Source organism: Sneathiella limimaris, from assembly GCF_012932565.1.
GTDB classification, from domain to species: Bacteria; Pseudomonadota; Alphaproteobacteria; order Sneathiellales; family Sneathiellaceae; genus Sneathiella; species Sneathiella limimaris.
This window is the reverse complement of sequence record NZ_JABBYJ010000001.1, coordinates 2,474,968-2,590,310: the sequence shown is the minus strand read 5'-3', so window position 1 is coordinate 2,590,310 and position 115,343 is coordinate 2,474,968. Positions and strand designations below refer to the sequence as shown.

Annotated in this window: 107 protein-coding genes and 4 tRNA genes (1 of these 111 running past the window's edge); 85 read left to right on the top strand and 26 right to left on the bottom strand. The window is 46.5% G+C overall.

The genetic code is table 11. The features are described from left to right. Positions 1–79: 79 nt before the first annotated feature. Positions 80–1,471 (bottom strand): DEAD/DEAH box helicase, encoded by a 1,392-nt coding sequence (locus tag HH301_RS12545; RefSeq protein WP_169569238.1) that lies wholly within the window; start codon positions 1,469–1,471, stop codon positions 80–82. 237 nt (positions 1,472–1,708) lie between these two features. Between HH301_RS12545 and HH301_RS12540 the strand changes: the two genes are divergently transcribed. Continuing rightward, positions 1,709–2,413 carry an alpha/beta fold hydrolase gene (locus tag HH301_RS12540; protein WP_169569237.1) on the top strand — a complete coding sequence of 235 codons (705 nt, stop codon included), beginning with the start codon at positions 1,709–1,711 and terminating at the stop codon, positions 2,411–2,413. Between the two features lie 3 nt (positions 2,414–2,416). Here HH301_RS12540 and parE read toward each other — a convergent pair whose 3' ends face one another. Next, positions 2,417–4,378: a DNA topoisomerase IV subunit B gene (gene parE / locus HH301_RS12535; protein ID WP_169569236.1), complete on the bottom strand. Its 1,962-nt coding sequence runs from the start codon at positions 4,376–4,378 to the stop codon at positions 2,417–2,419. A 120-nt stretch (positions 4,379–4,498) separates the two neighbouring features. On the opposite strand from parE, the gene HH301_RS12530 reads away from it, so the two are divergent. After that, positions 4,499–4,885 carry an acyl-CoA thioesterase gene (locus tag HH301_RS12530; RefSeq protein ID WP_169569235.1) on the top strand — a complete coding sequence of 129 codons (387 nt, stop codon included), beginning with the start codon at positions 4,499–4,501 and terminating at the stop codon, positions 4,883–4,885. A gap of 36 nt (positions 4,886–4,921) precedes the next feature. Here the strand turns inward: HH301_RS12530 and HH301_RS12525 are convergent, their stop codons facing one another. The 6 genes from HH301_RS12525 to HH301_RS12500 form a co-directional block, all read right to left on the bottom strand. Then, on the bottom strand, positions 4,922–5,212 hold the full coding sequence (locus HH301_RS12525) for a 2TM domain-containing protein (RefSeq protein WP_169569234.1): 291 nt from the start codon (positions 5,210–5,212) through the stop codon (positions 4,922–4,924). A gap of 168 nt (positions 5,213–5,380) precedes the next feature. After that, positions 5,381–6,793: a type I glutamate--ammonia ligase gene (gene glnA / locus HH301_RS12520; protein ID WP_169569233.1), complete on the bottom strand. Its 1,413-nt coding sequence runs from the start codon at positions 6,791–6,793 to the stop codon at positions 5,381–5,383. 63 nt (positions 6,794–6,856) lie between these two features. Next, positions 6,857–7,195, bottom strand: coding sequence for a P-II family nitrogen regulator (locus HH301_RS12515; protein ID WP_169569232.1), 339 nt, complete (start codon positions 7,193–7,195; stop codon positions 6,857–6,859). 254 nt (positions 7,196–7,449) lie between these two features. After that, the gene (locus HH301_RS12510) at positions 7,450–7,743 is read right to left on the bottom strand and encodes a DUF3253 domain-containing protein (RefSeq protein WP_169569231.1); all 294 of its coding nucleotides are present in this window, start codon (positions 7,741–7,743) and stop codon (positions 7,450–7,452) included. Positions 7,744–7,833: 90 nt separating this feature from the next. After that, positions 7,834–8,049, bottom strand: a complete 216-nt coding sequence (locus tag HH301_RS12505; protein WP_169569230.1) for a SlyX family protein — start codon at positions 8,047–8,049, stop codon at positions 7,834–7,836. A 3-nt stretch (positions 8,050–8,052) separates the two neighbouring features. Next, complete coding sequence (locus tag HH301_RS12500; RefSeq protein WP_169569229.1) at positions 8,053–9,228, bottom strand: pyridoxal phosphate-dependent aminotransferase; 1,176 nt, start codon at positions 9,226–9,228, stop codon at positions 8,053–8,055. Positions 9,229–9,314: 86 nt separating this feature from the next. Between HH301_RS12500 and HH301_RS12495 the strand changes: the two genes are divergently transcribed. After that, a complete protein-coding gene (locus HH301_RS12495; protein ID WP_169569228.1) occupies positions 9,315–10,484 on the top strand; it encodes an aminotransferase in 1,170 nt (389 codons plus the stop codon). A gap of 55 nt (positions 10,485–10,539) precedes the next feature. Further along, positions 10,540–10,616 (top strand) — tRNA-His (locus HH301_RS12490). Positions 10,617–10,668: 52 nt separating this feature from the next. On the opposite strand, the gene HH301_RS12485 is transcribed toward HH301_RS12490, so the two are convergent. Next, complete coding sequence (locus HH301_RS12485) at positions 10,669–11,106, bottom strand: Hsp20/alpha crystallin family protein (protein ID WP_169569227.1); 438 nt, start codon at positions 11,104–11,106, stop codon at positions 10,669–10,671. A gap of 89 nt (positions 11,107–11,195) precedes the next feature. After that, on the bottom strand, positions 11,196–11,456 hold the full coding sequence (locus tag HH301_RS12480; protein WP_169569226.1) for a PGPGW domain-containing protein: 261 nt from the start codon (positions 11,454–11,456) through the stop codon (positions 11,196–11,198). A gap of 145 nt (positions 11,457–11,601) precedes the next feature. Here HH301_RS12480 and HH301_RS12475 point away from each other — a divergent pair, with 145 nt between their 5' ends. The 53 genes from HH301_RS12475 to lpxB all read left to right on the top strand — a co-directional run bounded on the left by HH301_RS12475 (position 11,602) and on the right by lpxB (position 66,688). Then, complete coding sequence (locus tag HH301_RS12475) at positions 11,602–13,017, top strand: amidase (protein WP_169569225.1); 1,416 nt, start codon at positions 11,602–11,604, stop codon at positions 13,015–13,017. A gap of 3 nt (positions 13,018–13,020) precedes the next feature. Continuing rightward, positions 13,021–14,490 (top strand): NAD(P)H-hydrate dehydratase, encoded by a 1,470-nt coding sequence (locus HH301_RS12470; protein WP_169569224.1) that lies wholly within the window; start codon positions 13,021–13,023, stop codon positions 14,488–14,490. Between the two features lie 111 nt (positions 14,491–14,601). After that, positions 14,602–14,835 carry a hypothetical protein gene (locus HH301_RS12465; RefSeq protein ID WP_169569223.1) on the top strand — a complete coding sequence of 78 codons (234 nt, stop codon included), beginning with the start codon at positions 14,602–14,604 and terminating at the stop codon, positions 14,833–14,835. Between the two features lie 239 nt (positions 14,836–15,074). Beyond that, a tRNA-Leu gene (locus tag HH301_RS12460) sits at positions 15,075–15,158 on the top strand. A gap of 75 nt (positions 15,159–15,233) precedes the next feature. Further along, a complete protein-coding gene (gene tig, locus HH301_RS12455; RefSeq protein ID WP_169569222.1) occupies positions 15,234–16,706 on the top strand; it encodes a trigger factor in 1,473 nt (490 codons plus the stop codon). Positions 16,707–16,807: 101 nt separating this feature from the next. Then, positions 16,808–17,449 (top strand): ATP-dependent Clp endopeptidase proteolytic subunit ClpP, encoded by a 642-nt coding sequence (gene clpP / locus HH301_RS12450; protein ID WP_169569221.1) that lies wholly within the window; start codon positions 16,808–16,810, stop codon positions 17,447–17,449. Between the two features lie 205 nt (positions 17,450–17,654). Further along, on the top strand, positions 17,655–18,917 hold the full coding sequence (gene clpX / locus HH301_RS12445) for an ATP-dependent Clp protease ATP-binding subunit ClpX (protein ID WP_169569220.1): 1,263 nt from the start codon (positions 17,655–17,657) through the stop codon (positions 18,915–18,917). A gap of 98 nt (positions 18,918–19,015) precedes the next feature. Further along, a complete protein-coding gene (gene lon, locus HH301_RS12440) occupies positions 19,016–21,427 on the top strand; it encodes an endopeptidase La (protein WP_169569219.1) in 2,412 nt (803 codons plus the stop codon). A gap of 156 nt (positions 21,428–21,583) precedes the next feature. Next, on the top strand, positions 21,584–21,859 hold the full coding sequence (locus HH301_RS12435) for an HU family DNA-binding protein (RefSeq protein ID WP_169569218.1): 276 nt from the start codon (positions 21,584–21,586) through the stop codon (positions 21,857–21,859). Positions 21,860–21,975: 116 nt separating this feature from the next. Continuing rightward, positions 21,976–22,052, top strand: a tRNA-Val gene (locus HH301_RS12430). A 538-nt stretch (positions 22,053–22,590) separates the two neighbouring features. Beyond that, positions 22,591–22,667: transfer RNA gene (locus tag HH301_RS12425), tRNA-Asp, on the top strand. Positions 22,668–22,878: 211 nt separating this feature from the next. Then, positions 22,879–23,244 carry an NADH-quinone oxidoreductase subunit A gene (locus HH301_RS12420; protein ID WP_169569217.1) on the top strand — a complete coding sequence of 122 codons (366 nt, stop codon included), beginning with the start codon at positions 22,879–22,881 and terminating at the stop codon, positions 23,242–23,244. Next, positions 23,235–23,783, top strand: coding sequence for a NuoB/complex I 20 kDa subunit family protein (locus HH301_RS12415; protein ID WP_206378290.1), 549 nt, complete (start codon positions 23,235–23,237; stop codon positions 23,781–23,783). Before HH301_RS12420 ends, HH301_RS12415 begins: the two co-directional genes overlap by 10 nt. A 21-nt stretch (positions 23,784–23,804) precedes the next feature. Then, positions 23,805–24,413 carry an NADH-quinone oxidoreductase subunit C gene (locus tag HH301_RS12410; RefSeq protein WP_169569215.1) on the top strand — a complete coding sequence of 203 codons (609 nt, stop codon included), beginning with the start codon at positions 23,805–23,807 and terminating at the stop codon, positions 24,411–24,413. Continuing rightward, positions 24,413–25,591 (top strand): NADH-quinone oxidoreductase subunit D, encoded by a 1,179-nt coding sequence (locus tag HH301_RS12405; protein WP_169569214.1) that lies wholly within the window; start codon positions 24,413–24,415, stop codon positions 25,589–25,591. The genes HH301_RS12410 and HH301_RS12405 overlap by 1 nt, the downstream gene beginning before the upstream one ends. Then, positions 25,588–26,190, top strand: a complete 603-nt coding sequence (gene nuoE / locus HH301_RS12400; protein WP_169569213.1) for an NADH-quinone oxidoreductase subunit NuoE — start codon at positions 25,588–25,590, stop codon at positions 26,188–26,190. Before HH301_RS12405 ends, nuoE begins: the two co-directional genes overlap by 4 nt. Then, on the top strand, positions 26,190–27,470 hold the full coding sequence (gene nuoF, locus HH301_RS12395) for an NADH-quinone oxidoreductase subunit NuoF (RefSeq protein WP_169569212.1): 1,281 nt from the start codon (positions 26,190–26,192) through the stop codon (positions 27,468–27,470). Before nuoE ends, nuoF begins: the two co-directional genes overlap by 1 nt. A 26-nt stretch (positions 27,471–27,496) precedes the next feature. Next, positions 27,497–29,560: an NADH-quinone oxidoreductase subunit NuoG gene (gene nuoG, locus HH301_RS12390; protein ID WP_169569211.1), complete on the top strand. Its 2,064-nt coding sequence runs from the start codon at positions 27,497–27,499 to the stop codon at positions 29,558–29,560. Continuing rightward, positions 29,553–30,575, top strand: a complete 1,023-nt coding sequence (gene nuoH, locus HH301_RS12385; RefSeq protein ID WP_169569210.1) for an NADH-quinone oxidoreductase subunit NuoH — start codon at positions 29,553–29,555, stop codon at positions 30,573–30,575. The genes nuoG and nuoH overlap by 8 nt, the downstream gene beginning before the upstream one ends. Positions 30,576–30,654: 79 nt before the next feature. Further along, on the top strand, positions 30,655–31,143 hold the full coding sequence (gene nuoI, locus HH301_RS12380) for an NADH-quinone oxidoreductase subunit NuoI (RefSeq protein ID WP_169569209.1): 489 nt from the start codon (positions 30,655–30,657) through the stop codon (positions 31,141–31,143). A 65-nt stretch (positions 31,144–31,208) separates the two neighbouring features. Then, positions 31,209–31,823, top strand: coding sequence for an NADH-quinone oxidoreductase subunit J (locus HH301_RS12375; RefSeq protein WP_169569208.1), 615 nt, complete (start codon positions 31,209–31,211; stop codon positions 31,821–31,823). A gap of 11 nt (positions 31,824–31,834) precedes the next feature. Next, entirely contained in the window at positions 31,835–32,143 is a 309-nt protein-coding gene (gene nuoK, locus HH301_RS12370) for an NADH-quinone oxidoreductase subunit NuoK (RefSeq protein WP_169569207.1), read from the top strand. 14 nt (positions 32,144–32,157) lie between these two features. Continuing rightward, positions 32,158–34,092, top strand: coding sequence for an NADH-quinone oxidoreductase subunit L (gene nuoL, locus HH301_RS12365; protein ID WP_169569575.1), 1,935 nt, complete (start codon positions 32,158–32,160; stop codon positions 34,090–34,092). After that, positions 34,092–35,603, top strand: coding sequence for an NADH-quinone oxidoreductase subunit M (locus HH301_RS12360; protein ID WP_169569206.1), 1,512 nt, complete (start codon positions 34,092–34,094; stop codon positions 35,601–35,603). Before nuoL ends, HH301_RS12360 begins: the two co-directional genes overlap by 1 nt. Before the next feature lie 20 nt (positions 35,604–35,623). After that, positions 35,624–37,054, top strand: coding sequence for an NADH-quinone oxidoreductase subunit NuoN (nuoN, locus tag HH301_RS12355; RefSeq protein WP_206378288.1), 1,431 nt, complete (start codon positions 35,624–35,626; stop codon positions 37,052–37,054). Next, positions 37,051–37,827 (top strand): biotin--[acetyl-CoA-carboxylase] ligase, encoded by a 777-nt coding sequence (locus HH301_RS12350; RefSeq protein ID WP_169569204.1) that lies wholly within the window; start codon positions 37,051–37,053, stop codon positions 37,825–37,827. The genes nuoN and HH301_RS12350 overlap by 4 nt, the downstream gene beginning before the upstream one ends. A 35-nt stretch (positions 37,828–37,862) precedes the next feature. Further along, complete coding sequence (locus HH301_RS12345; protein ID WP_169569203.1) at positions 37,863–38,633, top strand: type III pantothenate kinase; 771 nt, start codon at positions 37,863–37,865, stop codon at positions 38,631–38,633. A gap of 208 nt (positions 38,634–38,841) precedes the next feature. Next, positions 38,842–39,315 carry a hypothetical protein gene (locus tag HH301_RS12340; protein ID WP_169569202.1) on the top strand — a complete coding sequence of 158 codons (474 nt, stop codon included), beginning with the start codon at positions 38,842–38,844 and terminating at the stop codon, positions 39,313–39,315. Between the two features lies 1 nt (position 39,316). After that, positions 39,317–39,754, top strand: coding sequence for a hypothetical protein (locus HH301_RS12335; protein ID WP_169569201.1), 438 nt, complete (start codon positions 39,317–39,319; stop codon positions 39,752–39,754). A gap of 106 nt (positions 39,755–39,860) precedes the next feature. Beyond that, positions 39,861–41,543 carry a ribonuclease J gene (locus HH301_RS12330; RefSeq protein WP_169569200.1) on the top strand — a complete coding sequence of 561 codons (1,683 nt, stop codon included), beginning with the start codon at positions 39,861–39,863 and terminating at the stop codon, positions 41,541–41,543. A gap of 22 nt (positions 41,544–41,565) precedes the next feature. Next, positions 41,566–41,970: a methylmalonyl-CoA epimerase gene (gene mce / locus HH301_RS12325; RefSeq protein WP_169569199.1), complete on the top strand. Its 405-nt coding sequence runs from the start codon at positions 41,566–41,568 to the stop codon at positions 41,968–41,970. A gap of 9 nt (positions 41,971–41,979) precedes the next feature. Then, positions 41,980–42,237, top strand: coding sequence for a DUF1467 family protein (locus HH301_RS12320; RefSeq protein WP_169569198.1), 258 nt, complete (start codon positions 41,980–41,982; stop codon positions 42,235–42,237). A 24-nt stretch (positions 42,238–42,261) separates the two neighbouring features. Then, positions 42,262–44,226 carry an acyltransferase family protein gene (locus HH301_RS12315; protein WP_169569197.1) on the top strand — a complete coding sequence of 655 codons (1,965 nt, stop codon included), beginning with the start codon at positions 42,262–42,264 and terminating at the stop codon, positions 44,224–44,226. Positions 44,227–44,234: 8 nt separating this feature from the next. Further along, positions 44,235–44,672 carry a hypothetical protein gene (locus tag HH301_RS12310; RefSeq protein ID WP_169569196.1) on the top strand — a complete coding sequence of 146 codons (438 nt, stop codon included), beginning with the start codon at positions 44,235–44,237 and terminating at the stop codon, positions 44,670–44,672. A gap of 112 nt (positions 44,673–44,784) precedes the next feature. Beyond that, positions 44,785–46,098 carry a proline--tRNA ligase gene (gene proS / locus HH301_RS12305; protein ID WP_169569195.1) on the top strand — a complete coding sequence of 438 codons (1,314 nt, stop codon included), beginning with the start codon at positions 44,785–44,787 and terminating at the stop codon, positions 46,096–46,098. Positions 46,099–46,127: 29 nt separating this feature from the next. Then, positions 46,128–47,351 (top strand): lipoprotein-releasing ABC transporter permease subunit, encoded by a 1,224-nt coding sequence (locus HH301_RS12300; RefSeq protein WP_169569194.1) that lies wholly within the window; start codon positions 46,128–46,130, stop codon positions 47,349–47,351. Next, positions 47,344–48,033 (top strand): ABC transporter ATP-binding protein, encoded by a 690-nt coding sequence (locus tag HH301_RS12295; protein WP_169569193.1) that lies wholly within the window; start codon positions 47,344–47,346, stop codon positions 48,031–48,033. The genes HH301_RS12300 and HH301_RS12295 overlap by 8 nt, the downstream gene beginning before the upstream one ends. Before the next feature lie 399 nt (positions 48,034–48,432). After that, positions 48,433–51,942, top strand: coding sequence for a DNA polymerase III subunit alpha (dnaE, locus tag HH301_RS12290; protein ID WP_206378287.1), 3,510 nt, complete (start codon positions 48,433–48,435; stop codon positions 51,940–51,942). Positions 51,943–52,139: 197 nt separating this feature from the next. Then, positions 52,140–52,943, top strand: a complete 804-nt coding sequence (gene rpsB, locus HH301_RS12285; protein ID WP_169569192.1) for a 30S ribosomal protein S2 — start codon at positions 52,140–52,142, stop codon at positions 52,941–52,943. A 73-nt stretch (positions 52,944–53,016) separates the two neighbouring features. Further along, entirely contained in the window at positions 53,017–53,943 is a 927-nt protein-coding gene (tsf, locus tag HH301_RS12280; RefSeq protein WP_169569191.1) for a translation elongation factor Ts, read from the top strand. 151 nt (positions 53,944–54,094) lie between these two features. Next, the gene (gene pyrH / locus HH301_RS12275; RefSeq protein ID WP_169569190.1) at positions 54,095–54,811 is read left to right on the top strand and encodes a UMP kinase; all 717 of its coding nucleotides are present in this window, start codon (positions 54,095–54,097) and stop codon (positions 54,809–54,811) included. A gap of 66 nt (positions 54,812–54,877) precedes the next feature. Then, positions 54,878–55,435, top strand: a complete 558-nt coding sequence (gene frr, locus HH301_RS12270; RefSeq protein ID WP_169569189.1) for a ribosome recycling factor — start codon at positions 54,878–54,880, stop codon at positions 55,433–55,435. Positions 55,436–55,438: 3 nt separating this feature from the next. Continuing rightward, entirely contained in the window at positions 55,439–56,173 is a 735-nt protein-coding gene (locus HH301_RS12265) for an isoprenyl transferase (protein WP_169569188.1), read from the top strand. Beyond that, positions 56,166–56,975 (top strand): phosphatidate cytidylyltransferase, encoded by an 810-nt coding sequence (locus HH301_RS12260; RefSeq protein WP_169569187.1) that lies wholly within the window; start codon positions 56,166–56,168, stop codon positions 56,973–56,975. Before HH301_RS12265 ends, HH301_RS12260 begins: the two co-directional genes overlap by 8 nt. 2 nt (positions 56,976–56,977) lie before the next feature. Continuing rightward, a complete protein-coding gene (gene dxr / locus HH301_RS12255) occupies positions 56,978–58,180 on the top strand; it encodes a 1-deoxy-D-xylulose-5-phosphate reductoisomerase (RefSeq protein WP_169569186.1) in 1,203 nt (400 codons plus the stop codon). A gap of 38 nt (positions 58,181–58,218) precedes the next feature. Next, positions 58,219–59,376: an RIP metalloprotease RseP gene (gene rseP / locus HH301_RS12250; RefSeq protein WP_169569185.1), complete on the top strand. Its 1,158-nt coding sequence runs from the start codon at positions 58,219–58,221 to the stop codon at positions 59,374–59,376. A gap of 62 nt (positions 59,377–59,438) precedes the next feature. Then, the gene (gene bamA / locus HH301_RS12245) at positions 59,439–61,721 is read left to right on the top strand and encodes an outer membrane protein assembly factor BamA (RefSeq protein WP_206378285.1); all 2,283 of its coding nucleotides are present in this window, start codon (positions 59,439–59,441) and stop codon (positions 61,719–61,721) included. Positions 61,722–61,758: 37 nt separating this feature from the next. Continuing rightward, positions 61,759–62,298, top strand: coding sequence for an OmpH/Skp family outer membrane protein (locus tag HH301_RS12240; protein ID WP_169569184.1), 540 nt, complete (start codon positions 61,759–61,761; stop codon positions 62,296–62,298). Continuing rightward, entirely contained in the window at positions 62,298–63,326 is a 1,029-nt protein-coding gene (lpxD, locus tag HH301_RS12235; protein WP_169569183.1) for a UDP-3-O-(3-hydroxymyristoyl)glucosamine N-acyltransferase, read from the top strand. Before HH301_RS12240 ends, lpxD begins: the two co-directional genes overlap by 1 nt. Beyond that, a complete protein-coding gene (gene fabZ / locus HH301_RS12230) occupies positions 63,323–63,787 on the top strand; it encodes a 3-hydroxyacyl-ACP dehydratase FabZ (RefSeq protein WP_169569182.1) in 465 nt (154 codons plus the stop codon). The genes lpxD and fabZ overlap by 4 nt, the downstream gene beginning before the upstream one ends. Before the next feature lie 99 nt (positions 63,788–63,886). Further along, a complete protein-coding gene (gene lpxA / locus HH301_RS12225; RefSeq protein ID WP_169569181.1) occupies positions 63,887–64,669 on the top strand; it encodes an acyl-ACP--UDP-N-acetylglucosamine O-acyltransferase in 783 nt (260 codons plus the stop codon). Next, the gene (locus HH301_RS12220) at positions 64,635–65,504 is read left to right on the top strand and encodes an LpxI family protein (RefSeq protein ID WP_240969451.1); all 870 of its coding nucleotides are present in this window, start codon (positions 64,635–64,637) and stop codon (positions 65,502–65,504) included. Before lpxA ends, HH301_RS12220 begins: the two co-directional genes overlap by 35 nt. Then, on the top strand, positions 65,504–66,688 hold the full coding sequence (gene lpxB / locus HH301_RS12215; protein WP_169569179.1) for a lipid-A-disaccharide synthase: 1,185 nt from the start codon (positions 65,504–65,506) through the stop codon (positions 66,686–66,688). The genes HH301_RS12220 and lpxB overlap by 1 nt, the downstream gene beginning before the upstream one ends. A 202-nt stretch (positions 66,689–66,890) precedes the next feature. Here lpxB and gltA read toward each other — a convergent pair whose 3' ends face one another. Both gltA and gltX read right to left on the bottom strand, forming a co-directional pair. After that, positions 66,891–68,195 carry a citrate synthase gene (gene gltA / locus HH301_RS12210; RefSeq protein ID WP_169569178.1) on the bottom strand — a complete coding sequence of 435 codons (1,305 nt, stop codon included), beginning with the start codon at positions 68,193–68,195 and terminating at the stop codon, positions 66,891–66,893. Between the two features lie 119 nt (positions 68,196–68,314). Then, the gene (gene gltX, locus HH301_RS12205) at positions 68,315–69,724 is read right to left on the bottom strand and encodes a glutamate--tRNA ligase (protein WP_169569177.1); all 1,410 of its coding nucleotides are present in this window, start codon (positions 69,722–69,724) and stop codon (positions 68,315–68,317) included. Positions 69,725–69,882: 158 nt separating this feature from the next. On the opposite strand from gltX, the gene HH301_RS12200 reads away from it, so the two are divergent. After that, positions 69,883–71,937 carry a ComEC/Rec2 family competence protein gene (locus HH301_RS12200; protein ID WP_338091376.1) on the top strand — a complete coding sequence of 685 codons (2,055 nt, stop codon included), beginning with the start codon at positions 69,883–69,885 and terminating at the stop codon, positions 71,935–71,937. Here the strand turns inward: HH301_RS12200 and lexA are convergent. The 6 genes from lexA to HH301_RS12170 all read right to left on the bottom strand — a co-directional run bounded on the left by lexA (position 71,934) and on the right by HH301_RS12170 (position 76,882). Then, on the bottom strand, positions 71,934–72,668 hold the full coding sequence (gene lexA / locus HH301_RS12195; protein WP_169569175.1) for a transcriptional repressor LexA: 735 nt from the start codon (positions 72,666–72,668) through the stop codon (positions 71,934–71,936). The two genes, HH301_RS12200 and lexA, sit on opposite strands and share 4 nt — an antisense overlap. 101 nt (positions 72,669–72,769) lie before the next feature. Continuing rightward, a complete protein-coding gene (locus HH301_RS12190) occupies positions 72,770–73,984 on the bottom strand; it encodes a molybdopterin molybdotransferase MoeA (RefSeq protein WP_169569174.1) in 1,215 nt (404 codons plus the stop codon). Next, positions 73,981–74,457 carry a cyclic pyranopterin monophosphate synthase MoaC gene (gene moaC / locus HH301_RS12185; RefSeq protein ID WP_169569173.1) on the bottom strand — a complete coding sequence of 159 codons (477 nt, stop codon included), beginning with the start codon at positions 74,455–74,457 and terminating at the stop codon, positions 73,981–73,983. The genes HH301_RS12190 and moaC overlap by 4 nt, the downstream gene beginning before the upstream one ends. A 4-nt stretch (positions 74,458–74,461) precedes the next feature. Beyond that, complete coding sequence (gene trpC / locus HH301_RS12180; RefSeq protein WP_169569572.1) at positions 74,462–75,256, bottom strand: indole-3-glycerol phosphate synthase TrpC; 795 nt, start codon at positions 75,254–75,256, stop codon at positions 74,462–74,464. Then, complete coding sequence (gene trpD / locus HH301_RS12175) at positions 75,256–76,287, bottom strand: anthranilate phosphoribosyltransferase (RefSeq protein ID WP_206378283.1); 1,032 nt, start codon at positions 76,285–76,287, stop codon at positions 75,256–75,258. The genes trpC and trpD overlap by 1 nt, the downstream gene beginning before the upstream one ends. A 1-nt stretch (position 76,288) precedes the next feature. Continuing rightward, positions 76,289–76,882 carry an anthranilate synthase component II gene (locus HH301_RS12170; protein WP_169569172.1) on the bottom strand — a complete coding sequence of 198 codons (594 nt, stop codon included), beginning with the start codon at positions 76,880–76,882 and terminating at the stop codon, positions 76,289–76,291. 293 nt (positions 76,883–77,175) lie between these two features. On the opposite strand from HH301_RS12170, the gene HH301_RS12165 reads away from it, so the two are divergent. Further along, entirely contained in the window at positions 77,176–78,357 is a 1,182-nt protein-coding gene (locus HH301_RS12165) for a divergent polysaccharide deacetylase family protein (protein WP_169569171.1), read from the top strand. Between the two features lie 13 nt (positions 78,358–78,370). Here HH301_RS12165 and trpE read toward each other — a convergent pair whose 3' ends face one another. Next, positions 78,371–79,888, bottom strand: a complete 1,518-nt coding sequence (trpE, locus tag HH301_RS12160; protein WP_169569170.1) for an anthranilate synthase component I — start codon at positions 79,886–79,888, stop codon at positions 78,371–78,373. Between the two features lie 2 nt (positions 79,889–79,890). Then, complete coding sequence (locus tag HH301_RS12155) at positions 79,891–81,753, bottom strand: SurA N-terminal domain-containing protein (protein ID WP_169569169.1); 1,863 nt, start codon at positions 81,751–81,753, stop codon at positions 79,891–79,893. Positions 81,754–81,962: 209 nt separating this feature from the next. Here HH301_RS12155 and tpiA point away from each other — a divergent pair, with 209 nt between their 5' ends. From tpiA to HH301_RS12095, 12 genes are all read left to right on the top strand, one after another. Then, a complete protein-coding gene (tpiA, locus tag HH301_RS12150) occupies positions 81,963–82,715 on the top strand; it encodes a triose-phosphate isomerase (RefSeq protein WP_169569168.1) in 753 nt (250 codons plus the stop codon). Positions 82,716–82,818: 103 nt separating this feature from the next. Next, complete coding sequence (secG, locus tag HH301_RS12145; protein WP_169569167.1) at positions 82,819–83,145, top strand: preprotein translocase subunit SecG; 327 nt, start codon at positions 82,819–82,821, stop codon at positions 83,143–83,145. Positions 83,146–83,221: 76 nt separating this feature from the next. Further along, complete coding sequence (locus tag HH301_RS12140; protein WP_169569166.1) at positions 83,222–84,853, top strand: CTP synthase; 1,632 nt, start codon at positions 83,222–83,224, stop codon at positions 84,851–84,853. 28 nt (positions 84,854–84,881) lie between these two features. Beyond that, complete coding sequence (gene kdsA / locus HH301_RS12135; protein WP_169569165.1) at positions 84,882–85,715, top strand: 3-deoxy-8-phosphooctulonate synthase; 834 nt, start codon at positions 84,882–84,884, stop codon at positions 85,713–85,715. A gap of 41 nt (positions 85,716–85,756) precedes the next feature. After that, positions 85,757–87,028 carry a phosphopyruvate hydratase gene (gene eno, locus HH301_RS12130; protein ID WP_169569164.1) on the top strand — a complete coding sequence of 424 codons (1,272 nt, stop codon included), beginning with the start codon at positions 85,757–85,759 and terminating at the stop codon, positions 87,026–87,028. A 148-nt stretch (positions 87,029–87,176) separates the two neighbouring features. Beyond that, complete coding sequence (locus HH301_RS12125; RefSeq protein WP_169569163.1) at positions 87,177–87,488, top strand: FtsB family cell division protein; 312 nt, start codon at positions 87,177–87,179, stop codon at positions 87,486–87,488. 290 nt (positions 87,489–87,778) lie between these two features. Continuing rightward, on the top strand, positions 87,779–88,777 hold the full coding sequence (gene pdhA, locus HH301_RS12120) for a pyruvate dehydrogenase (acetyl-transferring) E1 component subunit alpha (protein ID WP_169569162.1): 999 nt from the start codon (positions 87,779–87,781) through the stop codon (positions 88,775–88,777). Positions 88,778–88,811: 34 nt separating this feature from the next. Beyond that, complete coding sequence (locus HH301_RS12115; RefSeq protein WP_169569161.1) at positions 88,812–90,212, top strand: pyruvate dehydrogenase complex E1 component subunit beta; 1,401 nt, start codon at positions 88,812–88,814, stop codon at positions 90,210–90,212. Positions 90,213–90,227: 15 nt separating this feature from the next. Continuing rightward, the gene (locus tag HH301_RS12110) at positions 90,228–91,523 is read left to right on the top strand and encodes a pyruvate dehydrogenase complex dihydrolipoamide acetyltransferase (protein WP_169569160.1); all 1,296 of its coding nucleotides are present in this window, start codon (positions 90,228–90,230) and stop codon (positions 91,521–91,523) included. 10 nt (positions 91,524–91,533) lie between these two features. Next, the gene (lpdA, locus tag HH301_RS12105) at positions 91,534–92,934 is read left to right on the top strand and encodes a dihydrolipoyl dehydrogenase (RefSeq protein ID WP_169569159.1); all 1,401 of its coding nucleotides are present in this window, start codon (positions 91,534–91,536) and stop codon (positions 92,932–92,934) included. A gap of 29 nt (positions 92,935–92,963) precedes the next feature. After that, positions 92,964–93,920, top strand: coding sequence for a lipoyl synthase (gene lipA / locus HH301_RS12100; RefSeq protein WP_206378282.1), 957 nt, complete (start codon positions 92,964–92,966; stop codon positions 93,918–93,920). A 29-nt stretch (positions 93,921–93,949) separates the two neighbouring features. Continuing rightward, complete coding sequence (locus HH301_RS12095; RefSeq protein WP_169569158.1) at positions 93,950–94,390, top strand: type II toxin-antitoxin system RatA family toxin; 441 nt, start codon at positions 93,950–93,952, stop codon at positions 94,388–94,390. On the opposite strand, the gene HH301_RS12090 is transcribed toward HH301_RS12095, so the two are convergent. From HH301_RS12090 to HH301_RS12080, 3 genes are read right to left on the bottom strand one after another with little or no spacing between them, the layout of a single operon-like run. After that, the gene (locus HH301_RS12090; protein ID WP_169569157.1) at positions 94,387–94,887 is read right to left on the bottom strand and encodes a CinA family protein; all 501 of its coding nucleotides are present in this window, start codon (positions 94,885–94,887) and stop codon (positions 94,387–94,389) included. The genes HH301_RS12095 and HH301_RS12090 overlap by 4 nt on opposite strands. Beyond that, positions 94,884–95,357, bottom strand: a complete 474-nt coding sequence (locus HH301_RS12085; protein ID WP_169569156.1) for a phosphatidylglycerophosphatase A family protein — start codon at positions 95,355–95,357, stop codon at positions 94,884–94,886. Before HH301_RS12085 ends, HH301_RS12090 begins: the two co-directional genes overlap by 4 nt. Continuing rightward, a complete protein-coding gene (locus HH301_RS12080) occupies positions 95,357–96,511 on the bottom strand; it encodes a bifunctional 2-C-methyl-D-erythritol 4-phosphate cytidylyltransferase/2-C-methyl-D-erythritol 2,4-cyclodiphosphate synthase (protein WP_169569155.1) in 1,155 nt (384 codons plus the stop codon). Before HH301_RS12080 ends, HH301_RS12085 begins: the two co-directional genes overlap by 1 nt. A gap of 128 nt (positions 96,512–96,639) precedes the next feature. Here HH301_RS12080 and dusB point away from each other — a divergent pair, with 128 nt between their 5' ends. From dusB to hflX, 10 genes are all read left to right on the top strand, one after another. Then, the gene (gene dusB, locus HH301_RS12075) at positions 96,640–97,632 is read left to right on the top strand and encodes a tRNA dihydrouridine synthase DusB (RefSeq protein WP_169569154.1); all 993 of its coding nucleotides are present in this window, start codon (positions 96,640–96,642) and stop codon (positions 97,630–97,632) included. 1 nt (position 97,633) lies between these two features. Beyond that, positions 97,634–98,752: a two-component system sensor histidine kinase NtrB gene (locus HH301_RS12070; RefSeq protein WP_169569153.1), complete on the top strand. Its 1,119-nt coding sequence runs from the start codon at positions 97,634–97,636 to the stop codon at positions 98,750–98,752. Beyond that, positions 98,752–100,200, top strand: a complete 1,449-nt coding sequence (ntrC, locus tag HH301_RS12065) for a nitrogen regulation protein NR(I) (protein WP_169569152.1) — start codon at positions 98,752–98,754, stop codon at positions 100,198–100,200. The genes HH301_RS12070 and ntrC overlap by 1 nt, the downstream gene beginning before the upstream one ends. A 108-nt stretch (positions 100,201–100,308) precedes the next feature. Continuing rightward, the gene (locus HH301_RS12060) at positions 100,309–102,519 is read left to right on the top strand and encodes a sensor histidine kinase NtrY-like (protein WP_169569151.1); all 2,211 of its coding nucleotides are present in this window, start codon (positions 100,309–100,311) and stop codon (positions 102,517–102,519) included. 1 nt (position 102,520) lies between these two features. Then, a complete protein-coding gene (gene ntrX, locus HH301_RS12055; RefSeq protein WP_169569150.1) occupies positions 102,521–103,927 on the top strand; it encodes a nitrogen assimilation response regulator NtrX in 1,407 nt (468 codons plus the stop codon). A 38-nt stretch (positions 103,928–103,965) separates the two neighbouring features. After that, positions 103,966–105,342, top strand: a complete 1,377-nt coding sequence (trkA, locus tag HH301_RS12050; RefSeq protein ID WP_169569149.1) for a Trk system potassium transporter TrkA — start codon at positions 103,966–103,968, stop codon at positions 105,340–105,342. 2 nt (positions 105,343–105,344) lie between these two features. Further along, a complete protein-coding gene (locus HH301_RS12045; protein WP_169569148.1) occupies positions 105,345–106,832 on the top strand; it encodes a TrkH family potassium uptake protein in 1,488 nt (495 codons plus the stop codon). Between the two features lie 30 nt (positions 106,833–106,862). Next, positions 106,863–107,714, top strand: a complete 852-nt coding sequence (locus tag HH301_RS12040) for a D-amino-acid transaminase (protein ID WP_169569147.1) — start codon at positions 106,863–106,865, stop codon at positions 107,712–107,714. 214 nt (positions 107,715–107,928) lie between these two features. After that, positions 107,929–108,168: an RNA chaperone Hfq gene (gene hfq / locus HH301_RS12035; RefSeq protein ID WP_169569146.1), complete on the top strand. Its 240-nt coding sequence runs from the start codon at positions 107,929–107,931 to the stop codon at positions 108,166–108,168. A 36-nt stretch (positions 108,169–108,204) separates the two neighbouring features. Further along, on the top strand, positions 108,205–109,515 hold the full coding sequence (hflX, locus tag HH301_RS12030; protein WP_169569145.1) for a GTPase HflX: 1,311 nt from the start codon (positions 108,205–108,207) through the stop codon (positions 109,513–109,515). On the opposite strand, the gene mazG is transcribed toward hflX, so the two are convergent. Further along, positions 109,505–110,335 carry a nucleoside triphosphate pyrophosphohydrolase gene (gene mazG / locus HH301_RS12025; RefSeq protein ID WP_169569144.1) on the bottom strand — a complete coding sequence of 277 codons (831 nt, stop codon included), beginning with the start codon at positions 110,333–110,335 and terminating at the stop codon, positions 109,505–109,507. The two genes, hflX and mazG, sit on opposite strands and share 11 nt — an antisense overlap. 138 nt (positions 110,336–110,473) lie before the next feature. Here mazG and HH301_RS12020 point away from each other — a divergent pair, with 138 nt between their 5' ends. Genes HH301_RS12020 through HH301_RS12010 form a run of 3 tightly spaced genes read left to right on the top strand, consistent with a single transcriptional unit; the run spans position 110,474 to position 112,481 of the window. Further along, positions 110,474–111,142 (top strand): hypothetical protein, encoded by a 669-nt coding sequence (locus HH301_RS12020; RefSeq protein ID WP_169569143.1) that lies wholly within the window; start codon positions 110,474–110,476, stop codon positions 111,140–111,142. A 21-nt stretch (positions 111,143–111,163) separates the two neighbouring features. Then, entirely contained in the window at positions 111,164–111,760 is a 597-nt protein-coding gene (locus tag HH301_RS12015; RefSeq protein ID WP_169569142.1) for a regulatory protein RecX, read from the top strand. Continuing rightward, complete coding sequence (locus HH301_RS12010; protein WP_169569141.1) at positions 111,744–112,481, top strand: SDR family oxidoreductase; 738 nt, start codon at positions 111,744–111,746, stop codon at positions 112,479–112,481. The genes HH301_RS12015 and HH301_RS12010 overlap by 17 nt, the downstream gene beginning before the upstream one ends. Positions 112,482–112,693: 212 nt before the next feature. On the opposite strand, the gene HH301_RS12005 is transcribed toward HH301_RS12010, so the two are convergent. Further along, the gene (locus tag HH301_RS12005; RefSeq protein ID WP_169569140.1) at positions 112,694–113,773 is read right to left on the bottom strand and encodes an NADH:flavin oxidoreductase; all 1,080 of its coding nucleotides are present in this window, start codon (positions 113,771–113,773) and stop codon (positions 112,694–112,696) included. A gap of 193 nt (positions 113,774–113,966) precedes the next feature. Here HH301_RS12005 and HH301_RS12000 point away from each other — a divergent pair, with 193 nt between their 5' ends. Further along, positions 113,967–114,839 (top strand): alpha/beta fold hydrolase, encoded by an 873-nt coding sequence (locus tag HH301_RS12000; protein ID WP_169569139.1) that lies wholly within the window; start codon positions 113,967–113,969, stop codon positions 114,837–114,839. A 34-nt stretch (positions 114,840–114,873) separates the two neighbouring features. Here HH301_RS12000 and HH301_RS11995 read toward each other — a convergent pair whose 3' ends face one another. Next, a protein-coding gene (locus HH301_RS11995; RefSeq protein ID WP_169569138.1) for an enoyl-CoA hydratase crosses the window boundary here: on the bottom strand, positions 114,874–115,343 show its 3' portion. It continues 427 nt past the right edge of the window; only the last 470 of its 897 coding nucleotides appear in the window; its start codon lies off the right edge, out of view; it ends in the stop codon at positions 114,874–114,876.

Here is a 115,343-nt window from a genome sequence, read left to right as displayed (position 1 = left end):
TTCGCATTGGTAACATGATCGGCTTTGAAATGTAAAACCGAAAGGATAGCAAAAACATCATCTAATTGGTTTGGGGCAACTATTCAGCAGACTTCCTTAGAGGAATGTTGAAGAAGGCTGGTACGTGATCGCCAAGTCCCATTACTGGGGCTGAATCATCCTCCCGACCAAAACGAGATCTCCTGGTACGGGGCTGGCGTTTGGGGCGACGGTCTTCAGTGTTTTCTTCTGAAGCAGATGCTTCAGTTCGCGGGTTCGCACGTTTAGATGAAGGTTTACGGTTTCTGGAGTTGTCAGATTTAGAAGACTTACTCCGTTGTTCAATATCCCGGCCTTCGGCTTCAATCTCTTCCATCTCTTCAAGCTGGACTAATGGAATTTCCTGATTGATGGTTTTGTAGATTGCATCCAGGTATTTCTCATCACCTTTACAGGTTAGCGTAAAAGCATGTCCTTCTTGTCCGGCACGGCCCGTCCGACCGATGCGATGGACGTAATCCTCAGAGTGGGTGGGCACGTCGAAATTAAAGACATGGCTGACGTTGGAGATATCGATGCCACGTGCGGCCACATCTGAACAGACGAGGTGGGCAATTTCACCAGAGCGGAACTTGTCCAAAGTTTCCATGCGGTGCGACTGTGTCATGTCCCCATGAAGGGCGCCGGCATTAAAGCCGTGTTTGTTCAGGGACCCCAGAACAATGTCCACATCCTTCTTACGATTACAGAAGATAAAGGAGGTTTTGACAGCTTCGTCTTTCAACATATGGCGAAGAGCAGGGCGCTTTTCCCGTTTTTTAACTCGAACCAACCCTTGGGTTACTGTAGCCGCTGCATTGGAAGGGGCTTCAACCTTGATCTCTTTAGGGTTCATCAAGAACTTATCAGCCAGTTTCCGCATTTCTTTGGACATGGTGGCAGAGAAAAACAGAGTCTGACGAAGAGGCGGCATAAGGGACACAATTCTCTCAACATCCGGAATAAAGCCCATATCCATCATGCGGTCGGCTTCATCGATCACGAGTGTTTTTACGCCGTTTAGCAAAACTTTACCGCGCTCAAAATGATCTAGCAGTCTGCCAGGAGTTGCAATGAGAACATCAACACCACGATCCAGCTTAGTCTCTTGGTCTGAAAAAGACACACCACCGATCAAAAGGGCCATGCTGAGGTTGTTGTATTTGCCATATTTCTCAAAATTTTCGGCAACCTGCGCTGCAAGTTCCCGTGTTGGTTCGAGAATAAGGGAGCGGGGCATGCGGGCTTTTGAGTGGCCCGAAGCCAAGATATCTATCATTGGCAGTGTAAAACTGGCAGTCTTGCCTGTGCCTGTTTGGGCGATGCCTAGGACGTCCCGTCCCATCAGTACTGTCGGGATTGCTTTTTCCTGAATGGGGGTTGGTGTGTCGTAACCTGAGTCCGAAACAGCTTTCAGGACTTCAGGGCTTAGGCCAAGATCTGCAAATGTCATGCGTTAAAAACTACCGCCAATTATCATAAACTCAAAACACAGGCAATTTAGTGAAATATGGTGTTCTGTCAAACTATTCCTGTGTTTTTCCAAGGTTTTCCTAGGGTTTAAGCTATATACTCAACAATTATTTCAAATTTGTGTATGTAAATGAAACCTTCTTATTCTGGTTGAAGTCTGCTCGTCGGTTGATTAAGTTCGGCGATAATGATGATTTTTCACAAGTTTGTATTCTAAATGTCTGAGAAACAGTCCCTTATTTTAATACCGGGTTTACTCTGTACGGAGGACCTCTGGAGAGATCAGCTTCACGCGCTTTCAGATCTGGCAAACATGACTGTACCGCGTCATGACAACCATGCCAGTGTTGAAGAGATCGCAAGCGAGATCCTGAAAACTGCGCCTGAAAAATTTTCTTTGGCTGGCTTATCCATGGGGGGATATATCGCTTTAGAGATCGTTTTGCGGCAACCAAAACGGGTTGAGCGATTGGCGCTCATAGATACACGTGCTGATGCCGATAGCGCTGCAGACAAGAAAAAGCGTCAGGATTTCATTAGGTTGGTTCAGCGGGGAACGACCTTCAAAGGAGTGACAGAAGCACTCTTACCAATGTTAATTCACCCTAGTCGCTTTCAGGATTCAGAATTAACAGAACGCATTTACCAGATGGCTCAGGACATTGGGCGTGATGGGTTTATCCGTCAGGAAACCGCGATTATGGACCGAAAAGATCGGAATGCTGAATTGGGACAAATCGACTGCCCCACGCTTGTTTTGTCGGGAGAAGATGATGCCCTCATTCCTGCAAAATTGCAGGCGGAAATGTCAGAAAAAATCCCAGACAGTGAATTTCATACCATTGCCGACTGTGGACACTTACCAACTATGGAAAAACCGATGGAAAGTAACAGCATTCTCCGGGAGTGGTTGAGCTGGTAATTGCTAAATATCCAAGTTGTCTGCGAAACGGGCATTTTCCTGAATAAAGTGGAAACGAAGCTCAGGCTTCTTGCCCATTAGACTTTCCACAAGGTCTGCGGTCTCACCAAATTCTTCCATGGGGATTCGAACCTGAAGCAGAACCCGTTTTTCCTTATTCATGGTTGTTTCTTTAAGCTGAGCGGGTGGCATTTCGCCTAGGCCTTTAAACCGACTGATGTCTACTTTTCCTCTGCCCGTAAATTCAGTTTCAAGAAGACGATCCTTATGGGCGTCATCCATGGCGTAGGCAGTCTTGCCGCCTTGTGTAATTCGGTACAGAGGCGGTTGTGCGAGATAAAGGTGACCGTCCAGGACAAGTTGCCGCATTTCCTGATAGAAAAACGTCATCAGCAGCGTAGCAATATGGGCACCATCGACATCCGCGTCAGTCATGATGATGACTTTTTCATACCGTAGATCACTTTCACGGTATTTGTCGCCGGTACCACAACCTAGTGCCTGTATAAGATCAGACAATTCTTGATTAGCTTTGATTTTGCTGGAACCTGCGGAGGCCACGTTGAGGATTTTCCCGCGAAGGGGCAGAATGGCTTGCGTTTTCCGGTCACGCCCTTGTTTGGCAGAACCGCCCGCACTATCACCCTCAACGATGAAGAGTTCAGTGCCTTCAGCATTTTGTTGAGAGCAATCTGCGAGTTTACCGGGAAGCCGCAGGCGGTTTGTCGCCGTCTTGCGGCTTGTGTCTTTATCGGCGCGGCGCCGCAGACGTTCCTCTGATTTGGAAATAATCCAATTGAGAAGGTTATTCGCCTGATCAGGGGCTGAGGCAAGCCAGTTATCGAAATGGTCTTTTAGGGCTGCGTCCACAAGCCGTGTGGCTTCTGGTGTTGCCAGTTTTTCTTTTGTCTGCCCCTGAAATTGTGGTTCTGGAATAAAGACAGAGAGAACAGCTGCTGCGTCACCCATGATATCATCGGCAGTAATCTGGGCAGCTTTCTTATTATTGATCATCTCACCATAAGCTTTCAGTCCCCGTAAAAGAACGGATCTGAAGCCGCTTTCATGGGTGCCGCCTTCCGGTGTCGGAACAGTGTTACAGTAGGAGCTCAGAAAAGAGAGATTATCAACAGGCCAGGCAATCGCCCATTCAACGCGTCCGCGATCACCTTCAACCTCAACCCGGCCAGAAAATGGCTCAGGGGTTACGGTTTGCCGATTTTCGAGCGTCGCAGCCAGAAAGTCTGAAAGTCCACCCGGGAAGTGCAGGGTGTCTTCTGCAGGTGTGTCATCTTTAATGAGTTCAGGGGCCGCTTTCCATCTGATCTCGACACCTCTAAACAGATAGGCTTTAGAGCGAACCATCTTGTAAAGCCGATTTGGGCGAAGTTTCGTGCCTTCTTCAAATATGTCGTCATCAGGACGGAAATGAATCATAGTCCCGCGCCGATTTGGCGCTGCGCCCACTTTCTCAAGCGGCGTTACCGGAAGGCCGCGCGAATATTCCTGCCGCCACAGTTCTTTATCTCTCGCGACCTCTACTATGGTTTTAGAGGAGAGGGCATTTACGACTGATACACCCACACCATGCAGGCCACCTGCTGTGTGATAGACCTTGTTAGAGAATTTTCCGCCTGAGTGAAGCGTTGTCAGGATAACTTCAAGCGCCGATTTGTCTTTAAATTTGGGATGAGGATCAATAGGGATGCCCCGCCCGTTATCCCGGATAGAGATGGAGCCATCTGCAAAAAGTTCAACATCAATCCGACTTGCAAACCCTGCGACAGCTTCGTCCATGGAGTTATCCAGAACCTCGGCAGCCAGATGATGGCGGGCACGTTCATCCGTACCGCCGATATACATACCAGGGCGTTTTCGAACGGGCTCCAGTCCTTCAAGGACTTCAATATCCTTTGCGGAATAATCACCAGTTTCAGATTTCGGCTGCTGAAAGAGATCAGACATATGTGGATTTCACTTTGCAGGAATAAATTACAATATGAGTTTCAGAATACTGTTCTCTCATACCAATAAAAATGTATAATTTCCAGATTGACGAAAAAGTTTTTAAGGCACTTGAATCTTATGGCAAAAATAAATCGCGATCCGATTATTCGAACGGCTCCTCAACCCCGAGATGTCAATAATAATGGGGATATTTTCGGCGGCTGGGTGTTATCACAAATGGATATTGCCGGCGGTGTCCTAGCCTCACGCCGCGCAAAAGGTCGAGTTGTTACTGTTGCGGTTGAAGCGATGACATTTCATCAACCCATTAAAGTTGGTGATGTTGTCAGTATCTATGGGGAAATTAGCAAAGTTGGGCGGACATCCTTGCATGTGAAACTGACGACCATTGTTGTTCGCAAGCTGGATCCCCAGGAAATCAAGGTGACCGAAGGGACTTATATTTTTGTCGCAATTGATGATGATGGAAAACCAAGGGTTGTTCCACCTTCGGATGAAGAATAAGGCGTCTAATTAGTTTTCAATATTTGGCACGTTTTATCAGGAACCTTGGGCTTTTAGCCGTTTTTTCTCCAGTATTTTCTGAACTTCTCTTTCTTCCCACTCTTCGTCGAAGAAATTGAAAAAGCCAAATACATGAATAGCCTGCGCAGCAACGGCTAACCCCCAGCCTAGTGTTGGCCAGATCGCCCAATAGTAGCTTGAAGTCAATAGGTTAATGATATGCAGGAACACAATGACAACTGCGTATGTGGCTAGATGTCTGTAAAAGTGACGTATGTGGCGAACTTTGCGCCGGGCCGCTCTCAAATCTTTTTCAGATGTTTCCATTGGTTTCTCCCATACACACTCATTTGAGTTTAACGGTTACCGGGGAGCTGTCATCTGGTTTTCGGTATTGCTGTGATGCAGGATACGAAACGGATTAAGCTGAAATCATAAAAGAAAAAGGCTGCGAATGATCGCAGCCTTTCTTTTTGTTGAAATGTAAGTCGCCGATTATACGCTGAAGTACATTGCAAATTCTGCTGGGTGAGGAGCATGTTCAAAGCGGTAAACATCTTCCCATTTCACTGCCAGGTAGCCATCGATCATGTCGTTTGTGAAGACATCACCTTTGGTCAGGAATTCGCGGTCTGCGTCGAGTGCTTCCAGTGCTTCACGCAGGGAACCACAAACTGTTGGAATATCTTTCAATTCTTCAGCTGGCAGATCGTAAAGATCTTTGTCCATGGCATCGCCTGGGTGGATTTTGTTCTGAATACCATCAAGACCAGCCATCATCATTGCAGAGAAGGCGAGGTATGGGTTTGCAGTACAGTCTGGGAAGCGAATTTCAACACGCTTACCATTAGGGCTGCCAGAGAATGGAATACGGCAAGAAGCAGAACGGTTACGTGCAGAGTATGCCAACAGAACAGGAGCTTCAAAGCCTGGGATCAAACGCTTGTAAGAGTTTGTGGAAGCGTTTGTGAAAGCATTGATTGCTTTCGCATGCTTAATGATACCACCGATGTAGTAAAGAGCAGTTTCAGAAAGGCCAGCATAGCCTGAACCTGCAAAAGCTGGTTTGCCTTCTTTCCAGATAGATTGGTGAACGTGCATGCCTGAGCCGTTGTCACCAGCCACTGGTTTTGGCATGAATGTCGCTGTTTTACCGTAAGCGTGTGCGACGTTGTGAATGACATACTTCTGTTTCTGGATGTCATCTGCAGCACCAACCAGTGAGTTGAACTTAAAGCCCAGTTCGTGCTGGGAAGGTGCAACCTCATGATGGTGCTTTTCAACTTTCAGGCCCATTTCTTTGGCGACTGAAACCATTTCAGACCGGATGTCTGCGCCACTATCAACAGGCTGTACAGGGAAGTAACCGCCTTTAACTGCTGGACGGTGACCGATGTTGCCTCCGTCAATATCTTCACCAGACATGTATGGAGCTTCAGAATCTGAAAGCTTGAAGAATGTGTGGTGGCTGTCGTTAGAGAACTGAACATCATCGAACATGAAGAATTCAGCTTCCGGACCAAAGAATGCAGAGTCGCCAATACCTGTAGAGGCAAGGTAAGCCTCAGCTTTCTTCGCAACAGAGCGTGGGTCGCGTTCGTAACCTTCACCGCTAGTTGGATCTTCAATATCACAGAACAAAATAATTGTTGGGCGTGCTGCAAATGGATCAATAACGACAGAAGATGCATCTGGCTTCAGAGTCATGTCAGATTCGTTAATCGCTTTCCAGCCTGTGATGGAAGAGCCGTCGAACATGATGCCGTCAGTGAATGTTTCTTCCTCGATTGCATCAGCGTGCATTGCAAGGTGCTGCCATTTTCCTTTTGGATCTGTAAAACGAAGATCAACATATTCGATTTCGTTTTCCTTGATCATGTCTAGCACTTTAGAAATTTCTGCAGTCATATTTGTGTCTCTCTGTTAACAATGATTTCTATTTTACCTGCAGGGCAGGTGGTGCAAACCGGATTAGACAGCATCCTTACCGGTTTCTCCTGTACGGATCCGAATGACTTCCTCGACGGAAGACACAAAGATTTTGCCATCACCAATCCGGCCAGTTTTCGCTGCGGACTGAATGGCTTCCAGCGCCCGTTCCAGCAACTCATCTTCAAGCACGATTTCAATTTTCACCTTAGGCAGAAAATCGACTACGTATTCTGCGCCGCGGTAAAGTTCAGTGTGTCCCTTTTGACGACCGAAACCCTTGGCTTCTGTAACCGTAATCCCCTGAAGGCCCACTTCATGAAGAGCTTCCTTTACTTCATCCAGTTTGAAAGGCTTGATAATCGCTTCAATTTTTTTCATTTGTCACTTCTTCGGTAGTTGCGTCAAAAGGTGGCACAAGCGCCTGTCCGATATTTAAGCACTAATCGTGCCAAGTTTTAAAAAACCCTTAATTTTTTTTAATTGCCCATTTTCAGAGGTTTTCACTTCATACACTCAAATGGTGGCACGAAAACAGGCAAAAAAATAGATCAAAAATTAGGCAAATGATTAAATAATGCGCAAAAAATGCAAGGCAATCGTTTCTGGCTAAAAGCTTAAATTCAATAGTCTGATTATTTTCTAGGCAGTCTCAGTTTGTATAGACCCTTAAAATCGTTTGGATCCGCAACTTCCCCCTTGCGAACGATTTCAATGCGTCCGTTCCGGGCAAGATGAATTGCCTGCTGACGAACGGCTGTCATAAATTTTCGCCAGAAATCCCGAGGTGAGCTTTCTTTCTGTTTATCCCTAGCGATTGTTTGGGCAATGGTATTTGGAGAAACTTCTTCACCTGAAGAAAGCGCGTCCAAGATATAGGTCGCGATTGGATCGTCTTGAGGGGGTTCTTTTTTTTCTGTATCGGTCATGGGTATCGTGTCTGTATATCAGGGGATCAATAAATTTTCCGATCCATACCTTGGATCTTGATCAAAGGCTACTTAATTCCGCCAAGCTCCTTAATAATGAGGCGGCTTTTCGGCCTGTTGAGCGCCTTCAGGCATATGGCTTTCCAGTGTAACAATTCGGCTTTTAGCTGATGTAAGTTGAGCAGTCAGGTTTTCGATCAATTGCCATTGCTTGTTGACCATGTCGCTGAGGTCAGCAATTGCTTGTTCCTGATCCATTAACTTGAGTTCTACCTCGGTCAGGCGTGTTTCAGGCTCTGTTCCCATAATCTATCCTTTTATTTTGTTTAGGAAAGTTTCGAGACGGCTCATGGCCAGACTGATATTTTCAATAGAATTCGCATAAGAAAAACGAACATACCCCTCCCCATATTCTCCAAAACTTGTTCCTGCAATGGTTGCAACACCTTCCTCTTCCAAAAATCTATTTTGAAATGTGCGGCTATCAAGTCCGGTTTTTGAGATATTGGGAAACGCATAAAAAGCGCCTTTGGGCATGACACAAGAAATACTTTTTAAGGCGTTCAAGCGTTCGTAAATAAGATGGCGGCGGGCATCAAAAGCGGTCATCATCTCATCAACAGGTGTTTGGTCACCCTCAAGTGCAGCAATTCCAGCATATTGGGTCGGTGCGTTTACACAGGAGTGATAATTCACACATAGCCTATTCGCTAACGGGACGAGGGCGTCCGGCCAGTATCCCCAACCCAGTCGCCACCCAGTCATTGCGTAGGTTTTTGACCATCCATCCAGCACAATAAGTCTGTCCCTTATTTCTGGGTAGCTTAACAGACTGACATGTTCGAGCCCGTCATAAGTCATACGACTATAAATTTCGTCGGAAAGAATGTAGACATCTGGAAAAGCTTGTAGGCCTTTTACAAGTTTGTCTATTTCCTCCTTAGGGACCACACCCCCGGTCGGGTTTGCAGGCGAATTCAGGATAATCAACCGGGTTTTATCTGTGATGAGGGACAAGACTTCATCTGCATCAAAAGAAAATTTGTTCTTTTCAAGTAGAGGGATGGGAACTGGTTTAGCGCCGCTGTATCGGATCATACTTTCGTAAATTGGAAACCCAGGGTTTGGATAAAGGATTTCTGCGCCCGCTTCCCCAAACATTTCAATAGCAAAGGACATGGTCACTTTGCCCCCGGGCATTATAAGGATATTGTCTGGATTAATCTCAACGGATTTACGATCGAGAATATCTTTGGCAACCGCCTCGCGCAGCTCCAGGATACCATTTGCGCCCGTGTAGCCATGATGACCATCCCTCAGCGCCTTTACGCCGGCTTCAACGATATGGTCGGGAGTGGGGAAATCCGGCTGCCCGATACCAAGATTGATGATGTCCATACCTTGTGCCTGTAATCTGCCAGCTTTTGCCAGAACGTCAAAAGCAGTTTCTGTTCCAAGACGGGACATTTTTTCAGACACACCCATGATAACTTCCCTAAAGACTTGTGTTAAATTTCGTGTGAAGATAGGCCTTATGGCTCAGTGACTGCAAGGGAAGATTAGGGCGAGGAATGGTAAAGCAGGCAAACAAAGTCTTATCCGCTTTTGGGACAACAATTTTCGAAGTGATGTCCAAATTGGCTATTGAACACAAGGCGATCAATCTAGGGCAAGGCTTTCCTGATGAGGATGGGCCGGAAGATGTCCGTGCTATGGCAGCCAAAGGTCTTACGGAAGGACCTAATCAATATCCGCCGATGATGGGAACGATGGAATTGCGTCAGGCGGTTACTGATGCCAACCACCGGTTCTATGGAATAGCGGTGCAACCGGAAAGCGGGGTTCTAATCACATCCGGAGCAACAGAAGCTCTTGCAGATTGCTTGATGGCGTTTATTAATCCTGGCGATGAAGTGGTCTTGCTGGAGCCACTATATGATTGTTATTTGCCGCTAGTTCTGCGGGCAGGGGGTATTCCTAAGTTTGTTCGTCTGGACCCACCTCATTGGGATCTGGAGGAAGAACGCTTGCGGGCGGCCTTTTCGGAAAAAACAAAATTGGTCTTGTTGAACAACCCAATGAACCCGACAGGCAAAGTCTTTACCATCGAAGAGCTAGAACTTCTCTCTGAGGTAATTCAGGAATATGATGCTTACGCCGTATGTGATGAAGTCTATGAGCATATTGTTTTTGGACTAAATTCCCATATCCCTCTTGCCACGTTGCCGGGAATGGGAGACAGAACTGCTCGGATTGGATCTGCGGGGAAGACTTTTTCACTGACAGGGTGGAAAGTTGGATACATAACGGGTGCAGATGAACTGATTGCTCGAATTGCAAAGGCCCATCAGTTTCTAACCTTTACAACACCTCCGGCTTTGCAGAATGCGGTTGCTTTTGGTCTCAATAAGGATGATTTCTTTTATGAGAATCTCAAAGACAGCATGCAGGGTAAAAGAGACTATTTCCGGAACGGTCTTAGAGAAATTGGGTTTGAAACGGCTGACTGTGATGGGACCTATTTTTTGAATGCTGACATTCAGTCTATTGGCTTTCAAGGTAGTGATGTGGATTTTTGCCGATTGATTACAACTGAAGCAGGGGTCGCGGCAGTTCCAGTTAGTGCATTCTATGCTTCTGAAGGCGCCAAAACGAATTTTGTCAGGTTCTGTTTTTGCAAGCGTGAAGAAGTTTTGAAAGAAGCGATTACAAGGCTTGACGATTTTTTTAAGAGTAAATGAAGAAAGCGCCTTGACCCGGCATTGGATGGCGGCTAAATAGGGCGCCACTTTGATGGCGAATGTAGCTCAGTTGGTTAGAGCGCCTGACTGTGACTCAGGAGGTCGCCGGTTCGATCCCGGTCATTCGCCCCATTTTCCTAAAAAGCCCCGCAATAAGCGGGGCTTTTTCGTTTCCATGAAAGTCTTAAGAGCTGGTCCGGATCTTGATTTTTTGGGCCTTGTCCTCAGCCGGGGCTTTTTTCGGAATTGTGACTTTCAAAATACCTTTATCAAAATGGGCATCAATCTTATCCGTTTTGACATCGGGCGGTAGTCTGAATGAGCGTTGAAATGATCCATAATGCCGTTCAGTGAAATAGTAATTCTTTTCTTTGGTTTCACTTTCAGACTTTTTCTCTCCTTGAATGGTGAGAACATTATCTTCCACATCAACATGGATGTCTTTTTCATCGACACCAGGAAGCTCTATATTGATTTCATAGAGGTCTTTACTGTTCGATGCATCGGCACTCGGGGCAAAGAAGTTGGAAACCATAGTTCCAAAGCCTTTGAATGGATCAAAAAGGTGAGGCCAGAAATTATCTGATCTTTCTACAGTTTTAGTTTTGTGGCTATCGGTCATGAGAAACTCCTTCTGATCATTAATACAGCTACAGAGAACTCAACTAAGAAGGATTTTACACGATAGCCGTGTTTTGAACTTGATTATGATCAATTAGTCTTTCTGTCCTTTTGGCGGGTTTGTTGCCAGCGGCCCCACCAGACGCCAACGCGTCTTTTCAGGCGTCGGGCAAAAGGATAATCAATGGACAGAATAACAATCCCTAAGGGGAACATCCAAAACCCAACAACGGGAAGAAATCCTAGCAAACCACCAAGAACAAGTGCCCAACCTAGGATCTGGCGATGGAGTTTATTTTCGGGGATTTTGACTTTTTCTTTTAGTTTTTTAGTCGTCTTTTTTTTGGTCATAATTCCTGAGTTGAACCCCTCCAGCATTCTAAGCCGTTCCCTTTAAGAGATGTTTACAGACAATGTCAGAAAGAAGGCAGCTATTGAACCCTTTAACAACTCTGACTATGGTTTCGATGAAGAAAAATAAGCAAGGGGAAGCAAAATGTCAGATCTGGCGTTCATTACAGCAGTTGAACTAGTTGAACTCTACAAGTCCAAGGAGGTTTCCCCGGTCGAAGCAACTAAAGCAGCCCTGGACCAGATTGAGAAAGTTAACCCTGCTCTAAATGCTTTTGTTCGAACAGATCCAGATGGCGCTCTTGAAGCGGCGACAGCCTCAGAGGCGAGATGGCATAAAGGTGAGCCTTTAGGTCTTGTTGACGGTGTGCCGACAACGATCAAAGATGTGATGCTGATGAAGGGCATGCCGACTTTGAAAGGATCTAAGCTTGTCGATCCTGAGGGCGACTGGTCCGAAGATTCACCTGCAACGCAACGGTTGCGTGAGTCTGGCGCTGTCTTTTTGGGAAAAACCACGACACCAGAGTTCGGCTGGAAAGGTGTTACGGATAGCCCACTAAGTGGTATCACCAGAAACCCTTGGAACCCTGAGAAAACACCCGGTGGTTCCAGTGGTGGCGCATCGGCTGCTTGTGCTGCGGGTATGGGGGTTCTTCATACCGGAACTGATGGCGGAGGATCTGTTCGAATACCCGCTGCTTTTGCCGGTATCTTCGGGCACAAACCCAGTTTCGGCCGTGTACCTGCTTGGCCAGCATCCGCTTATGGTACAGTGTCCCATGTCGGTCCCATGACCCGTTCGGTTGCAGATGCCTGTCTCATGTTAGATGTGATGAAGGGGCACGATAGCCGCGACTGGTATGCTTTGCCAGAAACAGATATTCAGTATCGAAATCTGAAACCGATGACGTTTGCTGGACGAAAAATCGCCTATAGCCGGGATCTTGGTTATGCTAAAGTTGATCCTGAAGTTGCCAAAGCCGTTGATCGCGCAGTTGATTGTTTTCGGTCGCTTGGGGCCGAAATTGTGGAAGTTGATCCAGGCTTTGAGTGTCCATTGGAGATTTTTAGTGCTCTTTGGCAAAGTGGTGCCTGGTATGCATTGAAACCTGCGGATGAAAAAGCTCGAAAATTAATGGATCCTGGCCTTCAGTTGGTTTTCGAAAAGGGGTCAAAGGTCACAACCACAGACCTATTTGACGCCAATATCGCCCGGGCTGAGTTAGGGGCCTTGATGAAGCGGTTCCATGAAACATATGATCTGCTTTTGACGCCGTCCTTGGCGGTAACGGCTTTTGAAGTTGGAAAGTTAGGGCCAACTGTTGGTGACAAAGAGGTCTCTGATTGGGTGGACTGGACACCCTTTAGCTACCCGTTCAACTTGACCCAGCAACCTGCATGTTCAATCCCTTGCGGTTTGGCAAACAATGGATTGCCAGTAGGGCTGCAGATCGTTGGTCCTATGCATAAAGACGAGATGGTTCTCTCGGCTGCCCTGGCTTTTGAAGCCAATTTTGAAGGAGCAAAACTCCGCCCGAAACTGAATGAATTGGGGTGAAGTATGTGGCAAGGACCTGAAATTCTCTCAATCCCTGAAATGTATAAAGCTGATCAACTGACGATAGAAGCTGGCATTCCAGGAGAGCAGCTGATGGAGAATGCCGGAGCCCAGGTCGCGGCTCATATTACAGAAAATTGGGATATTTGCCCGGCGCTTGTTCTTTGTGGCCCAGGTAATAATGGGGGCGATGGTTATGTCATTGCGCGGCATCTATTGGAAGTGGGTTGGCCTGTAACAGTTGGCGTTTTTGGGGATCCTGCAAAACTCAAGGGTGATGCGGCGACAATGCGCGATAGATGTCCACTGGATCTCGTTCCCATATCAGAACTTAAAATACCAGCGGAGGGAATCGTCGTAGATGCGGTCTTTGGTGCTGGGTTTCGGGGAACATTGCCGAGTGAACTAACGGATCTTTTCGGCAAACTTCAGAAGACCTTGGATTTTATTGCCGTTGATATCCCATCCGGGGTTGATGGAAATACTGGCGAAAGCTCAGAGGGGACACCCCCTGCCTCTTTGACAGTTACTTTCGCCCGACCCAAGACAGGCCATTATCTTTATCCAGGCCGAGGTTATTGTGGACGGCTTGAGGTGGTTGATATTGGTATCCCTTTATCCGTGATAGACCAGTTGAATTGTCGAACGGTGTTAAATAGTCCGGATATCTGGGGAGAAGATTTTCCTCAAGCGAGACCAACAGGGCATAAATATACTCGTGGACATGCTGCTGTGATGGGGGGAGGCATCTCAAGTACCGGTGCGGCTCGTATTTCCGCGAGAATAGCATTAAGAGCCGGGGCAGGGGCTGTTACTTTACTGAGTCCTCCATCCGCACTGACAACCTACGCTGCCGCACTGGAAGCCGTAATGGTGAAGTCAGTAGAAGACAGTGAGGCTTTCTTTCAATTTTTGACAGATCGGCGGATCTCAGCAGTTCTAATTGGACCCGGTAATGGCGTTACTGAGCAAACGCGCAAAAAGGTGGAGGCGGCTCTTTCCAGTTCAGCTTCAGTTATTCTGGATGCCGATGCACTCACTGTTTTTAAAGGGGATCATGAAACTCTATTTGATCTTATCCAACAGAAGAAGAGTGGGGCTGTTGTTTTAACACCGCATGAGGCTGAGTTTGCGCGTCTTTTTCAAGTTGAGGGGACCGCACTGGAGAGATGCCGCTTAGCGGCAGCAAAGAGTGGCGCTATCGTCCTGTTGAAAGGAGCAAGCACTGTGATCGCCGCTCCGGATGGGGAGGCCGTGATCAACACTCATGCGCCGCCTTGGCTGGCCACCGCCGGATCGGGTGATGCCTTAGCCGGGATCATCACAGGTCTGATAGCAACAGGTATGGACACGTTCTTAGCAGTCTCAGCAGCAGCCTGGATTCATGGAGAAGCGGCATATGCGTTTGGACCTGGTTTAATTGCTGAAGACATAGAGAAACAAATTCCACAGATATACGCTGAAATCTTCTAAAATTTTGACGTTTGATTTCATTAACCGGTAATTCTACTGTAAAGGGTTTGTTTACTTTTTTCGTATAAGAATGAACAACATAGTCAAAGTATTTGAAGAGTTGGATTGAAAATGCTGTTCAAAAAATCGGATATAAAAGAGAAAATTTCTCAAGGCGCAGTTTTTCTTCGGACCATGAGAGTAAATGCTCGCGAAGAAGCGCGTGTACTTTATGTGTCTGAGGATGAACAAGGTATTTCCCACGTGCATTACGAGCGGACTTTGATCGGCAGTTGTTACAAGGAGCCAGCGGGTACAAGGGTCCTTTCTCTGGATACGTTCGCCCGAGATTTTCAAGTGAACTGATCGAGTTTATACAAATTAGAGACAAAAAATGGCGATCCCAGTGGATCGCTTTTTTTGTTTAAAACTGCGGTTTTTCAACGGTTACAGGCAAACGACTTAAAATATTTTGAGATTTCTTCTCAGTTTTGGTCGAATTCCCCTATGCACAGCCGGAATTGTTGTGCTATAGAACGCCGCTCCAAGGACAGGGTGCGGTAAAACTGCGCCTTTTGGACATCATGAAAATGATGACATCACGTGCGGGTATGGCGGAATTGGTAGACGCGCTGGTTTTAGGTACCAGTACCTTGTGTGTGGGGGTTCGACTCCCTCTACCCGCACCAAGAATTCGAAACGGCTGGCCTTGATTGGCCGGTCGTATTTGCAAACTGACTTAAGAAACTGACGGGCAATCGTTCATGCAGGTTACTCAAACTAGCTCTGAAGGGCTGAAACGGGATTTCACAGTCGTAGTTGAAGCGGCAGAAATTGAAGGCAAAATCACAGACAAACTGGTTGAAGTAGGTGGTCAGGTCCGTCTTCCCGGTTTCCGTCCTGGTAAAGTTCCAATGTCCATTTTGCGCCAGCGTTTTGGTAAAAGCGTGCTGGGTGAAGTTCTGGAAGGAACTGTAAACGAAGCTAGCCAGTCTGTATTGGAAGAAAATGATCTTCGTCCAGCTCAGCAGCCAAAAATTGAAATCACAAGATTTGATGATGGCCAGGATCTGGAATTCACAATTGAATTAGAAGTGATGCCAGACTTTGAGCCAGGTGATTTTTCAAAGTTGAAGCTTGAGAAACAGGTTGCTGAAGTTGAGGATGCCAAAGTTGATGAAGCTTTGACGCAAATTGCGGGCTCCCAGAAGAACTTCAAGAAAGTTGCCCGTAACCGTAAAGCCAAAGAAGGTGATGCGGTTCTTATCGACTTTGTCGGTAAAGTCGATGGTGAGGCTTTTGAAGGCGGCTCTGCCGAAGGTCATCAGCTGGAGCTGGGCTCAAACCAGTTTATCCCAGGCTTTGAAGAGCAACTCGTTGGCGCCAAGGGCGGTGACGAGGTTGCAGTTAAAGTGACTTTCCCTGAAAACTATGGCGCAGAACATCTCGCTGGCAAAGATGCTGTGTTTGATGTGACGGTCCATGAAGTGCAGGAAGCTGCAGACGTCGAGATTGACGATGAGTTTGCGAAAAAGCTGGGCCTTGAAGATCTTGCTACACTGAAAGACAACATTCGCAGCCGGATCCAGGAAGATTACGATCAGCTCTCTCGCCAGACACTAAAGCGGAGCATGCTGGATGCGCTTGCAGATATGCATGATTTCGATGTACCTCCTGGAATGGCTGAAGCAGAATTCAACAGCATCTGGGAACAGTTCCAGCAGGAGCTAGAGCGGTCAGGTGAAAAGCTTGAGGATCAGGATCAGTCTGAAGAAGAACTGAAAGCTGAATATCAGACAATTGCTGAGCGTCGTGTTCGCCTCGGTTTGTTGCTGGCTGAAGTTGGACGCATCAATAATATCGATGTGAGCAATGAAGAAGTGCAGCAGGCGATGATGGCTCAGGCTCGCAACTACCCAGGTCAGGAGCAGCAGGTCTTCCAGATGTTCCAGCAGAACCCGGAAATGCAGAACTCGCTGAGAGCGCCAATCTTCGAAGACAAGGTTGTCGACTTTATTGCTGAACTGGCAACAGTTAGCGAGAAGAAGGTTTCTTTCGAAGAACTGACAGCTGATCCAGACGAGCAGGAAAAGCCAAAAGCGAAGAAAAAAGCAGCGCCTAAGAAGAAGGCCGCTCCTAAGAAAGCAGCCGCTGATAAGGACGAGGGTGAGAAAAAGCCTGCAGCTAAAAAGAAAGCAGCTCCTAAGAAAACAGCAGCGAAAAAGACTGAAAAATAAAAGTTTCAGATCTAAACAAATTTTTTTGTTTAATAGGTGGAAATTTCAGCGCCAATGTGCACATTGAAATGACCACCTATTTTTTTTGAGGAAAATGAGCAATGGCTGATGTGATTGATACGTATATGAATACCCTGATCCCGATGGTTGTCGAGCAGACTGCCCGGGGGGAGCGTTCATATGACATTTACTCACGTTTGTTGAAAGAGAGAATTATATTCGTAACAGGGCAGGTCCATGATGGAATGGCTAGCCTAATTACAGCTCAGCTCCTGTTCCTGGAAGCCGAAAACCCAAACAAGCCGATCAATATGTACATCAACTCACCTGGCGGTGTGGTGACATCTGGTCTTGCCATGTATGATACCATGCAATACATCAAGCCAGAAATTTCAACGGTGTGTATCGGACAAGCAGCCTCTATGGGCTCTTTCTTGTTGACCGCAGGTTCTAAAGGGCAACGATTTGCGCTTCCAAATGCGCGGGTGATGATCCATCAGCCTTCTGGTGGTGCTCAGGGACAAGCGACAGACATTGAAATTCAAGCTCGGGAAATTCTGAAAATTCGGGCGCGACTCAATGATCTATATGTCCAGCATACAGGACAACCTCTCGATGTGATCGAACGGTCTATGGAGCGGGATAATTTCATGACAGCCGAAGAAGCAAAAGAATTTGGGCTGATTGATGAAGTTGTTGAAAAACGGGTAGGTCCTGTTGAAAAGCCTGCTGATAGCGAATAAGACTTAAATCTGCCTTCACCTTTAGGTTGCGTTGTCAGTCTTGTCTCATAGAGCTGTTAACGGAAAATTGAGGACGGTCAGCTATATAAAGTTGATCGGCCTTCTTGCGGGCATTGCAGCAATTCGCATAAGATTTTAACATTCTTGTTGTGGATGGCGAAGTCGATAGCTAATATGTAATGTCCAACGATTAATTGGAGTGTCTATGACCAAATTAAGTGGCGGAGATTCGAAGAATACTTTGTATTGTTCCTTCTGTGGCAAGAGCCAGCATGAAGTCAGAAAGCTGATTGCCGGTCCCACAGTGTTCATCTGTGATGAATGTGTTGAACTCTGCATGGATATTATTCGCGAAGAGCATAAAAGTACGCTTGTGAAGTCAAGCGACGGTGTTCCCTCTCCAAGCGAAATTAACAGCGTGTTGGATGATTACGTAATTGGCCAGAAACACGCCAAGAAGGTATTGTCCGTAGCTGTTCACAACCATTACAAGCGATTACACCACAGTTCAAAATCTGACGATGTTGAACTTGCGAAATCAAATATTTTGCTTGTTGGTCCAACGGGTTGCGGTAAAACGCTACTTGCTCAGACGTTAGCTCGGATCCTTGATGTTCCGTTCACAATGGCTGATGCAACGACACTGACAGAAGCCGGTTATGTGGGTGAGGATGTGGAAAACATCATTCTCAAACTTTTGCAGGCAGCTGACTACAATGTCGAACGGGCTCAACGTGGTATCGTCTATATCGATGAGGTCGATAAGATCAGCCGCAAATCAGATAATCCGTCGATTACACGAGATGTGTCTGGTGAAGGTGTCCAGCAAGCATTGCTGAAAATCATGGAAGGAACTGTTGCGTCCGTGCCTCCACAGGGCGGTCGGAAACATCCTCAGCAGGAGTTCTTGCAAGTCGATACGACAAATATTTTGTTTATCTGCGGTGGTGCTTTTGCGGGCCTCGATAAGATTATCAGCTCACGTGGACAGGACACATCTATTGGTTTCGGTGCGGATGTAAAAAGCGAAGACGATCGGAAAACAGGCGAGCTTCTGAAGAATGTAGAGCCTGACGATTTGACTAAATTCGGAATGATCCCGGAATTTGTTGGCCGTCTCCCCGTTATCGCGACATTGGAAGACTTGGATGAGGATGCTCTTGTCGAAATTCTTACAAGTCCTAAAAACGCACTTGTTAAGCAGTATCAGCGCTTGTTTGACATGGAAGAAGTTAAACTAACTTTCACAGATGATGCCCTGATTGCTATCGCGAAAAAAGCGATTGAACGAAAAACTGGTGCCCGTGGCCTAAGATCAATACTTGAAGGTATTCTTCTTGAACCTATGTATGACTTACCAACTGTAGAAGGTGTTGAAGAGATCGTCGTGAACGCAGATGTTGTTGCTGGCGAAGGTCAACCCCTCTACATCTATGCTGATCGCAAAGAAGCAGGCAGCAGCGCTTAGTCATTATTTCCGGAGGAGGGAAGCCCTCCTTCGGCATTTTCTATCCGGTCAGAGGCCAACTCAAATCTGTTCGCCCGTCTGACCCTGAAGGCCCTAACATGAACGAAATTTCTCAATCACAAGATTTTCCCGTTTTGCCTTTGAGGGACATTGTTGTTTTCCCTCATATGATTGTTCCCCTCTTTGTGGGTCGCGATAAATCTGTTCGTGCCCTCGAAGATGTTATGAACGATGACAAACAAATTCTTCTCGTTGCGCAGAAAGATGCGAGCAAAGACGATCCTGGTGAGGACGACATCCATAATGTCGGGACAGTTGCCTCGGTTTTGCAACTTTTGAAGTTGCCGGACGGAACTGTCAAAGTGCTTGTTGAAGGTGTCGAGCGGGCCCGCATAACTTCATTCATTCCAAATGAAGATTTTTTCCAGGCGCATGCTGAAATCATTGCAGAAGATCATGATGATAGTGCGGAACTTGAAGCGTTGGCGCGTTCTGTCATTACACAGTTCGAGCAATATGTGAAACTGAACCGGAAAGTCCCGCCTGAAGTTTTGGTATCCCTTAACCAGATTGATGAACCATCAAAGCTGGCTGATACTATGGCCTCTCATATGGCACTTAAGATCGCTGAAAAGCAGGAACTTCTTGAAATTGAGAATGTTGCTGAGCGTTTAGAGCGAATTTACAGCCTGATGGAAGAAGAAATTGGAGTTCTGCAGGTTGAGAAGAAAATTCGCAACCGTGTCAAACGCCAGATGGAGAAAACCCAACGGGAATATTATTTGAATGAGCAGATGAAAGCCATTCAGAAAGAACTGGGTGAGGGCGAAGATGGTCGCGATGAGTTAAGCGAACTTGAAGAAAAGATCGCAGATACAAAGCTGACCAAAGAAGCTCGCGAAAAGTGCCAGCAGGAAATGAAAAAGCTGCGTAGCATGAGCCCAATGTCTGCAGAAGCAACTGTTGTTCGGAATTATCTGGATTGGTTGCTGACGATCCCTTGGGGTAAGCGGACCCGCGTTAAGAAAGATCTGAAACTGGCTGAAAAAATCCTGAATGATGATCATTACGGCTTGGAAAAAGTCAAAGAACGCATTTTGGAATATCTTGCTGTTCAACAACGGGTCAGGAAAAATCAGGGCTCCATCCTTTGCTTGGTTGGACCTCCTGGCGTTGGTAAGACTTCGCTTGGTCAATCTGTTGCTAAAGCAACTGGACGGAATTTCGTCCGTGTAGCCCTTGGTGGTGTGCGCGACGAAGCTGAAATCCGTGGTCACCGGAGAACTTATATCGGGTCAATGCCAGGTAAAGTCATCCAGTCCATGAAAAAGGCGAAATCAATCAATCCATTGTTCTTGTTTGATGAGATTGACAAGCTTGGCAATGATTTCCGTGGTGATCCATCTTCTGCATTATTGGAAGTTCTCGATCCGGAGCAGAATACCCATTTCGCCGATCATTATCTGGAGGTCGAATATGACCTCTCCGAAGTGATGTTTATCTGTACAGCTAACTCTCTGAATATGCCCGGACCACTTCGGGATCGTATGGAGATTATTCAGCTCTCTGGTTACACAGAAGATGAAAAAGTCGAAATCGCCAAACGTCATTTGTTGAAAAAACAGATGAAGAACCACGGCTTGAAAGAGAAAGAATGGTCAGTAACAGATGACGCCATTCGGGATCTTATCCGGTATTATTGCCGGGAAGCTGGTGTTCGAAGCTTAGAGCGTGAAATCGCGAAACTTGCTCGGAAGGCTGTAAAGAAAATCACGACCGATGGTATCGAAAGTATCCACGTCACACCTGAGAACCTTAAAGACTTTGCCGGTGTTCGGAAATTCCGCTATGGCATGATCGAAGAGGAAGACCAGATCGGCTTGGTTACAGGTCTTGCCTGGACTGAAGTTGGTGGTGAGCTCCTCACTATCGAAGCTGTGAAGCTTTACGGTAAAGGCCGGATGCAAATCACAGGTAAACTTGGGGATGTGATGCAGGAATCTGTGCAGGCTGCAAAAAGTTTTGTACAGGCTCGTTGCTTGGATATGGGCGTCAAACCAACTGATTTTGACCGCCATGATATTCACGTTCACGTACCTGAGGGCGCCACGCCAAAAGATGGGCCTTCTGCCGGGATTGCAATGGTAACGTCGATCATCTCCGTGTTGACAAATATACCTGTCCATAAAGATGTCGCCATGACAGGCGAAGTAACTCTCCGTGGACGAGTACTTCCAATTGGTGGATTGAAAGAAAAGCTTCTTGCCGCCTTGCGAGGTGGTATTCGAACTGTCCTGATTCCGAAAGACAACGAAAAGGACTTGGAAGAGATTCCCGATAATGTGAAAGAGGGACTCAAGATTATTCCAGTTTCTGACGTTGAAGAGGTGTTAAAAATAGCTCTTACCAAGCCGCTAGAGCCGCTTGACTGGAGTGAAGAACGCATCGCTCAGGAGTTAGCAAGTGCAGCATCCGCCCAAAAATCTACGGATGGCGTTACGACTCACTAAAATTTTCACTAAACTGTTGTGAATGCGCAGAAAACTGGGGATAAATTGAAATTTCCCTTTGACCATTGAAAGCGTCGCTTCTAGTATTCACCGGTCTTTTGTTGGAAAATGAATTGAACAACATGATTTACATTAAGAACTTGAAGGGGGCTTATAGTGAATAAAAACGATCTCGTTGCCGCAGTGGCTGATTCAACCGGTCTTGGCAAAACAGAAGCCGCAAAAAGTGTGGATGCAGTGCTTGATGCAGTTTCTTCTGCTCTGACTAAAGGTGATGATGTTCGCCTGGTTGGCTTCGGTACCTTTAGCGTAGCTGAACGGAAAGCCTCAGAAGGACGGAATCCTCGGACTGGTGAAACTATTCAGATTCCTGCGTCAAAACAGCCTAAGTTCAAAGCAGGCAAAGGCCTGAAAGACGCTGTAAACAAGTAATTTTTACCTGTTTACTTCTTATAGAAGAGGTCAGATCAAAAAAAATTGGTCTGGCCTCTTTTTTTATCTTCCCTTTGGTCAAATGGCCTGTTATACACTGCCTCGCAACGCACGATGGGTGATTAGCTCAGCTGGTTAGAGCACTTCGTTTACACCGAAGGGGTCGGGAGTTCGAATCTCTCATCACCCACCATTCAAGCACAAAAGGCCCGCAATCAGCGGGCCTTTTGCTTTTTGGGATTACAGCGCAAACGCTGGCTGATTATGTGTTCTTATGGAACGGTTTTTTGTTTTTCGACTGCGTGCGAATTTTACGCTTTAAACTAACTCAGTCAGATTTCTGTAATGCGAAATATTTGTTAAGCATCTTTGACGCTACTTGATTCTTTCTAGTAATGATTCGATGTAACTATCTGATATATAATTAATATAGAAAATATGATTGGCGCTTTTGATTCAGAATTAGCACTCCAATCAGGATTATTTTTGAATTGGTTTGGCATCATGATTCAAAGCGATTTGCGATTTGTCTTTTCGAATTATTGTTTCCTACCAAATCTTTTTTGAAAATTTCCTTAGCTCTAGGATTTAGTCGGTCAGATCTGCTTGTTTAAAGCGGCATAAAACTGCCGTTTTTGTGCTTCTAAAATAGTATTGAAAAAAATCTTTCATTTTTACATTTATGTTGCTTGACAGCGGGGGCCTCCTCCAATAAAACACGGCCTCACAGCGGGGGTGTAGCTCAGTTGGTTAGAGCGCCGGCCTGTCACGCCGGAGGCCGCGGGTTCGAGTCCCGTCACTCCCGCCATTTTCCCCAAAAATTTTCCGCTGTTTATAATGTCCGATTTGTGGCAGGGAAAGCTATGTGTCATCTCAAGCGCACGTAAAAGAAAATGGCGAAATTTTGTTGCTAAATGCCTTTTTTTCCTTATAACCCACACTATAATGCGCACTAACAGAGCTAGAGGGAGTGCCGCATCAAGGATCATCCCAAACGATCCCGCGCGGTGTTGTCGAGAATGGAAGCATTACTACTTGAATATCTACCGATCCTGATTTTTCTGGGTATCGCGATTGGCCTGTCCTTGGTCATTGTTGCGGCATCTTTGATTGTTGCACGCCAACATCCGGACGCGGAAAAACTCTCTCCATATGAATGTGGCTTTGAGCCGTTCGGTGATGCGCGTACTCAATTCGATGTGCGGTTTTACCTGGTTGCGATTCTATTCATTATCTTTGACCTAGAGGTGGCCTTCCTGTTCCCATGGGCTGTGTCACTGGGTGATATCGGATTATTCGGTTTCTGGTCTATGATTGTCTTCTTAGGCATTCTGACGATCGGATTTATTTACGAATGGAAGAAGGGAGCTCTCGAATGGGAGTAACATCCACTCAACAAACTCCAGCGTCTGGAGCTATCGGGACAGAACAGGACGAGTTTTTTCGTGGGATTTCCAGTGAATTAGATGACAAAGGATTTGTCGTTACACAAGTAGACAAACTTGTGAACTGGGCGCGGACAGGCTCCATCTGGCCGATGACATTTGGCTTGGCATGCTGTGCTGTTGAAATGATGCACGCCTGGCAGCCTCGCTACGATATGGAACGCCTTGGTGTTGTTCCCCGGGGTAGCCCTCGTCAGTCCGATGTGATGATTGTTGCGGGTACGCTGACCAATAAGATGGCCCCAGCCCTTCGCAAGGTTTATGACCAAATGGCCGAGCCACGCTATGTGATCTCAATGGGATCTTGCGCGAACGGTGGCGGTTATTACCACTATTCTTACTCAGTAGTTCGGGGATGCGATCGGATTGTTCCGGTTGATATCTATGTTCCTGGCTGCCCACCAACTGCAGAGGCTTTGGTTTACGGTATCTTCCAATTGCAGAAGAAGATTCGTCGAACCGGAACTTTTGTCAGATAAAGAACGGCGATCGGAAGATACATGGAAAACGCTTTAAAAGAACTGGGAGCCCATATTGAGGGTGAGCTGTCCGCTGAAGTGATTAGAACCTCCGTTGCACACGGTGAACTCTTTGTGGAAGCGCGAGCTGATGCCATCATCAAGATCCTGACTTTCTTGCGGGATGATTCCTCCTGTAAATTTCAGATCCTCTGTGATGTTTGTGGTGTCGATTATCCTGAACGGGCGCAGCGGTTTGATGTTGTTTACAATCTCCTTAGCCTGAAATTGAATCAACGGGTGACAGTTAAGGTTCAAACGGACGCGCGAACACCTGTTCCAAGTGTTGTTGGGGTTTTCCCGACAGCAAACTGGTTTGAGCGGGAAGCCTGGGATATGTACGGCATCATGTTTAGTGGTCATCCCGATCTACGCAGACTTCTTACCGATTACGGGTTTGATGGGCATCCGCTTCGTAAAGACTTCCCATTGACGGGTTACGTTGAGGTTCGTTATAGCGAAGATGAAAAACGTGTAGTTTACGAGCCAGTGAAGCTTGTTCAGGAGTTCCGGAAATTTGATTTCCAGAGCCCTTGGGAAGGAACAGATTATGTTCTGCCTGGTGACGAAAAAGCGACGGAGCAGGGCTGATGGCTGAAGTCGAAATTAAGAACTATACCCTGAACTTTGGACCTCAGCATCCTGCTGCGCATGGCGTGCTTCGGATGGTACTGGAGTTGGATGGTGAGTTGGTTGAGCGGGTTGATCCGCATATTGGCCTTCTGCATCGGGGTACAGAAAAGCTCATCGAGAATAAAACTTACATGCAGGCGATGCCCTATTTTGATCGTCTGGATTATTCTGCGCCAATGGCTCAGGAGCATGCTTTTGTTCTTGCCGCAGAACGGTTGTTGAATTGTGAAGTTCCGCGCCGCGCGCAGTTCATTCGGGTTCTCTATGCGGAAATTTCTCGCCTGATGAACCATTTGATGAACGTTTGCGCGCAGGCCATGGATGTTGGTGCGACAACTCCAATGCTTTGGGGCTTTGTTGAGCGTGAAACCTTGATGGAATTTTATGAGCGGGTTTGCGGTGCGCGTATGCATGCCGCTTACTATCGTGTTGGCGGTGTGCATCAGGACCTGCCTGCGGGTCTTGCTGATGACATTCGTAAATTCATCAAAGAATTTCCAAAAGTTCTCGACGATATTTCAACCTTGTTGACTGAAAACCGAATTTTCAAGCAGCGGAACGTTGATATCGGGGTCGTTAATCAGGAAGAAGCTATGGCTTGGGGCTTCTCTGGCGTGATGCTTCGCTCGACCGGTTTGGCCTGGGATCTCAGAAAGTCACAGCCTTATGACGTTTATGGGGAACTGGATTTTGATATTCCAGTTGGCTTAAACGGTGACTGTTACGATCGTTATTTGATGCGCATGGAAGAAATGCGCCAATCCTTGCATATTATGGAGCAATGCCTCGACAAAATGCCGGAAGGTCCGGTTCTGTCTGAGGATCCAAAAGTAGCTCCACCACGCCGGGCTGACATGAAAACATCCATGGAAGCTCTGATTAATCACTTTAAACATTACACAGAAGGTGTCCGCATCCCAGAAGGGGAAACTTATGTCGCCATTGAAGCTCCAAAAGGAGAGTTTGGCGTCTATCTTGTTTCCGACGGAAGCAGCAAACCTTACCGGTGCAAAATTCGGGCGCCAGGGTATGTGCATCTGCAAGGGATGGACTTCTTAACGAGAGGTCACATGCTTGCTGATGCGTCAGCAATTTTGGGAAGTTTGGATATCGTGTTCGGTGAGGTTGACCGATGAGCCAGGTTATCGCAACAGGCAAAGCGTTCGAGTTTACGCCTGAAAATATTGAAAAAGCGAAGGTCTTCGTCGCGAAGTATCCTGAGGGTCGCCAGCAAAGTGCTGTCATGCCTCTTTTGGATCTTGCTCAGCGTCAGAACGAAAACTGGCTGTCCAAAGAAGCTTTGGAGTATGTTGGTAAATTCCTGGACGTTCCGTACATGCGGGTGCTGGAAGTCGCAACCTTCTACACGATGTATAACCTGAAACCGGTTGGAAAATATTTTCTGCAGCTTTGCAGAACCACACCATGCTGGCTTCGGGGCTGTGACGACCTTGTAAAGGTCTGTGAAAACAAGCTTGGTATTCATAACGGTGAGACTTCCGAAGATGGCAAGTTCACATTGCTGGAAGTTGAATGCCTAGGGGCTTGCGTTAATGCGCCTGTTGTTCAGGTGAATGACGATTTTTATGAAGATCTGAATGCTGACAACTTTGAAGCGTTGCTGGATAAGCTTGCCAGGGATGATGTTCCTGCGCATGGGCCACAGATTGATCGTCTGAACTCCGCTCCAGAAGGCGGACAGACCACGTTGCTTGAAAAGGGAGGTGACGCCTGATGCTTCAGGATAAAGACCGTATCTTTACCAACCTTTATGGACAGCATGACTGGCGTCTTGCTGGTGCCAAAAAACGGGGTGTCTGGGACAATACCAAAAAGCTCATGGAAATGGGCCAGGATGAGATTGTCGAGCAGATTAAGGGCAGTGGGCTTCGCGGACGTGGCGGTGCTGGCTTCCCAACTGGCCTGAAATGGTCCTTCATGCCAAAAGAGTCAGATGGTCGTCCAAACTACCTAATTGTGAATGCGGACGAGTCAGAACCCGGAACTTGTAAGGACCGGGAAATCATGCGTTTTGATCCGCATCGGTTGTTGGAAGGATGTTTGATTGCTGGCTTCGCCATGCGAGCAGTTGCGGCTTACATCTATATCCGCGGTGAATTCGTGAATGAGGCTATTCACTTGAATGAGGCCATTCAGGAAGCTTATGCAGATGGCCTGATCGGTAAGAATGCCTGCGGCAGCGGATATGACTTCGATATCTATGTTCACCGCGGAGCAGGGGCTTACATTTGCGGTGAAGAAACTGCTTTGATTGAAAGCCTGGAAGGAAATAAAGGTCAACCACGGCTGAAGCCTCCATTCCCAGCGAATGTTGGAGCCTGGGGTTGCCCATCCACCGTTAATAACGTGGAAAGTATCGCCGTCGGTCCTGAAATTCTTCGTCGGGGTGCTGATTGGTTTGCAGGGCTTGGCCGTCCAAATAACACAGGAACAAAACTCTTCTGTATTTCAGGGCATGTAAATAACCCCTGTAATGTGGAAGAGGAAATGGGTATTCCTCTTAAGGAGCTGATTGAGAAACATGCCGGTGGCGTGCGGGGTGGTTGGGACAACCTTCTTGCAATCATTCCTGGTGGATCTTCAGTTCCATTGCTTCCCAAATCCATTTGCGACACCGTTCTTATGGATTTTGACAGCTTGAAAGAGGTTCAAAGTGGACTTGGAACTGCGGCAGTTATTGTCATGGACAAATCCACTGACGTTATTGCAGCTATTGAGCGCCTGTCTCACTTCTATAAACATGAAAGCTGTGGTCAGTGCACACCATGCCGAGAAGGAACCGGCTGGATGTGGCGCGTTATGCAGCGTTTGGTATCAGGTGATGCGGAATTGGAAGAAATTGACATGCTGATCAATGTCTCCAAGCGTATCGAAGGTCATACAATCTGCGCCCTAGGTGACGCGGCTGCATGGCCAATTCAAGGTTTGGTCCGACACTTCCGTCCTGTGATTGAAGATCGGATCAAGAATAGAAAAGCCGTGAAAGCGGCCTGATTGGCACGCTACTTAAGGAGCGAAGAATGCCGACACTTACGGTAGATGGTGTTGAAGTCACTGTAGAAAACGGAGCCACAATTCTTCAGGCTTGTGAAGAGGCTGGAGCGGAAATTCCACGGTTCTGTTACCATGAACGCTTGTCCATTGCGGGTAACTGCCGCATGTGCCTGGTGGAGATGGAAAAAGCACCAAAGCTGGTTGCCTCCTGCGCAATGCCGGCTGGTGATGGTATGGTCATTCACACCAACACAGAAAAAGTGAAAAATGGTCGGGAAGGGGCTATGGAGTTCCTTCTGATCAACCATCCTCTGGATTGTCCAATTTGCGATCAGGGCGGTGAGTGTGATCTTCAAGATCAGTCTATGTATTATGGCTCTGGTAACAGTCGCTATCTGGAAAGTAAGCGGGCTGTAAAAGAGAAAAACATGGGGCCCTTGATTAAGACCACCATGACGAGGTGTATTCACTGCACGCGTTGTGTTCGCTTTGCGACAGAGGTTGCAGGTGTAAGTGAACTTGGTGCCCTTAATCGTGGTGAGAATACAGAAATTGTGACTTATCTCGAGCAGGCCCTGAATTCTGAACTTTCTGGAAATATCATTGATCTTTGCCCAGTAGGTGCACTGACATCAAAACCTTATGCTTTCACAGCTCGTCCGTGGGAGCTTCGCAAAACGGAAAGTGTAGATGTATTGGATGCGGTTGGCGCCAATATCCGGATTGATTCCAAAGGCGCTGAAGTCATGCGGGTTTTGCCGCGCCTTAATGAAGATATCAATGAAGAGTGGCTTTCAGACAGATCTCGCTTCTCTTATGATGGACTGAAACGTCAACGCCTCGATACACCATATGTTCGGGTTGATGGTAAGCTACAAGCCGTTGGCTGGTCTGAAGCATTAGATGTGGTTGCGGACAAGCTAAAAGGAACTGAAGCTTCTAAAATCGGAGCCATTTCTGGTGATCTGGCTTGTGGCGAAAGCCAGAAAGCTCTGAAAGACTTAATGGATGCCTTGGAAGTCATCAGCGTTGATTGTCGTCAGGACGGTGCAAAACTGGATGCGTCCAATCGCGCTTCTTATATTTTCAACAGCACGATCGCTGGTATTGATGAAGCAGACGCTTTGCTGATTGTTGGATCCAATCCACGTGTTGAGGCTTCCCTGATCAATGCCCGGATCCGCAAACGTTGGAAACGCGGTAACTTCCCAATTGCTTTGATTGGAGAAGAGGCTGATCTGACTTATGCGCACGACTATCTCGGAGCAGGTGCGCAGACCTTGAAGGAAGTTGCGGATGGTAAACATTCATTCGCCAAGACCTTGAAGGATGCCAAAAAACCGATGATCATTGTTGGCCAAGGTGCCTTGTCTCGCGATGATGGTGATGCTGTTCTCGCACTTTGCAAGAAAATCGCAGACGATTTTGGTCTCATCTCTGAAGGATGGAATGGCTTTAACGTATTGCATACAGCGGGTGGCCGCGTAGCGGGCTTGGATCTTGGCCTTGTGCCGGGCGAAGGTGGCCGTGATATTGCCGGTATTCTGGATGGCGCGGCTTCTGGTGATATAGAGGTTGTCTATCTTTTGGGCGCTGATGAAATTGATGCGTCGAAGCTAGAGAAAGCGTTTGTGATTTATCAGGGATCGCATGGTGAAGCTGGTGCTCATGTTGCAGACGTTATTCTGCCAGGAGCTGCCTACACCGAAAAAGATGCAACCTGGGTTAATACCGAAGGTCGTGTCCAACGCGGTTTCAAGGCTGTCCATGCACCAGGTGATGCCCGTGAAGACTGGGCGATCCTGCGCGCTTTGTCAGATAAAGTGGAAAAAACCCTTCCATACAATAGCCTTGTTGAGTTGCGGGCCAAGATGGTTGAGGCTGCACCTCATTTTGGAACAATCGATGAAATTGTTGCCGCTGAATGGACCGCGTTTGGAAAAGACGGTGATCTGGATGAGGCTCCTTTCGTCTCACCGATTAAAGATAATTACCTGACCAATATTATTTCGCGAGCCAGTGGTATCATGGCGGAATGCAGTGCTGCCTTTAACAGTGCTAGCGAAGAGGGGACCGGTACAAATGGTTGAGTTCTGGGATCAATATCTGCTGCCGACGCTGATCATTGTTGGAAAAATCCTCCTGATTGTTGTCCCGATGCTGGTTGCGATGGCATATCTCACACTTTACGAACGTAAAGTTATGGGCGCTATGCAGATGCGCAAAGGACCAAACGTTGTTGGTTTCTACGGTCTTCTGCAACCTTTGGCGGATGGTGCAAAACTATTCTTCAAGGAAACAATTATTCCAACTGGTGCGAATAAGTTTCTGTTCCTTCTGGCGCCAATGATTACCTTCTTGTTGGCATTGATTGCTTGGGCGGTAATTCCTTTTGATGAAGGTTGGGTTCTGGCTGACATCAATGTTGGTATTCTCTACCTGTTCGCGATTTCCTCTCTTGGGGTTTATGGCATCATCATTTCCGGTTGGGCGTCAAACTCTCGGTATCCATTCCTTGGTGCGCTTCGTTCAGCGGCGCAGATGGTTTCTTACGAAGTTTCCATTGGTTTCGTGATCATTACCGTTCTGCTCACTGTTGGATCTTTGAACCTCTCTGATATCGTACGGGCTCAGGACGGCGGTGGTTTGTTGGGATGGTATTTCATTCCCCATTTCCCAATGTTCATTATCTTCTTCGTCTCGATCTTGGCTGAAACAAACCGCCATCCGTTTGACCTACCTGAATCTGAAGCAGAGCTGGTTGCGGGTTATCAGACTGAGTATTCATCAATGGCATTCGCCCTGTTCTTCCTGGGTGAATACATGAACATGATCCTGATGAGCGGTATGTGCGCGATCCTCTTCCTGGGTGGCTGGTTGCCGCCTGTTGATATCGCACCTTTCAACATGATCCCAGGCGTGATCTGGTTTGGTCTTAAGGTTGCGGCACTACTGTTCGTCTTTATTTGGGTACGCGCTACGCTGCCTCGTTATCGGTATGACCAGTTGATGCGTTTGGGTTGGAAAGTCTTCCTGCCGTTCTCCCTCTTCTGGGTGGTGCTGACAGCAGGCGTACTCGTCGGATTTGATCTTCTTCCTGCTTAAGGGAAGGTGATAACTGAAAACTGGCTTCTCTTCTGAATTGAGATGGGAAGCCGAAACTGAAGTAAAAGGCTGTTTTGATATGGGCTTTATAGATAAACAAGCAAGAAGCTTGCTCCTTGGGGAGATTGTAGTGGGAATGGCGAAGACCTTCAGCTACATGTTCAAGACCAAGGCGACCATCAACTATCCTTATGAAAAAGGACCGTTGAGCCCACGCTTTCGTGGTGAACATGCGCTTCGTCGTTATGCAAATGGTGAGGAACGCTGCATTGCCTGTAAATTGTGTGAGGCAGCTTGTCCGGCTCTGGCGATTACCATTGATGCGGAACCTCGCGAGGATGGCAGCCGTCGGACGACCCGTTACGACATCGACATGACGAAATGCATTTACTGTGGTTTCTGTCAGGAAGCTTGCCCGGTTGATGCAATTGTTGAAGGGCCGAACTTTGAGTTCGCCACAGAAACTCGCGAAGAGCTTTTCTACGATAAGCACAAGTTATTATCCAACGGAGATCGGTGGGAGCAGGAAATTGCTCAAAACCTGAACGCCGATACGCCATACAGATAAGATAGGATGAGAAAAGTGGATCTTAAGATCAAACAACAGACTGCGAAGAAGAAGGGGGCATTGAAATGATTATTGCAACGCTCGCGTTCTATCTATTTGCAGCTTTGACGGTCGCTTCGGCCTTTATGGTGATTGCGTCCAAGAACCCGGTACATTCCGTACTGTTTCTTATCCTGGCATTCTTTAACTCTGCGGCTCTATTCGTCCTCCTAGGGGCCGAATTCATCGCCATGATTTTGGTTGTGGTGTATGTGGGTGCCGTTGCAGTTCTGTTCCTGTTCGTCGTGATGATGCTGGATATCAACTTCTCCGAATTGCGTCAGGGCTTTTTACAGTATCTGCCAATTGGTGCTCTTATCGGGTTGATCCTGATGATCGAGCTGATCCTTGTTGTTGGCGGCTGGCATCTGTCCCCTGAAGCTTTACAGATGGGCGCTGCGCCTGCTGCAGATCTTGGAGACAAGACAAACACTGAACAGATCGGCGGTCTGCTCTATACACAGTATGTGTATCTATTCCAGGCTGCGGGCATGATCCTGCTGGTCGCGATGATTGGCGCTATTGTCCTGACACATCGTCAACGGCCTGGTGTTAAGAAACAGGTGATTGCTGATCAGGTTTATCGCCGTCCTGAAGACTCAATGCAGGTTCGTAAAGTTGAACCTGGCCAAGGTGTGTAAGGAGGTTGATGATGGAAATTGGATTGGGACATTACCTGACCCTGTCAGCCATCCTGCTGACCATGGGTATTTTCGGGATCTTTTTGAACCGAAAGAATGTGATTGTTATTTTGATGTCGATCGAACTGATGCTTCTGGCGGTTAATATTAACCTGGTTGCGTTTTCGACTTTCTTGAATGATCTCGTGGGGCAGATCTTTGCCTTGTTCATTCTGACAGTTGCTGCTGGTGAGGCCGCAATTGGCCTTGCAATCCTTGTTGTTTACTTCCGAAACCGCGGAACAATTGCGGTTGAGGACATCCATCACATGAAAGGCTAAGGCTCAAAACCATGATGTACGTCCTCATTGTATTCCTTCCGCTTTTGGCAGCCTTGATAGCTGGGCTCGGCCAGAAACAACTCAAAGATCGCGGTAGCCAGATTGTAACCTCCGGTGCTGTAGCTATTAGTGCGATCTTATCTTGGGTGGCCTTCTTTAAGGTAACTTTCGGCGGTCAGGCTGAAATTGTCACACTATTCACATGGATTAGCTCTGGCAGCTTTGACGTGAGTTGGAGCCTGCGGATTGATAGTCTTACAGCGGTTATGCTTGTTGTGGTGAACACGGTTTCGGCCCTCGTTCATATCTACTCAATCGGCTATATGTCACATGATCAGCATAAACCTCGGTTTATGGCGTATCTGTCACTCTTCACATTTGCCATGCTGATGCTGGTGACCTCAGACAACTTCCTGCAGATGTATTTCGGCTGGGAAGGCGTGGGTCTTGCCAGTTACCTACTGATCGGTTTCTGGTTTAAAAAACCATCAGCCAATGCGGCGTCCATGAAAGCCTTTGTGGTCAACCGTGTGGGTGACTTTGGTTTTGCCCTCGGGATTATGGCGATCTACCTAGTATTTGATTCCATCAGCTTCGACACTGTTTTCGCAGCTGCTGGAAGCGAAGCGGGTAAGACCTTTAACTTCCTTGGCTATGAAGTGGATATTCTGACAACGATTTGTTTGCTGCTCTTCTTGGGTGCTATGGGTAAGTCTGCACAGCTTGGCTTGCACACATGGCTTCCTGATGCGATGGAGGGTCCGACCCCAGTGTCTGCCCTTATCCACGCAGCAACGATGGTGACCGCAGGTGTCTTTATGGTTGCCCGCTGTTCGCCCATTTTCGAATTCTCCCCAACGGCTCTTGCGTTTGTAACGGTAATTGGGGCGTCGACTGCGCTGTTCGCAGCAACGATCGGCCTTGTGCAGAATGACATCAAACGTGTGATCGCGTATTCAACCTGTTCACAGCTTGGTTATATGTTCTTCGCCATTGGTGTCGGTGCTTATCCTGTGGCGATTTTCCATCTCTTTACCCATGCGTTCTTTAAAGCGTTGCTGTTCCTTGGTTCAGGGTCTGTCATTCACGCAGTTTCCGATGAGCAAGACATGCGAAAAATGGGCGGTCTTTGGAAACACATCAAAATCACTTACGTGATGATGATGATCGGAACCCTGGCTTTGACAGGCTTCCCATTCCTTTCCGGTTTCTATTCTAAAGATGCTGTGATTGAGGCTGCATACGCTTTTGGTCCTGGTGTTGGTGAATATGCCTTCTGGTGCGGTGTGATTGCGGCTGTGTTGACTGCTTTCTACAGCTGGCGCTTGGTCTTCATGACATTCCATGGGGAACCTCGTGCAGATGAAGAGGTTATGCATCATGTGCATGAAAGCCCCTTTGTGATGCTGTTCCCGCTGTATGTCTTGGCTGTGGGTGCACTGCTCGCAGGTGCGGTCTTTGCCCCTTACTTTATTGGATCTCATTACGAAGAGTTCTGGAACGGTGCGATTTTCTTCCGCGATGGAAATTCGATTATGGAAGACTTCCATCATCCGCCTACATGGGTAATTGCGTTGCCTATTATTGCGGGTGCTGTCGGGTTCCTGGTTTCCTGGAACATGTATATCCGTCGTCCGGACATTCCTGTACAGCTTGCGAAAACACATTCTGCTCTTTACCAGTTCCTGCTGAATAAATGGTACTTTGATGAGCTCTATGATTACGTCTTCGTCCGTCCATCCAAATGGATTGGATCCAAACTATGGACAATTGGCGATGGCAAAATCATTGATGGTCTGGGACCAAATGGAATTGCCGCGCGGGTCGTTGATCTGGCCAAACGGGCCTCAATGCTGCAAAGCGGATATGTATATCACTATGCCTTCGCCATGATGATTGGTGTTGCAGCCTTCGTTTCCTATTACTTCCTCGTAGGTGGTGGCCACTGATGCTTGATTGGAATATTCTCTCATACGTGACCTTCCTGCCGCTTGTCGGCGCACTTCTGATCCTGGTAACAGGCGGAAAAGAGGAGGTAGCTGCAAGAAACGCTCGTCAAGTAGCCTTGTGGACAACGCTCGCTACTTTTGCGATTTCACTGCTGATCTGGATTAACTTTGACAACAGTCAGGCTGGTTTCCAGTTCGTTGAAAAAGCAGAATGGCTAGGCGGCGGAATTAATTATCACATGGGTGTAGATGGCATTTCCATGCTGTTCATCATCCTGACAACCTTCCTGATGCCACTTTGTATTCTGGCTAGCTGGAACGCCATCACAGTTCGCGTTCGTGAATACATGATTGCTTTCCTGTTCATGGAAACACTGATGATTGGTGTTTTCTGCGCACTGGATATGGTTTTGTTCTACCTGTTCTTTGAAGCAGGCTTGATCCCAATGTTCCTGATTATCGGGATCTGGGGTGGTGCAAACCGTGTTTATGCCAGCTTTAAGTTCTTCCTTTATACACTGATCGGCTCAGTTCTCATGCTGGCAGCCATGATCACCATGTATATGATTGCCGGAACAACTGATATCCCAACCTTGATGGCAACAGACTTTGACAGTCATCTACAGTTGTGGTTGTGGCTCGCGTTCTTCGCTTCCTTCGCAGTGAAGGTTCCGATGTGGCCAGTACATACCTGGTTGCCGGACGCTCACGTGCAGGCGCCAACAGCAGGTTCTGTAATTTTGGCAGGTGTTCTTTTGAAAATGGGGGGATATGGACTACTCAGGTTCTCTCTTCCCATGTTCCCAGAGGCCTCTGAATATTTTACACCGCTTGTTTTTGGTTTGAGCGTTGTCGCGATTATTTATACCTCTTTGGTCGCGCTTGTGCAAAAAGACATGAAAAAGCTGATTGCCTATTCTTCAGTTGCGCATATGGGCTTCATCACTATCGGGATCTTCACTTTCACCCAACAGGGACTTGAAGGAAGTATCCTGCAGATGATCAGTCATGGTATCGTTTCAGGTGCCTTGTTCCTCTGCGTCGGTGTGGTCTACGACCGACTACATACTCGGGAAATTTCTCGCTACGGCGGCCTTGTCCATAACATGCCGAAATACGCCGTGATTTTTATGTTCTTCACCATGGCAACCATTGGCCTTCCAGGGACGAGCGGTTTTGTCGGTGAATTCCTGATCCTTGTGGGTGTTTACCAGGTTGATACCTGGACGGCAGCACTTGCGACAACTGGCGTGATCCTGGGCGCAGCATATAGCCTTTGGCTTTACCGCCGAGTGGTTTTTGGTGAACTTGTTAAAGAGGACGTCAAGGCCATGCTGGATGTTAGCAAACGGGAAATCGCAATCTTCGTTCCACTGATCCTTGTTGCCCTTTGGATCGGTGTCTATCCGGACCCATTCCTGGATGTTATGCATGCGTCGGTTACAAACCTGATGGATCAACATGCAGCATCTATGGAACTGGTCAAATCAACAATGCATGCGGCTAAATAGGTAGGTTTTGAAAAATGGGTATGCCTGAATTTTCAATTGCTTCAGCGGAAATCTTTCTCGCCATTGCCGCAATGGCCCTGTTGATGATTGGTGTTTTCAAGAAAGAAAACGCCTTACAGCCGGTTTCATGGTTGTCTGTTGCAGTTCTGATCATTGCTGGAATTCTTGTCCTTTTGGGAGAAGAGGGAACACGTACGAGCTTCTCGGATCTTTACCGGGTTGATACATTCGGTGTTTTCATGAAGATCCTGGCACTCGGCTGTTCAGCCGTTGCTATCATCATGAGCATGGATTTTATCAAGCGGGAAAAAATCAACCGCTTTGAGTTTCCGGTTCTGATTGTGATCGCCTCACTCGGTATGATGGTCATGATCTCCGCTCACGATTTGATGTCTTTATATTTAGGTATCGAACTGATGAGCTTGTCGCTTTATGTCACAGCAGCAATTCGGCGGGATAGCACCCGTGCGACGGAAGCCGGTCTTAAATACTTTGTTCTTGGGGCCCTCTCATCCGGTATGTTGCTTTATGGTTGTTCGTTGATTTACGGATTTACAGGAACAACCAACTTCGATCTCATCGCCAATGCAATTTCTGCGGAAGAGACCGTGGGGCTTGGATTGCTGGTAGGGATTGTCTTCCTGATTGCGGGACTTGCATTCAAAGTATCTGCGGTTCCATTCCATATGTGGACACCTGATGTCTATGAAGGGGTTCCCACACCTGTAACAGCCTTCTTTGCAGCTGCTCCAAAAATTGCCGGTATGGCACTCTTCATTCGGGCCTTTATCATGCCCTTCGGTGATATGGTTGATCAGTGGCAGCAAATCATAGTGTTTGTCTCTATCGCGTCTATGATCCTGGGTGCTTTTGCGGCAATCAATCAAAAGAACATCAAACGTTTGATGGCATATTCGTCCATTGGACATATTGGATATGCACTCGTCGGACTTGCCGCCGGGAGTGAAGCCGGTGTTCGCGGTGTTCTGATTTACATGACCATTTATGTGATCATGAATATCGGTACCTTTGCCATTATCCTTTCCATGCGCCAGAAAGAGGGTATGGTTGAAGATATTTCTGAACTTGCTGGTCTTGGGAAAAGCAACCCGTTCATGGCATTTGTCTTGATGGTCTTTATGTTCAGTTTGGCTGGTATTCCGCCATTGGCAGGTTTTTTTGGTAAATTCTACGTCTTCGTAGCGGCTATCGATGCAGGACTGTATCCTTTGGCAATTATCGGCCTTGTGACCTCAGTTGTGGGTGCTTTCTATTACATCCGCATCGTTAAGATTATGTATTTTGATGAAGCTGCAGAAGGCTTTGAGCCGATGACCAAGTCCCTGGCGACGATTATGGTTGTGACCGGATTGTTCGTTGTCTTCTTTGTCGCATATCCATCACCATTGACAGACAGTGCAAGCGCCGCAGCAAGCGTTCTGTTCCAGTGAGCTATAATTTGACGGACGGCATTGATTTGCCGTCCTTCTTTACCCTTACAGCCTTTCAAACAATCGACAGCACAAACTTGGCTGCAAGAAAACTTGCAGACGAGGGGGCATCTGAAGGGCAAGTTATCTGGGCGTTAAAGCAAGAAAGCGGTGTAGGACGGCGGGGGCGGCAATGGACAAGCCCTGAAGGCAACCTCTATTGTTCGGTTTTATTGAGACCAAATGTTTCCGCTGTTGAAGGCGCAAAACTTTCTTTCTTAGTAGCTGTCGCATTATTCGACGCCCTAAAGCCATATTTACCTGAATCCATTGATTTGGCTGTAAAGTGGCCCAATGATCTTCTGATAAATGGTCGGAAAACGGCTGGAATTCTTCTTGAGAGCCGAAGCAATAATGACGGTCGTCTTGATTGGTTAATCATTGGGACAGGTATTAACATTCGTCATTATCCAAAAGTAACTGACGGTTTACCCGCGATTTCGCTGGAAGAAGTGGGTGCGAAGCTGACAACAGATCAACTTTTAAAGTCCTATTTAGATAATCTGTTGCAGCTATATCAACTCTGGAAACAGGAAGGCTTTTCTCCAATACGTCAGCGATGGCTGGCACGTGCCTCCGGCGTTGGTGGTCCTGTCACCGTCAGACTTTCAAATGAACAGTTTGAAGGGGTTTTCAGCGGAATGGATGAAAACGGTGCATTAGTCTTGACACTCCCTGACGGCTCTACAAGACTGGTGACAGCAGGGGAAGTATTCCTGCCAACCTATAAATAATAATAAGAACAAAGAATATCTATTGAGGTGTAAGCATGTTGTTAGCAATTGACGTGGGCAATACCAATATTACGTTCGCTGCTTTTTCAGGGAAAAGTCTCGTCAAAGAATGGCGAATTGCGACCTCTGCTTCACGCACCGCAGAAGAATATGGAGTTTGGCTCAGTCAGGCGATGGCGATTGATGAACTTCGTGTATCAGATATCAAAGATGTCATTATTGGGACCGTGGTTCCTGGCGCTCTCTTTAACTTGATCGGCCTTTGCAAGCGATATTTCAACTGCACGCCGCTTGTTATCGGCGATCCAGATGTGGATCTGGGAATGGTTCCGCAAATTGATAACCCGAAAGAGGCAGGGGCAGACCGGCTTGTTGATGCAGTTGCTGCACATTCCAAATATGGCGGGCCTCTCATCGTTATTGATTTTGGGACGGCGACTACTCTTGATGTTGTGGATAGTAATGGAAACTACGCTGGAGGTATTATTGCGCCAGGTGTCAATTTGAGTTTGGATGCTCTTCACTCAGCAGCTGCCAAACTTCCCCGAATTGCCGTTGAGCGTCCTGATCGGGTCATTGGCAAAAATACAGTTACCTGCATGCAATCCGGTATTTTTTGGGGTTATGTTTCCATGGTGGAAGGCCTTATTCAGAGAATGAAAGCTGAATATGGTGGAGAATTGAAAACTATCGCTACCGGTGGGCTCGCCAGTTTGTTTTCAAAAGGTACAGATTCGATAGATATTATTGATAAGGATCTGACATTGTCTGGTTTGGTCGAAATTTTTTACAAGAATAAAAATTGATTTTAGAACAATATTCCGGCCTATCTAGTTGAAGACTAATAATTGAAAATCAATAGATTTTTCACTGGAGTTTCAATTTCACAAAACTATACCTGTGTTTTCTCTTATATGAGCACAAACAATTAAAACTAATTTTTGTAATTTATTTATTACATAAGTTGGGTGTGCACAGGTAGACTAGAGCTTAAGGTGAGGTTGGAAGCGTAGAATGGTTTGGAAGCTCCGGCAGCAAAATCAGAAGCCAAGTTTTCTGGATGGATTTCAGTTTGAAATCGCCGAAGATACCGGTTGCCTATTCGTTAAACATTTTGACTATGTGAACGGCGAAATACTCCTGCAGCGGGCGGAATATATCAGAAGCGTCCCTCAACATAGACCAAATTTAAACCGCATTATCGATTTGCGTGGTGTTGAAGTTGAACTGACCGTGAAAGAAGCCCAGGCATTTGTCGATAAACTACATGCTGAAAAAAATGTTGTTGGACCACATCGGCATGCCATGATCCTAGAGGATCGCCTTGATCACAATATCCTAAAATATCTTGCCAGTTCCTTTAGTGGTTTGGTTGTTCAATTTAAAGCTTTTGAGGCTTCTGACGAGGACCTCGCTTTAAATTTAAGAAATTGGGTGAGATTACCCCAACATGTCTATTTCCCAAGTTTTTTGAATTTGAAGAATTAGTATGGCTGAAAAGCAGTCCAAGTTTGAATATTTCATTGATCCCTCGGTTAATTGCGCTTTCATCAACCTGCAGGGTGTTGCCGACAACAACCTTATACTTGAGACCATAGCGCAAACATTAAACGATCCCTCTTATCAAAGAGGGATGAAGCGTTGTATGGATTTTAGGGGTGTGAAAACAAATCAAACAATCGACGAAATCGAAGAACTAGCGGTTCAAATTGGGTCATATAGAACAAATTTGGGGACACATCGGGAAGCCGTTATTCTGGATAGTCTTTTAACTCATGGCCTCTTTAGAAGTTACCAGTCAAGAGCCACAAATGATGTCAGCTATCGTGTTTTTAATTCGGACAAAGAGATTGTTGAGCAGCCTTTGAAAGAATGGTTGGAACTCCCAAAAGACTATATTTTCCCTGACATTTTTGAACCTTTTTAAGCTCAGTCTCGTAAAATCCTATAGCTGGAAGAAGCCAAGTGAGAGTATTTCTGGTCAAAGGGCTGTTTTGTTGATAGGTCAAAGGCCTTGAACATTTAGGATGACTATGAATACAGCAAATAAGCTCCTGTTTTTGCCATTAGGCGGAAGCGGTGAAATTGGAATGAACCTCAACCTGTATTGCTGTAATGGCAAATGGCTGATGGTAGATTGTGGAATTTCCTTTGCTGATGAAAGGGCGCCGGGCATTGATGTAATTGTTCCGGATGCATCCTTCATTGCGGAACATAAAGAAAATTTATTGGGTTTGATCGTTACGCATGCCCATGAAGATCATGTAGGAGCTGTGGCCCGCCTCTGGAAGGATTTTCTCTGTCCGGTCTATTGTAGTCCTTTTACGTCGGAGATCCTGCATTACAAGCTGAGTGAAGAAGGAATTCTGGATCTAGTGGACGTGAATGTCGTTGCGCCCGGAAGTTCTCTGCAACTTGGGGACTTCCATCTTGATTTTGTTGATCTCACGCATTCTATCCCTGAAATGCAGGCGCTTCTCATCACGACCCCTTACGGGAAGGTCATGCATAGCGGGGACTGGAAGCTTGATCCGGACCCTGTGGTAGGACCCGTGAGCGATATGGATCGAATGGAGGATGTTACCTCTGGCGATGTTCTCGCAATGATCTGTGATTCAACAAATGTCTTTAAACATGGCGTTTCAGGCTCTGAAGGAGATGTGAAGGATAGCCTCGATGAGCTCTTGGGTCGTCTTAAAACGGGCAGGGTAGCAGTTACGACTTTCGCATCCAACATTGCGCGGGTGAGCGCGATTGCCAAAATTGCCGAAAAACATGATCGGCATGTTGTCCTTGTGGGTAGATCCTTGATCCGAATGACTGAGGCGGCAAAAAAATCCGGTTATCTCAGTGATTTACCGAGCTTTCTTAAAGAACAGGATGCAGGATATCTACCTAAGGAAAAGATGCTGCTCCTGTGTACGGGGAGTCAGGGAGAACCAAGAGGAGCAATGGCCCGTATCGCCAGGGAAGATCATCCTCATGTTACCCTAGATAAGGGAGACACGGTTATTTTTTCATCCAAGGTCATACCGGGAAATGAAAAGGCTTTGTTTGGGCTTCATAATGAACTGACTGAAAATGGCATTAATGTCATCACGGAATCTGATGAATTTGTTCATGTATCTGGCCATCCCGCTCGTGAAGAGCTGGAAAGAATGTATGAAATTGTAAAACCACAAATTGCAGTTCCGGTCCATGGCGAGGCCCGGCACTTATCGGAACATTGTAATTTGGCGCTTTCCCTTGGTGTTCCAATTGCGATTGAGATCCGAAATGGGGATGTTTTGCAATTGGCCCCCGGTGCCCCGGAAATTATTGATCGCGTGCCTTCTGGTCGCCTGGCCGTCGATGCGGGCGGGACAACTTCGTTGGATGGCGATTTTCTCTCTACGCGCCGAAAAATGATCTTTAACGGATCGGCAAGTGCGCATCTGACGATTTCCTATGATGGCAAAATTACAAAACCGCCAGAGGTCCGTTTGAGGGGTGTGGTGGAAGAAGGGAATTTTCCATCCCTTCACAAAGATCTTCAGGATACTATCATCAAAGCTCATTATGATTTGTCGGCAAAAAATCGTCAGCAGGATCTTGAAGTTGAAAAGGCCGCAAGCCAAGCCATTAGACGTTTTTTTAGAAAGTTGGCTGGAAGACGACCCATTACCGATGTATATGTAAGTCGTGAAATCGAGAAAGAAGCCCGTGCAGAAGGTTGAGTTGAGAGGATAGGGAAGAAAAATGATTGGTAATTTGAACCATGTTGCGATCGCTGTTCCAGATCTAGAGGCGGCATCCAAAACCTACCGGGATATTTTGGGAGCAATTGTTCGTCCTCCTCAGGATGAGCCGGATCATGGTGTCACTGTAGTTTTTGTTGAACTCAACAATACAAAAATTGAGCTTTTACACCCGCTTGGTGATGACTCCCCGATTGCAAATTTTCTTGAAAAAAACAAAACAGGCGGCATTCATCATATCTGTTACGAAGTAGAAGATATTCTGGCAGCTCGTGATAAGCTGGTTCAGGAAGGCGCTCGGATTTTAGGAAGTGGTGAACCAAAGATTGGTGCACATGGAAAACCAGTACTCTTCCTGCATCCGAAAGACTTCAACGGTACACTTTTGGAACTGGAACAGGTTTAAGAGGGTCTTATGGATCTAGCGACAGGCCTTGTTGTCTATTTCATTCTCTGGTTTATTATTCTGTTTACCGTCCTGCCTTGGGGTGTCAGAACTCAGGAGGAAGAGGGTGAGGTTGAACCAGGTACAGTAGGAAGTGCTCCTGTAAACCCAGCGATCTGGAAAAAACTTCTGATTACGACAGTGGTAACTGGCATTGTGTTTGGGATCTTTTATAGTGTCGTTGAGTATGAATTGATCGATTTTCGATCTTACATGCAACAAAACTAGGTGCTTTCGAGGATCCAACGCAGCATGAAAGCGACAAGTTACCGCGCTGATATTGACGGGCTGAGAGCAATCTCGGCCCTTTCTATTTTTGCTTTTCATTTGGGGTTCGACAGTTTCTCTGGCGGATTTGTCGGCGTTGATATCTTTTTCGTGATTTCAGGGTATTTAATTGTTCCCAAAATAATTGAAGGCCTGGAAGCCAACGATTTCTCCTTGGCTCGTTTCTTTGAAAAACGGATCCGAAGAATATTGCCAGCGTTGTTGTTGGTTCTCTTGTTTTCTGTTGTTGTGGGGTACTTCCTCTTAGGTCCACGAGAATACAAAGAGTTCGCTTTAAGTGCACTTGCTACACTGGGCTTCGCAGCAAACTTCTTTTTCAATGATCGATCTGATTACTTCGCAGACGTCTCTCATCAAAAACCCTTCTTGCACGCTTGGTCCCTGGGGGTTGAAGAGCAGTTTTATATCCTAATACCGCTCCTCCTGATCGGTATATATAAACTCCTTAAATGGTCACCGCGAAAAGCCGTAATTATAATCACGGCTCTGTCCTTCATCTATAACCTGGTGATTGTCCGTATTGATGAAACCAATGCATTTTATCTTCCAATGTCTCGCTTTTGGGAATTGGGGTTAGGCGGATTGATTGCGCTTTATACGCCTGCGATCAAATTGGATAAATTCATAAGCGTTTTGGTGTTTATATTTGGCCTGGGATTAATCGGTCTCTCCCTGTTTTGGATTGATGATACCATCCGTTTTCCTGGAGAGGCCGCGCTTTTACCGGTTCTTGGCTCTGGCCTAATCATTTTAGCAGGGCAGACAGTTTTAAATCCAGCATCCCGGTTTTTAGGAAGCTTCCCTTTTCGGTATCTGGGGCGACTGTCCTATTCAATTTACCTTATTCATTGGCCGGTTATCGTTTTTGTACGGCTTTACATCTCCCGGCCTTTTAACCCCACTGAGCAACTGCTGATCTTTGTTTTTGGCATATTGTGGGCTGTCGCATCGTGGCATCTTATGGAAAGCTATTTGCTGGATCGCCGTAGAGTATGCATGAAACCACTCTTGCTGGGGGTGGCCAGCGCTCTTGCTATTATTGGCGGGACAGCTTGGGCGATTAGTTTGAGTAATGGTGCCCCGGCTCGTATGACAGCAGAAGCATTGAAAATCCACGAAGCTGTACAGGCAGAAAAAGAGCTTCCAAAACGAGAATGTGAGACTGTAATCCCCTTTAGCGATAGTTTGCCTAAAAAGTACAGTGTTTGTAGTTCTGGAAACCAACAAGGACAGCATATCCTTTTCTGGGGAGACTCCCATTCAGGTATGTTGATACAGGCATTTAATCATTTTTATGGGACTGATGGGAATTATATCTCGTCAACAGGAATGCCTGACTGTCCACCCATTCCAGATGTTGAAACGACCCGACGTAAAAACAGGGATATTTGTCCAACTTTTGTCAATGAGGTGATGAATTACTTGGATACCCATCAAGTGGATATGGTTGTTCTTGCAAGTCGGTGGGCCAATCTTGCCTCGACAGTTAGAGCCCCGGGTGACGGTGGGCGTAGTCACACAATTTTTGACCTAGAAGCCGACGGTAAGGAAATTTCATTTAAAGACGCCCTTAACAGAACAGTTAAGGAAATAAAGGCTCGCGGGGCGAATGTCCTCATTGTTGGGCCGGTTCCAGAAATTCAGTTTCATGTTCCGGATACTGTTATTCGTCATCTAAAAGGTTATGGAAATCTACCGATTGTGAAGCGATCCGAATTTGATGTCCGCCAATCAATTGTCATGAACGCGCTGACCAAACTGGAGAAAACAAAACTCGTTGATATTATATATCCGCATAATCTGCTCTGTGATCAGGGTTCCTGTGAAGTTTTCAAGAACGGGAACGTCCTCTACACAGATGATGATCATTTGAGTCTGGAAGGAGCACGTCCTATAGTAGATGCCTTGAGAGACGAGTTTAAGCGTTAGTGAGAAGAATGATCAAAGCTGCATTACGCACTCACTTGGTGTTAGCTGCCCTCGCGGTGAGCGGAACAGCCAACGCTGAGACATTGCAGGTGGAAGTTGATAAAGAAACCTGTCAAAAGGTTCAAAGACACTTGGCTCGGGCAGATGTCAATTACAAGCCAGGCGTAGATGCAAGGGGTAATCCAGTTGTTCCTGCAGATACGGTAGGGGGTCAGATAAAAATTCCAGATCAGATTATTGTTGATCTAGCCCTTCCGCTCAAAGATCTTTTCGCCGAAGATAATGCTCCAAATAGATCCTTGCAGAATGCTGATGTTTCCATTGGTAAACTTACCTATGACATTAAAACCGGTCGTCTCGACTTTAATGGTCAGGAGCTTGGAAATCCGGCGCTCGTTAAGATTGGTGAGAAATGCTATGAAGTCTATGATGGAAAAAGTGAGTAATGAGGATCTGGAATTGCACTTGCAATCTTCTCAAATCCCTATACAAAACAGAAAAATGCCGCATTTGTGGTGAAACATTATCTCAAGAATAAAGTGAATTACTGAGGGTTCCATGCGTCTTTCCCGATATTTTCTGCCAACCTTGAAAGAAGATCCCAAGGAAGCCCAAATCGTTTCCCATAGACTGATGTTGCGTGCCGGCATGATCCAGCAAGCCTCAGCCGGCATTTATTCTTGGCTACCACTTGGCCATCGGGTCCTGAAAAAAATCGAACAAATCGTTCGTGAGGAACAGGATAAAGCTGGCGCTATTGAAATCCTAATGCCAACCATTCAATCAGCAGATTTATGGCGGCAATCCAATCGCTATGACGATTATGGTAAGGAAATGCTGCGCATTGAGGATCGCCATGGCCGTGAAATGCTGTATGGCCCAACCAATGAAGAATTGGTCACTGATATATTTCGGACACATGTCAAAAGCTATAAAGACTTGCCGCTGAACCTTTATCACATCCAGTGGAAGTTCCGGGATGAAGTGCGTCCCCGGTTTGGCGTCATGCGCGGCCGTGAATTCCTGATGAAGGATGCTTATTCTTTCGATATGGATTATGAAGGCGCCAAGATCGCCTATAATCGGATGTTTGTGGCCTATTTGAAAACCTACGCAAGAATGGGGTTGCAGGCTATCCCGCTTCGGGCTGATACAGGTCCAATTGGTGGTGATCTCTCCCATGAGTTTATTATTCTCGCGGATACCGGAGAGAGTGAAGTTTTCTACCACAAAGATATTCTTGGACTGAAAACTCCAGAAGACAAAGACTACAGCCCTGACGAATTGCAGGGCATAGTGGATGAATGGACAAGCTATTATGCCGCGGCAGATGAAATGCATGATGCAGATAATTGCCCAATATCTGGTGATGAGTTGGTCAGTCGCCGGGGTATTGAAGTAGGCCATATCTTCCATTTCGGTCAAAAATATTCAGCCCCTTTTGAGGCGAATGTAACCGGACCGGATGGTAAGGATGTAACCGTCTCCATGGGTTCCTATGGTATTGGCGTTTCCCGTCTTGTTGGCGGTATCATTGAAGCCTGTCATGATGAAAATGGGATTATCTGGCCGGAGGCTGTTGCGCCATTCAAAGTCGGGTTGATCAATCTCAAGACAGGTGATGAAGCTTGTGATCAAGCCTGTGAAGATTTTTACGGGAAACTTCAGTCTGCTGGCGTCGAAGTTCTCTATGATGATCGAAATGAACGGGCAGGGGGTAAGTTTGCCAACATGGATTTGATCGGTTTGCCATGGCAGGTGACGATTGGCCCACGCGGATTAAAATCCGGTGTTGTCGAGTTCAAGAACCGGGCTACTGGCGAAAAAACTGAACTCTCTCCCGAAGATGCTTTGCAAAGACTGGTAGGCTAACCGGCGTGTTTTCCCGTTTTGAATGGACAATGGCCCTCAGGTACCTTCGCGCTCGGCGACAGGAAGGGTTTATCTCGGTTATCGCACTATTTTCCTTTTTGGGAATTGGGCTTGGGGTTGCAACCCTGATTATCGTCATGTCCGTGATGAACGGGTTCCGTGCGGAGCTGCTGGACCGTATTCTTGGAATGAACGGTCATTACGAGATCAAGGCCCCTGAAAACAAGCCTTTGGTCGATTTCCAGCCTGTTATCGACAGCCTGGAGCGTGTTGATGGGGTTGTTCGTGTCTCCCCGCTAGTCCAAGGACAGGTCATGACAACGGCCGGTGGCAGCGCAAGCGGCGCCCTTGTTCGGGGTATCACATCAGAAGAGCTGGATAAACTGGTGGCTCTTTCTGCAAATATCGTCGACGGCAGTAAAGAGAGCTTTGAAGAAGGAAGAGGGGTCCTGGTCGGGTTTCGTCTGGCTCAATCATTAGGCATCAGGGCTGGCGATCTTATCAAGTTGATTTCCCCAAAGACCACTTCGACAGTTGTTGGTTCATTACCTCGAATTAAGACCTACAAGGTGGCGGGGCTGTTTAATACGGGCATGTATGAATATGACAGTGGCTATGTCTATATGTCACTTGGGGCTGCGCAAAAATATTTTAAACTCGGAGAAGGGGTTACCTCTCTTGAGGTTTTTGCGACGGATCCTGACAAAGCTTTAAAGATTAGGCGCGAAGTAATTAATGCAGTTCCTATTCGGGCCTTCATATATGATTGGCAACAATCAAGAGCCAGTTTCTTTAATGCCCTGGAGGTTGAACGGAACGTCATGTTCCTGATCCTTACACTCATAATCCTGGTTGCTGCTTTCAACATTATTTCCAGTCTGATTATGCTCGTAAAAGATAAAGGTCGAGACGTTGCAATTCTCCGAACTATGGGGGCAACTCGCGGGATGATCATGCGAGTATTTTTCATTGCGGGTGCCAGTATCGGTCTTGTTGGAACCTTGTTTGGATTTCTCTTGGGGATTGGTTTCTGTGCCAATATCGATCGGATAAAATCTTTCATTGAAGGCTTAACAGGGGCAGAGCTATTTTCGGCTGAGATTTACTTTCTCTCTCACCTCCCAGCAAAGGTTGACCCTGCAGAAGTAACAGCTGTTGTTTTAATGTCGGTCATCATTTCACTGGCTGCGACTATCTATCCGTCATGGAGAGCTGCTCGTCTCGATCCGGTGGAGGCACTTCGCTATGAGTGATGTTGTCCTCAACCTGCAGCATGTCGGACGGGTGTTTGAGCAGGCCGGCGATAAGCTTGAAGTTCTAAAAGATGTGAACCTTCAGATTAAAGCTGGTGAAGTCGTCGCGTTGCTCGGTCAGTCAGGAGCCGGTAAATCAACACTGTTGCAAATTGCAGGTTTGCTTGAGCCACCTTCCTCGGGTGAAGTGATCATTAATGGCGTTGATTGCGCTAGAGCCCGGGATAAGAAAAGAACGGAAACTAGACGCACAGATATAGGGTTTGTTTATCAGTTTCATCATTTGCTGCCCGAGTTTTCCGCACTGGAAAATGTAATGATGCCAAATCTTATATCTGGGGTCGCAAAATCTAAAGCCAAAGCTAAAGCAACTGAATTGTTGGAAATGATGGGCTTATCACATCGGCTAAAACATCGTCCGGCAAAACTCTCAGGTGGTGAGCAGCAACGGGTCGCGATCGCACGCGCTCTTGCCAATGATCCAGTTTTACTTTTGGCTGATGAGCCTACTGGTAATCTGGATGAACAAACAGCTGATATGGTTTTCAAAAATTTCATGAAGCTTCTGAAGCAACATAACGTAGCTGCATTGGTCGCGACGCATAATATAGACCTAGCACGCCGAATGGATAGAGTGGTTCATATCCGTGATCACCAATTAGTTTCCGATCCTGTTCGTTGATTCATATAACTAATCTGATTCGTTCTTTTTCATCGAATCAGCTTCCAATAGATATTCCACCCTCCTTTCTAACTCATTGAAATATTTATTAATAATATTTTTGTTCTCTTTTTGTTTGACTGTAGAACAAAATAGGAACATAACTAACTTCCAAGCAGATTAAGGAGGATCACATGTCTAAACGGAATTATTTGAAGAATGGTTTTGAGTTCGTGGTTTTCGCAAGTGTATTGGCTACACTTGTATTCTGGTCTGAGATTGTCCACAGCTTCACTGGTTGACTGATATGGACCTGGGAAGTTCTAGGGTAGGTAAAATTCCCAACTTTCTAATTTTATCCACAGAAAATTTTCATAGGTTGAATGTCAAGTCCTGATCTTTAGAAAAGGATATGCTGTAATGGGGCAGGTGAAGTCTTTATACGGAGAGCCGATCTTGTCTCATGCCAGCTTTGTGCACCTGCGTGTACACACTGCCTATTCCTTGTCGGAAGGGGCAATCCCGATCAAGAAACTCGTGGGCCTGTGCAAAGATCGGCGGATGCCCGCAGTTGCGATCACCGACACCAATAATATGTTCGGTAGCCTCGAATTTTCCCTGGCGCTTCCCGGTGCCGGTATTCAGCCAATTATTGGCTGTCAGATTTCTGTTTCAAACGAAGGGGAGCGGGAACGCAATGGTCGTCGCCCAGAACCAGATCCAATTGTTCTTCTGGCGCAGAATGAAACTGGGTATTACAACCTCCTCAAACTAACGTCCCACGCTTTCTTGAAAACAGAAGCTGGTGAAACTGCTCAGGTTCCGTTTGATATTCTCAAAAAATATGCTGGTGGACTAATTTGCCTGACTGGCGGTGCTGGTGGTCCAATCGGTAAACTTATCCTCTCCGATAAAGCGGATGAAGCGCTTGAATATATCAAACGTCTCAAGCTTGTGTTTCAGGATCGCCTTTATATCGAATTGCAGCGGCATAATTTGGAAAGTGAAGAGCTTAGTGAGCCTCATTTCCTCAAATTTGCATATGATCTTGATATTCCGCTGGTCGCTACCAATGAATGTTTCTTCCCAAACAGGGAAATGTACGAAGCTCATGATGCTTTGCTGTGTATAGCGGCTGGTAAATATGTTGGGGATATGGATCGGCCAAGGCGAACGCCGGAACATTATTTCAAGTCAGCTGAAGAAATGGCTGAATTATTCTCTGACTTGCCAGAAGCGATATCCAATACTTTGGTGATTGCCAGACGGTGTGCTTTTGCATCACCAGCCCGCGATCCTATTTTGCCAGCATTCGGCGATGGCGCGTCACTGGACGAGGCAGGTCAGCTTGAGCTTATGGCGAAAGAAGGTCTTGAAAAGCGTCTGATTGAAGAAGTTTTCACAGATGATATGGACGAAGAGACACGTCAAGCCAAAGGTTCTGAGTATCGGGAGAGGCTGGATTTTGAAATCAGTGTTATTAACCAGATGGGTTTCCCTGGATACTTTTTGATCGTTTCGGATTTTATTCAATGGTCGAAAGAGCATGACATTCCAGTGGGACCAGGTCGTGGTTCTGGTGCGGGTTCGGTCGTTGCCTGGGCACTCACAATTACAGATCTGGATCCACTGCGGTTTGGTTTGCTGTTTGAACGTTTCTTGAACCCGGAACGGGTCAGTATGCCGGACTTTGATATCGATTTCTGCCAGGATAAGCGAGAGCAGGTCATCCGATATGTTCAGGATAAATACGGCCATGATCAGGTCGCCCAAATTATTACCTATGGTAAGTTGCAGGCCAAAGCTGCCATTCGGGATGTCGGACGCGTATTGCAGATGCCTTACGGGCAGGTGGACCGGATTAGTAAACTGATCCCGTCCAATCCGGCAAATCCGATGACTTTGCAAGAAGCCCTGGATAGTGAAGTTCCTCTCCGGGAAGCGCAGCGAAATGATCCGGAAGTTGCCCGTCTTATCGAAATTGCGTTGCAGCTTGAAGGTTTGTACCGCCACGCCTCTACTCATGCGGCTGGTGTTGTGATCGGGGACAGGGAACTTGATGAGTTGGTTCCTCTTTATCGAGACCCTAAATCAGACATGCCGGTCACTCAATATTCCATGAAATATGTGGAAACTGCTGGTCTTGTTAAGTTTGACTTTTTGGGTCTAAAAACCCTTACCGTGCTTGATCGGGCCAAAGACCTGATCGCCAAACGGGGTATTGAAATCAACTTTCCAACAGTTCCTCTTGATGATCCGAAAACCTTTGAGCTTCTTTCCCGTGGCGATACAGTTGGTGTCTTCCAGTTAGAGAGTTCCGGTATGAGGGACATGCTCCGGAAAATGCGGCCAGACGCCTTTGAAGATATCATTGCGATTGTGGCCCTTTACCGACCGGGACCCATGGAAAATATTCCCACCTATATCCGTTGTAAGCATGGAGAAGAGGAACCGAACCTTCTACATCCAAAGCTTCACGATATTCTGGAGGAAACCTACGGGGTTATTATTTACCAGGAGCAGGTGATGGAAATTGCCAAGATCCTGGCTGGATATAGCTTGGGTCAAGCAGACGTGCTGCGCCGTGCCATGGGTAAGAAAATTAAAGAGGAAATGGACAAGCAGCGGGCTTACTTCTGTGAAGGTGCCGAAAAAGAAGGTGTGGATCCTAAAGATGCCAGCCACATTTTTGATCTGGTTGCCAAGTTTGCTAGCTATGGATTCAATAAGTCCCATGCGGCAGCCTATGCACTTGTCTCCTATCATACCGCTTATTTGAAAGCGAATTTCCCAGTAGAGTTCATGGCCGCCTCTATGAGCTTGGATATCAACAACACGGATAAGCTCAATATTTTCCGCCAAGATTTGGAAAGGATGAAAATTCCACTTAATCCGCCATGCCTCAACAAATCACAAGTTGAGTTTGATGTTGAGTTTGAGGGCGAACAGGGAGCTGTCCGCTATGCACTTGCCGCGATTAAAAATGTGGGCCGGGAAGCCATGGCTGGAATTGTTAAAGAACGAAATGAAAATGGTGATTTTAAAGACATCTTTGATTTTGCTTCTCGACTAAATCCCAAATTCCTCAATAAACGGCAAGCTGAAAATCTGACCCGAGCAGGAGCGTTTGATAGCCTGCATGATGATAGAGCTCAAACTTTTGCATCGCTCGAAAATATCCTTCGCCACGCGCAGCAAATGGAGGAAGAGAGAGGTTCTGGGCAAGTCAATCTTTTTGGAGGTGCAGATACTTCTGTCAGTGTAGCCCCGGTAATGGTAGCGGCTCCCCGCTGGACATCTATGGAGCAGTTGAAGCAGGAGTTTGACGCGATCGGGTTTTATCTCTCGGGCCATCCATTGGATGCATACGCTAAAACGCTCGATAAGGCAGGTGTAAGAAGCAGTGCTGCCTTTCTGGCAGGCTTAAGCGCCTCTGAAAGTGCCGCGAAACTTGCAGGTACTGTGATGGGTAAGCGGCAGATCAAGACAAAGAAAGGCAAAGCCTTGGCGTTTGTGCAATTGTCTGATGCTTCAGGTGCTTTTGAGGTAACCATGTTTGAGGAAACCCTAATGCAATGTCGAGAGATCCTTGAAGTTGGAACCTCACTAGTGATTGGGGTATCCGGACACATGGATGTTGAGAATGAGCAACCGCGGATTACAGCACAGTCAGTTCAACGACTGGAGACCGTTGCCGCTCAAACAGGGGATGGTGTGCGGATCTTCCTGGATAACGATGAACAGTTGAGCCAAATTGCCAGCATATTGGATAAAGGTGGGCCAGGGCGGGGCCGGGTTGCTTTTGTCGTTAATTTGGAGGAGGAAAATAGGGAAGTAGAGGTGGATCTGTCGGCCACCTACACAATTTCTCCTGAAATCCGTCAAGCTCTGAAATATGTCTCTGGTGTCCTGGATGTTCACGATATTTAGCCAGTAATTCTCAAAAACAGTAATTAAATTCAGAAAAGTGAACTTTTTCCTTGCATCTGAAGGGGAGGAAGAGTAGGTACCGCGATGTAAATTCACACGTGGGTTTGGGTTTCATTGTGTTGATGTTTCCCGTCCGGTGTTTGGGTGATCCAAACCACGACCCACGGAGGTTTAACCGGAAAAGGAGTTATTGCAGAATGACACTGCCAACTTTTACTATGCGTCAGCTTCTGGAAGCTGGTGTACATTTTGGACATCAGTCCCGCCGTTGGAACCCAAAAATGGGTCCATACATCTTCGGAAAAAGAAACAACATCCACATTATCGATCTGCAGCAGACAGTTCCAATGCTGCACCAGGCTCTGAAAGCTGTTCGTGACACAGTTTCAGGTGGTGGCCGTGTTCTGTTCGTTGGCACGAAACGTCAGGCTTCTGATGTTGTTGCTGACACAGCTAAGCAATGTGCGCAGTTCTATGTGAACCATCGCTGGCTCGGCGGAATGCTGACAAACTGGAAAACAGTTTCTGAATCCATCAAGCGTCTGCGGGAAGCAGAAGAAACTCTGTCTGCTGATGAAGTTGGTCTGACCAAGAAAGAAGTTCTAAAGCTTACTCGTGAACGGGATAAGCTGGAGCTGGCCCTTGGTGGTATTAAAGACATGGGTGGTCTTCCAAACATTATTGTTGTGATTGACACCAACAAAGAAGATCTGGCCGTTAAAGAAGCGAACAAACTCGGTATTCCGGTTGTTGCTATCTTGGACAGCAACTCAGATCCTGATGGAATTGATTACCCGATCCCAGGAAACGATGACGCACTTCGCGCGATCAACCTTTACTGTGATCTGTTCAAACAAGCTGTTCTGGATGGTATTTCTGTAGAAATGGCAGAACAGGGCGTTGACCTCGGTGAAGCTGTTGAGCCTGTGGCTGAAGAGCTGCCAGCTGCTGAAGAAGTTGCTGAGGAAGCTCCAGCTGAAGAAGTCGCTGCGACTGAATAACAAGTCTGTCATATGTCCGTCATGGACATATGACATTTGATTTTCACGAATTTAAATGACACGAGGATAGGCTATGCCTGCAATTACAGCTTCATTGGTTAAAGAACTCCGCGAAAAATCTGGTGCGGGTATGATGGATTGTAAAAAAGCCCTGACAGAAACTGATGGTGATCTGGACGCCGCTGTAGATTGGCTGCGGACCAAAGGACTTGCAACTGCTTCCAAAAAATCTGGTCGTGTTGCTGCTGAAGGTCTGGTTGCTGTTTCTACAAACGGAACAAAAGGCGCAATCGTTGAAGTCAATGCTGAGACTGACTTTGTTGGTCGGAACGAAGACTTCCAGAAACTGGTTTCTGGTATTGCTGAAGTTGCCGCAGAAGTTGGTGGTGATCTTGATGCGATTAAAGCTGCTTCTTTCCCAGGTGGTAGCGATACTGTAGAGGCAACTCTGACAAATGCGATCGCGACAATTGGTGAGAATATGAACCTGCGCCGCGCAGCTTCTGTCGAAGTTTCTAACGGTGTTGTATCTTCATACTTGCATAACGCGGTAACTGATGGTCTTGGTAAAATCGGTATCCTGGTTGCACTTGAAAGCGAAGGGGATAAGGACCGCCTTGACGTTCTTGGTAAGCAGCTTGCGATGCATATTGCGGCTACCAGCCCAGAGTCCATTAGCGTCGATGACTTGGACCCAGAACTGGTAGAGCGGGAAAAAGCTGTTCTGTCAGAGCAGGCTCGCGAATCTGGTAAGCCAGAAGAAATCATCGAAAAGATGGTTCAGGGTCGTATCAACAAATTCTATCAGGAAGTTGTTCTTCTGAAGCAGACATTTGTGGTTGACGGTGAAAACACTGTTGAAAAAGCCATTGAACTTGTCGCTAAAGAAATCGGAAGCCCAATTAAGCTGACTCAGATGGTTCGCTTTGCTGTGGGTGAAGGTATCGAAAAAGAAGAATCTGATTTCGCTGCTGAAGTTGCTGCTGCGGTAGGCAACTAAGCCGTTCGGATAGAGACGAAAAAGGCGGTCCCAAATTGGGGCCGCCTTCTTTTTGCGCGGGATGCAGCGATGGCTTTTCAAATTCATTCATTCCTGTATGCTGTCTTCCCATCTGATTTTCAACATTTCTGAATTTTGATCGGTGACAAAAATGGCAAGTGAGCCAAAATACAAACGGGTGCTTCTTAAATGCTCCGGCGAAGCCCTGTTGGGTAATCAGCAATACGGTATTGATGTTGAAACAGCGACACGCATCGCTAAAGATATCCGTCAGGCACATGATATGGGTATTGAAATCTGTATCGTTGTCGGCGGTGGAAACATTTTCAGAGGCGTTTCTGGTACAGCCCAGGGTATGGATCAGGCTAACGCAGATTACATGGGGATGATGGCGACTGTTATGAATGCACTTGCAATGCAGCACGCTATCGAAAAAGAAGGAATGGACAGCCGGGTTCTTTCCGCCATTCCAATGGCTTCGGTCTGCGAACCCTATATTCGCCGGCGGGCAGAGCGCCATCTTGAAAAAGGCCGCATTGTGATTTTTGCTGCTGGTACAGGAAATCCATTTTTTACAACAGATACAGCTGCAGCCTTGCGGGCGGCAGAAATGAAATGTGATGCCCTGCTAAAAGGAACAAATGTAGACGGTGTCTATGATAAAGATCCTGCCAAATTTGATGATGCAGAGCGGTTTGAAACGCTGACTCATTTGGAGGTCATTTCCAAAGACTTGAAAGTCATGGATGCTGCAGCTATTTCTTTGGCGCGTGAAAACGGAATTCCAATTCTTGTCTTTTCAATCCATGAAAAAGGCGCGATCGCAGATGTAATTTGTAAGAATGGCAAGTTTACGGAAGTCATCTGACCAGAAACTTGCTATAGAGATACACTTTAAAAATCGAAAAGATTAATCCTTCAGGAGGTAATGAGGATGCCAGTGCCCAATATGAAAGACCTTGAAAAGCGCATGGGAGGTGCTCTAGAGGCTCTTAAAGGTGAATTTGCGGGCTTGCGCACAGGGCGCGCACATATCAGTCTTCTTGATCCAGTAATGGTTGAATCTTATGGAGCCTCTATGCCGATTCAACAGGTTGGTACGGTGAGTGCACCAGAACCTCGCATGCTGTCAGTGACTGTCTGGGATAAGAGTAATGTTTCAGCGGTCGAAAAAGGCATTCGGAATGCAGGCCTTGGCTTAAACCCAGTTGTTGATGGAATGACTGTTCGTGTGCCGATCCCTGAACTGACAGAAGAGCGCCGTATCGATTTGACGAAAGTTGCTAGTGGTTACGCTGAACAGGCGAAAATTGCGATCCGCAATGTTCGTCGCCATGGGATTGATGATGCTAAAGCAGCCGAAAAAGAGGGCGACTTTTCAAAAGATGATGTGAAACACGCTGAGGATGAAATCCAAAAGCTTACAGATACATACGTTAAAAAAGTTGATGTTCTTCTCGGTGAAAAACAACAGGAAATTATGCAGGTCTGATTGATGGGGATTGTTGAGAAAAACGATCTGACTGCGAATTCCTTGAAGCACATAGCCATTATTATGGATGGAAATGGCAGATGGGCTAATAAACGTGCGTTAAGTCGACTAAAAGGTCACGAGCAAGGCGCTAACGCCGTGCGTGAAGCGATAAAAGGCTGCCGTGAACTTGGTATTCCCTTCCTGACTCTGTTTGCATTCTCTTCCGAAAATTGGAAGCGACCTAAAGATGAAGTTAATCATCTCATGGGCCTGTTTCGATATTTCTTTAACAAGGAATTGAAGGATTTATCAGAAGCCGGCGTTAAAGTGAACTTTATAGGGAATATCAAAAAGTTACCTGAGGATGTACAGGACTTAGTTCAAATCGCCAAAGATAAAACTGCAGGGAATACTGACCTTGTCTTGACCATCGCACTGAGCTATGGCGGTAAGGAAGAAATTACGTCTGCAGCTCGGAAGATTGCAAAACTCATCCTGGATGGAGAACTTGCGCCTGATGAGATTGATGAAACGTTTTTCGCGTCTCATTTAGAGACTGATGGTTTACCAGACCCTGACATTATCTTACGAACAAGTGGTGAGCAACGGATCAGCAATTTCCTTCTCTGGCAATCTGCTTATTCCGAATTGATATTTCAGGAAGTACTTTGGCCTGATTTTGACAGAAGCTGGCTTGAAAAAGCAGTAGACGAGTTTCATTCCAGGTGTCGTCGCTATGGGGCAATCAGTGTCTGAACGTGGTTTATCCTCTCTTCAGCTCAGGGTGCTCTCGGCTGCAGTACTTGCGCCAATTGCAGTGGCAGCTGTTTACCTGGGAGCAGAATTCTTTGCGCTTTTTTTAGCTATTGCAGCAGCAGCTATGTGCTTTGAATGGTGCAAAGCGTCCTTCATTCATAACAAGAACAGCTACATTTTCCTGGTGATATCCTGGATCCTGTTTTCAATTTTCCTCGCTTATGAAGAGTATGTTTTTTACGCCTTCTGGTGCGTAATAATTTGCGCAGTCGCACTCATTGCTCTGACCTGGCTTCGAAAAGAAGAGAGGGAATGGAAAGGAGCTTTCATAGGCCCCCTTTACATTGGAATTCCAGTTCTTTCGCTTCTGGAGATTAGGGAAGCATATGAGCTCGGTCTAGTCTACACACTGACTTTATTTCTCATTGTATGGGCAACCGACATAGGAGCCTATTTCTTCGGAAGATCCATTGGCGGACCGAAAATAGCTCCATCAATCAGCCCTAATAAAACTTGGGCTGGTCTTATTGGCGGTATGATTTGTTCAGCGATAACAGCTGCCTTATGTAACGCCTACCTTCTTCATATTGAGATTTCTGAAATTTGGATCGCTTTGGCTGGAGCATGTTTGGCAGTATTGGCGCAAGTTGGTGACTTCTTTGAATCTGGATGGAAACGACATTTTGGCATCAAAGATGCCAGTAATCTCATTCCGGGGCATGGAGGGGTCCTAGATCGGCTTGATGGTGTTCTTTTTGTAGCGCCTGCGCTATATGGTTTGATTTACCTGGTAGGGAAATGATGATGTTGCAATCTGCCCCTGTGACAGATCTAGAAAATGTTACATTTGCACATCCCAAGAAGGTCAGTATTTTTGGGGCTACAGGTTCAGTTGGCACAAGTACCATAGACTTGATCAAGCGTCAGCCCAACCAATTCGATGTTGATGTCCTTACTGCGAACACAAATGCTGGTGAATTGGCGCAATACGCAATCCAATTGAAAGCAAACCTTGCTGTCATAGCGGATGAAAGTAAATATCAAGAACTACAAGATCTCCTTAAAGGAACTGGAATAGAAGTTGCCGCAGGCGAGAGTGCCTTGATCGAAGCCGCCGGTCGTCCTATGGATTGGATGATGGCTGCCATTATGGGATCGGCAGGTTTACGCCCGACTTTAGCGGCTATAAAAAAGGGGACAACAGTAGCGCTCGCCAATAAAGAGGCCCTTGTCTGTGCTGGATCACTGATGATGCAGGAAGTTCGGTCGCATCACTCAGTCTTGCTACCGGTAGACAGTGAGCATAATGCAATTTTTCAGGTTTTGGATGAAAAACAGTCCAGTTCAATTCGACGAATTATTCTAACTGCTTCAGGTGGACCCTTCAGGTGTACGCCGTTACACCAGATGAAGGAGGTAACACTGGAGCAGGCATTGAAGCACCCCAACTGGGATATGGGCGCCAAAATCTCAATTGATAGTGCAACAATGATGAATAAAGGGCTTGAATTCATTGAAGCTTTTCATCTTTTTCCAGTTGATCAGGAACAGATTGAAATTCTGGTTCATCCCCAGTCAGTTATTCATAGTATGGTGGAATACAGGGATGGTTCAATCTTGGCACAAATGGGAAGTCCGGATATGAGGATTCCGATATCCTATGCCCTTGGCTGGCCAGAGCGTCATTGTTTTGATCAAGAGACGCTTGATTTTACAGAACTTGGTCAGTTTACATTTGAGGCGCCTGATTTAGAAAGATTTCGCGCTCTTGGGTTAGCCAAAAATGCACTGAAAACTGGAAAATCGGCTCCAGCGATCTTAAATGCAGCAAATGAAGTGGCTGTTGAAGGCTTCTTAAGTAAACGGATAGGATTCCTAGATATTGTAGCTGTTGTAGACAAGGTTTTGGAAAAAGCTGAATTTATCGAGCTGCGATCTTTGGAAGATGTGTTTTACCAAGACGCAAAAGGCCGGGAACTGGCAAGAGAAGTTATCAAATCTTTTTAGATTGATGCTTTACGGATTAGAGTAACAGGAAAAACGACATGGAATTGCTTATAGAGAACTGGATTTATCTTCCCGCTTTTGTGGCTGTTATTACCATCCTCGTCTTTGTCCATGAATATGGCCATTACAAAATCGCGCGGCTTTGTGGGGTCAAGGTTGATGTTTTCTCTATCGGTTTTGGTAAAGAGTTATTCGGCTGGTATGACAAAAATGGTTGTCGTTGGCGGATTAGTGCCATTCCCTTTGGTGGTTATGTAAAATTCTTTGGAGATGCCGGGGTTGCCAGCAATGCGCAAGGTGACAATGAGTTAGATCAGATGTCGCCAGAGGATAAGGCTGTTTCCTTCCATCACAAGAAACTCTGGCAGCGGGCGGCTGTTGTATTTGCGGGTCCAGCTGCAAATTTCATTTTCGCGATTGTTGCATTGTGCATTCTTTTCATGACACTGGGGCAAGCGAATACGCCTCCAGTTGCCAATGAAGTCATCCCTGAGAGTGCTGCTGAAGAGGCAGGTATACTCCCGGGAGATCGTATCTTAAGTATTAACGGGGATCCCATATCCAGCTTTGAGGAGCTTCGCCAGCAGGTTGTGGTCGGTTTGGATGAGCCGCTAAATATGACCATTGATCGAAACGGTGCTGAGCTGACATTAACTGTCATTCCGAAGGTCGTTGAATTTACAGACGGTAGCGGAAATGTTCAAAAGATTGGGCAATTGGGAATTCGCTCAACGCAGCGGGAGTTTCGTGAGCACGGCCTTATAAGCGCCATCGGGGCAGCTGTTGATCAGACCTGGTTTGTTACAACGGCGACTTTAAAGGGTGCCTGGCAAATGATCACTGGCACGCGCGACAGTTCTGAACTAAGCGGACCCCTTGGCATTATTAAAATGTCTGGTGACGCAGCGAAGCAGGGCGAAAACCTTGGTGGAAGTCTTCTTTCGCTTTTCAACTTTATGATTTTCGTCTCTATCAGTCTCGGGCTAATCAATCTTTTCCCAATTCCCATGCTGGATGGTGGGCATCTCTTGTTTTATGGTGTCGAAGCTGTCCGCGGCAAACCTCTCGGTGAAAAAACCATGGAATTTGGTTTCCGCATTGGACTAACACTCGTATTGATGTTAATGGTCTTTGCGACGTGGAATGACCTGAATAAACCATGGATAAAAGATTTTTTCACAGGTATATTCTCGTAGACTGCCTTTACAGGTAGTATATTGATTGAATTGAGAAAAGTTCCTATTTGGGGGGATTGAAATTGCGCAGTTTACTGATTGTCTGCTTCCTGGCCATGGCAGCACTTGGATCTGTAGTGGCAAACCCCGGAAGCTCTCATGCGCAAACCTCAAACAGTATCACGGAAATTCGGGTTGAAGGTAACCGGCGGATCGAAGCCGCAACTGTAAAATCTTATCTCCTTTTTGATGTCGGTTCTCCCTATGATCGTGGCCGCGTTGACAAATCTCTAAAAGCTCTTTTTAACACAGGGCTATTCGCTGACGTCACGATCCGTCGAAATGGAAGCTCAGTGACTGTTGCAGTTGTTGAAAACCCCATCATCAATCGTCTCGCATTTGAGGGTAACCTCAGAATTGAAGATGAAGTGCTGAGTGCAGAAGTTCAACTTCGACCTCGCGTTGTGTATACACGTGCAAGGGTTCAAAACGATGTTCAGCGAATTATTACGGTGTATCGCCGAAGTGGTCGTTTCGCAGCGGTAGTAGAGCCAAAAGTCATTCAGTTGCCAGAAAACCGGGTTGATCTAGTCTTTGAGATTAACGAAGGCGAAGAGACTGGAATTAATAAGGTTCGCTTCATCGGAAATAAGAAATTCTCTGATAGTCGACTATTGAGCCAAATATCCACGACAGAAACCCGTTGGTATAATTTCCTGTCTGATAGTGACACATACGATCCTGACAGACTGACATATGACCGTGAATTGCTCAGAAAATATTATTTGAGTAAAGGCTATGCCGATTTCAGGGTTGTATCCGCTGTTGCTGAACTTACACCAAATAGAGATGGCTTTTTTATCACCTTCGCTTTGGATGAAGGGAAGCAATATAACTTCGCCAAGATTGATGTAAAAAGTGAAATTAAGGATCTTCAGCCTGAAGCTGTTAGGGCGCTCTTGACGACTTTTGAAGGCGAAACATACAACGCTGATAAAATCGAAGAAAGCATCCAGAATATTACCTTTGAGCTTGGCAAACTTGGATATGCCTTCGTGAATGTCCGTCCGAGAATTGACAGAAACCCTGATGATTTAACGATTGGTGTCACCTATGAGATCAATAAAGGCTCTAGGGTATATGTTGAACGGATCAATATTACTGGTAACGTTCGTACACTTGATCATGTTATCCGACGTGAATTCCGGCTTGTAGAAGGGGATGCCTTTAATACAGCGCTTCTTCGCCGGTCTCAATCACGCATCCGCTCACTCAACTTTTTTGAAAAAGTAGAAGTGACCCAAGATGAAGGGTCAGCACCTGACAAAACGGTTATCAACGTTGATGTACAGGAAAAATCAACAGGTGAGCTGAGTATTGGCGCAGGTTTCTCGACTGAAAACTCTGTTTCAGGCGATTTACAAATCCGAGAGAGAAACCTGTTGGGTAAAGGGCAGGACCTTAGGTTCAAAATCTCACTCGGTACAGAGACACAGCAGATTGATCTTGGATTTACCGAACCCTATTTCTTGGGTAAGGATATGAGTGGTGGTTTCGATATATACAGCATCATTGATGATCGCCAGGATGAGTCAGGTTATGATCTCAGAAAAATCGGACTTAGACTTCGTTCTGGTTTTCCCATAACTGAACGGGTTTCTGCCTCTGTCGGGTATACGATTGAGGATCTCGAAATCAGTGATGTCGATAGTGATGCCTCTTCTGTTATTCAGCGGTCTGAAGGACGTGAGCTGACATCTGGCGTGAATTATAAGATTACCGTCAATTATCTAGACGATAACCTATTACCGACCGAAGGTTATCGGTATTCATTTGGTCAGACCTTTAATGGTCTTGGCGGTGACGTTTATGGAATTTCATCTATTGCCGACATAGTCTACTTCTACCCCGTCTATGAGAGGGATGTTGTTTTTAGCGTTGGTGCAGAAACAGGCTATGTGTTTGGTTTAGGTGAAGATGTAGGTGTAAACCAGCGGTTTAATTTGGGCGGCCGCTCATTTAGAGGGTTTGAAAAAGCTGGTTTGGGACCTAGAGATACTAATACGGATGATGCGCTAGGTGGCAACACATATATTGTTGGATCTGCTGAACTTCGCTTCCCTATGGGTTTCCCAGAAGAATTTGGACTGTTAGGACGAACGTTTGTCAATGTCGGTACATTGACAGACATTGATGACAATGATCCAGATATTGTGGATGATCCTTCAATTCGTGCTTCCGCGGGCTTTGGCGTGAACTGGACTTCACCTTTTGGGCCTCTCCAGGTGAATTTTTCATATCCGTTCTTGAAAGAAGATTACGACAAAGAGGAAGTGTTCCAGCTTGAATTTGGAACCCGCTTCTAATTAGACTGTTATGATGATTTATCGAATAAAACAGATAATGGCTTTACTGCCAGTCCTTTTGGTATTGACGACAGCAAATTTGTCGGCAGAAGAAGGGCAAAGAATTGCAGTTCTTGACCTGGGTAAGGTCCTGATAAATTCCCTCGCAATGCAGGATATTGATCGGCAATTGAAAACAGCGGATCAAAAACTTAAGACAGACGTTCAGGCTCAGGAACAAACTTTCAGGGAAGAACAGCAGAAATTGAACGAACAACGGGCAATTTTAGCGCCTGAAGTTTTCCGGCAAAAGGTCGACGATCTGAACCGGAAGGGGGCTAGTTATCGCAATGACTACCAGAAAAAGGTACAACAACTAGCGCGAAGTCGGTCAGTTGCCATCCGAAAGATTGAAAAAACAATGGAGCCCATTGTTTCAGACATTGCGAACGCGGTCGGCGCAACCATGATAGTGGAAAAAAGTAACATCATTTTTGGGGTCAAAAGCCTGAATATCTCAGATGAGGTTATTAAACGTTTAAATACACAGCTTAAGTCATTGAAACTGGAAATCGTTCCTTTATCGCAGGCTAACTGATGGCGGATGCAAGCTTTTTCAAAAAAGAGGGGCCTTTTCGTCTTCAGGAATTAGCGGATATTTCTGGAGCAACACTTCTGAATAGTGATTTGTCTGAACTGATGATTATTGACGTTGGTTCACTGGATCAGGCCGGCCCAGGTGAAATTAGTTTTCTCAGTAATCCAAAATATGTGGAAGTTTTTAAAACCACAAAAGCGTCTGCCTGCATTATTTCAGAAAAACAGGTTCAACACGCACCTGAAGGCATTGCGGTTCTGGTTTCAGGTGATCCTTACAAGTCTTATGCAAAAATCGCGCAGCATTTTTATCCAGCTGAAAAGTCTACTGGTGAAATCCACCCAACGGCTGTCATTGCGCCGACTGCACGGATAGGAGAAAATGTTTCTATCGGTGCGTACTCCATTATCGGGGAAAATGTTCGTATTGGCAGAGATACTATCATCAAAAATCAAGTGTCAATCGAGGAGGGCGTCAAACTTGGTCGGAATTGTATAATTTCCTCTCAAGTTAGTCTGCAGGCTTGTCATATTGGTGACAATGTAACTTTGCATTCTGGGGTTCGAATTGGGTGCGACGGATTTGGGTTTGCCCCAGACCCATCAGGACACATAAAGATCCCACAATTAGGTCGGGTTCTTATCGGCAGCAATGTTGAAATAGGAGCAAACACGGCCATAGACCGTGGTGCCGGGCCCGACACAATAATTGGTGATGGGTGCTGGATCGACAATCTTTGTCAGATTGGCCATAATGTCCAGATGGGACGAGGATGTATCCTGGCCGCACAAACCGGTGTTTCTGGAAGTTCCGTGTTAGAGGATTTTGTGGTCCTTGGGGGGCAGGTTGGACTTGCAGGACACATCAAAATTGGGATGGGCACTCAAGTTACTGCCAAATCTGGTGTGATATCAGATATCCCACCGGGGCAGGTATATGCAGGCTTTCCAGCTCGACCCCGAAAAGAATTTTTCAGATCAATTGCGACGTTAAGCAAACTTTCTAAACCTAAAGGAAAAAAGGAATGACTGAGGCTACAGAGAAGACCACTGTGGATACAATCGAGATTGTGGATATTCTAAATATGCTGCCTCATCGGTATCCTTTGCTTTTGGTCGATCGCGTTAAGGATCTTGTTCCAGACACTTCTGCTACCGGTATTAAAAATGTGACGGTCAATGAGCCTCAATTCCAAGGCCATTTTCCCGGCAGACCAATTATGCCGGGTGTAATGATTGTCGAGGCCATGGCGCAGACAGCTGCTGTTCTAGTCATTAAAACACTGGATGCAGTGGGAGCGAATAAGCACGTGCTATTTATGTCCATTGATAATGCTCGTTTCAGGCGGCCAGTAACACCAGGTGATACTCTCGAGATTAAAGTCACCAAAAAACAACAGCGGGGCCCAGTTTGGAAGTTTACGGGCATAGTTGAAGTTGAAGGCTCTAAGGTTGCCGAAGCCGAATTTGCGGCGATGATTACTGACTAAGACATTCTAATCGTAATGCGATGTAACAACACGTGATTTGTCTAAAAGGCAATCAGTTGTTAGCTATGGCATAGTTTCTTTTAAGTAGGCCACATTGTTATGTCCCACATTCACCAAAGCGCCGTTATTGAAGATGGTGCTGTTATAGATCCAACTGCGAAGATTGGCCCTTATTGCGTTATAGAAAGTGGCGTTAAAATAGGTGCTGGTTCTGAGTTAAAATCCCATGTGTCTGTTGCTGGTCGCACAACAATAGGTGACAACTGTGTAATCTATCCGTTTTCATCGATCGGGCATGCCCCGCAGGATCTTAAGTTTCATGGTGAAGATAGTGAAGTTATCATCGGGGATCGGTGTACGATCCGAGAACATGTGACTATTAATCCCGGAACAGAAGGTGGGGGCTCCATTACACGCGTTGGCAATGATTGTCTGTTGATGGTTGCAGCCCATGTTGCTCATGATTGCTTGATCGGAGATCATGTTATTCTTGTGAATAATGCCACGCTAGGTGGGCATGTTATTATTGAAGATTTCGCCATTATTGGTGGATTGTCCGCTGTCCATCAGTTTGTGCGCATCGGGGCTCATGCCATGATTGGCGGAGCATCAGGAGTGGAGACAGACATCATTCCGTTTGGTTCTGCAACAGGAAATCGGGCAGTGCTTGCAGGTCTTAATCTGACGGGTATGAAGCGTCGTAATTTTCCGCGGGAAGAAATTCACGCCATGCGAAATGCCTATAAAGATCTATTTACTGAAGATGGAACTTTCCAGGATCGTATCCAGCTTGTAACTCAGAAATACCCCCAGTCGTCCGTTGTTAAACAGGTGATCGAATTCATCAATGGGGAGTCAAAACGTGGTTTCTGCCAACCCTAACTGCTTAGACGACGGTCCAATTGGTTTAATAGCTGGGCAGGGGGAATTGCCCTTGCTGTTGGCTAAAAAGCTGAAACAAGAAGGACGCGAACTTTTCATAATATTGGTGAAAGGTGAGGCAGACCCCTCTGATTATAAAGAGTTTTCAACTGAAACTGTCGCCATAACAAAAATTGGAAAGTTTCTTAAACTTCTAAAACAGAACAACTGTCGAACAGTTACTCTCTGTGGCCCCGTCAATCGTCCAAACTTTAAAAATATCTTGCCGGATGCCCAAGGCATGAAACTGTTAACCCGAATTGGGGGGGCTTTAAGCAAGGGTGATGATGGGTTGTTGAGAGCAATCACCGAATTTATCGAAGAAAATGGTTTTAAAGTGGTGGGCCCTCACGAACTGGAAAATTCATTCCTGACCTCAAGTGGTACCCTTGGAACCTATAATCCCACTGAACAGGATTTGGACGACATAGCGAAGGGCAGGGAAGTTCTGGAGGTAATCGGCAGATTAGACATTGGTCAGGCCGTTGTCGTGCGAAACGGTTATGTCCTGGCCGTGGAGGCTGCCGAAGGAACTAAAAGCATGCTGGAAAGATGCTCAACCTTAAAATGGGAAGAGCCAGCAGGCGTTTTGGTAAAATTACCCAAACCTGAACAGGAACTCAGGGCGGATATGCCGGCAATAGGGGTTGCTACTGTTTCTCAAGCCAGAAAAGCAGGATTGAAAGGTATTGCCATAGAAGCCGAGAATACGTTGCTTATAGATAAAGATAATATTATCAAAGCTGCGGATGATGCCGGCCTGTTTCTCTTCGCTCTCAGTCGAAAGCAAGATTAATGGATGCCCGGGGGACAGATCAAAAACAGGTTACTTTTTTTCTGATCGCCGGGGAGCCATCCGGCGACGTCTTAGGCGCGCGCCTGATGTCAGCCATCAAATCCAGATTACCCGATACCGCTCAAGCGAGGTTCTATGGTGTTGGCGGTCCCTTGATGCTCCAGGAAGGCCTGAAAAGCTTGTTTCCGATGGAGGAGTTGACCGTTATGGGTGTCGCCGAAGTGATCCCTAATCTAGGAAATCTCCTCAGGCGGATCAGGCAAACTGCAAAAGCAGCTAGAACTCATAACCCTGATGCTTTCATCTCTATAGATGCCCCGGATTTTAGTTTTCGGGTTGCCGCAAAATTACAAGGCGTTAATTTTCCAAAACTTCACTACGTAGCCCCCTCAGTATGGGCTTGGCGGCCGGGAAGAGCTAAAAAGATAGCTGCTTTGTATGATCATCTTTTGACGCTGTTGCCGTTCGAGCCACCTTATTTTGAAAAAGAGGGATTAGATTCTACTTTTGTAGGGCACTCAATTTTAGATAGCGGCGCCGATAACGGAGACTATTTAAGATTTCGATCCAAATTTCCGGCCGTAAAAGAAGATCCAATTCTCATGGTTCTGCCGGGCAGTCGTCGAAGTGAAGTAACACGACATCTACCGATATTTCAATTAGTTGTGCAGAACCTTTCAACCAAACATTCAGATCTAAAAGTCGTTATGCCGATTGTTGGAAAGAGTGCTGAAATTGTTCGCGAAACTGTTGAAAATTGGTCTGTCCCAGTTACCCTAATTGATAACGAGCAAGATAAATATGATGCTATGGCTGCGGCTAAAGTGGCACTTGCAGCCTCAGGAACTGTTGGTTTGGAATTGGCACTCGCCAAGCTTCCAAGCGTCATCGCTTATAGAATGCATCCGATAACGGCTTTTTTAGCTAAGCGCTTGATAAAACTAGACTATGTGAACCTAGTCAATATTCTGTTGAAATCAGAAATCGTTCCTGAATATCTTTTGGACAATTGCCGGGCAGAGCTTTTGGTTCCTGCACTGGAAACCTTATTGTCAGAGAAAAGTGCACGTCAAAAGCAGTTAAAGGGGTACAACGAAGCTGTCCAATTACTGCAAGAGAAAAATATAAGACCTGCCGATAAAGCAGCGAAAACAGTGCTTGAAGTGTCAAGTATCGAAGTTTAGCTGGATAGCCAGGCAACCAAAAAAATAGCCAAACCTGTTGCAGGGGCTAACCAAATCACAGATTTTTTGAGATAATAAGAAAGCGGTGCCCGATTATCGTTCACCGCTTTCAGAACCATTTTACGCGAACGCTCCTTCCCTTCGGTGGGTACCGAAGGGTTCAGCTTTGCTTGAGCTGAAAAGTTGGAGCGCATTTTGGGTCTTATTTCCGTTTGACCAATGGTACGAACGGACGTTCAGCATAGCCAGTGTAAAGCTGACGCGGACGACCAATTTTCTGTCCAGGATCTTCCATCATTTCGTTCCACTGTGCAACCCAGCCAACTGTCCGGGCAAGGGCGAATAGCACTGTGAACATGCTTGTTGGGAAGCCCATAGCTTTCAGAATGATACCTGAGTAGAAGTCCACATTCGGGAACAGTTTCTTCTCTACAAAATATTCATCTTCCAGAGCAATCCGCTCCAGTTCCATTGCCAGTTTAAGCATTGGCTCATCCTTGATACCCAGTTCGTCAAGAACCTCGTAACAAGTCTGCTGCATAACTTTCGCACGTGGATCGTAGTTTTTGTAGACCCGGTGACCAAAGCCCATGAGACGGAATGGATCATTTTTGTCTTTGGCTTTCTGAATAAATTCAGGAACACGATCGACAGAGCCGATTTCTTCCAACATGGCAAGAACGGCCTCATTCGCGCCACCATGAGCAGGACCCCAGAGACAAGCAATACCAGCTGCAATACAAGCAAATGGGTTCGCGCCAGAAGAGCCTGCCAGACGAACTGTAGATGTTGAAGCGTTCTGTTCATGATCAGCATGCAGAATGAAGATCCGGTCCATTGCTTTCGCCAAAGTTGGGGAAAGTTTATAGTTTTCTGCAGGAACGCTAAACGTCATGTGCAAGAAATTTTCTGCATATGACAGTTCATTATTTGGATAGATAAATGGCTGACCAACAGAGTATTTGTAGGCCATTGCAGCAATCGTTGGCATCTTCGCAATCAGGCGATAGCTTGCAATCATCCGCTGATGTGGATCATTAATGTCAGTGCTATCGTGATAGAAGGCTGACAGTGCACCAACAACACCAACCATAATGGCCATTGGATGCGCATCCCGACGGAATCCTTTAAAGAATTGTGTCAGCTGCTCATGCAACATGGTGTGATAGGTGATGTCTTTTGAGAATTTTGCTTTCTGCTCAGCGTTTGGCAACTCGCCTTTCAACAGAAGGTAGCAGACCTCAGTAAAATCGCTCTGAGAAGCTAGCTCTTCAATTTTGTATCCCCGATGCATCAGGATACCTTTTTCACCGTCAATAAAGGTAATTGCTGAGTCACAAGAAGCGGTGGAGGTAAAACCAGGATCGTAGGTAAAGTGACCTGTTTGCGCATACAACTTGCGGATATCGATTACTTTCGGGCCTACAGTTCCTTCAAGCATAGGCAAATCCGTATTGGAAGAGCCTTCATTGAGTTGGACTGTACCGTTTTCTTTAGAGCCACTCATAAAAATATTCCTCTGTATTGGAAACCAACGGATAGGTGCTGGTCTCGACTATATTGACACCCCCCAAGGAATAGGGGGCTAAAAGGCTTCGTAAATACTTACGAAATTGGCAATTTGCCTTAACTCTCTGTTTTATTTGTATCTCTGATCCGGCCTATGGACTCTTCTTTGCCCAAAACCTCCAATACGTCAAAGATACCGGGAGATACTGTTGTTCCTGTCAAAGCTGCCCTTAAGGGTTGCGCAATTTTGCCCAGCTTCAGGTCTTCCAAGTCGGCAGTCTCCCGCACCACCCCTTCGATGTGATCTTTATCCCAATTACCAAGAGCTTCCAGTCGATCTGCTAGTTTCTGCAGGACCAGAATTGAATTGTCATCTAATAGCTTAGACGCCTTCTCATCCATTGTCAGGGGCCGTTTGGCCAGTAAGAAAGCTGCGCTATCTGCAAGGGATATTACTGATTTTGCTCTCTCTTTCAAGCCGTTCATCGCATTTTCGATGGCTGTAAACTGTTGGTCGTTGATTTTACAATCAAATTTCTTTTCTAGAAGGGGTTTAATCAGCTCTGTCAAATAGCGATCTTCTGCATTTCGGATATAGGTTCCATTCAGATTTTCCAGTTTTGCAAAGTCAAATCGCGCGGCAGATTTCCCAATCGCTTCCAGGTTGAACCATTCGATCGCCTGTTCAGTAGAGATAATTTCATCATCTCCATGTGACCAACCCAGCCGCAGAAGATAATTGCGCAAGGCTTCTGGCAAGTATCCCATTTCCTGATAAGCCTCAACGCCAAGAGCGCCATGGCGTTTAGACAGCTTAGCACCGTCTGGGCCATGAATTAGGGGAATATGGGCCATGACAGGCACTTCCCATCCCAGCGCGTTATAAAGCTGTATCTGACGAGCCGCATTTGTCAGGTGATCATCGCCTCGAATTATATGTGTTACGCCCATATCGTGATCATCAACGATTACTGACAACATATATGTCGGCGTGCCGTCAGCCCGAAGGAGGATCAGATCATCCAGTTGACTGTTTTTAATTGTAACGTCGCCTTGAACCTGATCCCGAATAACGGTTTCGCCTTCATTTGGTGATTTAAAGCGAACAACCGGATCAACACCCTCAGGAGCTTCAGATGGATCTCTGTCCCGCCAACGGCCATCATACCCCGGTGCCCGGCCTTCTTCGCGCGCTTTTTCACGCATCTCTTGCAACTCTTCCTTGGAGGCATAGCAATAATAGGCTTTTCCCTCATCAATGAGCTGTTTGGCGATTTCAATGTGTCTATCTTTTCTGGAGAACTGATAAGTTGGTTCCCCGTCCCAATCCAAGCCTAGCCATTTCATGCCAGCCAAAATGGCGTCAATTGCTTCTTCAGTAGAGCGTTCCCGATCAGTGTCTTCAATCCGTAGCAGAAACTTTCCCTGATGGTGTTTTGCAAACAGCCAGTTGAACAAGGCAGTACGAGCTCCTCCAATATGGAGAAAACCGGTAGGAGACGGAGCAAAGCGGGTCACAACAGTCATGGCAAATTACTTTATTAAAAATTCAATTCCTGGTTTAGAATAGTACCTAAACTCTGATTCCCGGGCATTTTTACTCGTTGTTTAAGACAAGAGCAAGTCCGGGCTTGCGATTAAGGGGGGCATTATCAGAGAATTCATACGGCAACTAATGGCCACTCTTGAGGAAGAGCGGGAACAGTTCTTTTATTTTTTGCCTGTTCTTGTTGGGGCAGGGATCGGGATTTATTTCTCGCTTAAAAAACGAGCCTGATTTTATATGGGCCTTATTACCCGTGTTTTTTTTGCCCTTAGTGGTGATAGCTCTTAAGCTACGGGCAAGTTATTACCTTCTGTTATTACTTGTTATCTCAGTCTCACTATCCATCGGTTTTTCCAGTGCAAAAATACGGGAGACCCTTGTTTCTTCACCCGTTCTTCAAAAAAGAAGCTTTGGCACCCTGACAGCAACAGTGGCCCATGTGGAGTTGGACAAGAAAGCGCCAAGGGTGGTTTTACAAAATGTGCGTTCAAATGATGCTTCCATTGATACTCTTGTCAAAATACGACTAACTGTTCGCACCGGAGTGGATGATTTAGCTCCAGGCGATATCATCGAGATAAAAGCAGTATTGTTGCCACCCCCAGCACCTGTCTATCCCGGGTCATACGACTTTCAGCGAGATCTGTATTTCCAGGGAATAGGGGCCGTTGGATATGCTGTCTCAAAACCAGACATTCTTAAAAAACAAGGATCTTTGGTTGATGTCGAAACCATCCGTCATCAGATCGCCCGGCATATTGAGAATAATACCCCTGATGAACAAACGGGTTTTCTTCTTGCCATCATGGTGGGCGAAAAAAGTAAACTGACAGACAAGCTCAAAGACGACATGCGCAATTCTGGCCTTGCCCATTTGCTGGCCATCTCGGGGCTTCACATGATGATGTTGGGTGGTTTTATATTCTTCCTTACAAGGCTAGTTTTGAGTTGTATTCCCCCAATTGCCTTAAATTATCCAATAAAGAAAATATCTGCCTGTATTGCTATAACTGCTGTCACAGGGTATCTGGCAATCAGTGGCCTGTCGATATCAGCCATACGGGCTTATTTGATGATTACATTGGTCTTCTTGGCGATTTGCTTGGACAGACGTGCGATCTCCCTTCGAAACCTCTCCATAGCAGCCCTCTTGATCCTTCTTATTATGCCAGAAAGTATGTTAGGGCCGAGTTTTCAAATGTCATTCGCTGCGGTTTTCTGCCTGATAGCGGTCTATGAAAAATGGGGCGAAAAGCTATTCATCCTCCATGGTAAGAGCCACTTTGCTTTGCGTCCGGTTCTGTACCTATCGGGTGTCGCTTTTACATCCTTGGTGGCTTCTGCTGCAACGGCACCATTTTCAATTCACCATTTCGGCCAGTTAGCAGTAGCAGGTGTTGTGACGAACCTAATCGCAATACCCCTAATGGGGTTTTGGATCATGCCCTGGGCTATTCTCGGGTTCCTGTTGATGCCATTTGATCTTTCCTCAATCGCTTTAAACCTCTCTGCGATGGGTGTTGAGAAAGTGGTTGAGTTGGCAAGCTGGGGGGCCTCTCTTCCTTACGCAAGTTTGAAAGTTGTCCCTTTTTCAACTGAAATCGTTGTTCTTATTTCCCTGTCTGGATTAGGGTTCCTGGCCATGAAAAGTAGGGTTCAATATCTGATGGTTCTCCCAATGTCATTCGCTTTCGTCCTGCAGATACAAAATAAACTTCCGGATATACTGGTCTCTGAAAGTGGAAAACTAGTTCTCATCCATACTGATAATGCGACTTTGGTAAATTCCCGGCGTCATGACAGATTTGAACAGGACCGTTGGCAATCCTATTATGGAACAGCTTCTCTAACGGCTTTTTTGAAAGACAAAAAGTTCAATGACCTAAAAGGTAATTGTGATCCATTGGGCTGTAGTTGGAAGCAAAAGGATTACAGGGTTACCTATTCTGAAAACAAGACTTCTCATAGAAGTGACTGCAATTTTTCAAATATTCTAATTTCAAGTAAACCTGTGTTTAGAGGCTGCGAAAAACCGGAGCTGATAATTGATTATTTTGATTTCTGGCGAAATGGAGCACATGCGATTTACTTAAACACAGAAAAACCCCGTCTACAGACTGTAAACGGGGGTAGGGGTGATCGGCCCTGGGTCAGACATGTTGGGAGCACATCTTCAGACAGGAATGGAAATTAATATTTCCGAAAAAGACCGACCAACTTTCCTTGAACCTTGATCCTATCTGGCCCAAAAATCCGAGTTTCATATTTAGGGTTTGCAGCTTCCAGCGCTACAGTATTTCCTTTGCGCCGTATACGCTTTAGCGTAACTTCTTCATCGTCGATGAGAGCAACAACTATTGCGCCATTTTCAGCTGTTTTACATTCATTAATGATAACCGTATCGCCATCATTAATACCAGCCTCAATCATACTGTCGCCATCAACTTCCAAACAGTAGTGATCGCCATTTCCCAACAGAGCCGGCGGAATATCAACAAAACTGTTTGGATCTGAGAGGGCCTCAATTCCCATGCCGGCCGCAATGCGACCAAACAATGGCAAACTGACACTCGCATGCTCACTCTCAGGTGATGACGGGCTTTGTCCATGAACTTGATTTTTGCCACCAAAGTCGCCTTTTACAACGGTTCCTTCACTGCTAGGGGGCAAAGAACGATGGTGCCGCTTTGCAATTCCTTCCGGGAGAACTGCATCTGGAAGTTTCAACACTTCCAAAGCTCGCGCTCTATGCGGAAGTCTTCGAATAAAGCCGCGTTCGGTAAGGGCCGTAATCAATCGATGAATGCCAGATTTGGACTTCAGATCTAATGCTTCTTTCATTTCATCAAATGATGGGCAAACACCTCTATCTTCAAGATAAGTGTGAATATACATGAGAAGTTCATGTTGTTTTTTGGTGAGCATCTGTCCTCGCCCCTTCAGAACAAAACAAAAACATTTATAAATGTTCTACAAAGGTTCTATCAAGAGGTCAAGATTTTATTGAAAAATCGCCAAAAAGGATTTTAGCAATCCGGATATTCTCTTGAAAGATGAATGAGGCCAACAACACTCCCTTTCGCGGCAGGTTCAGCAAAAGGCTCTCTTCTGATGAGGCAGTTTGCTGTTGATAAAGACGAGAGAAGAGAACTGTCTTGATTATTAAACAATTCAACTACTGGCAAGCCATCTTGCTCACCTACAATCCGAGCACGCATGTAATCTTCACGGCGATCATTCTCTTTAAGATCATGTGCCAGAATTGCGGGAACAACAGGAGGTTTAGAAAGTTTCATTCCCATCAAAGCATAAAGGGCAGGATAAAGGAATATATAGCTACAGATCATGCTGGAAACAGGATTTCCCGGCATTCCCAGCATAGGTGTTCCTTGCAAATCCCCAAACATCAGTGGTTTACCAGGCCGCATGGCAATTCGCCAAAAATCGACTTTTAAGCCTTCTTTTCCAAGAACTGTTTGAACTAGATCATGATCTCCTACTGATGCACCGCCTAAAGTAACCAACATATCAGCTGAATTTGCCCCGCTTGCCATCTGGCGAAGCGAGTCTTCGTTATCTTTTGCTATACCAAGATCTATAGGCTCGCCGCCTGCCTGACGGACCATGGCAGCGACAACAAGACTGTTCGTTGAAATAATTTGGTTAGCGCCAATCGGTTCCCCAGGGCGAACGAGTTCATCGCCGGTCGATAGCAAGGCAATTCTTGGTTTTCGCCGGACTGTGACCCAAGGAATATTCATTGCAGCTAAAAGCCCGATGTCTCTGGGGGAGAGTTTTGTACCCGGTATAGGGCCAAGCTGGCCTTCGGAGAAATCAATACCTGCTTTACGAACATAACAGCCATAAGGTGCAGCCTCTTTTATCAAGACTTTGTTCTCAGTTCGCTCTGTATCCTCTTGGATAATAATTGTATCTGTACCAGCAGGAAGCGGTGCGCCGGTAAAAATGCGAACGGCTTCACCTTTTGAAACAGTACCAGCATAATGTCCACCTGCCGCTGCTTCACCAATAACTGTCAACTCAACAGGGACAGCTTGAACATCCTCTGCTTTAACCGCATAGCCATCCATCGCAGATAAGTCCTGAGGGGGTTGCGTTCGTCTTGCTCTCACTTGTTCTGCAAGAACCCGTCCGACAGCATCTGCAATAGAAACTGTTTCCGTCGCAACCGGCTTTATAGTCTTCAGGATATTCGAGCGAGCTTCATCTACTGATATCATAACGCTTTATAGGTTCCTGATTTTCCACCTGTTTTTTCCAAAAGGCGGGTTTGCGTAATCACCATTCCTTTGTCAACAGCTTTGCACATATCATAAATGGTAAGAGAAGCTACACTCACGGCGGTCAAAGCCTCCATTTCTACTCCTGTCTTACCTTTCAACTCGCAGGTCGCAAATACATCTACCGCGGCTTCTTCTTTGTGTAGTTCAAACTCTACGGCGACCTTTGTGAGGGCTAATGGATGGCATAGAGGGATCAAATCAGATGTCTTCTTTGCCGCCATAATCCCGGCCAATCTGGCGACACCTAGAACATCTCCTTTTGCTGCCTTTCCCTCGACAATCAAGTCGAAGGTTTCCGGCTTCATCAAAACACGGGCTGTTGCTGTCGCGGAGCGCTTTGTGATGTCTTTATCCCCAACATCAACCATATGTGCAGCACCGTTTTCATCAAAGTGAGTGAGGCCAGACATATGACTATTCCTTGGTTAAAAGGTTGCGTACTGCCGCTGCCACATCTTCTTGTCGCATAAGACTCTCTCCAACGAGGAAGCATCCGCAACCGGCTTTTTCCATTCGAGCAAGATCTGCTGGTGTATAAAGGCCGCTTTCACTAACGGCGACACATTCTGGAGGCAGTCCACTTGCTAACTTTTCTGTCGTAGCAATATCCACTTCCAGCGTTTTAAGATTTCGGTTGTTAATTCCGATGAGAGGGCTTTTCAAAACAGCAGTGCGATCCAATTCCTCTGCGTCATGAACCTCAATCAGTACATCCATACCAAGTTCAAACGCCGCGGCTTCAAGCTCCTGCGCCTGCGCATCAGACAATGCAGCCATAATCAGAAGAATACAATCTGCTCCCAGAGCTCTAGCCTCCATCACTTGATAAGTATCCAGCATGAAGTCCTTGCGAAGGGCAGGTAGGGATACAGCCTCTCTGGCCGCAACTAAATATTCGTCAGCACCTTGGAAATAGGGAATGTCAGTGAGCACAGACATACAGGTTGCTCCGCCTTCTTCATAGGCTTTTGCTAGAGCTGGAGGATTGAAATCTGCGCGGATCAAGCCTTTTGAAGGGGAAGCTTTTTTGACTTCCGCAATCAACCCGTAACGACCATCCTGCCTGGCTTTTCGAAGGGCATTTAGAAACCCGCGAGGGGCAGACGCCTGCTTGGCAGCTTCTTCAAGGTCTGCATAAGACTTCCGCTGTTTACAAGCGGCAATGTGCTCTTCTTTGTCTGCACAAATTTTTGCAAGAATACTCATAATCAGGATACAGTCATGTTTGTGATACGTTTCAATTCATTCATGGCGTTCAATGCTTTGCCGCTATCTATAGAAGCCGATGCCAGCTCAATACCATCTTTCAGATCGGTGCATTTACCCCCCACGATGAGGCCTGCCGCAGCGTTCAATAAAGTAATGTCGCGATAGGGACCTTTCTCTCCCTGTAACAAGGCCATAAGAGCTTTCGCGTTCTGTTCAGGTGTGCCTCCGATGAGATCTTCCATTTTAGCCTTGGGGAGCCCAACATCTTCTGGATTGATTTCAAACTCAGTGATCTTGCCGTCTTTCAACTCAGCCACAAGGGAAGGGGCCGTCGTTGTTAGCTCATCCAGACCATCTGTGCCATGCATGATCCACACATGTTCAGATCCCAGTTCTTTCAATGTCTCTGCCATCGGCAGCATCCAGCGGGGATCATAAACGCCTGTCAATTGCCTTTTGACGGCAGCAGGATTTGACATCACGCCTAGCAGATTGAAAATTGTCCGAATACCAAGTTCTGTCCGGGTAGGTCCCACATGACGCATGGCACCGTGATGACGATAGGCGACCATAAATCCGATCCCCGCCTCATGAACTGCTTTTTCGGTCAAAGAGAGGTCACATTCGGTGTTGATACCAAGCTCTGCCTGCACGTCTGCTGTTCCTGAACGGGAAGAAGCGGCTTTATTGCCATGCTTGGCAACTGGCACGCCAGCCCCGGCTACGACAAATGCGGCAGCCGTCGAAATATTCAAAGTTCCAAAGCCATCACCACCCGTTCCAACAAGATCAATCGCTCCCTCAGGTGCTGTAATATACTTGGCTTTTTCCCGAAGAACAGAAACACCCCCGATCATTTCATCGGCTGTCTCACCGCGTATGTGCAAACCCATCAAAAAACCACCCATTTGTGAAGGGGTTGCATCACCAGAAAGGATTATGTTGAACGCTTCTTTGGCTTCTTGTTGGCTAAGGGATTTCCCACTCGCTATTTTGGCAATCAGGGATTTGAAACTCGTCATAGCATCCATTTTACGCAACCGCTTTCAGATTTTCGCCTGTCATTTTCAGGAAATTATGTAACAGTGCATGTCCTTGCTCGGAGGCAATGCTTTCTGGATGAAATTGAACGCCGTGGAGCGGTAATTCTTTATGCTGCATTCCCATGATCGTTCCATCTGACGTTTCTGCGGTCACTTCAAAGCAGTCTGGCAATGTCTCACGCTCAACAATCAATGAATGATAACGGGTACAGGTGAGGGGACTTGAAAGATCTTTAAACACACCTTTACCGGTATGATGAATAGGAGATGTCTTGCCATGCATTAATTCTCCTGCCCGAATGACCCTTCCACCTAGAGCCTGCCCCAAAGATTGGTGCCCAAGGCAAACTCCCAATAAGGGAAGTTTTGTTGCCGCTGCAGATTTTACCATATTCAAACAAATGCCAGCTTTATCAGGCGTACAGGGACCAGGAGAAAGAACAATCCCAGTGGGACTTTCATTCAAGATTTGATCAACCGAAACAACGTCATTGCGATAGACTTTTACATCAGCTCCCAAATCTCCCAAGAAATGGTAGAGGTTGTAGGTAAAACTATCATAGTTATCGATCAGTATTATCATTTCGGTTTCCTGCCCTCTGGCACTTGAGGCTAGCCTAATTTCCCTGAAATAAGGGCTTAATGATTTAAACGATTAGTTTCAATGGTTTTTCTGTCCCGTCAAGGCTTCATTTGCGGATATTCTGGAGATTTAAAGAGTTTTCGATCTATCGCCATTGTTCAGTCAGAATTTTACCATAGGCTGAGAGGTAGATAGGGGATTTTTAGAAATTAAATAAAAGAATGGAAGTTCGTTCGACTATCTTCTAAAACCGATTTTGCAGGGCCAAATGATGAGGTCAGGATAACTCAAGAATGTCGCGAAAAAATCAAAAGAAAAAACAGGAGAAGGCTGAAAGCTCAGTTTTTGAAACGCTGTTTAATTCACCAGTTCGTTTGCTGATATTCTGTGTTGCCGTTCTTATGTTCAGCTTGACCACGGGTATGCTGATTGGAACTTTACTGAAGGATGATAAGGAAAACATAACTGCAGAGTCCGATCAGCCAACAGAGGTATTTCAACCAAGTTGGACGAAAGAAAAACCGGTAGGTACGGCTGAAATTGGAGATGTAGAAAAGCGGAATTCTCCAAATAATTCAGGAAGCCGACCAATTGATGCCCTTAATTATGACCCTTCCAACCCCAAAAAAGTTCCCCAGTATGAGGAACCTTTAGATCAGCATCCGCAAACGCCTTCTTCCAATAAACTGGACTTAGCGGCACTTTCCCCTGGCGAGATTTCAGCACCAAGCCTTTCGGACCCCTCGAAAGCTTGGGTTCGTTATGCAGTTCCAGTTCAGCTAGAGCCGAACAAACCCCTCATTGCTATTGTGATTGATGACGTTGGATTGAATACGGACCGGGTCAACAAACTGATTGACCTTCCGACACCGATTACACTGTCTTATTTACCTTATGCGCATCAACTGGACGAGAATACAAAGAAGACACGTAGTAGAGGGCATGAAGTTATGCTCCACTTGCCGATGGAACCATCGAGTGCATCTGTGGACCCTGGGCCAGATGCCTTGCTAACTGAGCTTTCTGAAGAAGAAATCCGGCGGCGGACGCAGAAGAACCTGGATAGTTTTACAGGTTATGTTGGTGTCAATAATCACATGGGAAGCAAGTTTACAGCATATGCCCCTGGAATGACTATTGTCATGGACGAGATTGCTAAGCGGGGGCTTCTATTTCTAGATAGCCGGACGACAGCCAAAAGCGTCGGTTATTCCTTTGCCAAGTCCCGACAGCTTCCAACGGGAAATCGGGATGTCTTTATTGATAATGAAATTAATGTCGCGAAGATCCTAAATCAGCTTTCAAAAGTAGAAAAACTGGCGGCCAAAAATGGAATTGCTATCGCGATCGGACATCCCTATCCGGAAACGATAGCAGCCCTTTCCCAATGGATGCCCAAAGTGAATGCGGCTGGGTTCCAGTTTGTTCCTGTTTCGACAGCTCTTATCTACCAAACAGCTTTAAAACTGAACTAGAAGGTTGATCAGATTAGCGGTTTCCGCTTCCTTCACTTGCAAAACGGACAGCCTCTTGAGCCGCGCGAACCATTGCTTTGGCTTTATTCACAGTTTCCTGGTACTCAGATTCAGGGTCGCTATCTGCAACGATGCCGGCACCAGCCTGAATGTAGATTTTATTATCTTTAACGACAGCCGTCCGAAGAGCAATACAGGTATCCATTGTTCCGTTTGCAGAGAAATATCCAACGGCACCGGCATAAACACTACGGCGCGACTTTTCCAGTTCATCAATAATTTCCATAGCACGCACCTTTGGCGCACCGGAGACTGTACCTGCTGGAAAACCAGCCTTTAGCGCATCAATCGCGGTCAAGCCTTCCTGGATCTTCCCTTCAACGTTGGAGACGATATGCATCACATGGGAATAGTTTTCGATGACGAATTTTTCTGTCACATTGATGCTGCCAATACGGGCTACGCGACCAACATCATTTCGCCCCAAATCCAACAACATCAAATGTTCGGCCAACTCTTTTGGATCATTAAGCAGATCATCAGCCAACGCTTTATCTTCGGCCGCAGTTGAGCCGCGAGGACGGGTGCCTGCAAGTGGTCGGATTGTAACCGTCTCATCGCGCAATCGAACCAGAATTTCGGGACTGGACCCCACTACTGAGAAGTCCCCAAAGTTCAAGTAAAACATAAACGGGGAGGGGTTGGTCCGGCGTAGCGCCCGATATAGAGAAAGCGATGGAAGGGTAAAAGGAAGTTCAAAACGCTGGCTTGGAACAACCTGGAAAATATCACCGGCTCTGATGTAGTCCTTTGCCTTTTCTACCATCGAGTGAAATTCTTCCCGGGTGGTATTGGAACTTGGCTCAGGCATCTCCATTTCCTGAACATCCATAGATACCGAATGTGGCAGGCTTCTGGAAAAATCATTAACGGCGTCGGAAAGACGCTCGGCCGCGTGGTTATAGGCAGTCTGAGCGGAACGTCCATCTCCAACCCAAACAGGCGTTACGATGGTCACCACATCCAAAATGCTATCAAAGATAGCCATCACAGTTGGGCGGATGAACATTCCGTCTGGCAAGTTCATATCATCGGGATTTGAATCTGGAATGTTCTCCATCAATCGAACCGTATCATATGACATATAACCAACCAGGCCAGCTGCCATTGGGGGCAGATGAGGAGGAAGATCTATGTGACTTTCGTCGATAAGGTTTTGCAGGCTTTCCAGGACCGGCTCTTCGATCGCAACAAACGCTTCAGGGTCAAATCGAGCCGTTCGGTTTATACGTGCCTGTTTGCCGTCACACCGCCAAATCAAATCCGGCTTCATACCAATAATGGAATAGCGGCCCCTTACAGCTCCGCCCTCCACGGATTCAAGAAGAAAAGAATTTGCCTTTCCTTCTGCCAGCTTCATCATCGCGGAAACTGGCGTTTCCAGATCTGCAACAAGGGTTGTCCAAAGGACTTGGGATTTTCCTTGATCGAAGCCTTCACTAAAATCTGAAAAGGCGGGCTGAATTGACATAATTAGAAATATTCCTCAATCAGGCCGGTTTTTACGGAGAAACCGATTTCCTTTTCCAGATAGGACATATACTGCTCGTTTAGATCCCGGCTCATACCTTCGGTAAGCTCAGTTGTTAGCTGGCTGTATACAGCCTTGTCCTTACTTTTATCAGCAGGCACGATTTCACGAACGGTAAAGATGACATACCCATTTTTGCTATCATTCTCACCCATAGCGAATTCCCCCTCTTTAAGGGAGAAAAGACTGTCAACTGCTGCAGGTGCAAGACCTGCAATCTTACCAGTTCGTGTGCCTGGAACAGTGGTCTTAACTGCATAACCCAGGCTTTCAAGTGAACTTCCACCTTTGACTTTTTCAAGTAAGGCTGTGACTTGCTTTTGGTTTTCTTCATGCAGCCAATTTGCTTGCCAGGCTTCGGTAACTTGATCTTTTACGGTCTCCAGATCTTTTACTGCAGCAGCCTTAATATCAGTTACTTCCAAGGCATAATGAATACCGGTTCCGGCTTCTTTCAGCTCTGCCTCTACTCCTGTTTCTGTGGAAAATAGGGTGGCCGTAAATTCATTTAGGGCTGGAAGATTGTTTGACGGTTGTCCCTGCAAGTTCAATCCGTTCGCATCGGTCCAGTCAATTGTCTTGGCTTTTACCCCGATTGCGTTGGCAGCTTCTTCAATTGAAGCGCCGCCTGCAAACTCATCTTGTAAAGCAATGGATTTATCATAGACAATGTCTGCCGCCCCGCGCAGGGCAATGTCTTTCTCAAGCTCTGCTTTGACCTCACTTATTGGTCGGGTCCGGCCTTCTTCAACCTTATTGACCTTCAGAATGTGCCAGCCAAGGATGGTTTTCACAGGAGCCGTTGAGCCGCCTGCGGGGGTTGCAAAAACAGGTTCCTGCAACTCATCAAGCAATTCTGTTTTCGTTAAACTCCCAAGATTGATGTCAGCTTCTGTCAACTGAAGCATTTCACTTGCTACTGCAGCGAAGTCGGAGCCGCCTGTCAGCCGGGCCGTTGCTTCCTGTGCCTGTTCTTCAGTATCGAAGATCATTTGGAAGACTTCCCGTTTTTCTGGCAAAATGAACTCACTAGAGCGAGCCTCATATTCCGCTTTGATCTGCTCTTCAGTTACATTGACTTGATCCGTAAAATCTTCAGGAGAAATATAGAGGAAAACGGCTTTACGGTATTCTGGAGCCATAAAAGCATCTTTGTTTTCGTCGATATACGCCTGTAGCTGCTCAGTTGTCGGGGTAGGAGCGTCACCAGCGGTACTATCAGAAACTTCCACGTAGGTTGCCACTCTTTTTTCAAGATAGTGATTGAACAGTTGATCGACTGCGAAAGCTGGGGCTGTATCTTTGTACAAGGACACTGTTTGCATCAATTGCCGACGACGGATTTCATCTTTCAAGATATTTACATACTCAGCTTCTGAATATCCGTTTTGGCGAAGCAAAGTTTCAAATCTTAAACGGTCAAAATTTCCAGCTGCATTTTTGAAGTTTGGATTTGTTTGAATTTCTGAGACAACCTGATCATCGGTTACACCAAGATGGAGCTCCCGCACACGTTCCTGTTCCAGAAGTCGCGTTTTCATACTTGCAATGGTGCTTCGGGTAACACCGAACTGTTTCGCTTCTTCTGTTGTTATCTGACGTCCAAAATAAGCGGAGACCTGATTTAGACGGTTCCGGTATTCTCTTTGAAATTCACCTAAGGAGACGGTCTGGTCACCAACTTCGATAACATCACTGCCCACAGAACTTCCCAGCATGTCACCGCCAATACCCCAAAGGCCGAAACTTGCGACCAACAGTAATAGCAATCCTTTGGCGAGCCACCCACTGGCTCCTTTACGCATGGAATGAAGCATATTTTCCCAACACTTAATGTCTTTATTTAACCGTTATCAGGGACTTACCCCCGCTAGAGCGCGCCATGATATGAGCTAAGACCTCCTCGCTCAACACGGAAATTCTCAAAGAGGTATCTTTCTCCTAAAAAAAATGGCATATGAGCGGGAAATATTCGTAAAGAACCTGTCCTAGTCCAAGAAGTGAGGGGAAGAGCATGTCGATCAGACCATTAATTGCCGGTAACTGGAAGATGAATGGCCTAAAAGGGGAATCATCTGAAGTGATCAGGGAGCTGTTGGCTAAAGTGAGCACAGTTGCCAATCCTGGCTGTGATATTCTGATCTGCCCTCCAGCCCTTGTAGTGAATGAGCTAGCTGCTTTATGCGAAGGAACTTCGATTTCTATAGGAGGGCAAGATTGTCATCCAAATGTTTCTGGTGCCCACACTGGCGATATCAGCGCAGAAATGCTGAAAGATGCTGGCGCATCATACTGCATTGTTGGTCATTCCGAACGTCGCACGGATCACGGTGAGAGCAATGAAACAGTCAAGGCCAAGGCAGAGGCCGCAATTCGCGCTGGCTTGATCGCCATTGTATGCGTTGGTGAAACTTTAGAGGAACGCGAAGGTGGTAAAACCCTCAATGTGATTTCCGAGCAGGTTAAAAACAGCCTACCTGAAGGCGCTACTGCGGAAAACACTGTAATCGCTTATGAGCCTGTTTGGGCAATTGGCACCGGCAAAACACCAACTCCTCAGGATGTTGCCGAGGTTCACGCGCACATGAGGGCAGAGTTATCTGCGCTGATGACTGATGCTAATGGCGTTCGTCTTTTATATGGTGGATCTGTAAAAGGATCTAATGCGCCAGAGCTGATGGGTCTCGAAAATGTGGACGGTGGTCTGGTCGGTGGGGCCAGTCTAACAGCAGAAGATTTCTGGCCAATCATTGAAACCGGAATTTAAAGGATATATGTCTGGTAATTCGTTTGGCTTTGGTGTAGAAGCCGTTGCAATTGCTTTGAACTACTGGCGGCATTGCCGTCAAACACCCGGGAATTAGAGGATCATGGAAACTATCCTTTTGGTCATACATGTATTGATTGCGGTCTTCCTGATCGGTGTTGTTTTGCTGCAGCGTTCCGAAGGTGGTGCGCTTGGTATTGGCGGCGGAACAGGCGGCGGTCTTATGACAGGCCGTGGTGCGGCTAATCTGTTAACGCGGACAACAGCGATTTTGGCAGCAGCTTTCTTTGCGACAAGCATCTTACTTGCGATCATGAGTGGTGTTCACACCAGTCCCACATCCATATTGGACGAGGCTGGGGGAGCGACGCAGACCGAGGAAGCACCCGCCAAACCCGCAGAACCAGCGGCTCCTCTATCAACCCAGTAAAGAATTTTCGAGAGACGGTAAATTTACCGTCTCTTTTACTTCACGAACCTGTTTAGTTTTAATATAGTGTAATCCCATGGCTCGGTTTATTTTCATTACCGGTGGTGTGGTATCCTCACTTGGCAAAGGCCTTGCAGGGGCAGCGTTGGCTTCCCTGTTGCAAGCGCGTGGCTATAAAGTGCGGATGCGCAAACTGGATCCTTATATCAATGTCGATCCCGGCACGATGAATCCCTATGAACATGGGGAATGTTATGTGACTGATGATGGTGCAGAGACGGATCTGGATCTTGGTCACTATGAACGCTTCACAGGTGTTTCCTCCAAACAAAGTGATAACGTCACAACAGGTCGGATCTACCAGACAGTTATCCGTAAAGAGCGCCGGGGTGACTACCTGGGTGCAACTGTTCAGGTGATCCCTCATATTACCAATGCAATTAAAGAATTTGCGACAGCCGATATCGTAGACGAGGATTTCGTCCTTGTTGAAATTGGCGGAACTGTTGGTGACATCGAAAGTTTGCCGTTCCTTGAAGCCATACGTCAGCTTGGTAACGAATTGGGCAAAGACGCTATTTTTATGCATCTTACCCTTGTTCCCTATATCGCAGCGGCTGGTGAGCTAAAAACCAAACCAACCCAGCATTCTGTAAAAGAACTCCAATCCATTGGTATTCAGCCTGATATTCTCCTTTGCCGGAGTGAGCATGAAATCCCAGCTGGGCAAAGAGCCAAAATCGGTCTCTTCTGTAATGTTCCAGAAAAAGCAGTGATTCAGGCTCTGGATGTTCGGACCATCTATGAAGTCCCTTTGAGCTATCACGCTGAGGGTCTTGATGAAGCAGTATTAAATGCGTTTGGTATTGATGATGCGCCAGATCCGGATCTCACTATTTGGCAAGATATCGTCGATCGGATTGTGCATCCGGAAGGAGAAGTCAAAGTTGCTGTGGTTGGTAAATATATCGAGCTACAGGATGCATACAAATCTTTGACTGAATCCCTTGTCCATGGCGGCATTGCTAACCGGGTTAAAGTACATATCGACTGGTTTGAATCTGAAGTTTTTGAAAAAGACGAAAGTCTACTCGCTGAAAGACTTGAAGATGTTCATGCGATCCTGGTTCCCGGCGGATTTGGGGAACGAGGTGCAGAAGGAAAGATCAAAGCCGCACGTTATGCTCGTGAACACAAGATTCCTTATTTCGGCATTTGCTACGGTATGCAGATGGCTGTAATCGAGGGCTGTCGCTCACTTGCTGGTCTCGCAAATGCAGGCACATCAGAATTCGGACATGGAGATCCAAACGTTGTTGGTTTGATGACGGAATGGACCCGCGGAAATGCAACTGAAGTTCGCTCAGAAGAAGGTGACCTGGGTGGAACCATGCGTCTTGGCGCATACCCTTGTGATTTGGTTGAAGGAACAAAGGTTCGGGAAATCTACGGAAAAGAACGGATCGAAGAGCGCCATCGCCATCGTTATGAAGTGAACGTTCAGTATCGTGATGCTCTTGAAAAAGTTGGGTATAAATTCTCTGGTATGTCTCCGGATGGGGGATTACCGGAAATTGTTGAAATTCCAGATCATCCTTGGTTCATAGGCGTTCAATTCCACCCCGAATTAAAATCCAAACCCTTTGACCCACACCCCCTGTTCAAAAGCTTTATCAAAGCTGCAATTGACAAATCTCGGCTTGTGTGATGGCTGTGAATAGAGACTGGACTTCAAGATGACGGCAAATTCAAAAGTCACGATCGGCAATTTTCAAGTTGGCAATGATCTTCCGCTCGCGTTGATCGCAGGTCCATGCCAGATGGAAAGCGAGACCCATGCGATGGAGATGGCAGGGCGTCTTGTTGAGATAACCCAGCGTCTTGGAATGAATTTTGTCTATAAATCTTCTTTTGATAAGGCAAATCGGTCTTCTATTCATACGCAACGGGGATTAGGGATCGAAAAAGCCCTGCCGATTTTTGAAAAGATCCAGAAGGAATTTTCTGTTCCTGTTCTGACCGACGTTCACGAAAGCAGCCAATGCGCTGAAGTTGGATCTGTTGTCGATGTCTTGCAAATCCCTGCATTTTTGTGTCGCCAGACCGATCTTCTAGTCGCCGCGGCCAAGACTGGCAAAGTCGTGAATGTTAAAAAAGGCCAGTTTCTTGCCCCTTGGGACATGAAAAATGTTGCGATCAAAATGCAGGAAAGTGGCACTAGCCAAGTCCTTTTGACCGATCGCGGGACTAGTTTTGGATATAACACACTTGTCTCCGATATGCGGGGGCTTCCAATTATGGCCGAGCAAACCGGTCTTCCCATCGTTTTTGATGCAACTCATTCAGTTCAACAGCCTGGTGGGCAGGGGGCAACCTCTGGCGGGCAACGGGAATTTGTGCCCGTTCTTGCGCGAGCGGCTGTTGCTGTGGGCGTGGCCATGGTCTTTATGGAGACCCATGAAGATCCAGATAATGCACCTTCTGATGGTCCAAATATGGTGCCCGTTGATCAAATGGAAGACTTGCTAAAAAGACTGCAGGGATTCGATAAGCTTGCCAAAAACCTTTGATAAATTTGAAACAAACTTAGAAATACAGGAACCTATAAGCCATGAGTGCCATTCTTGATATTTTAGCCCGGGAAATTCTCGATAGCCGCGGAAATCCGACTGTTGAAGTTGATGTGGTATTGGAAAGTGGTGCTTTTGGCCGCGCTGCGGTTCCATCAGGTGCCTCTACTGGCGCTCACGAAGCCGTTGAACTGCGTGATGGTGGAGATCGCTACAAAGGCAAAGGTGTTTTGCAAGCGGTTGAAAGCGTTAATGGAGAGATTTTCGACACGATCTCTGGCTGGGATGCTGAAAACCAGATTGCCATTGATCGGGCAATGATTGAGTTGGATGGCACATCAAACAAAGGCCGTCTTGGCGCCAATGCCATTTTGGGGGTTAGCCTGGCGTTGGCGAAAGCCGCCGCGATTGATGCGAACCTGCCTCTATATCGCTATGTTGGTGGGGCGTCAGCCCGGACGCTACCGGTTCCGATGATGAATATCATCAACGGTGGTGAACATGCTGACAACCCAATTGATATTCAAGAATTCATGATCATGCCGGTATCCGCCGGTAATATTCGGGATGCGGTCCGCATGGGCGCAGAGGTATTCCATACACTCAAAAAACAACTGAGCGAAGCTGGTCATAACACCAACGTTGGTGACGAAGGCGGCTTTGCTCCAAATATCGGTGGCACAAGGGATGCTTTGGATTTCATTATGAAATCTATTGAAGTTGCCGGATATAAACCTGGCGAAGATATCTATCTGGCTCTTGATGCAGCCTCCACTGAATTCTACGCAGATGGAAAATACTCCCTAAAAGGAGAAAATAAAGTCCTCTCTGCGGAGGAGATGGTTGAATATTACGCCTCACTCGTTGGCGATTACCCAATTATCTCAATCGAGGATGGTATGTCAGAGGACGACTGGGCTGGCTGGAAACTACTCACCGATAAAATTGGAGATAAAGTCCAGTTGGTCGGTGATGACCTTTTCGTTACAAATCCTGTTCGCCTTGCTGATGGCATTGAGCAGGGGGTTGCGAACTCTATCCTCGTCAAAGTAAACCAGATTGGTAGCCTGACCGAAACAATGGAAGCTGTTGAAATGGCTCACAAAGCTGCTTACACCGCAGTAATGTCACATCGCTCAGGTGAAACTGAAGATTCAACTATTGCAGACCTGGCTGTTGCAACAAACTGTGGACAGATTAAAACAGGTTCTCTTGCCCGTTCGGATCGGTTGGCAAAATATAACCAGCTTATCCGGATCGAAGAGGAACTGGGGCAAGCAGCTGAATATGCAGGTCGTTCCATCCTGAAATAGGTACTTTCAATAAGTCTTTAGAAGCGGACCTCTGAAAAAGGTCCGCTTTTTTTATGATCGATGCAAATAAGTTTAAGTCCCTAAATTATTAACCATATAAGCGATTTACTTATTGACCCTGGCAGTCGAATTTGATTCACTCTTAGCTATGAATCTCAGTTACGAAATACGCAAACGCATTAAAGCGAGTACAGCACCCATTCTTGGGTTGCTGATGGTTTGCTATTTCAGCTATCACCTGATCGAAGGAGATAGGGGATTGTTTGCTTATCTGAAACTGCAACAGCAGGTTCGGCAGGAAACAGCTCAGCTTCAACTCACTGAACTTGAGAAAAATCGTCTCGAAAAAAGGGTTCAGCTGTTAGATCCAGAGAATCTCGACTTGGATATGTTGGAGGAACGGGCCCGGGAAGTCTTAGGGCTTGCACATCCTGATGAGATCATCATCTATACTAAATAGTTGCTTACAACTGTAACAAACGACAATTTATGTTGCAGATTGTCCATCTGATTTTCAAAAATTACAAATTTCAATTATCTAAGAAAAATATAATTACTTATATCGTTGATAATTGCATTTTCTTTAGCTTGATGCTGCAATGCGTCATAATTAACCCAGATAACTATAATTGAGTTAATTTATTGGATTCCCTTGTTTCTTAACTAATTAGAAGCCACAGTTCGAATAAGAATTTCGACAAATTTCTGCCGCCACAGGGAGACGGCAGACTTTTCAACAAGGGAGTTATCATGGCACGAAAAGCCTCTACCACTCGCCGAAAATCGCCGAAGGTCGACAAGGACCAAATCCAAAAATATTACCGGGACATGTTATTGATCCGACGTTTTGAAGAAAAAGCCGGTCAAATCTATGGCATGGGCCTCATTGGCGGTTTTTGTCATCTCTACATTGGACAAGAAGCTGTTGTCGTTGGCATGCAATCGACAATCACAGACGATGATGCAGTGATCACATCCTATCGCGATCATGGTCATATGCTGGCCTGCGGTATGGACCCAAAAGGTGTTATGGCGGAATTGACTGGCCGGGAAGGGGGCTACTCCAAAGGTAAGGGTGGCTCCATGCATATGTTCTCCAAAGAAAAGAACTTCTATGGCGGGCATGGTATCGTCGGGGCCTGTGTACCCCTTGGAACCGGGCTCGCATTTAGCCAAAAATATCAGGACAATGGTCAGGCAACTCTCTGTTACATGGGCGATGGTACAGTCAATCAGGGCCAAGTCTATGAAAGCTTTAACATGGCAGAGTTATGGTCACTTCCTGTTGTGTACGTGATTGAAAATAACGAATACGCCATGGGAACCTCTGTTAAACGGGCCTCAGCCCAGACAGAACTTTTCCGTCGAGGCGAAAGTTTCGGTGTGCCAGGTGAACAGGTGGATGGCATGGACGTGCTTGCTGTTGCAGAAGCGGGCCGAAAAGCTGTTGAGTGGGCCAAAAGCGGAAAGGGTCCCTACATCCTGGAAATGAAGACCTACCGCTATCGCGGACACTCCATGTCTGATCCAGCGAAATACCGATCTAAAGAAGAGGTCAATAAAAAGCGGGCCGAAAGTGATCCGATTGAACGGGTTCGTGAAAAGCTCCTCAATGAAAAAATCTACACAGAGGACGAACTGAAAGAAATTGATCGGGACGTCAAATCCATCGTGGCTGAAGCCGTTGAATTTGCGCAGGAAAGTCCGGAACCACATCCAGATGAACTGATGACAGATATTCTCGCCTAATCAAGCGCAAGACAAGGGATAAAGGAAGATATAAATGCCTACAGAAATTCTCATGCCAGCGCTTTCACCGACGATGACCGAAGGGAAGTTAGCGCGTTGGACTGTAAAAGAAGGCGATACAGTTTCCTCTGGTGACGTATTGGCCGAAATCGAAACCGATAAAGCTACCATGGAAGTAGAAGCCGTTGATGAAGGCACCATCGGTAAAATCTTGATTGCTGGGGATACAGACAATGTTGCCGTCAACACGCCAATTGCCCTTCTCTTAGAAGAAGGGGAAGACGCCAGCGCTCTAGATAGTTATTCAGCATCATCAGGCAACAATCAGCCTGCCGAAGCTGCGCCTGAGGCCTCAGAGGCAAGTGATTCAAACGCGACAACAAGTGCGGCTTCTCCTCAGCCTCAATCCGCTTCTGCCTATGATGCAAGTGAAGAAATACCGGCAGGCACTGAAATGGTGAAAATGAGTGTGCGTGAAGCACTTCGGGACGCCATGGCAGAAGAAATGCGCGGTGACGACAAAGTCTTCATAATGGGTGAGGAAGTTGCCGAATACCAAGGTGCGTATAAGGTTACTCAGGGCTTACTGGATGAGTTTGGAGCCCGGCGTGTCATCGACACTCCAATTACCGAACATGGCTTTGCCGGCGTTGGTGTTGGAGCCGCTTTTCACGGACTGAAACCAATCGTTGAGTTCATGACATTTAACTTTGCCATGCAGGCAATCGACCAAATCGTCAATTCCGCTGCTAAAACCCGATATATGTCCGGGGGACAGATGGGAAGCCCGATCGTGTTCAGGGGTCCAAACGGTGCAGCCTCTCGTGTTGCTGCCCAGCATTCTCAGTGTTTTGCAGCATGGTACGCCCATGTTCCAGGGCTTATCGTTGTTGCCCCTCATACTGCATCGGACGCCAAGGGACTTTTAAAGTCAGCAATTCGCGATCCAAACCCTGTCATTTTCCTGGAAAACGAAATCCTCTATGGGCAGAGCTTTGATGTCCCTGTTCTGGACGATTTCACGATCCCCCTTGGCAAGGCAAAAATCGCAAGGGCAGGTGATGATGTGACTATTGTTTCATTTGGAATGGGTATGACTTACGCACTGCAAGCTGCCGAAAAACTGGCTGAAGATGGCGTAAACGCGGAAGTTATTGATCTTCGGACAATCCGTCCACTTGATATGGATACAATCATAGCATCTGTGCAAAAAACCAATCGCTGCGTCACGGTTGAGGAAGGGTGGCCACAACATGGCGTGGGCGCTGAATTGAGTGCTCAAATCATGGAAAAAGCGTTTGATTATTTAGATGCACCGGTCCTCAGAGTAACTGGCAAAGACGTGCCAATGCCATATGCGGCCAATCTTGAAAAACTGGCCTTGCCAAGTGTTCAGGATGTGATTAGCGCCGTTAATGCTGTGACATACCGGTAAGGGAGGGGAAAGAAGATGCCAATTACCATTACGATGCCGGCTCTGTCCCCAACCATGACAGAGGGAAAACTAGCAACATGGCAGGTTAAAGAAGGGGATACCGTCTCCTCTGGTGACGTGCTGGCCGAAATTGAGACAGATAAAGCTACAATGGAGGTGGAAGCCGTCGATGAAGGCGTTGTTGGAAAAATTCTGGTAGCGGCTGGAACTGATAATGTGGAGGTGAATACGCCCATAGCCTTATTGCTGGAAGAGGGCGAAGATGCCTCTGCTCTGGAAGGAGCAGCGCCTGCAGAAAAACCTGCAGAAAGCAAAGCACCATCAGCAGACAATCCACCAGCAACTCAAGCGGAGAACAGCAAGCCAGCTTCTCCTGCACCTGCAGCGCCGAAATCGGGAGATGGGGGTAGGATCTTCTCTAGCCCATTAGCGCGGCGCATTGCCGCCAACGAAGGGTTGAACCTCACCGATATTTCAGGAACTGGACCTCATGGCCGTATTGTAAAAGCCGATGTCGAAGGGTTCCTGGCTTCAGGTGGAAAAGCAAAAGCCTCTCAAAGCGCACCATCTGATGCACCGGCCGCGACGGCTGCCGTCGCTCCACAACCAGTTACTCCGCCTCCAGCAGGTGACTACGAGGAAATTCCGCTTAATGGTATGCGGAAAACCATTGCCCGCCGCCTAACGGAGGCTAAGCAGACAATTCCGCATTTCTATCTCACTATTGAATGCGAGCTCGATAATCTGCTGGAAATGCGTAAAGAGCTGAATTCCCGCTCGGACGACTACAAAATTTCAGTGAATGATTTTATTATCCGGGCCAGCGCGTTGTCCCTGAAAAAACTGCCGACAGCTAACGCAATCTGGGGCGGTGATAAGATCCTGCAATATAAAAATATTGATATTGCCGTTGCTGTTGCCGTTGATGGTGGATTGATAACACCGGTTGTCAAAGGCGCCGATGGAAAAGGGCTTGCCAGCATTTCAAACGAAATGAAAGAACTCGCGGGTAAAGCTAAAGATGGAAAGCTTATGCCTGAGGAGTATCAGGGAGGCTGTTTCTCCATTTCCAATCTAGGGATGTTTGGAATTCAGGAATTTTCCGCTGTGATCAACCCGCCGCAATCTGCAATTCTTGCGGTTGGGGCAGGGGAACAGAAGCCCGTCATCAAGGATGGCGCTGTTGCCATTGCGACAACCATGAAAGTCACCCTTTCTTGCGACCACAGAGTTATCGACGGAGCGCTTGGTGCCGAACTCCTGAAATATTTCAAAGGCTATATCGAAGAGCCACTGACAATGATGCTGTAAGGGGGAAATTATGGCTGATACAAAATTTGATGTAATTGTCGTTGGTTCAGGTCCAGGTGGATATGTTGCCGCTATTCGTGCGGCTCAATTAGGACTTAAATCTGCCATTGTAGAGAGAGAACATTTGGGGGGGATTTGCCTGAACTGGGGCTGTATTCCGACCAAAGCCTTGCTCCGCACTGCAGATATTTACCGCAACATTCAACATGCTGCTGGATACGGGATTAAAGTGGATCAGGCGTCGGTCGATCTTGAGGCGACAGTCAAGAGATCCCGTCAGGTCGCCGCCCAGTTATCAGGCGGTGTCTCGGGTCTGTTGAAAAAAAATAAAGTCACGGTCCTAATGGGTAAAGGAAGGCTCGCTGGTTCAAAAACTGTCGAAGTCGAGGCGGACGGCAAAAAGACAGCCTATTCTGCAGATCATATTATTCTGGCGACGGGAGCCCGTGCAAGAACGCTCCCCGGAATGGAACCTGACGGCAAGTTCATCTGGTCATATAAGGAAGCCCTAGTTCCAGATACCACACCCAAGCGCTTACTTGTGGTCGGATCAGGCGCTATCGGCATCGAGTTTGCGAGTTTCTTTAATGCGCTTGGCAGCGAAGTTACCGTTGTTGAGGTGATGGAGCGCGTACTTCCTGTCGAAGATGCAGATATATCAGCCCTTGCAGAAAAATCCTTTAAGAAACAGGGAATGAAGATCCTGAAAGGAACGACTGTTACCGAGCTTAAGAAGTCGGCAAGCGAAGTCACTGCGACTTTTAAGGATTCCAAAGACAAAACGTCTACCGCAAGCTTTGATCGAGTGATTATGGCCGTTGGTATTGTCGGTAATGTGGAAGATATCGGACTTGAAGGCACTAAGATTAAGGTCGATCGAACCCATATCGAGGTGGATGAATATTCAAGAACAGGTGAGCCGGGTGTATATGCAATCGGTGATTTGACGGGTCCACCCTGGCTTGCACACAAAGCCTCTCATGAGGGCGTAATCTGCGTTGAAAAAATAGCTGGTTTAAAAGATGTACATCCGTTGGAGCCAAAAAATATTCCCGGCTGTACTTATTGCCATCCTCAGGTAGCTTCTGTTGGGCTAACCGAAGAGGAAGCCAAGAAAACCGGAAAAGAGCTCAAAGTCGGGAAATTCCCCTTTATCGGCAACGGGAAGGCGATCGCTCTCGGAGAGCCGGAAGGTCTGATTAAGACCATATTTGATGCAAAAACCGGTGAACTTCTGGGCGCCCATATGATCGGGGCTGAAGTTACAGAGTTGATTCAGGGCTACGGCATTGCTAAAACCCTTGAAACAACGGAGGTGGAGTTGATGCATACTGTCTTCCCACATCCAACTTTGTCCGAGATGATGCACGAATCCGTCCTTGATGCGTATGGGAAGGTTATCCATATCTAGGGCACCCCTTTTTGCAAGAGTTGTTACCCATGACCGAAGCAGCTGAGAACACACCTCGTATCCGCCATCCGGAGAAACGTAATCGTCCGGATAACCCCATCCAGCGAAAACCCTCCTGGATTAGGGTCAAGGCACCTGTCTCTAAGACATATAACGAGACACGAGAACTGATGCGAGGGCTCAACCTTACAACTGTGTGTGAGGAAGCTTCCTGCCCAAATATCGGGGAATGCTGGTCCAAGAAACATGCGACCATGATGATCATGGGGGAAATCTGTACCCGTGCCTGTGCGTTTTGTAATGTCTCAACAGGTAAGCCAAATGCGCTTGATCCATTTGAGCCTTTCAATGTTGCCAAGGCAGTCAGCACAATGGGCTTAAATCACGTTGTGATTACATCCGTTGACCGGGACGATCTGGACGATGGCGGCGCTCAACATTTTGCGGAAGTGATCCAAGCCATTCGTGAAGCTGCTCCAAACACGACTATTGAGATCCTGACTCCCGACTTTTTGAAGAAGGATGGGGCCTTGGAAGTAGTTGTTGCGGCGAAGCCAGATGTGTTCAACCATAACCTTGAAACAGTTCCAAAGCTTTACCCAACAGTGCGCCCCGGCGCCCGGTATTTCCATTCTTTGCGGCTGTTGCAGCGGGTTAAAGAACTGGATCCAACCATCTTCACCAAGTCTGGGATTATGGTCGGTTTGGGTGAGACTAAAGATGAAGTGACGCAGGTCATGGACGATATGCGGGTTGCCGATATTGATTTTCTCACCATCGGGCAATACCTGCAGCCAACCGTAAAGCATCACGCGATTGATCGGTTTGTGACCCCAGATGAGTTTAATGCATTTGAGCGTCAGGCCTATAACAAGGGCTTCTTGATGGTATCTTCATCACCGCTGACCCGCTCTAGCCATCATGCGGGTGAAGACTTCGCCCGTTTGAAAGAGGCGCGGGAAAAAAAGCAGGCCCAGAAATCTTAAGTTCAGCGTTTAAGTAACGAGCTTCCGACATGCCCACACATGCCGAACAACGTGTCTTACCCTTTAGCCAGAAGCAGCTTTATGATTTGGTTGCTTCTGTTGAAACCTATCCTGAATTTCTTCCCTGGTGTGTTGGCGCCCGGATCAAGGAAAAAACAGATCGGTTGATACTGGCCGATCTGGTAATTGGATATAAGATGTTTCGTGAACGTTTCACATCCCGAGTAACCTTGGACCCTGAAACCCCGCGGATTGATGTGGAATATATGGATGGGCCGTTTAAATACCTCAACAATCACTGGATCTTCATGCCCCATCCAGATGGATGTGAAATCGATTTCTATGTGGATTTTGAGTTTAAATCAGCCTTGCTGCAAAAAACCATCGGACTGCTGTTCAACGAAGCCGTGCAGCGCATGATTGCGGCCTTTGAACATCGTGCAGAAGTTCTTTACGGCAAGCCTGATTAGGCCCCGTCTATCGCATTCAATAGCATCTCTAATGCTGTGATAATGGTTGCAATGCGCACCTTGTCCCGTCCAATGTCCCCATAATCCATTTTGCGGTGTTCAAGCACACCATTTAAGTTTGCTGTTGCCAAATGAACGCGGCCGCCAGGCTTATAATCACTGCCACCAGGCCCCGCGATCCCGGTCACGGCAACACTGAGTTCTGAAGCTGATTTTCGAATTGCCCCAATTGCCATTTCGCGGGCTGTTTTTTCTGCGACTGCACCAACTTCTCGTAATGTTTCAGCGCTCACTCCAAGAACTTGCATCTTCGCTTTGTTGGTATAGGTGATAAATCCTCGGTCCACGACTGCGGAAGAGCCAGAAACATCTGTAAGAGCACCGCCGATCAAGCCACCGGTACAGCTTTCAGCCGTTGCAATCGAAATGCCTTTGGCTTTCGCCTGTTCAATAACCTGCGCTGCAAGTTCGTAAATTTTTTCTGGCAAAATACTCAAGCGATCACCTTTAGAACAATAATTACAGCGCCGAGGGCAAATAGGCCAGCAACGAGATCGTCTAGCATCACACCTATAGCTCCCTTTATATTTTTATCCATCCAACTTATGGGCCAAGGTTTCCAGATGTCAAACAATCTGAAGAACAGAAATCCAAGCAATAAGGCGAGGGGAGAAGTACCTGCCACTAAAATTGCGAGCCATTGCCCCGCAACTTCATCAATAACCACTTCTTTTGGATCTGATTTACCCGTACGCGTCACATAGATATGAGTGGTGAAAGTTCCCAGTAGGAAAACAACTACTGTTGCCAAAAGTAAATGGATCTGCCCACCATAAACTAAGATGACAAACCCAAATGGAAGCGCGGCCAGTGAGCCCACTGTTCCTGGGGCCTTAGGGCTTAAGCCTGACCAAAACCAGGTGGATAAGATCGTTGCGGGATGCAGCTTAGAAATAGAACCGCTCATCAAAAAATCTCAGGGAGTTTGATGGTTGCAACAGCCTGGGCTGCGATCCCTTCACTGCGTCCAGTAAAGCCAAGCTTTTCAGTCGTTGTTCCTTTTACAGAAACGCGGTCGATGGCAATACCAAGTATCTCCGCAATTTTTGCCCGCATCGCGTCACGGTGAGGTGAAATTTTGGGGGCCTCACAAATAATGGTCAAATCCACGTTCGCTATTTTTCCACTTTTTTGCGCCACCAATGAAGCGGCATGTTCCAAAAAGAGCGAAGAAGGTGCGCCTTTCCATTTCGCTTCGCTTGGGGGGAAATGGGTTCCAATATCACCTTCACCAATCGCTCCCAGTATTGCATCGGTCAGGGCATGGAGCGCCACATCTGCATCGGAATGTCCCTTCAACCCCTGATGATGGGGGATCTCAACCCCTCCTAACCATAGGTTTGAGTTGCTATCGAATGCATGCACATCAAACCCAAGTCCAGTTCGAATATCTGTCAAAGATTGGCTCATCAAAGTATCAATATCTGCTTTTGTGGTAATTTTTTGATTTCGTATATCCCCCATGACCCATGCAACGTCTATCCCAGCTAATTCAGCAAGGGCAATATCGTCCGTTACATTTTGATCCTTGAAGTCTTCATGTGCTTTTAAAATTACTGGAAAGCTGAAGGATTGAGGGGTTTGAGCTGCAACGATTTCATCCCGGTTGAGAGTACCAGTCACTCTGCCATCATTTATGCTTTTAAGCGTATCGGTTGCCGGGATAGCTGGCAAAACGGCATCACAACTTTCCAGTGCCTCAACACATCTATTGATCAGGTCTTTTGACACGAATGGCCTTGCGGCGTCATGAATAAGAACATATTCCAAATTCTCGCAAGACATGTTTAACGCTGAAAGCCCGTTTAAAACGCTTTCCTGGCGGGTCACTCCCCCCGCAACTGGTGGTAACAATTCAAGTCCACTAACGGCGTCATCATATAGATCTTGATCAGCCGCATTATAGACCACCTGAACCTTGTCGACCTTTGCATGGTCCAGGAACTGTTCCAGTGTTTTTCTAAGAACTGTTTTCTCACCCAACTTCAAGTATTGTTTGGGAAAATCTAGTCCGGTTCGGCTGCCAGATCCAGCGGCGACAATAAGGGCGGCGGTAGTCATAGCGTGACCTTAAGCCCAGGAAATAGGGAGTTCAATAAAAATGCAGAACTCGATAGGAATAGGTTGCGTTGCAACAAAAAAACTCCTAAAATGCACAAATCTTAAGCAATAAATAATTTGCACAAAAAATGACCATTACGATCGGTGACATATCCATTGAAATGCCAGTATTACTGGCTCCCATGGCTGGAATAACAGATTTGCCTTTTCGGCGGATTGTATCCCGCTATGGTGCTGGACTTGTGTTTTCCGAAATGGTGGCGAGTAAGTCAATGGTCAATGAAACAAAAAGATCATTACGTATCGTCAAAACTGACAGAGAAGCCGAAAATGTACTTGCTGTTCAGCTTGCTGGATGTGAGCCGGAAATTATGGCTGAGGCTGCCAAGCTAAATGCGGATATGGGTGCCAAAATTATCGATATCAATATGGGCTGCCCGGTCAAAAAAGTGACGTCTGGTATGGCTGGATCCTCCTTAATGCGGGATTTGGATCACGCTGCAAAAATTATTAAAGCGACAGTCGAGGCGGTCAAAATCCCTGTAACTCTCAAAATGAGAACAGGATGGGATGAGGACAGCCGTAACGCCCCAGAGCTCGCAAAGATCGCTGAAGATCTTGGAATTCAAATGTTGACCGTACACGGTCGCACCCGATGCCAATTTTTTAAAGGATCGGCCGATTGGTCTTTTATAAACGAAGTCAAAAAAGCCGTCTCCATCCCGGTCATTGCAAATGGCGATATTCAAACTGTAGAGGACGCCAGAACAGCGCTGAATATGTCTGGAGCTGATGGCGTGATGATTGGCCGCGGTGCCTATGGACGTCCTTGGTTTGTCTCACAAGTTGGGACATTCCTGCTTGAAGGTACTCATAAGCCAGACCCTGGTGCAGCAGAACAAATGCAAATTGTTCTTGAACATTATCAAGGACTTATAAAACTTTATGGAGAAGTTGTCGGAGCTCGTGTAGCCCGCAAACACTTGACCTGGTATTCGGAACGTCTGGAAGGGGGCAAAGAGTTTCGAAATCGAATTATTCGTTTGGAGGATCATCGGCAGGTCGAAAAGGAAATCAGATCCTTCTATTCGTCTTTGGCAGAAAAACAGAAAGTCGCCTGACATGGTCAAAAACGCGGTTATCGAAAAACACAAGTCAGAGGATGTGAACCCCTACAGCGTCCTAATGGTTTTGCCGGATCCCATTATCGTTGTGGATGCAAATGGCTATATCCCATACGCAAATCCGGCGGGGGAGGAGTTTTTCACATCCTCCATTAACATGCTCCGGCGAACCACAATTGATCAGCTTGTCCCTTTCGGCAGTCCGCTTCTTTCGCTCATTGAGCAAGTCAGGGAAAGTAACGATCGCGTATCTGAATATGGTGTTGACCTTGGAACCCCAAAGACCGGGGTCAAGAATGTAAATATCCAAGTCTCTTCTTTGTTTCACAAAAATATGGTCGTCGTCCAAATTGAGGAACGGACCATGGCCTCAAAAATGGATCGACAATTAACTCACAGGGGCGCAGCCCGCTCGGTTACTGCAATGGCAGCCATGCTTGCGCATGAAGTTAAAAACCCTCTTTCAGGTATTCGGGGATCTGCACAATTATTGGAAATGAATGCATCTGATGCTGATCGCGCCTTAACCCGTCTCATCTGTGATGAAACAGATAGGATTTGTGCCATCGTTGATCGCATGGAAGCATTTTCAGACGACCGCCCCATTGAACGGGAAGCTGTGAACATCCATGAAGTACTGGAGCATGTAAGGCTTCTAGCCAAAAACGGTTTCGCGAAGAAGGTAAAATTCTCAGAAGAATATGATCCATCTCTGCCATATGTTTATGGAAACCGGGATCAGTTGGTTCAGGTTCTATTAAACTTGGTCAAGAACGCTGCAGAGTCTGTCCCTGAAGAAGGGGGAGAGATTACGTTTACGACAGCTTATCGGCCAGGTGTTCGCCTTGCGGTCCCAGGGAATTCAAATCGGGTGCAATTGCCTTTAGAAGTTGGAGTTAAAGACAACGGCCCCGGTATTTCAGACGAAATTCTGCCGCACATTTTCGACCCCTTTGTCACAACAAAGAAAGGGGGTAGCGGCCTTGGCTTGGCTTTAGTTGCCAAAATTGTCGGGGACCATGGCGGCATCGTTGAGTATGACACAGCGTCAGAGGGTGGACATTTTCTTATCCGCCTTCCTGTTTACAATGTACCAAAATCGAAAGAAGAAGCGTAATGGCTGGAACCATCTTAGTCGCAGACGACGATCAAGGCATCAGAACAGTTCTGGATCAGGCACTTAGTCGCGCCAATTATACTGTCCGCTCAACTGGAAATGCCGCGACCCTCTATAACTGGGTTTTGGAAGGGGCAGGGGATCTTGTCCTGACAGATGTTGTCATGCCAGATGAGAATGGCCTGGATATGCTTCCCAGGCTCAAAAAGGTTCGTCCAGAATTACCTGTTATTGTTATGAGCGCTCAAAATACGCTTTTGACTGCTATTAAAGCGACTGAGCGCGGCGCCTACGATTACCTTCCAAAGCCTTTTGATCTGAAAGAAATGCTCCAGGTTGTCGAAAGAGCCCTCTCCAAGCCAAAGAAAGTTCGCTCTAACGATTTGGATGACGCAGAGGACGAAGAGACCAAGATCCCGCTGATTGGTCGCTCTCCGGCTATGCAGGAGATCTATAGAGTTCTTGCCCGCCTGATGGGTACCGATCTGACGGTTATGATTACTGGTGAAAGCGGAACTGGTAAGGAATTGGTTGCCCGCGCGCTCCATGAATATGGCAAACGGAAAAATGGCCCATTCGTGCCGGTTAACATGGCAGCTATCCCCAAAGAACTCATTGAGAGTGAATTGTTTGGCCACGAAAAAGGTGCGTTCACAGGCGCAGAATCTCGCGCAGTTGGTCGCTTTGAGCAAGCACAAGGGGGCACACTGTTTCTTGACGAAATTGGTGACATGCCATTAGAAGCCCAAACAAGGCTTCTCCGTGTTTTACAGCAAGGTGAATACACAACAGTTGGGGGACGCACCCCAATGAAAACTGATGTTCGTATCATTGCAGCGACTAACCGGGATTTACGCCAGTTTGTGCGCCAGGGACTGTTTCGCGAAGATCTCTTTTACCGACTGAATGTTGTTCCTATCCGTCTTCCTCCTTTGAGGGAGAGAACAGAAGACGTTCCTGATCTTGTTCGCCACTTCCTCGCACTTGCCCAGGAAGATAGTCAACATGCAATTAAAAGCATCGACAATGAAGCTTTAGAGATTCTGAAAAAACATAAGTGGCCAGGTAATGTCCGTGAGCTTGAAAACCTTGTTCAGCGATTGGTTGCCCTTTATTCAGAAGAAATGATCGACGCCAAGATGGTTGCAGCAGAACTCCAGCCGTCTTCAACGTCGCAACCCATTGAGGCAGCTCCGAGCGACGAAAGCTTAAGTGAAGCGATTGAGCGCCATATTGCGAAATACTTTGCAGCCCATCCAGGCTCGCTTCCGCCGCCAGGTCTATATGAGCGGGTTTTGCGGGAAATGGAGCGACCTTTGATCACGCTTTCCCTTGATGCGACAAATGGCAACCAGATAAGAACTGCCGATTTGTTGGGCCTCAATCGAAATACCCTGCGAAAAAAAATCAGAGAACTTGATATTCAGGTTGTTCGCGGCATAAAGTGATGCTTAAATGCCACAAATGTGGCGTTTAAGAAATTCACACCGCGAATGAGGGGCAGAAATTAGACATTTCAAAGGTTTGCACCATCGCATATCTCGGATAGATATGTGATGCAAACGCACCAAAACAGCCAAAAATCTCCGACGGCAATTTTGCGGTGGGCCCGAAAAATTGGCTTGGGACCCAAAAGCTCGTTTGCAATTGCACTGCTTTCATTCGCTGCTGGGCTTGCGACATATGGCTCTTTGACCGGTGATGATATTCGCATAACCAGACTTTTGGTGATCGCAGACTTAATTCTCATTGGCATAATGGCGCTAATTATTGCTCAGCGACTAACCCGTATGTGGCGGCGGCAGAAAATTGGCAAAGCAGGCAGTAATATGCATCGCCGCGTGGTCAGGCTGTTTATGCTTATAGCCGTCGCGCCTGCGCTGATGGTCGCAATCTTTTCAGCACTTTTCTTCAATATCTATTTTCAACGGCATTTTTCGGAGCCAGTGAACGTCGCTGTTTCCGAATCAATGGCTGTTGCTGATCGGTATATTAAAGAACATATTCAAAATATTCGGGCTGATATTTTGGGAATGGCCGCTGACATTAGCCGAATACCAACCAGGATGCTTCAAAACCGTGAGGTTTTTAACCAATTTTTGACCGATCAGGTTGCTTCGCGCAATCTCAGTGAAGCGATTATCGTCAATGGTAATCGGGAAATCATAGCCCAATCCAACCTAAGCTTTGCTGTTGAGTTTGACCAAATTCCAACCAATCTTTTTGATCGGGCGACGGCGACTGATGTGGTGGTAGTTGCCAATCAAAATGATGACCGGGTGAGGGCCCTCATTCGGTTAGATCGTTTGCTGGATGGTTACCTTTTTGTCAGCCGGTACATTGACCCTCGCGTCTTGGAACATCTGGAGCGGACCCGAAAAGCAACGCAGGATTATAAAGAGCTGAAAGAAGAGGGTTTTGGCATCCAGGTCCAGTTTGCTGTTATCTTTGTTATTATCTCGTTGCTGGTTGTGTTGGCTGCGGTCTGGTTTGCCCTCGCCATTTCATCGAGGCTTGTCAAACCGATTGAAGGTTTGGTCAATGCAGCCGAACGGGTTAGGGATGGTGATCTTGATACTAAGGTTGACGAACAGACGGCCTATGATGAGATGGCGCTCCTTAGCCGGTCCTTTAATAGAATGACAGGCGAATTGGCATCTCAGCGTCAAGAGTTAGAGCAAACCAATCAGGAATTGGATGAAAGACGGAGATTTACTGAAACTGTCTTGTCAGGTGTGACGGCTGGTGTGATTGGCCTGGATACAAAAGGCATTGTAACACTTCCGAACAGAACCGCCTTGAAGCTGTTAAATTTGGACAGTACCGAAATCATTGGTCGAAAACTTATTGAGGTTGCACCTCAGTTTAAAGATTTACTTGAAGAGGTAAGAGAACGCCCCTTTAGGATAGGACAATCGCAAATTCATCTGCAAACATCCGCTGGACATCATCATTTATTGGTTCGAATAGCGGCTCAGATTTCTGAAAGCGGGATAGATGGATATGTTGTCACTTTAGATGAAATTACGGAACTCGTAGCGGCTCAAAGGATGGCGGCATGGGGTGACATTGCGCGTAGAATAGCGCATGAGATCAAAAACCCACTTACCCCGATCCAGCTGGCAGCGGAACGTATAAAGCGCAAATATTCCAAACAGATAACGGATGATATTGATACGTTTAACAAGTGTACAGATACGATAATTCGGCATGTGGGTGACATCGGGCAGATGGTAGATGAGTTTTCGTCCTTTGCTCGAATGCCAGCCCCGGATTTCCAGCCAGAAGTTTTGAGCTCAATTCTAGAAGAAGCCGTTTTCCTTCAAAAAATTGCCCATCCAGAAATCAATTATGTCATCCCAAATGACCTTCCACAGGATCTCTGTAAGGTCGATGTCCCGCAAGTGACACGCGTGTTTACGAATTTACTGCAAAATGCAGCGGACGCGATTGCCGGTAGAGATGAGGACGAAGCGCTTAACAATCCCGGACAGATTGAAATCGATGTTAAAGAGACAGAATCTCAGCTTATTATTGAGATCAAGGATAACGGAAAAGGGTTACCTGTTGAGAACCGAAACAGACTTACAGAGCCCTACGTAACGCACCGTGAAAAGGGAACCGGATTGGGACTTGCAATCGTAAGTAAGATCATGGAAGAACATGGGGGTTCTCTGTCGCTGCTTGACAGAGAAAACAACCCCGGAGCCAGAGTACAAGTTGCGTTTTATAAGATTGAATTAAAAGAAACAGCAGGGAACGTGTAACATGTCTGCGGACATCCTAATTGTTGATGATGAAGCTGATATTCGCGATTTAATTTCCGGTATCATGGAAGACGAAGGGTATGAAACCCGGGAAGCGGCTAATAGCACGGAATGTTTCGCTGCAATCAGTAACCGTCGCCCCAGCCTGGTAATTTTGGATATTTGGCTGAGGGGAAGTGAGCTTGACGGTATTGAAATCCTTCAGGAGATTAAGAAGAAACATGCTGATCTTCCAGTCGTTATGATTTCTGGCCATGGCAACATTGAAACAGCTGTCAATGCAATCAAGGTTGGGGCTTATGATTTCATTGAAAAACCGTTCAAAGCCGATCGACTCATTCAGGTTGTCGAACGGGCCCTTGAAGCAGACAGGCTCAAAAGAGAAATCGCTGAACTTCGCCTGAAAACGGACGGTGCCACCCCAGAGCTTGTCTGTCGCTCAAACGTTATGATGAATTTGGCGCAAGCGATTAAAAGAGTCGCGCCAACCAATAGCCGGGTCATGATCACAGGCCCTTCAGGATGCGGGAAAGAAGTTGTCGCAAGAATGATCCACGCGAATTCACTTAGGGCAAACGGACCCTTTGTTGTCCTCAATGCAGCTACCCTTGCCCCGGAGTTATTAGAAATTCAGCTCTTTGGCGTAGAGGAAGGACATCTGAATTCCACCAAAGGTGCCCGCCGCGGCCTGTTGGAGCAAGCGCATGGTGGAACGATCTTCCTGGATGAAGTTGCAGACATGCCACTTGAAACACAAGGAAAGATCCTGCGAGTTTTAGTTGACCAGTCCTTTCAACGTGTTGGCGGTAGCGAAAAAGTCAAAATCGATGCACGAGTTGTCTCTTCATCCAGCCAGAACTTGACTGAAGCCATGAGCCAAGGGAAGTTTCGGGAGGATTTGTATCACCGTCTTGCAGTTGTTCCCTTGAGCATTCCTCCACTTAGGGAAAGGGCAGAAGATATAGCGCCACTGGCCCGCCATTTTATTGAACGCTTTTCAAAAAGTGCTGGAATGCCGTTGAGAAAAATTGGGGAAGACGCCATTGCAACCTTGCAAGCCTCAAACTGGCCTGGAAATGTTCGGCAGCTCAAGAATGTGATTGAACAGATCATGATCTTAGAGACCGGGGACAGAACCGCCCCGATCACATCTGAGATGATCCCGACGGATGCCGGTGCGACAAGTTCAGTCATGTCCCGCAGCACAGATAACACAGAGATTATGACCCTCTCCCTTCGAGAAGCTCGCGAAAGATTTGAAAAAGAGTATCTGGAAGCCCAAGTGAACCGGTTTGGCGGAAATATCTCCCGAACAGCCACATTTGTAGGAATGGAGCGTTCTGCACTGCATCGGAAATTGAAATCCCTTGGCATTCATAACAATGACAAGGTCAAGGAAGCCGAGTAAGGTATAACCAGACTGACAGTTGCAAAGGAATGTAACACATGAAAGTGATTGTCTGCGGTGCCGGGCAGGTTGGCTCAAATATAGCCCGACAGCTTTCCCGCGAGGGAAATGATATCACCCTGATTGACCAGGACCCTGAACTCGTTCGTAAAATCGGCGATGATCTTGACGTTCGTGGAATGGTTGGACATGCCTCGCACCCGGATGTGCTTGAGGCTGCAGGGGCCAGAGAAGCCGACATGATCATTGCTGTTACCTACAGCGACGAAGTCAACATGATTGCTTGTCAGGTTGCACATTCATTATTTGACGTACCGAAGAAGGTCGCTCGGATACGTTCTCAAGAATATCTCCTACCAATGTGGTCTGACCTTTATTCCAGAGACCATCTGCCAATCGACGTGGTGATATCACCGGAAGTCGAAGTCGCCCATGCCATCAACCGTCGTCTGAAAGTACCAGGTGCCATTGACATGGTGTCGTTTGCTGACGGTAAAGTACAAGTTATTGGCGTGCGACTGGACGAAAGTTGTCCAATCGTAAACACGCCGTTGCGCCAACTCACTGAACTGTTTCCAGACCTGAACATTGTTGTCGTTGGAATTTACAGGAACGAGAAAATGCTTGTTCCAACCAGTAATGATCAAATGTTTCCGGGGGATGAAGTCTATTTTAGCGCCGACATTGATCATGTTAGCCGGGCCATGCCGCTGTTTGGTCATGAAGAGCAGGAAGCCAGAAGCGTTGTGATCGTTGGTGGTGGCAATATCGGATTACACTTAGCGCAGCTTATCGAAGAGGAAATGCCCAATATCACCCTGAAGCTGATTGAGCAGAACAGAGAACGGGCAGAAAATATTCAAGAACACTTGCACAAGGCGATTGTACTTGCGGGTGATGCTCTTGATCCTGACTTGCTGACTGAGGCTAAAGTGAACAGGGCAGAAACCTTAGTTGCCCTCACTAATGATGATGAGATTAATATCCTCTCATCATTGCTGTCTAAATCCCAAGGCTGCGAAAGCGCTATCACCTTGATCAACAACCCTGTCTTTTCCCAACTAATGACTAATCATGGGATTGACGTTGTTGTAGACCCAAGAGCAACAACAGTTTCTGAAATTCTTCGCCATATTCGCCGCGGCCGAATTCGTGGTCTTCATTCCTTCCAGGATGGTGCCGCTGAAGTCGTTGAAGGAGAAGCACTTGAAACCTCTAAGCTGGTTGGACAGGAACTCAGAAATGTTCGCCTTCCAAAGGGAACAATTGTCGGCGCGATCCTCAGGGACGGGGAGGTTATAATCCCCCGCGGCAGTACAGTCATCAAACCAAACGATCGAGTTGTAATTTTTGCCCTTTATAACGCTGTTCGGAAGGTTGAGGAAATGTTCTCCGTTAGCCTTGAGTTCTTCTAAGAATGGTCATCAATCCGGTCATGACCATCCTCGGCTGGTCACTCTCTTTGCTGGCAGCCTTGATGGCAATTCCCTGCCTATTTGCCTTAGAGCGATCCACGACTGGTGTCGCAACAGCCTTTTTTGTGTCTGCGATAATCACCCTCTTTTTCGGTGGAGCTCTCATTTTCGCAAGCCGGGGGGAGAGAACAGTCCTTAATCGGCGAAACACCTTTCTGGTAACCACTCTCGTATGGGTGGTTATTCCGATGTTTGCAGCTCTACCCTTTTACCTGAGCGGCACACTGAACTCACCAGTAGATGCTTATTTTGAGGCGCTATCAGGTTTTTCGACGAATGGTGCGAGTGTTTTTGTTCTAATTGAAGAGCTTCCCAAATCTATTATCCTCTGGCGAGCTCTTCTGCAGTGGTTTGGCGGTTTCGCTTTCATCATATTTCTGTCTATTCTTGTGTCTGCAATCAGCATTCCGGGGAGCAGTCCACTCAGTAAAGCACTTGCCCGAAGCACAAGACGTCGCATGTCCCGCCGGGTTAGGGATGCTATCCTCTCAACTTTGAGTGTTTATGCAATATTGACTGGGCTTTGCATTGTCTTTTTATGGTTTACAGGCTTGTCCGCCTTTAATGCCCTTTGCTATGCGTTTTCAACGATTTCGACTGGTGGATTTACGGTTTCCTCGCACGGTGCGGAAATATTCGAAAACCGGATGACCGAGCTGGTGCTGATGGTGTTTATGTTCATCGGATCAATCAACTTTGCCCTGCACTGGGCGTTCTTTAATGGAAATCGCAGGGCATATTTCGATAACCCTGAATATCGTTACTTCATCTATGTATTCCTGATCCTTCTTGTAACCATGATGATCATGCTCTATCTGGAGACTGATTTTACCTTTATCCAATCACTCCGATACGCGGTATTCAATGTGATATCCTTCCTCTCAACGACAGGGTATCAAATGGACCCCGTTGCCGGTATGGGTGAAATCTATTGGCCCATTGGTGCGTTATTACTTTTGATGATTGCGATCACGATTGGCGGCTCTACAGGCTCCACTGCAGGAGGACTGAAACTAATGCGGGTAGCAATCCTGTTCAAATTATTTACTCAGGAAGTCCGAAGCCTCAGCTATCCAAGTGCGGTATCCGTGCTACGTTATTCCAAGGATAAAATTACCAACGATAATATTCTATCTGTCTGGGCATTGGTTACCTTTTATGCCTTTACAATCACGATTGTGACCTTGTGTCTGTCCCTTGCAGATGTTGAAGTTGAATCTGCTTTGGCAATGGCAACAGCAACACTTGCCACAGCTGGCGCCGCTGTCAGTCCAGAACTGGTTGGTCAAACAGATCCTGCGCACGGAATTTATGGTTATGGTGGTTTACCGGACGCGGCAAAATTATTACTATGCGCAACAATGATTTTGGGACGGCTTGAGTTTTTTGCCGTTCTTGCCTTGTTTAACCCGGCGTTATGGAAACGCTAGTCTCTTTCCTTAGATATTTACAGGTTTAAAATGTCTCGAATTGCATATGTAAATGGTCAATATGTTCCTCACCTGGATGCAGCAGTGCATATTGAAGATAGAGGCTATCAGTTTGCGGACGGGGTGTATGAAGTCATTCCTGTGGTAAACAATAAATTAATCGGGGAAGAGGGCCACCTGGATCGTCTTTGGCGGAGCATGGAAGAGCTAAAAATGGCTGAACCGATGAAACGCAAACCCCTTGAAATGGTGATGCGAGAGGTTCTTCGCCAAAATGGGGTTGAGAATGGTCTTATCTACCTTCAAGTCACACGTGGAGTTGCACCGCGCGATCATCCGTTTCCCAGAGATGCGGTTTCTTCACTTGTCATGACGGCCAAGAAAACTTCGCCTGAAAAAGCAGAGGCTAAAGCGGCAAAGGGGGTTTCCATTATCACTGTCCCTGATATCCGCTGGGCGCGCCGTGATATTAAATCCGTATCATTATTGCCAAACGTCCTGGCCAAACAGGAAGCTGTGGAGAAGGGTGCTTACGAAGCATTCCAGGTGGATGAAGAGGGTTTTATCACGGAAGGAAGTTCCACGAATGCCTGGATTATTACCCAGGATGGTACGCTCGTGACCCGTCCAACAGGTAATGACATTCTTGCTGGTATCACTCGTGCAGATCTACTGAAGTTGCTTGAGCAGAAAAATTACAAGGTGGAACTGCGGCCTTTTACAGTTGAAGAACTTCAAAATGCGAGAGAAGTCTTTCTTACAAGCTCTTCTTCCTATGTTTTACCCATCGTTGAAGTTGATGGAAAACCAGTCGGCAATGGCCATCCCGGCAGTATCTCCAACGACTTGAGAGGCATTTTCAAAGACTTTATGAACAATTGATGGGATTAAATTCGTCCAAATGGTCAATTATTAGTATCTCTTAAAGGAAACTTGAGTTATTTTTGTTTTTTCGTTTGAAAACACTTGTATTTTTCAAGCGAGAACTTTAAGTGAGGGGAACTTTTTTGCCTTTTGGAAAAATTGGCCATATTTGATTTTTTAAATGGCTTAAAAGTTGGACGTATAATTTCAAATACAAGAAAGAGACTGGTAGATGGCCACAGAGAAATCACTAAACGTTCAGGACGTTTTTTTAAACAAAGTCCGTAAAGATAACGTTCCCGTGACCATATTCCTGGTGAATGGGGTAAAACTTCAAGGCTCAATCAGTGCATTTGATAATTTCTGTGTAACCTTGCGTCGGGATAAGCAAGATCAGTTAGTCTATAAGCATGCGATCTCAACCGTAATGCCTGCAACTCCGATTCAATTATACGATCCAAGTGCACAATAAGCTTGATTTTCTGAATTGAAGGTCAATTTATAACTCATGGAAATTGTAAATGGACCTGAGGCTCCCCAATCTGGGGACCGGGCGCTTGTTCTTCATCCGTATCTAAAAAAAGGTGGTGGCAAGGCACGTCTTCCAGAATCTTGTCTGGAAGAAGCCGTTGCTTTGACCGCAGCTATTTCGCTGGATGTAATTCACAGCGAAACAGTTTCGCTGTCTGCTCCAAAACCTGGAACATTATTTGGAATTGGCAAGCTGGACGAACTCCGGGATTTCATTGAAGCCTCTCATATTGATGTGGTCGTTGTAGATGGTGCTTTAACGCCGGTTCAGCAGCGGAACATTGAACGACATATAAAATGCAAAGTCATCGACCGAACAGGTTTGATCCTTGAGATTTTTGGTGATCGTGCCCAGACGAGGGAGGGTGTTCTTCAAGTTGAACTCGCGCACCTCTCCTATCAGCGAACCCGTTTGGTGAGATCCTGGACCCATTTGGAACGTCAGAGGGGTGGTGCAGGCTTCCTTGGTGGGCCTGGTGAATCCCAGCTTGAGATTGACCGCCGGCTGATTGATGAGCGGATTGTAAAACTGAAACGCCAGTTGGAAACAGTCGTTCGCACCCGCGAACTGCATCGCTCTAAACGCAAACGTGTTCCTTATCCAATTGTGGCCCTCGTTGGATATACGAACGCCGGAAAATCAACATTGTTCAATCGGCTCACCAGTTCAGACGTTTTTGCCAAAGACCTACTCTTTGCCACTTTGGATCCAACCATGCGAAAACTGGATCTTCCCGGCGGACAAACAGTTATTCTTTCTGACACGGTGGGCTTTATTTCTGATCTGCCAACCGAACTTGTGGCTGCCTTCAGAGCGACATTAGAGGAAGTTCTAGAAGCCGACCTTGTAGTGCATGTTCGGGACATTACTCATCCCGATACAGAAGCCCAAAAACAGGATGTATTCCAGGTGCTAGAGCATTTGGGCATCAATATCGACGATAAAACCCGTTATCTTGAAATACTCAATAAAGTCGACTTATTGGAAGATGAGCATCGCCTGGTAATCGAAAACGACGCCAAGCGTCATGACGAAGTTCTGACTATGTCTGCAATTACAGGTGAGGGGGTAGATAGCTTCCTTGAGAAGGTTGAAGCGCTCATCACGCACAACCAAAGGATCCTTAAAGTCGCAGTCCCTCATAACGACGGAGCCAGCCTAAGCTGGATCTATCGACACGGAACTGTTGTTGGACGGAGTGAGGATGACGACGAGGTGTTGCTAGAAGTAAAATTCACACCTGAGAATTTGGGACGCCTTGAAAAAATGCCTGTCTCTATTCGTTGATGGCCTTCTTTTCTTGAGTTTTAACTTGAGTCCAGATCTCATCCATTTCTTCTAGTGAACTGTTTTCAATTGATTTTCCAGTCTCTTGAAGTGTTTTCTCTACCTGCATGAACCGGGTTGTGAACTTTCGGTTCGTCCTTGCCAATGCTGTTTCTGGATCCAGTCCCATATGGCGTCCCAGGTTAACAACAGCAAAAAGTATGTCACCAAACTCATCCTCTAACCGGTCTTTGGATGACTGAAGGTCTACCTCTTCCCGAAACTCACCAAGCTCCTCCTGAATTTTATCAAAAACCGGATAGATGTCGGGCCAATCAAACCCAACACGTGCCGCCCGGTTTTGAAGCTTTAACGCTCGAGTTAAGGACGGGAGGGTTTTAGCAATGCCGTCAAGTGCAGATTGCGGAACAGGCTTTCCCTTGGATTTTTCGGCTCGCTCAATCGCTTTGGTCTCTTCCCAAGCAATTGTTTGAGCCTCTGCTGTTTCAATAGACTTATCACCGAACACATGTGGGTGACGGCGGATCATTTTTTCATTGATCCCCTCAATCACGTCCTTGAATTCAAAATGTCCTTCTTCTTTCGCCATCTGGGCGTAGAAAACAGTTTGAAACATTAAGTCCCCAAGTTCTGACTTTAATTCCTCCATATCTTTTTCAGCGATCGCATCTGCAACCTCATAGGCTTCTTCAATCGTATGAGGAGCAATCGTCTCGTAGGTTTGCTCAAGATCCCAGGGGCACCCCCCATCGGGATCACGAAGCTTTTCCATAATCTTGAGAAGTTTATCAATTGGCTGGTCTGGAAGGGTGTCTGACATAGGCTCTTTGCCTTTCTTTCTCTGCTGCATTCGCAGTCTAGTGAAATCGAAAACAAGCGCAACCGATCAGCACTGGTTTTTCACAGTCAATTTTTAAGAGCCGTCTTTGCCGAGATATAGTAAGCAAGGAGACAGGGCATGAGCGGTGGATTAAACCAAAAGTTTTTAAGAAACCCAACTCGTTTTCTGCAAGATCATCTAATCCTGATTCCAGATGAAATTCCCAATTTACGAACAGAACCTTCCTCGGATTATACTTTCATACCAGTTTACTCAAAAAGCGCATTTGACACACAACAGCAACGGTTTTTGCCAGTTGTCAAACTCACCATTTATTCGGAGGAGCCTGAAGTATTAGGTTCCCTTCACGATAACTCCCATCCAATTGGCGCCTATTGGGCACCACAAAGTGACAGAAATCTAAAGCCCATTCTGCTCGGACAACAACGACGGTTCTTTTTTACATCTGAACTTCAAGGAAGCAGTCTTGCAATCAGTTCTGGAGAACCGAAACTAATCTTTCATCTCTCGGCAAATCACAATCAAAGCCACATATTTAGACTGAGAAACTTATACCAAAATCTCCATTTCAATATAATTCAGCCAATCAATGATTATGACGCTTCAGCCAATAAAAGGACTGTTGTCATTGGCATCCGCCCCCGATTGAGAAGAAGATGGCGCTTTTTTATCCAGAGTTACGTACCGACAGAACTAAGCTTACCGGGTTATAGAACTTTTTTTCATCAGAATATTCATTATGTCCGAGAATATCAAAACCGGGAGTTTAGATTGGATAATCCGTAAGTTTTCAATAGAATAGGGGGCATGTTTGATCCAGATGACGAAAAGCCAGCCAAACGAAAGAGGAAACCACCCCGGGCAGTCACTTCAGCTCTGATCCGGGAACAAGCTTTGTCCTATTTGGATCGCTTTGGCACAACGACGCATAAGTTAAAACGACATCTTCTAACTAAAAATCGGCGCGCAATTTCCTATCATGATCAAGATCCAGAGATGGTTGAAACGCTCATTGAAGAGGAAGTTAATAAGTTGGAGCAGGCAGGTGTGTTGGATGATCAGCTCTATGCTGACAGCAAGGCCAGATCAATGGCGCGACAAGGAAAATCTATTCGCCAGATAAATGGCAAACTCTTTTCATTGGGCCTTAGCGACGACCAGAAAAATCATGCCGTTCAGGAACTCGAGGAAAAAGAAGGATATTCTGATCGAATAGGGGCTGCGAAATATATCCGAAAAAAACGATTTGGGCCTTATCGACGTCATAAAAACAAAGAAGATCAACGAAACAAAGAGTTGATGTCCCTGATGAGAAACGGTTTCAATTACCAGCTTGCAGAAGAGTTAATTGACCTAGAAACAACTGAAGAGATCGAAGATATTATTTATGGAGAAGATAAATAATATCAATCATTTACAAAGGAGTACTAAAGTGAAAACTGTTGTAATAACAGGTGCAAACAGAGGTATTGGATTAGAACTGACCCGGATATTCCTGAGCACGGGAAAATATGCAGTGATTGCCGGTTGCCGAAACCCTGAAGCAGCAACTGAGCTTACCAAGCTCGGCGAGGAAGATAGTAATCTCGAAATTAAAGCCCTAGACGTAACTGATCAAAAATCGGCGGAAACTTTTGCTCAAAGTTTAGAAGGAAAGCCTGTTGATGTCCTCATCAATAACGCCGGAATATATGTTGATAAGGGAAAAGGGGTCTTAGATGCTGATTTTGAGGCTTGGGAACAAACATATCTAGTAAATGTCATTTCTCCGTTTCGAATGATTAAGGTCCTATTGGATAATCTTGAAGCTTCTGATCAAGCAAAAATCCTAACGATATCAAGTCAAATGGGATCCATGTCTTTGCCTTATTCGGCTTCGCATGCTTACTGCTCCTCTAAAGCCGCAGTAAATAAAGGAATGCAGGGTGTAGCCTTAGAGCTGAAGCCAAAAGGGATTGCTGTAGCAGTCGCACATCCTGGGTGGGTGCAAACAGATATGGGCGGTACAGCTGCGGATATAACACCTGCCGAAAGTGCTTCAGGCCTTTATAAGGTAGTAGAGAAGTTCAGCCTCGCTGATACAGGGTCTTTCTATAAATGGAATGGTGAAATTCATCCCTGGTAAAACCTAAGGGGGAAGAAGAGGAATTCAGGTTTTTGATCTGAAAGGGTACCTAAAAGAAAAACATCATTTTTACGCATAATATATATTATGGAAAATTATGTTATATGAACGCGCTCAGTTTCTAGGGTTTTCGGAGAATTTCACTACAAAACAAAAGCCGTTTACGGAAGTCGTAAACGGCTTTGATAATTCTCTAATAAAGTCAGATGCCTCTATCCCTCAACAAAGCCATCCCAGGTTGCCATGTAATTTACAAACACATCGCTCAACCCTTCTTGTTCAAGGTACGCTCTGGTTACAGGCAATGATATTGATGTAAACGCGTCGTCTTCTTTTATTTTCTGCATGAAGTCATGATGTAGGATTGCGGCTCGGCCAGCCATAACAATGTCAGCACCATTTTCATATGCATCATTGACATCTTTGGCGGACATTATCTTACCCGCGACACAAAGACGGACTGATTTACGATCCAGTTCTGCAAAATAACTGATTAAAGGTTTGCCTTTAAACTCTTCTTCTTCCGGTTCCTTTTTGCAATCCCATAGCGACATATCAAGGAAATCAATTTTCTCTTCCGCCATTAGACGTTTGGCTACGTTAATGATTTCACCAAGCTTCATGCCAAAGCGTTCGGGCGATAAACGAACACTTATATTGAAATCTGGTCGGCAGCGAGCCCGGATCCCATCGACAATCTCAAATATAATGCGAGATCTGTTTTCTGCAGATCCGCCATATTGATCAGTTCGCTGGTTGAGTTCAGGGCTCAAAAACTGACATAAAAGATATCCATGAGCACCATGCACCTCAACACCATCAAAACCCGCCTTTTCAGCCCGTTCTGCTGCAGCAATGAAATTCTCGATGACATGACCGACTTCTGCCGTTGTCAGAGCCCGCGCATCGTATTTTGGCTGATCGCTTGCTGAAACTGGTTGAAAACCGGTGTATTTTTCCTGCGCCCGCATGCCACCATGGATCAATTGAACAATTGCCAGTGATCCATCCTTTTTTAAACCTTCAGCAAAGCGGCTCAGACCAGGCAACATTTCATCACTATGAATACCCAATTGACCCGGGAAACCCTTGCCGCCAACTTCCGTAAAAGCCCCGCATGTCATTGTCAGGCCGTATCCAGCACTGGAACGCATGGTGAGCCATTTGTATTCTTCATCCGACAACGTCCCATCGACATGGCTTTGCATGTTGGTTAAGGGCGCTACAGCCAAACGGTTCTTGATTTGAGTTCCGTGATTAAACGTTAAAGGCTCAAACAATTCTTTGTTCATTATGATTTTACTCTTTGCTTATTGAAGTGCGCCTCCATCCAACTTAGGAAATGACTTTCACTTTCGCAATAGAGAATACATGTGTTGTGAAAGCAGTCACACCCGGTACATATGAAACGCGAACTTCCGAAGCTTGTCATTCCTTCCTGCCATGCTATTCTGCTCAAAAAAGAATAATGAGTTTGATTTTCTAATGAGCCCTACACATCATTTTGTCCCTGTAAAAGACCTTAAATTCTCCTACTTCGAATGGGGAGATCCAAATGGCCAAGTCATTCTTTTGGCTCACGCGACGGGAATGCATGCGCGCGTTTGGGATGAGACAATCAAGCATATACCCAAAAGTTTCCGCATAATTGCCATCGAAAGCCGCGGTCATGGTAGAACGGAATTCAATGGCAATATTCAACATTGGTCAGAATTTGGAGATGACTTAAAAGAGTTTATCTTAAAGCTTGATCTAAATAATATAATTGGCGTTGGACATTCAGTTGGCGGACATATGATGATGCAGGCCGCTCTTGGTCTTCAAGAACGGTTTGAACGGCTTGTCCTTCTGGATCCGGTTATTTTCAAACCCAGTCGATATGAGCTAAAATCAGATTTTGAACTTGGTCGTCCTGAAGACAATCCCATGTCTCGCCGCCGCAACCAGTTCGACAGCTGGCAAGATATGGTTGCGAGATACAAAGACCGAAGCCCCTACTCTTATTGGGAAGCTCAGGTGATGGAGGACTACTGTCATTATGGCCTGAAGCCTGCGCCTGATGGCGACGGTTATCAACTTTGCTGCAATCCTGTCACAGAAGCCTCCGTTTATATGGCCCACCATACCTACAACCTTACTGATCAGCTCCCTACTCTTCAGGTTCCTCTCACAGTCGTCAGAGCGAAATCCTACGATTATGAGAGAACTCAAAAGGTTGATTTTCTTTGCTCATCTGCTTGGCCGGAATTGGCAAGTAAGGTGCAAAACGGTCGGGATGCTTACCATCCCGAACTCACTCATTTCATCCCAATGCAGAACTCTCAATTGTCTGCTGATTATATCTTGGGAAAAGCCTGATAATTTACTAGAACATAATGTCAATAGAACACTGTTATTTCTGATCTTTTTGACGCTGAGAGTCGGCCATTGACTTGGCATCAAATCCGCCGAGTTTGTCTGTACTAATCAGGGAGTTATGGGCATGGGCAAAATGGTGCATGCCAAAGACCGCGTCCATTCCAGTACGTTTACCCTGTAAATCCTCAATGTGATTAACGGCTTGTTTTGTCAAGGCCAGGCCCAACCGGGGCATGCCCGCCATCCGTTCTGCTATCGCATAGGTTTCAGCTTCCAACTGATCTCTCGCTACAACACGATTGAGCATACCCATCTGGTAAGCACGCTCTGCAGACATACGCTCACCTAAAAACAAAAATTCTTTTGCAATTCTTGGGTTTAGTTCAAAAGGGTGAGCAAAATACTCAACTCCCGGAATTCCCATACGTACGACAGGATCTGCAAAAAAGGCATCATCAGAGGCTATGATCAAGTCACAAATCCAAGCAAGCATCAATCCGCCAG

Excerpts from the sequence above, each read along its gene's own strand:
- HH301_RS12240 (WP_169569184.1), top strand. The coding sequence starts at position 61,759 with ATGGCTTTACTGCCAGTCCTTTTGGTATTGACGACAGCAAATTTGTCG.
- HH301_RS12525 (WP_169569234.1), bottom strand. The coding sequence starts at position 5,212 with ATGGAAACATCTGAAAAAGATTTGAGAGCGGCCCGGCGCAAAGTTCGC.
- HH301_RS12115 (WP_169569161.1), top strand. The coding sequence starts at position 88,812 with ATGCCTACAGAAATTCTCATGCCAGCGCTTTCACCGACGATGACCGAA.
- clpX (WP_169569220.1), top strand. The coding sequence starts at position 17,655 with ATGACCAAATTAAGTGGCGGAGATTCGAAGAATACTTTGTATTGTTCC.
- frr (WP_169569189.1), top strand. The coding sequence starts at position 54,878 with ATGCCAGTGCCCAATATGAAAGACCTTGAAAAGCGCATGGGAGGTGCT.
- HH301_RS12360 (WP_169569206.1), top strand. The coding sequence starts at position 34,092 with ATGCTTGATTGGAATATTCTCTCATACGTGACCTTCCTGCCGCTTGTC.
- HH301_RS12495 (WP_169569228.1), top strand. The coding sequence starts at position 9,315 with ATGGTAAAGCAGGCAAACAAAGTCTTATCCGCTTTTGGGACAACAATT.
- clpP (WP_169569221.1), top strand. The coding sequence starts at position 16,808 with ATGGCTGATGTGATTGATACGTATATGAATACCCTGATCCCGATGGTT.
- parE (WP_169569236.1), bottom strand. The coding sequence starts at position 4,378 with ATGTCTGATCTCTTTCAGCAGCCGAAATCTGAAACTGGTGATTATTCC.
- HH301_RS12315 (WP_169569197.1), top strand. The coding sequence starts at position 42,262 with ATGAAAGCGACAAGTTACCGCGCTGATATTGACGGGCTGAGAGCAATC.
- HH301_RS12170 (WP_169569172.1), bottom strand. The coding sequence starts at position 76,882 with ATGATAATACTGATCGATAACTATGATAGTTTTACCTACAACCTCTAC.
- mce (WP_169569199.1), top strand. The coding sequence starts at position 41,566 with ATGATTGGTAATTTGAACCATGTTGCGATCGCTGTTCCAGATCTAGAG.
- lpxB (WP_169569179.1), top strand. The coding sequence starts at position 65,504 with ATGGATGCCCGGGGGACAGATCAAAAACAGGTTACTTTTTTTCTGATC.
- HH301_RS12070 (WP_169569153.1), top strand. The coding sequence starts at position 97,634 with ATGGTCAAAAACGCGGTTATCGAAAAACACAAGTCAGAGGATGTGAAC.
- nuoF (WP_169569212.1), top strand. The coding sequence starts at position 26,190 with ATGCTTCAGGATAAAGACCGTATCTTTACCAACCTTTATGGACAGCAT.
- HH301_RS12085 (WP_169569156.1), bottom strand. The coding sequence starts at position 95,357 with ATGAGCGGTTCTATTTCTAAGCTGCATCCCGCAACGATCTTATCCACC.
- nuoE (WP_169569213.1), top strand. The coding sequence starts at position 25,588 with ATGAGCCAGGTTATCGCAACAGGCAAAGCGTTCGAGTTTACGCCTGAA.
- ntrX (WP_169569150.1), top strand. The coding sequence starts at position 102,521 with ATGTCTGCGGACATCCTAATTGTTGATGATGAAGCTGATATTCGCGAT.
- lipA (WP_206378282.1), top strand. The coding sequence starts at position 92,964 with ATGACCGAAGCAGCTGAGAACACACCTCGTATCCGCCATCCGGAGAAA.
- lon (WP_169569219.1), top strand. The coding sequence starts at position 19,016 with ATGAACGAAATTTCTCAATCACAAGATTTTCCCGTTTTGCCTTTGAGG.
- kdsA (WP_169569165.1), top strand. The coding sequence starts at position 84,882 with ATGACGGCAAATTCAAAAGTCACGATCGGCAATTTTCAAGTTGGCAAT.
- HH301_RS12405 (WP_169569214.1), top strand. The coding sequence starts at position 24,413 with ATGGCTGAAGTCGAAATTAAGAACTATACCCTGAACTTTGGACCTCAG.
- HH301_RS12020 (WP_169569143.1), top strand. The coding sequence starts at position 110,474 with ATGAGCGGTGGATTAAACCAAAAGTTTTTAAGAAACCCAACTCGTTTT.
- gltA (WP_169569178.1), bottom strand. The coding sequence starts at position 68,195 with ATGAGTGGCTCTAAAGAAAACGGTACAGTCCAACTCAATGAAGGCTCT.
- hflX (WP_169569145.1), top strand. The coding sequence starts at position 108,205 with ATGGAAATTGTAAATGGACCTGAGGCTCCCCAATCTGGGGACCGGGCG.
- HH301_RS12040 (WP_169569147.1), top strand. The coding sequence starts at position 106,863 with ATGTCTCGAATTGCATATGTAAATGGTCAATATGTTCCTCACCTGGAT.
- HH301_RS12465 (WP_169569223.1), top strand. The coding sequence starts at position 14,602 with ATGCTGTTCAAAAAATCGGATATAAAAGAGAAAATTTCTCAAGGCGCA.
- rseP (WP_169569185.1), top strand. The coding sequence starts at position 58,219 with ATGGAATTGCTTATAGAGAACTGGATTTATCTTCCCGCTTTTGTGGCT.
- gltX (WP_169569177.1), bottom strand. The coding sequence starts at position 69,724 with ATGACTGTTGTGACCCGCTTTGCTCCGTCTCCTACCGGTTTTCTCCAT.
- HH301_RS12505 (WP_169569230.1), bottom strand. The coding sequence starts at position 8,049 with ATGGGAACAGAGCCTGAAACACGCCTGACCGAGGTAGAACTCAAGTTA.
- eno (WP_169569164.1), top strand. The coding sequence starts at position 85,757 with ATGAGTGCCATTCTTGATATTTTAGCCCGGGAAATTCTCGATAGCCGC.
- HH301_RS12110 (WP_169569160.1), top strand. The coding sequence starts at position 90,228 with ATGCCAATTACCATTACGATGCCGGCTCTGTCCCCAACCATGACAGAG.
- HH301_RS12510 (WP_169569231.1), bottom strand. The coding sequence starts at position 7,743 with ATGACCGATACAGAAAAAAAAGAACCCCCTCAAGACGATCCAATCGCG.
- HH301_RS12530 (WP_169569235.1), top strand. The coding sequence starts at position 4,499 with ATGGCAAAAATAAATCGCGATCCGATTATTCGAACGGCTCCTCAACCC.
- HH301_RS12300 (WP_169569194.1), top strand. The coding sequence starts at position 46,128 with ATGGCCCTCAGGTACCTTCGCGCTCGGCGACAGGAAGGGTTTATCTCG.
- HH301_RS12220 (WP_240969451.1), top strand. The coding sequence starts at position 64,635 with ATGGGGAGTCAAAACGTGGTTTCTGCCAACCCTAACTGCTTAGACGAC.
- trpE (WP_169569170.1), bottom strand. The coding sequence starts at position 79,888 with ATGTCAATTCAGCCCGCCTTTTCAGATTTTAGTGAAGGCTTCGATCAA.
- nuoG (WP_169569211.1), top strand. The coding sequence starts at position 27,497 with ATGCCGACACTTACGGTAGATGGTGTTGAAGTCACTGTAGAAAACGGA.
- lpxA (WP_169569181.1), top strand. The coding sequence starts at position 63,887 with ATGTCCCACATTCACCAAAGCGCCGTTATTGAAGATGGTGCTGTTATA.
- tig (WP_169569222.1), top strand. The coding sequence starts at position 15,234 with ATGCAGGTTACTCAAACTAGCTCTGAAGGGCTGAAACGGGATTTCACA.
- HH301_RS12480 (WP_169569226.1), bottom strand. The coding sequence starts at position 11,456 with ATGACCAAAAAAAAGACGACTAAAAAACTAAAAGAAAAAGTCAAAATC.
- secG (WP_169569167.1), top strand. The coding sequence starts at position 82,819 with ATGGAAACTATCCTTTTGGTCATACATGTATTGATTGCGGTCTTCCTG.
- nuoL (WP_169569575.1), top strand. The coding sequence starts at position 32,158 with ATGTACGTCCTCATTGTATTCCTTCCGCTTTTGGCAGCCTTGATAGCT.
- HH301_RS12080 (WP_169569155.1), bottom strand. The coding sequence starts at position 96,511 with ATGACTACCGCCGCCCTTATTGTCGCCGCTGGATCTGGCAGCCGAACC.
- HH301_RS12005 (WP_169569140.1), bottom strand. The coding sequence starts at position 113,773 with ATGAACAAAGAATTGTTTGAGCCTTTAACGTTTAATCACGGAACTCAA.
- pyrH (WP_169569190.1), top strand. The coding sequence starts at position 54,095 with ATGGCAAGTGAGCCAAAATACAAACGGGTGCTTCTTAAATGCTCCGGC.
- nuoN (WP_206378288.1), top strand. The coding sequence starts at position 35,624 with ATGCCTGAATTTTCAATTGCTTCAGCGGAAATCTTTCTCGCCATTGCC.
- HH301_RS12310 (WP_169569196.1), top strand. The coding sequence starts at position 44,235 with ATGATCAAAGCTGCATTACGCACTCACTTGGTGTTAGCTGCCCTCGCG.
- HH301_RS12540 (WP_169569237.1), top strand. The coding sequence starts at position 1,709 with ATGTCTGAGAAACAGTCCCTTATTTTAATACCGGGTTTACTCTGTACG.
- mazG (WP_169569144.1), bottom strand. The coding sequence starts at position 110,335 with ATGTCAGACACCCTTCCAGACCAGCCAATTGATAAACTTCTCAAGATT.
- pdhA (WP_169569162.1), top strand. The coding sequence starts at position 87,779 with ATGGCACGAAAAGCCTCTACCACTCGCCGAAAATCGCCGAAGGTCGAC.
- HH301_RS12125 (WP_169569163.1), top strand. The coding sequence starts at position 87,177 with ATGAATCTCAGTTACGAAATACGCAAACGCATTAAAGCGAGTACAGCA.
- HH301_RS12095 (WP_169569158.1), top strand. The coding sequence starts at position 93,950 with ATGCCCACACATGCCGAACAACGTGTCTTACCCTTTAGCCAGAAGCAG.
- HH301_RS12410 (WP_169569215.1), top strand. The coding sequence starts at position 23,805 with ATGGAAAACGCTTTAAAAGAACTGGGAGCCCATATTGAGGGTGAGCTG.
- HH301_RS12000 (WP_169569139.1), top strand. The coding sequence starts at position 113,967 with ATGAGCCCTACACATCATTTTGTCCCTGTAAAAGACCTTAAATTCTCC.
- lexA (WP_169569175.1), bottom strand. The coding sequence starts at position 72,668 with ATGCTCACCAAAAAACAACATGAACTTCTCATGTATATTCACACTTAT.
- hfq (WP_169569146.1), top strand. The coding sequence starts at position 107,929 with ATGGCCACAGAGAAATCACTAAACGTTCAGGACGTTTTTTTAAACAAA.
- nuoK (WP_169569207.1), top strand. The coding sequence starts at position 31,835 with ATGGAAATTGGATTGGGACATTACCTGACCCTGTCAGCCATCCTGCTG.
- HH301_RS12155 (WP_169569169.1), bottom strand. The coding sequence starts at position 81,753 with ATGCGTAAAGGAGCCAGTGGGTGGCTCGCCAAAGGATTGCTATTACTG.
- HH301_RS12015 (WP_169569142.1), top strand. The coding sequence starts at position 111,164 with ATGTTTGATCCAGATGACGAAAAGCCAGCCAAACGAAAGAGGAAACCA.
- HH301_RS12545 (WP_169569238.1), bottom strand. The coding sequence starts at position 1,471 with ATGACATTTGCAGATCTTGGCCTAAGCCCTGAAGTCCTGAAAGCTGTT.
- HH301_RS12010 (WP_169569141.1), top strand. The coding sequence starts at position 111,744 with ATGGAGAAGATAAATAATATCAATCATTTACAAAGGAGTACTAAAGTG.
- trkA (WP_169569149.1), top strand. The coding sequence starts at position 103,966 with ATGAAAGTGATTGTCTGCGGTGCCGGGCAGGTTGGCTCAAATATAGCC.
- tsf (WP_169569191.1), top strand. The coding sequence starts at position 53,017 with ATGCCTGCAATTACAGCTTCATTGGTTAAAGAACTCCGCGAAAAATCT.
- proS (WP_169569195.1), top strand. The coding sequence starts at position 44,785 with ATGCGTCTTTCCCGATATTTTCTGCCAACCTTGAAAGAAGATCCCAAG.
- HH301_RS12265 (WP_169569188.1), top strand. The coding sequence starts at position 55,439 with ATGGGGATTGTTGAGAAAAACGATCTGACTGCGAATTCCTTGAAGCAC.
- HH301_RS12320 (WP_169569198.1), top strand. The coding sequence starts at position 41,980 with ATGGATCTAGCGACAGGCCTTGTTGTCTATTTCATTCTCTGGTTTATT.
- trpD (WP_206378283.1), bottom strand. The coding sequence starts at position 76,287 with ATGGATGCTATGACGAGTTTCAAATCCCTGATTGCCAAAATAGCGAGT.
- dxr (WP_169569186.1), top strand. The coding sequence starts at position 56,978 with ATGTTGCAATCTGCCCCTGTGACAGATCTAGAAAATGTTACATTTGCA.
- dusB (WP_169569154.1), top strand. The coding sequence starts at position 96,640 with ATGACCATTACGATCGGTGACATATCCATTGAAATGCCAGTATTACTG.
- moaC (WP_169569173.1), bottom strand. The coding sequence starts at position 74,457 with ATGTCTGGCCTCACTCACTTTGATGAAAACGGTGCTGCACATATGGTT.
- HH301_RS12140 (WP_169569166.1), top strand. The coding sequence starts at position 83,222 with ATGGCTCGGTTTATTTTCATTACCGGTGGTGTGGTATCCTCACTTGGC.
- dnaE (WP_206378287.1), top strand. The coding sequence starts at position 48,433 with ATGGGGCAGGTGAAGTCTTTATACGGAGAGCCGATCTTGTCTCATGCC.
- nuoH (WP_169569210.1), top strand. The coding sequence starts at position 29,553 with ATGGTTGAGTTCTGGGATCAATATCTGCTGCCGACGCTGATCATTGTT.
- HH301_RS12485 (WP_169569227.1), bottom strand. The coding sequence starts at position 11,106 with ATGACCGATAGCCACAAAACTAAAACTGTAGAAAGATCAGATAATTTC.
- HH301_RS12190 (WP_169569174.1), bottom strand. The coding sequence starts at position 73,984 with ATGATATCAGTAGATGAAGCTCGCTCGAATATCCTGAAGACTATAAAG.
- ntrC (WP_169569152.1), top strand. The coding sequence starts at position 98,752 with ATGGCTGGAACCATCTTAGTCGCAGACGACGATCAAGGCATCAGAACA.
- lpdA (WP_169569159.1), top strand. The coding sequence starts at position 91,534 with ATGGCTGATACAAAATTTGATGTAATTGTCGTTGGTTCAGGTCCAGGT.
- fabZ (WP_169569182.1), top strand. The coding sequence starts at position 63,323 with ATGACTGAGGCTACAGAGAAGACCACTGTGGATACAATCGAGATTGTG.
- HH301_RS12295 (WP_169569193.1), top strand. The coding sequence starts at position 47,344 with ATGAGTGATGTTGTCCTCAACCTGCAGCATGTCGGACGGGTGTTTGAG.
- rpsB (WP_169569192.1), top strand. The coding sequence starts at position 52,140 with ATGACACTGCCAACTTTTACTATGCGTCAGCTTCTGGAAGCTGGTGTA.
- HH301_RS12060 (WP_169569151.1), top strand. The coding sequence starts at position 100,309 with ATGCAAACGCACCAAAACAGCCAAAAATCTCCGACGGCAATTTTGCGG.
- glnA (WP_169569233.1), bottom strand. The coding sequence starts at position 6,793 with ATGACTGCAGAAATTTCTAAAGTGCTAGACATGATCAAGGAAAACGAA.
- tpiA (WP_169569168.1), top strand. The coding sequence starts at position 81,963 with ATGTCGATCAGACCATTAATTGCCGGTAACTGGAAGATGAATGGCCTA.
- HH301_RS12375 (WP_169569208.1), top strand. The coding sequence starts at position 31,209 with ATGATTATTGCAACGCTCGCGTTCTATCTATTTGCAGCTTTGACGGTC.
- HH301_RS12415 (WP_206378290.1), top strand. The coding sequence starts at position 23,235 with ATGGGAGTAACATCCACTCAACAAACTCCAGCGTCTGGAGCTATCGGG.
- HH301_RS12420 (WP_169569217.1), top strand. The coding sequence starts at position 22,879 with ATGGAAGCATTACTACTTGAATATCTACCGATCCTGATTTTTCTGGGT.
- HH301_RS12165 (WP_169569171.1), top strand. The coding sequence starts at position 77,176 with ATGTCGCGAAAAAATCAAAAGAAAAAACAGGAGAAGGCTGAAAGCTCA.
- HH301_RS12345 (WP_169569203.1), top strand. The coding sequence starts at position 37,863 with ATGTTGTTAGCAATTGACGTGGGCAATACCAATATTACGTTCGCTGCT.
- HH301_RS12475 (WP_169569225.1), top strand. The coding sequence starts at position 11,602 with ATGTCAGATCTGGCGTTCATTACAGCAGTTGAACTAGTTGAACTCTAC.
- HH301_RS12045 (WP_169569148.1), top strand. The coding sequence starts at position 105,345 with ATGGTCATCAATCCGGTCATGACCATCCTCGGCTGGTCACTCTCTTTG.
- HH301_RS12330 (WP_169569200.1), top strand. The coding sequence starts at position 39,861 with ATGAATACAGCAAATAAGCTCCTGTTTTTGCCATTAGGCGGAAGCGGT.
- HH301_RS12500 (WP_169569229.1), bottom strand. The coding sequence starts at position 9,228 with ATGGGTGTGTCTGAAAAAATGTCCCGTCTTGGAACAGAAACTGCTTTT.
- HH301_RS12470 (WP_169569224.1), top strand. The coding sequence starts at position 13,021 with ATGTGGCAAGGACCTGAAATTCTCTCAATCCCTGAAATGTATAAAGCT.
- HH301_RS12515 (WP_169569232.1), bottom strand. The coding sequence starts at position 7,195 with ATGAAAAAAATTGAAGCGATTATCAAGCCTTTCAAACTGGATGAAGTA.
- HH301_RS12335 (WP_169569201.1), top strand. The coding sequence starts at position 39,317 with ATGGCTGAAAAGCAGTCCAAGTTTGAATATTTCATTGATCCCTCGGTT.
- lpxD (WP_169569183.1), top strand. The coding sequence starts at position 62,298 with ATGGCGGATGCAAGCTTTTTCAAAAAAGAGGGGCCTTTTCGTCTTCAG.
- nuoI (WP_169569209.1), top strand. The coding sequence starts at position 30,655 with ATGGGCTTTATAGATAAACAAGCAAGAAGCTTGCTCCTTGGGGAGATT.
- HH301_RS12340 (WP_169569202.1), top strand. The coding sequence starts at position 38,842 with ATGGTTTGGAAGCTCCGGCAGCAAAATCAGAAGCCAAGTTTTCTGGAT.